Origin of the sequence: Pedobacter sp. AK013, from assembly GCF_014205835.1 — a bacterium.
In the GTDB taxonomy this organism is placed as follows: domain Bacteria; phylum Bacteroidota; class Bacteroidia; order Sphingobacteriales; family Sphingobacteriaceae; genus Pedobacter.
Map to the genome: position 1 here is coordinate 1 of NZ_JACHCQ010000005.1, position 115,343 is coordinate 115,343.

At 38.6% G+C, this 115,343-nt stretch carries 87 protein-coding genes and 1 pseudogene (1 of these 88 running past the window's edge); 59 read left to right on the plus strand and 29 right to left on the minus strand.

All coding sequences use genetic code 11. The annotated features are described in order from the left end of the window. The coding region (locus HDC90_RS04825; protein ID WP_255497485.1) for a M91 family zinc metallopeptidase at nucleotides 1-1,431 on the plus strand (1,431 nt) is incomplete at its 5' end. A gap of 5 nt (nucleotides 1,432-1,436) precedes the next feature. Beyond that, nucleotides 1,437-2,015, plus strand: coding sequence for a hypothetical protein (locus tag HDC90_RS04830; protein ID WP_184464411.1), 579 nt, complete (start codon nucleotides 1,437-1,439; stop codon nucleotides 2,013-2,015). Between the two features lie 393 nt (nucleotides 2,016-2,408). On the opposite strand, the gene HDC90_RS04835 is transcribed toward HDC90_RS04830, so the two are convergent. Together HDC90_RS04835 and HDC90_RS04840 are read right to left on the minus strand one after the other, a co-directional pair. After that, entirely contained in the window at nucleotides 2,409-2,747 is a 339-nt protein-coding gene (locus HDC90_RS04835) for a hypothetical protein (protein WP_221451791.1), read from the minus strand. Continuing rightward, entirely contained in the window at nucleotides 2,716-3,051 is a 336-nt protein-coding gene (locus tag HDC90_RS04840) for a helix-turn-helix domain-containing protein (protein ID WP_184464412.1), read from the minus strand. Before HDC90_RS04840 ends, HDC90_RS04835 begins: the two co-directional genes overlap by 32 nt. A 248-nt stretch (nucleotides 3,052-3,299) precedes the next feature. Between HDC90_RS04840 and HDC90_RS04845 the strand changes: the two genes are divergently transcribed. Further along, nucleotides 3,300-3,506 (plus strand): hypothetical protein, encoded by a 207-nt coding sequence (locus HDC90_RS04845; RefSeq protein WP_184464414.1) that lies wholly within the window; start codon nucleotides 3,300-3,302, stop codon nucleotides 3,504-3,506. Here the strand turns inward: HDC90_RS04845 and HDC90_RS04850 are convergent. After that, nucleotides 3,499-3,813: pseudogene (locus HDC90_RS04850) on the minus strand (transposase); the annotation flags it as partial. The gene HDC90_RS04845 and the pseudogene HDC90_RS04850 overlap by 8 nt on opposite strands. A gap of 39 nt (nucleotides 3,814-3,852) precedes the next feature. Between HDC90_RS04850 and HDC90_RS04855 the strand changes: the two are divergent. From HDC90_RS04855 to HDC90_RS04890, 8 genes are all read left to right on the plus strand, one after another. Then, the gene (locus HDC90_RS04855; protein ID WP_184464416.1) at nucleotides 3,853-4,389 is read left to right on the plus strand and encodes an RHS repeat domain-containing protein; all 537 of its coding nucleotides are present in this window, start codon (nucleotides 3,853-3,855) and stop codon (nucleotides 4,387-4,389) included. A 177-nt stretch (nucleotides 4,390-4,566) separates the two neighbouring features. Continuing rightward, nucleotides 4,567-7,746, plus strand: coding sequence for a DUF6443 domain-containing protein (locus tag HDC90_RS04860; RefSeq protein ID WP_184464418.1), 3,180 nt, complete (start codon nucleotides 4,567-4,569; stop codon nucleotides 7,744-7,746). Nucleotides 7,747-7,870: 124 nt separating this feature from the next. Beyond that, nucleotides 7,871-8,287, plus strand: coding sequence for a hypothetical protein (locus tag HDC90_RS04865; RefSeq protein WP_184464420.1), 417 nt, complete (start codon nucleotides 7,871-7,873; stop codon nucleotides 8,285-8,287). 995 nt (nucleotides 8,288-9,282) lie between these two features. Next, complete coding sequence (locus tag HDC90_RS04870) at nucleotides 9,283-10,140, plus strand: TMF family protein (RefSeq protein ID WP_184464422.1); 858 nt, start codon at nucleotides 9,283-9,285, stop codon at nucleotides 10,138-10,140. Nucleotides 10,141-10,164: 24 nt separating this feature from the next. After that, nucleotides 10,165-11,145: a hypothetical protein gene (locus HDC90_RS04875; RefSeq protein WP_184464424.1), complete on the plus strand. Its 981-nt coding sequence runs from the start codon at nucleotides 10,165-10,167 to the stop codon at nucleotides 11,143-11,145. Between the two features lie 20 nt (nucleotides 11,146-11,165). After that, nucleotides 11,166-11,858, plus strand: coding sequence for a hypothetical protein (locus tag HDC90_RS04880; RefSeq protein ID WP_184464426.1), 693 nt, complete (start codon nucleotides 11,166-11,168; stop codon nucleotides 11,856-11,858). Nucleotides 11,859-11,946: 88 nt separating this feature from the next. Then, nucleotides 11,947-12,999: a hypothetical protein gene (locus tag HDC90_RS04885; protein WP_184464428.1), complete on the plus strand. Its 1,053-nt coding sequence runs from the start codon at nucleotides 11,947-11,949 to the stop codon at nucleotides 12,997-12,999. Between the two features lie 184 nt (nucleotides 13,000-13,183). Then, entirely contained in the window at nucleotides 13,184-14,260 is a 1,077-nt protein-coding gene (locus HDC90_RS04890) for a serine hydrolase (protein WP_184464430.1), read from the plus strand. A gap of 82 nt (nucleotides 14,261-14,342) precedes the next feature. Here the strand turns inward: HDC90_RS04890 and HDC90_RS04895 are convergent, their stop codons facing one another. Then, the gene (locus HDC90_RS04895) at nucleotides 14,343-15,044 is read right to left on the minus strand and encodes a LytTR family DNA-binding domain-containing protein (RefSeq protein WP_184464432.1); all 702 of its coding nucleotides are present in this window, start codon (nucleotides 15,042-15,044) and stop codon (nucleotides 14,343-14,345) included. Next, nucleotides 15,032-15,871 (minus strand): histidine kinase, encoded by an 840-nt coding sequence (locus HDC90_RS04900; protein WP_184464434.1) that lies wholly within the window; start codon nucleotides 15,869-15,871, stop codon nucleotides 15,032-15,034. The genes HDC90_RS04895 and HDC90_RS04900 overlap by 13 nt, the downstream gene beginning before the upstream one ends. 495 nt (nucleotides 15,872-16,366) lie before the next feature. On the opposite strand from HDC90_RS04900, the gene HDC90_RS04905 reads away from it, so the two are divergent. Continuing rightward, complete coding sequence (locus HDC90_RS04905) at nucleotides 16,367-17,143, plus strand: CPBP family intramembrane glutamic endopeptidase (RefSeq protein WP_184464436.1); 777 nt, start codon at nucleotides 16,367-16,369, stop codon at nucleotides 17,141-17,143. A 140-nt stretch (nucleotides 17,144-17,283) separates the two neighbouring features. Here the strand turns inward: HDC90_RS04905 and HDC90_RS04910 are convergent, their stop codons facing one another. After that, on the minus strand, nucleotides 17,284-18,264 hold the full coding sequence (locus tag HDC90_RS04910; protein WP_184464438.1) for a GlxA family transcriptional regulator: 981 nt from the start codon (nucleotides 18,262-18,264) through the stop codon (nucleotides 17,284-17,286). 175 nt (nucleotides 18,265-18,439) lie between these two features. Here HDC90_RS04910 and HDC90_RS04915 point away from each other — a divergent pair, with 175 nt between their 5' ends. Continuing rightward, the gene (locus HDC90_RS04915) at nucleotides 18,440-18,934 is read left to right on the plus strand and encodes an SRPBCC domain-containing protein (protein ID WP_184464439.1); all 495 of its coding nucleotides are present in this window, start codon (nucleotides 18,440-18,442) and stop codon (nucleotides 18,932-18,934) included. Nucleotides 18,935-19,049: 115 nt separating this feature from the next. Here the strand turns inward: HDC90_RS04915 and HDC90_RS04920 are convergent, their stop codons facing one another. From HDC90_RS04920 to HDC90_RS04930, 3 genes are all read right to left on the minus strand, one after another. Further along, entirely contained in the window at nucleotides 19,050-20,987 is a 1,938-nt protein-coding gene (locus tag HDC90_RS04920; RefSeq protein WP_184464441.1) for an LTA synthase family protein, read from the minus strand. Between the two features lie 168 nt (nucleotides 20,988-21,155). Continuing rightward, nucleotides 21,156-21,863 (minus strand): hypothetical protein, encoded by a 708-nt coding sequence (locus HDC90_RS04925; RefSeq protein WP_184464443.1) that lies wholly within the window; start codon nucleotides 21,861-21,863, stop codon nucleotides 21,156-21,158. 156 nt (nucleotides 21,864-22,019) lie between these two features. Further along, nucleotides 22,020-24,443, minus strand: a complete 2,424-nt coding sequence (locus HDC90_RS04930; protein WP_184464445.1) for a TonB-dependent receptor domain-containing protein — start codon at nucleotides 24,441-24,443, stop codon at nucleotides 22,020-22,022. Nucleotides 24,444-24,568: 125 nt separating this feature from the next. On the opposite strand from HDC90_RS04930, the gene HDC90_RS04935 reads away from it, so the two are divergent. The 20 genes from HDC90_RS04935 to HDC90_RS05025 all read left to right on the plus strand — a co-directional run bounded on the left by HDC90_RS04935 (nucleotide 24,569) and on the right by HDC90_RS05025 (nucleotide 54,259). Then, nucleotides 24,569-26,965 (plus strand): TonB-dependent receptor domain-containing protein, encoded by a 2,397-nt coding sequence (locus HDC90_RS04935; protein ID WP_184464447.1) that lies wholly within the window; start codon nucleotides 24,569-24,571, stop codon nucleotides 26,963-26,965. 63 nt (nucleotides 26,966-27,028) lie between these two features. Continuing rightward, on the plus strand, nucleotides 27,029-27,622 hold the full coding sequence (locus HDC90_RS04940) for an HD domain-containing protein (RefSeq protein ID WP_184464449.1): 594 nt from the start codon (nucleotides 27,029-27,031) through the stop codon (nucleotides 27,620-27,622). A gap of 69 nt (nucleotides 27,623-27,691) precedes the next feature. Further along, nucleotides 27,692-28,369 (plus strand): response regulator transcription factor, encoded by a 678-nt coding sequence (locus HDC90_RS04945; protein WP_184464451.1) that lies wholly within the window; start codon nucleotides 27,692-27,694, stop codon nucleotides 28,367-28,369. Beyond that, a complete protein-coding gene (locus HDC90_RS04950; protein ID WP_184464453.1) occupies nucleotides 28,366-29,619 on the plus strand; it encodes a HAMP domain-containing sensor histidine kinase in 1,254 nt (417 codons plus the stop codon). Before HDC90_RS04945 ends, HDC90_RS04950 begins: the two co-directional genes overlap by 4 nt. A 248-nt stretch (nucleotides 29,620-29,867) precedes the next feature. Continuing rightward, the gene (locus HDC90_RS04955) at nucleotides 29,868-30,275 is read left to right on the plus strand and encodes a PepSY-like domain-containing protein (RefSeq protein ID WP_221451792.1); all 408 of its coding nucleotides are present in this window, start codon (nucleotides 29,868-29,870) and stop codon (nucleotides 30,273-30,275) included. Between the two features lie 2 nt (nucleotides 30,276-30,277). Next, complete coding sequence (locus HDC90_RS04960; protein ID WP_184464455.1) at nucleotides 30,278-31,069, plus strand: phosphatase PAP2 family protein; 792 nt, start codon at nucleotides 30,278-30,280, stop codon at nucleotides 31,067-31,069. Between the two features lie 12 nt (nucleotides 31,070-31,081). Continuing rightward, nucleotides 31,082-32,329, plus strand: a complete 1,248-nt coding sequence (locus tag HDC90_RS04965; protein ID WP_184464457.1) for a TolC family protein — start codon at nucleotides 31,082-31,084, stop codon at nucleotides 32,327-32,329. A 2-nt stretch (nucleotides 32,330-32,331) separates the two neighbouring features. Beyond that, the gene (locus HDC90_RS04970; RefSeq protein ID WP_184464459.1) at nucleotides 32,332-33,258 is read left to right on the plus strand and encodes an efflux RND transporter periplasmic adaptor subunit; all 927 of its coding nucleotides are present in this window, start codon (nucleotides 32,332-32,334) and stop codon (nucleotides 33,256-33,258) included. A gap of 2 nt (nucleotides 33,259-33,260) precedes the next feature. Then, nucleotides 33,261-36,305: an efflux RND transporter permease subunit gene (locus HDC90_RS04975; RefSeq protein WP_184464461.1), complete on the plus strand. Its 3,045-nt coding sequence runs from the start codon at nucleotides 33,261-33,263 to the stop codon at nucleotides 36,303-36,305. Nucleotides 36,306-36,358: 53 nt separating this feature from the next. Further along, nucleotides 36,359-37,366 (plus strand): YncE family protein, encoded by a 1,008-nt coding sequence (locus tag HDC90_RS04980; RefSeq protein ID WP_184464463.1) that lies wholly within the window; start codon nucleotides 36,359-36,361, stop codon nucleotides 37,364-37,366. Nucleotides 37,367-37,772: 406 nt separating this feature from the next. Next, nucleotides 37,773-38,045 (plus strand): hypothetical protein, encoded by a 273-nt coding sequence (locus HDC90_RS04985; protein WP_184464465.1) that lies wholly within the window; start codon nucleotides 37,773-37,775, stop codon nucleotides 38,043-38,045. Nucleotides 38,046-38,249: 204 nt separating this feature from the next. After that, entirely contained in the window at nucleotides 38,250-41,402 is a 3,153-nt protein-coding gene (locus HDC90_RS04990; RefSeq protein WP_221451793.1) for a TonB-dependent receptor, read from the plus strand. A 15-nt stretch (nucleotides 41,403-41,417) separates the two neighbouring features. Continuing rightward, nucleotides 41,418-42,893: a RagB/SusD family nutrient uptake outer membrane protein gene (locus tag HDC90_RS04995; protein WP_184464467.1), complete on the plus strand. Its 1,476-nt coding sequence runs from the start codon at nucleotides 41,418-41,420 to the stop codon at nucleotides 42,891-42,893. Between the two features lie 25 nt (nucleotides 42,894-42,918). Continuing rightward, on the plus strand, nucleotides 42,919-43,668 hold the full coding sequence (locus tag HDC90_RS25670) for a sulfatase-like hydrolase/transferase (protein WP_221451794.1): 750 nt from the start codon (nucleotides 42,919-42,921) through the stop codon (nucleotides 43,666-43,668). A gap of 6 nt (nucleotides 43,669-43,674) precedes the next feature. Next, a complete protein-coding gene (locus HDC90_RS25675; RefSeq protein WP_221451795.1) occupies nucleotides 43,675-44,574 on the plus strand; it encodes a sulfatase-like hydrolase/transferase in 900 nt (299 codons plus the stop codon). Between the two features lie 18 nt (nucleotides 44,575-44,592). Beyond that, nucleotides 44,593-46,242 (plus strand): arylsulfatase, encoded by a 1,650-nt coding sequence (locus HDC90_RS05005; protein WP_184464469.1) that lies wholly within the window; start codon nucleotides 44,593-44,595, stop codon nucleotides 46,240-46,242. A 776-nt stretch (nucleotides 46,243-47,018) separates the two neighbouring features. Continuing rightward, the gene (locus tag HDC90_RS05010) at nucleotides 47,019-49,310 is read left to right on the plus strand and encodes a beta-galactosidase (RefSeq protein WP_184464471.1); all 2,292 of its coding nucleotides are present in this window, start codon (nucleotides 47,019-47,021) and stop codon (nucleotides 49,308-49,310) included. 126 nt (nucleotides 49,311-49,436) lie between these two features. Beyond that, nucleotides 49,437-50,789 (plus strand): Gfo/Idh/MocA family protein, encoded by a 1,353-nt coding sequence (locus HDC90_RS05015; protein ID WP_184464473.1) that lies wholly within the window; start codon nucleotides 49,437-49,439, stop codon nucleotides 50,787-50,789. 115 nt (nucleotides 50,790-50,904) lie between these two features. Beyond that, entirely contained in the window at nucleotides 50,905-51,996 is a 1,092-nt protein-coding gene (locus HDC90_RS05020; protein WP_184464475.1) for a phosphotransferase enzyme family protein, read from the plus strand. Nucleotides 51,997-52,099: 103 nt separating this feature from the next. Further along, nucleotides 52,100-54,259 carry an alpha-N-acetylglucosaminidase gene (locus HDC90_RS05025; RefSeq protein WP_184464477.1) on the plus strand — a complete coding sequence of 720 codons (2,160 nt, stop codon included), beginning with the start codon at nucleotides 52,100-52,102 and terminating at the stop codon, nucleotides 54,257-54,259. On the opposite strand, the gene HDC90_RS05030 is transcribed toward HDC90_RS05025, so the two are convergent. From HDC90_RS05030 to HDC90_RS05045, 4 genes are all read right to left on the minus strand, one after another. Continuing rightward, nucleotides 54,256-54,726: a GtrA family protein gene (locus HDC90_RS05030; RefSeq protein WP_184464479.1), complete on the minus strand. Its 471-nt coding sequence runs from the start codon at nucleotides 54,724-54,726 to the stop codon at nucleotides 54,256-54,258. The genes HDC90_RS05025 and HDC90_RS05030 overlap by 4 nt on opposite strands. Further along, nucleotides 54,723-55,424 (minus strand): CDP-alcohol phosphatidyltransferase family protein, encoded by a 702-nt coding sequence (locus HDC90_RS05035; protein WP_255497488.1) that lies wholly within the window; start codon nucleotides 55,422-55,424, stop codon nucleotides 54,723-54,725. Before HDC90_RS05035 ends, HDC90_RS05030 begins: the two co-directional genes overlap by 4 nt. Before the next feature lie 146 nt (nucleotides 55,425-55,570). Beyond that, nucleotides 55,571-56,377, minus strand: a complete 807-nt coding sequence (locus HDC90_RS05040) for a phytanoyl-CoA dioxygenase family protein (RefSeq protein WP_184464480.1) — start codon at nucleotides 56,375-56,377, stop codon at nucleotides 55,571-55,573. A 1,195-nt stretch (nucleotides 56,378-57,572) separates the two neighbouring features. Next, nucleotides 57,573-58,361, minus strand: coding sequence for an SDR family oxidoreductase (locus HDC90_RS05045; protein WP_184464482.1), 789 nt, complete (start codon nucleotides 58,359-58,361; stop codon nucleotides 57,573-57,575). Nucleotides 58,362-58,523: 162 nt separating this feature from the next. Between HDC90_RS05045 and HDC90_RS05050 the strand changes: the two genes are divergently transcribed. Together HDC90_RS05050 and HDC90_RS05055 are read left to right on the plus strand one after the other, a co-directional pair. Continuing rightward, nucleotides 58,524-60,875: a TonB-dependent receptor gene (locus HDC90_RS05050; protein ID WP_184464484.1), complete on the plus strand. Its 2,352-nt coding sequence runs from the start codon at nucleotides 58,524-58,526 to the stop codon at nucleotides 60,873-60,875. Nucleotides 60,876-60,878: 3 nt separating this feature from the next. Beyond that, nucleotides 60,879-61,970: a PepSY domain-containing protein gene (locus HDC90_RS05055; RefSeq protein ID WP_221451796.1), complete on the plus strand. Its 1,092-nt coding sequence runs from the start codon at nucleotides 60,879-60,881 to the stop codon at nucleotides 61,968-61,970. Between the two features lie 2 nt (nucleotides 61,971-61,972). On the opposite strand, the gene HDC90_RS05060 is transcribed toward HDC90_RS05055, so the two are convergent. Next, nucleotides 61,973-62,389, minus strand: a complete 417-nt coding sequence (locus tag HDC90_RS05060; RefSeq protein ID WP_184464486.1) for an SRPBCC domain-containing protein — start codon at nucleotides 62,387-62,389, stop codon at nucleotides 61,973-61,975. A gap of 426 nt (nucleotides 62,390-62,815) precedes the next feature. Between HDC90_RS05060 and HDC90_RS05065 the strand changes: the two genes are divergently transcribed. The 13 genes from HDC90_RS05065 (at nucleotide 62,816) to HDC90_RS05125 (ending at nucleotide 87,732) form a co-directional block, all read left to right on the plus strand. Next, on the plus strand, nucleotides 62,816-63,097 hold the full coding sequence (locus HDC90_RS05065) for a SelT/SelW/SelH family protein (RefSeq protein WP_184464488.1): 282 nt from the start codon (nucleotides 62,816-62,818) through the stop codon (nucleotides 63,095-63,097). Between the two features lie 357 nt (nucleotides 63,098-63,454). Beyond that, on the plus strand, nucleotides 63,455-67,450 hold the full coding sequence (locus HDC90_RS05070) for a two-component regulator propeller domain-containing protein (protein ID WP_184464489.1): 3,996 nt from the start codon (nucleotides 63,455-63,457) through the stop codon (nucleotides 67,448-67,450). A 142-nt stretch (nucleotides 67,451-67,592) separates the two neighbouring features. After that, nucleotides 67,593-68,918, plus strand: coding sequence for a BNR repeat-containing protein (locus HDC90_RS05075; protein WP_184464491.1), 1,326 nt, complete (start codon nucleotides 67,593-67,595; stop codon nucleotides 68,916-68,918). A 15-nt stretch (nucleotides 68,919-68,933) separates the two neighbouring features. Further along, on the plus strand, nucleotides 68,934-71,105 hold the full coding sequence (locus HDC90_RS05080) for a family 43 glycosylhydrolase (protein WP_184464493.1): 2,172 nt from the start codon (nucleotides 68,934-68,936) through the stop codon (nucleotides 71,103-71,105). Continuing rightward, the gene (locus HDC90_RS05085) at nucleotides 71,105-72,238 is read left to right on the plus strand and encodes a glycoside hydrolase family 88 protein (RefSeq protein ID WP_184464495.1); all 1,134 of its coding nucleotides are present in this window, start codon (nucleotides 71,105-71,107) and stop codon (nucleotides 72,236-72,238) included. Before HDC90_RS05080 ends, HDC90_RS05085 begins: the two co-directional genes overlap by 1 nt. 13 nt (nucleotides 72,239-72,251) lie before the next feature. Next, a complete protein-coding gene (locus tag HDC90_RS05090; RefSeq protein ID WP_184464497.1) occupies nucleotides 72,252-73,499 on the plus strand; it encodes a DUF2264 domain-containing protein in 1,248 nt (415 codons plus the stop codon). Between the two features lie 76 nt (nucleotides 73,500-73,575). Then, nucleotides 73,576-74,697, plus strand: coding sequence for a glycoside hydrolase family 43 protein (locus tag HDC90_RS05095; RefSeq protein ID WP_221451797.1), 1,122 nt, complete (start codon nucleotides 73,576-73,578; stop codon nucleotides 74,695-74,697). Between the two features lie 107 nt (nucleotides 74,698-74,804). Further along, a complete protein-coding gene (locus HDC90_RS05100; protein ID WP_184464499.1) occupies nucleotides 74,805-76,640 on the plus strand; it encodes a beta-galactosidase in 1,836 nt (611 codons plus the stop codon). 595 nt (nucleotides 76,641-77,235) lie between these two features. Then, nucleotides 77,236-80,115 carry a SusC/RagA family TonB-linked outer membrane protein gene (locus tag HDC90_RS05105; RefSeq protein ID WP_184464501.1) on the plus strand — a complete coding sequence of 960 codons (2,880 nt, stop codon included), beginning with the start codon at nucleotides 77,236-77,238 and terminating at the stop codon, nucleotides 80,113-80,115. Between the two features lie 11 nt (nucleotides 80,116-80,126). Then, a complete protein-coding gene (locus tag HDC90_RS05110) occupies nucleotides 80,127-81,833 on the plus strand; it encodes a RagB/SusD family nutrient uptake outer membrane protein (protein WP_184464503.1) in 1,707 nt (568 codons plus the stop codon). 20 nt (nucleotides 81,834-81,853) lie between these two features. Continuing rightward, nucleotides 81,854-84,946, plus strand: coding sequence for a TonB-dependent receptor (locus HDC90_RS05115; RefSeq protein WP_255497489.1), 3,093 nt, complete (start codon nucleotides 81,854-81,856; stop codon nucleotides 84,944-84,946). Between the two features lie 9 nt (nucleotides 84,947-84,955). Further along, entirely contained in the window at nucleotides 84,956-86,698 is a 1,743-nt protein-coding gene (locus HDC90_RS05120) for a RagB/SusD family nutrient uptake outer membrane protein (protein ID WP_184464505.1), read from the plus strand. 176 nt (nucleotides 86,699-86,874) lie between these two features. Further along, on the plus strand, nucleotides 86,875-87,732 hold the full coding sequence (locus tag HDC90_RS05125) for a family 16 glycosylhydrolase (RefSeq protein WP_184464507.1): 858 nt from the start codon (nucleotides 86,875-86,877) through the stop codon (nucleotides 87,730-87,732). Nucleotides 87,733-88,303: 571 nt separating this feature from the next. Here the strand turns inward: HDC90_RS05125 and HDC90_RS05130 are convergent. Then, a complete protein-coding gene (locus HDC90_RS05130; protein ID WP_184464509.1) occupies nucleotides 88,304-88,834 on the minus strand; it encodes an OmpA family protein in 531 nt (176 codons plus the stop codon). Nucleotides 88,835-89,084: 250 nt separating this feature from the next. After that, entirely contained in the window at nucleotides 89,085-89,783 is a 699-nt protein-coding gene (locus tag HDC90_RS05135; RefSeq protein WP_184464511.1) for an NUDIX domain-containing protein, read from the minus strand. A gap of 160 nt (nucleotides 89,784-89,943) precedes the next feature. Between HDC90_RS05135 and HDC90_RS05140 the strand changes: the two genes are divergently transcribed. The 3 genes from HDC90_RS05140 to HDC90_RS05150 are packed head-to-tail and all read left to right on the plus strand — an operon-like array spanning nucleotide 89,944 to nucleotide 93,883. Then, on the plus strand, nucleotides 89,944-91,005 hold the full coding sequence (locus HDC90_RS05140; protein WP_184464513.1) for a UDP-glucose--hexose-1-phosphate uridylyltransferase: 1,062 nt from the start codon (nucleotides 89,944-89,946) through the stop codon (nucleotides 91,003-91,005). A gap of 11 nt (nucleotides 91,006-91,016) precedes the next feature. After that, nucleotides 91,017-92,168 carry a galactokinase gene (locus HDC90_RS05145; RefSeq protein WP_184464516.1) on the plus strand — a complete coding sequence of 384 codons (1,152 nt, stop codon included), beginning with the start codon at nucleotides 91,017-91,019 and terminating at the stop codon, nucleotides 92,166-92,168. Between the two features lie 38 nt (nucleotides 92,169-92,206). Next, nucleotides 92,207-93,883 (plus strand): sodium/sugar symporter, encoded by a 1,677-nt coding sequence (locus HDC90_RS05150; protein ID WP_184464518.1) that lies wholly within the window; start codon nucleotides 92,207-92,209, stop codon nucleotides 93,881-93,883. A gap of 254 nt (nucleotides 93,884-94,137) precedes the next feature. Here HDC90_RS05150 and HDC90_RS05155 read toward each other — a convergent pair whose 3' ends face one another. Further along, entirely contained in the window at nucleotides 94,138-95,388 is a 1,251-nt protein-coding gene (locus HDC90_RS05155; protein WP_184464520.1) for a Na+/H+ antiporter, read from the minus strand. 188 nt (nucleotides 95,389-95,576) lie between these two features. After that, a complete protein-coding gene (locus HDC90_RS05160; protein ID WP_184464522.1) occupies nucleotides 95,577-95,891 on the minus strand; it encodes an RNA-binding protein in 315 nt (104 codons plus the stop codon). A 218-nt stretch (nucleotides 95,892-96,109) separates the two neighbouring features. Between HDC90_RS05160 and HDC90_RS05165 the strand changes: the two genes are divergently transcribed. From HDC90_RS05165 to HDC90_RS05185, 5 genes are all read left to right on the plus strand, one after another. After that, the gene (locus HDC90_RS05165) at nucleotides 96,110-98,095 is read left to right on the plus strand and encodes a sialate O-acetylesterase (protein ID WP_184464524.1); all 1,986 of its coding nucleotides are present in this window, start codon (nucleotides 96,110-96,112) and stop codon (nucleotides 98,093-98,095) included. A 112-nt stretch (nucleotides 98,096-98,207) separates the two neighbouring features. Continuing rightward, entirely contained in the window at nucleotides 98,208-98,600 is a 393-nt protein-coding gene (locus HDC90_RS05170) for a nuclear transport factor 2 family protein (RefSeq protein ID WP_184464526.1), read from the plus strand. Between the two features lie 359 nt (nucleotides 98,601-98,959). Next, nucleotides 98,960-101,470, plus strand: a complete 2,511-nt coding sequence (locus HDC90_RS05175) for a beta-L-arabinofuranosidase domain-containing protein (RefSeq protein ID WP_184464528.1) — start codon at nucleotides 98,960-98,962, stop codon at nucleotides 101,468-101,470. Nucleotides 101,471-101,544: 74 nt separating this feature from the next. After that, nucleotides 101,545-102,408 carry an OmpA family protein gene (locus tag HDC90_RS05180; protein WP_184464530.1) on the plus strand — a complete coding sequence of 288 codons (864 nt, stop codon included), beginning with the start codon at nucleotides 101,545-101,547 and terminating at the stop codon, nucleotides 102,406-102,408. Nucleotides 102,409-102,529: 121 nt separating this feature from the next. Beyond that, nucleotides 102,530-103,111 carry an HPP family protein gene (locus HDC90_RS05185; protein ID WP_184464533.1) on the plus strand — a complete coding sequence of 194 codons (582 nt, stop codon included), beginning with the start codon at nucleotides 102,530-102,532 and terminating at the stop codon, nucleotides 103,109-103,111. Between the two features lie 37 nt (nucleotides 103,112-103,148). Here HDC90_RS05185 and HDC90_RS05190 read toward each other — a convergent pair whose 3' ends face one another. Further along, nucleotides 103,149-103,349, minus strand: coding sequence for a DUF3606 domain-containing protein (locus tag HDC90_RS05190; protein ID WP_167293917.1), 201 nt, complete (start codon nucleotides 103,347-103,349; stop codon nucleotides 103,149-103,151). 274 nt (nucleotides 103,350-103,623) lie between these two features. Between HDC90_RS05190 and HDC90_RS05195 the strand changes: the two genes are divergently transcribed. Further along, on the plus strand, nucleotides 103,624-103,857 hold the full coding sequence (locus HDC90_RS05195; RefSeq protein ID WP_184464535.1) for a cold-shock protein: 234 nt from the start codon (nucleotides 103,624-103,626) through the stop codon (nucleotides 103,855-103,857). 25 nt (nucleotides 103,858-103,882) lie between these two features. Here HDC90_RS05195 and HDC90_RS05200 read toward each other — a convergent pair whose 3' ends face one another. Then, nucleotides 103,883-105,754, minus strand: a complete 1,872-nt coding sequence (locus tag HDC90_RS05200) for an ATP-binding protein (protein WP_184464537.1) — start codon at nucleotides 105,752-105,754, stop codon at nucleotides 103,883-103,885. Between the two features lie 274 nt (nucleotides 105,755-106,028). Here HDC90_RS05200 and HDC90_RS05205 point away from each other — a divergent pair, with 274 nt between their 5' ends. Then, entirely contained in the window at nucleotides 106,029-106,658 is a 630-nt protein-coding gene (locus HDC90_RS05205) for a Crp/Fnr family transcriptional regulator (RefSeq protein WP_184464538.1), read from the plus strand. Nucleotides 106,659-107,033: 375 nt separating this feature from the next. Next, entirely contained in the window at nucleotides 107,034-108,398 is a 1,365-nt protein-coding gene (locus HDC90_RS05210) for a hypothetical protein (RefSeq protein ID WP_184464540.1), read from the plus strand. Nucleotides 108,399-108,475: 77 nt separating this feature from the next. Here the strand turns inward: HDC90_RS05210 and HDC90_RS05215 are convergent, their stop codons facing one another. From HDC90_RS05215 to HDC90_RS05255, 9 genes are all read right to left on the minus strand, one after another. Continuing rightward, complete coding sequence (locus tag HDC90_RS05215; RefSeq protein ID WP_184464542.1) at nucleotides 108,476-108,763, minus strand: hypothetical protein; 288 nt, start codon at nucleotides 108,761-108,763, stop codon at nucleotides 108,476-108,478. A gap of 104 nt (nucleotides 108,764-108,867) precedes the next feature. Then, complete coding sequence (locus HDC90_RS05220; RefSeq protein WP_184464544.1) at nucleotides 108,868-109,296, minus strand: hypothetical protein; 429 nt, start codon at nucleotides 109,294-109,296, stop codon at nucleotides 108,868-108,870. A 6-nt stretch (nucleotides 109,297-109,302) separates the two neighbouring features. After that, entirely contained in the window at nucleotides 109,303-109,653 is a 351-nt protein-coding gene (locus HDC90_RS05225; RefSeq protein WP_184464546.1) for a hypothetical protein, read from the minus strand. Nucleotide 109,654: 1 nt separating this feature from the next. Beyond that, the gene (locus tag HDC90_RS05230; protein WP_184464548.1) at nucleotides 109,655-110,071 is read right to left on the minus strand and encodes a M15 family metallopeptidase; all 417 of its coding nucleotides are present in this window, start codon (nucleotides 110,069-110,071) and stop codon (nucleotides 109,655-109,657) included. Continuing rightward, complete coding sequence (locus tag HDC90_RS05235; protein WP_184464550.1) at nucleotides 110,071-110,424, minus strand: hypothetical protein; 354 nt, start codon at nucleotides 110,422-110,424, stop codon at nucleotides 110,071-110,073. Before HDC90_RS05235 ends, HDC90_RS05230 begins: the two co-directional genes overlap by 1 nt. Nucleotides 110,425-110,426: 2 nt before the next feature. Beyond that, nucleotides 110,427-113,450: a hypothetical protein gene (locus HDC90_RS05240; protein WP_184464552.1), complete on the minus strand. Its 3,024-nt coding sequence runs from the start codon at nucleotides 113,448-113,450 to the stop codon at nucleotides 110,427-110,429. A 9-nt stretch (nucleotides 113,451-113,459) separates the two neighbouring features. Continuing rightward, nucleotides 113,460-113,948, minus strand: coding sequence for a hypothetical protein (locus tag HDC90_RS05245; protein ID WP_184464553.1), 489 nt, complete (start codon nucleotides 113,946-113,948; stop codon nucleotides 113,460-113,462). Next, complete coding sequence (locus HDC90_RS05250) at nucleotides 113,945-114,991, minus strand: hypothetical protein (protein ID WP_184464555.1); 1,047 nt, start codon at nucleotides 114,989-114,991, stop codon at nucleotides 113,945-113,947. Before HDC90_RS05250 ends, HDC90_RS05245 begins: the two co-directional genes overlap by 4 nt. Beyond that, nucleotides 114,991-115,343: the end of a hypothetical protein gene (locus HDC90_RS05255; RefSeq protein WP_184464557.1), read on the minus strand. The gene runs 874 nt beyond the window's last position; 353 of the gene's 1,227 nt are visible here — the last part of the coding sequence; its start codon lies off the right edge, out of view; the stop codon is at nucleotides 114,991-114,993. The genes HDC90_RS05250 and HDC90_RS05255 overlap by 1 nt, the downstream gene beginning before the upstream one ends.

The following is a 115,343-nucleotide window of genomic DNA, read 5'->3' on the forward strand; positions in this document are numbered from 1 at the left end:
AACCTGGGCGAGGCCATTAGTTACGATGTAATGGGCAATATTACCAGTTTAACCCGCGATGGTTTTGGCACGAACAACTATACGGGCTACAATGGCAACAGGTTAACAGCTATCAGTGGTTTTACCAACAGCAGTTATGGTTACGATGCCAATGGTAATCTAACCAGCGATACTCAAAAGAACATTACCTTAAGTTATAACTTCCTTAATCAGCCATATGTAGTAGGTGGGAGCCAAAATCTGAATTACACATATAGTGCAGTTGGTGAAAAACTGAAGAAACAGAACGGGAGCACCATAACAGAGTATGCTAGGGGTATCCAGTACAGCAATGGTAGCATAGATTTTATCCAAACTGAAGAGGGCTTAGCCCGCAGAAACGGTAGTAGTTACAGTTATGAATATAATTTAGGCGACCATCTTGGCAATGTGCGGACTACCTTCTATAAAAATCCAAATACAAATCAGTTGGAGATACTGCAAAGAGATGATTATTATGCCTTTGGTCTTCGCAAAAAAGCACTTGCGGGAGCAAGCAATAATAAATATCTTTACAATGGTAAGGAATTACAGGAGGAGTTAGAGCAATACGACTATGGTGCCAGACTCTATGACCCTGTAATAGGTCGTTTTAATGTTGTGGATAGATTTGCAGAAAAGTATTCAAGTACTTCTTCGTATGGTTACAGTGCTAATAACCCGATTAACTTAATCGATATTAATGGAGATTCCTTATGGGTTTCTTATGCAGGCAATAAGATACTTTATAACAACGGAAGCTTTTATAATAGTGATGGATCGGCATACACTGGTAGGGGAGTAAAAACTGATAAAAATGGAAATGTAACAGGATATAAGGGTTTTCTAGGTCAGGTTTTTAACGCTTTAAATTCTATTGGGGGAACGGATGAAGGAAATGGACTTTTAAACGAATTGCAAACATCTTCTAATAATTATACTATTCAAAATAGCACGACCAATGATTTTGTAGTAAATCCAGCTCAACGAGTAGCTGGGTACGCAAATCAGCTAAAGACAGATCCTCAATATGCAAATCAGCTGGCTACAACTGCAGCTTCTGAAATGCTTGGGGGAGCAGGAGGAACAATAAATTGGAATCCGAATGGAGCAAGCGTTTGGGTGCTCGGAAAAGAACAAAACAATAATCCGACTTCTAATCTTGGACATGAACTGTTTCATGGACTAGATGCAAATAGAGGTTTGCTAGATAATAGGACATCTCAAGGATTAAAGTATGATGAATGGCAAGCAACATATAGGGAAAACCTACTAAGGTTTCAAATGGGGTTGCCGGTCAGAGAATATTATAAATCAAAAATAGATAACGATGTATCAAGCCCTGTTGATCCCAAAGTATTGGATAAAAATAATCAAGGAATCAAGCCTACTTGGGTACCTAATAATTGGTAAATATTATGAAATTTTTTTTTAATGTTATATTCTGCAGTTTGTTTTTCAGTGCCTGCTTGGCTCAGCATAAATTGGAGAGTCCGGGGACTTTACTAAACTTAGTTTACAGGAATCAACTGGCTTATTACAACACTAAGATCGAGGATAAGGATAATTATGTCAGCATTATAAATTTTGCAGGTAAAGAGCGTATCAAAATTACCCAACCTGCAAAAACTTTAATAAAGTCTGGAAACTTTACAATCCTTGAGGGATTCAGTCCTGCATGGGGAAACTTCGTTGGTCTGATTTGGAGTGGGAAAAATGCATTATTATATAAACGAACATCGATCGATAAGCGATTTATTTTAAAAAAAATAAATCTGAATAGTAATGTCATAAAGAAACTTACAGGTATCGATTTATACCTTTTTAATAAGATTAATAGTTGGGATGTAAGTTACATTAATGCTCTTAAAAGCAAGATAGGAATGAGTGTACCGGATGGATATAACTTTATTGCTACGAAAGTTACTACAAATCAAGGTGAAAAAAAATCTAAAATTGAAACAATAGCTTTTGAGCAATTTATAGATGAAAAATAATCCACTTGCTGGCGCACGCCTGTGGCGTGTGAGAAGTAAAAATAGTAGCAAGTTCAGCGATATATAAATTTGCCAGGTTATCCAGTATATTACAAGGGTCAAAAATACAATACGCTTGTAAAAATGTTGAAAAGTCCTTCTAGACATCGTCAAGAGTCAGATTTAATCGTTAGCGCTATGTAAGTGGCTAACTTATGCTTATTGAATTTTATACTTTAAACTGATCCTAGCGTCATGCTTTTGTTTAGTACAATCATTGAGATATTTTGATAGATTTAAAGGCAAGCAAAGCACCCAATTTCCTGTTTTAAACAAAACCCATCTAGTCTTAGCGTCTCGCTAAGACCAAAATGTAACTTACATAATAAAGCCCATCAGAAATGTTGGGCTTTATTATTTCTTCAGGAGTTCTAGTTTAGTTAGCCTGGCTTTAATGGCACCATAAGTACGGGAATGCAGTTTGGCAAGTTCTGTAATCTTGGTGTCTTCGCTGAAACGCTGTGTGAGCAGCTTATCCTCTTCATCATTCCAAGGCAGTCCCTGGTTTCCTTTTTCGGCGAGGGCTTCTAGTTTGTTAAGGGCAAAGAAGAGTGCCCGGATGACCTCGGGCTGGTTGTATGGGCTGTCTGCGGGGAATACCTCACCGGTTATGGGGTCGGTACCGGCGACTAAAGCCTGGAGAATTTCCAAGTGGCGGTTTTTATCCTGCATAAGCTTTACCGGTTTTGGCATCACGGATGATTGCGTTTGCCAGGAAAAGGAGTTTGTCCTTAATGGAGGGTTCGAGTTCCTCTATCTCGTCAATAAGCTTTAGGGTCTGTTTGTCAAAGCCTGTTTTGCTGCCTTCTCCGGCCAGGTAATCGAGCGAAACTTCGAGTGTATCGGCGATCTTTTTGGCTACATCAACCGATGGCGAAACCTCGTTCCTTTCGTACCTGCCAATAATCTCACGTGATACGCCTGCCTCTTTGGCAAGTTCGGCCTGCGACATCTTTTTGGCTTTGCGTAATGCAGTTATCTTATCTCCTATGTTCATGATTGTGCGCAAAAGTGTGTTAAATGCTGGTTGATTTATTAAATGTAGAGAACAAAAGTTAATAAATAAAATGATTGTTCTCTTGATAAAAACAAATCATTGTTTACATTTGTGCAGAATAGTTCTCATAAAACTTTTTTTCAACAATTGCCAAACTCATTTCCGAAAACCCCGAACTGCTAATCTACATTGATGGTAAACTGCACATTACCGTTTTGGGCGGTATAAAACTGACAGGGCTTGACCGATTGAAGGTAACACTGAAACTAAGTCTGACCGGGAAACCTACCAATGCCTACCGCCATAACCTCGATCTGTACAACGGCATCCCGAGGGAGCAACTGATAGAAAAAGCTTCCGAAATGTTGGATATCAGCACGAGCGAAACAAGCCAGATCATTAGCCGATTAACCACCGAGCTGGAAAACTACCAAGCGCAACGATTTATGGGTTAGATCTGGAAAGTGAATGTGTAGCATCCACAATGATGGACTTGGATTTAATAATACCTTTTTCAAGAGCTAAAGAGACGGTTTTTCCAATTAACAGGTTTAAAAGATCCATGTCCTTAAGACGAAGCTTTCGGAACTTGGTCAGAGAGCTTGGATTTATCACGTCCTCTTCAGGGGACATCTCCAAAAAATATTTAAAGGACATATCGTAGCGGGAACGCTCCACCACATCGACATCGGAAACGGTATAGATCGTCTTCAGCAACAAATATTTAAACATGCGAACCGGACTCTCCGCGTTACGCCCGTTGCAAAAAATAAAATAGCTCCGATAATAGAAGAAAAGACCTTGCTTAATGATACTAAAATTATAGACTTAAAGCGGAACAATTATACTCAGTTTTTCCCCAATTTATTTTTACCACAGTCGACTGATATTTTTAATACTGAAATTAATAATACAGAAACCAGAATTAAATACCATCAATACGATGGATTGTGTAATCCCTTAAGTGTATCCATTGAGGGTGGCTCTAAAGTAAATTACATTTGGAGTTATGGAGGACAACATCCGGTAGCGCAGATTTTAAATGTAGATTATGCAACCATGGAGGAGATAATTGGAGCACTAAATATAGCTTCAATCGGCGTTCAGTTAAACCCTGATAAAACAGTAATAGATAATCTGCTGGCACCTTTAAAAGCAAGCATGCCATCGATCCAAATTATGACCTTTACCTATTACCCCTTAGGAGACATAAAAACGATTACCGATGCAAAGGGAATGGTTACTTATTATGAATATGACGAATTTCAACGCCTGAAAGTTATTAAAGATCAAAACGGCAATATTGTTAAAAGTTACGATTACCATTACAAACTATAACGCTCCACAATGAAAAAAACATGCGCTATGTTTAATAAGTTAAGTATTCGGTGAGTGATAGAAACTCACCGAATCGATCACTTTTTATACGCGATCTTTTAAATATTTTGTGGTTTGCAAAGACCAGAACGGGCATATTGTTAAATCTTTACCATTTCAGGCTATAAACTTAACCAGATGAAAAAAATATTATATACGGTACTTTTTGCCGTAAGCTATATCCAGAGTGCATTCGCACAAACCCCTAGCAGTAACCAGAACTATGTTGTGGAAAGTACGGTCCGTGCTGCAGGCCATAAGACTGTAAGCAGTCTTGTGGGTTACCCTGTTGATTCCATAAACCGGAAGATCCAGTATTTTGATGGCCTTGGCCGCCCTTTACAGACTGTGCAGGTACAGGGCAGTCCGGGTTTTAAGGATATTGTACAGCCTGTGGCTTATGATGCCTTTGGCCGCGAAGCGATAAAGTACCAGCCATACGCAGCACAGAGCGGTACCACTGGTAATTACCGTACAGCTGCGCTGGCTGATCAGCTGTCCTTTTACAACAGCCCAACAGCAGGGATAAAAGCAACAGGTTATCCCTTTGCCGAAACGGTTTTCGAAGCCTCACCACTAAACCGGGTATTACAGCAGGGTGCCCCAGGTGCAGACTGGCAGATCAGTGCTGGCCATGCGCTTAAAACCGAATATGGCACCAATACCCAGGATGAGGTAAAACTGTGGATCGTGAATAATGCTGGTAATGGTGCGGACGCTGGTGTTTATCAGGCTGGAAAACTTTATAAAACCATCCTTAAGGATGAGAACTGGAAATCAGCAGATCTAAAGGCAGGCACTACCGAAGAGTTTAAGGATTTTGAAGGGCGTGTGGTGCTGAAACGGGTATGGGAAACCGATAGCAAAAGCCTGAGTACCTATTACGTGTACGATGACCTGGGCAACCTGCGTTATGTGCTCCCACCTGCGGTAAACGAAAATGGGCAGGCCACACTGAACAGTTTTGATGAAAGCCAAACGGTTTTCGACCAGTTTATCTACGGTTACCGTTATGATGGCCGTAAAAGACTAGTGGAGAAGAAAATTCCGGGCAAGGGCTGGGAGTTTATGGTTTACAACAAACTCGACCAGGTTACGCATACTCAAGATGCCAATCAAAGGGCCGCCAGTCAATGGAGCTGGATCAAATACGATGCTTTTGGCAGGGTAGTACTTACAGGTGTGGAGAATGGTCAGGGCATCAGCCGTATAGACATGCAAAATTATAATGATGGAGTAACGGCACAATGGGAAGATCGTAGTACAGCTTATCCCGAAGGCTATACCAGAAATACACATCCTTCAGCGGGAGAAGATAATACCAATATTATTTTCCATACCATTAATTATTATGATAACTATGACTTTCCGGATAGCTTTGGCCAGCCCGGGACTGGCCAGGCACCAGCAGCACGGACCAAAAGCCTGCTTACGGGTACTAAGGTAAAGAACCTGGGCACCGGAGCGATGCTGCTTACGGTAAACTATTACGACCTGGAAGGACGCATTATACAGAGCAAAAGCAGCAACCACCTGAACGGTACTGATGTGGTAGACAATACCTGGAACTTTGATGGCAGCCTGAAAGCAAGCACGCGTACCCACACAGTAGGTGGTACGGTGACCACTATTGCAAACCGCTACGAGTACGACCACGTAGGCCGTAAGATTGCCACTTTTGAAAACATCAACAACCAGGGAGACGTTGCGCTGAGCCACCTCGAGTACAATGAGATCGGCCAGCTGACCAAAAAGAACCTGCACAACGATAGCCAGGCCACTACCTTTGCCTACAACGAGCGTGGCTGGATGAAGAATAGTACATCCGACCAGTTCAGTATGGAATTGAAATATAACGATGGTACCCTTGCGCAGTTTAATGGCAATATCTCTGGCCAGAGTTATACCAACGGTACGGCCAATGCCTTCAGTTATAGTTACGACAGGCTGAACCGCTTAACCAATGCTGCTGCAGGTAACAACCTGGGCGAGGCCATTAGTTACGATGTAATGGGCAATATTACCAGTTTAACCCGTGATAATTTTGGCACGAATAACTATACTGGCTACAATGGCAACAGGTTGACAGCTATCAGTGGTTTTACCAACAGCAGTTATGACTACGATGGCAATGGCAACCTCACCAGCGATAGCCAGAAGAACATCACTCTTGGATACAACTTCCTTAACCTGCCGCAAACGATAAGTGGAAGCCAGAATTTAACCTATACTTACAATGCTGCTGGTGAAAAGCTGCAGAAACAAGTAGGCGGAACCGTTACTAATTATATCGATGGTATCCAATATAGCAATAACAGCATCGATTTTATCCAGACCGAAGAAGGTTTAGCCCGCAATAACAATGGCAGTTACAGCTACGAATATAACCTGGCAGATCATTTGGGTAATATAAGGGTTACTTTCTATAAAAATCCCAATACAAACCAGCTGGAGGTACTGCAGCGCGATGACTACTACGCATTTGGTTTAAGAAAAGTTGCAACTGGAGGAACTAATAAATATCTTTACAACGGCAAGGAGTTGCAGGAAGAGTTGGGGCAGTACGATTACGGGGCGAGGTTCTATGATCCGGTGATCGGGAGGTGGAACGTGGTGGATCCGTTGGTGGAGAAGTTTACGTCATTTTCTCCTTATAATTATGTTCTAAACAATCCCTTAAAATATGTTGATCCAGATGGTAGGGATGTGGAACTAGGTATAAAAAAACATAGAAATGGGAATGTTACTGAGGTTCAAATAAAATCTAAAATGAACTTAACAATAGTTGGAAAAATTAGTGAAAATAGACTTGCCGCACTAAAGGAACGATATGCAAAAAGTTTTTCTGGAGAATTCGTTACTTCCGTAGACAGCAAAGGAAAATTAGAGACATATAAAACAAAGGTTTCATCGGAATTGTCAATTACTGTAGTTGATAAGATTGATAAAGCCAAATCAACTGACCACATCATGGTCATGACTGAAAATATTGCGGGTAGAAAAGAAAGTGTACAAGGGGTGGGAGACTTAGGAGGAACATCTTCTGCGGTTGAAAACGGTACGTTATCTACTTCAGGAAGATTTGAGAAGGTTGCAAGTCACGAAATTGGACATAATTTAGGGTTAGAACATAAAGATGCGTCAACAAGTTTAATGAATGAGTTTGTTTCAGGAACCTACGTAACACCAAATGAACTTAAACAAATATATGGTGGAGCTGCAACCTCAGTACCTAATAATGGCAAACTAATAATGTATAACGATAAAGACACACGTAAAGATGCAAAGAAACTTATTAAAACAAATCGAGTTCAATAATATGTTTAGATTTGGATGTTGGTGTTTAATACTATTCTTATTTGTGTCATGTGGTCGACAAAAGCAAATTGTTACACCTTTTTTTTCTTTGACATCTGTGCACTCTTTGAGTTTGTCTTATAGAATGGTTGACAATAATATAGATTCTGAAAATGGTTTCATTTTTTTTGATTCAGATACTATTAAGTTTGAGTATGGAAAAGGCGTTTTTAGAAGACTTGAAGAAAAAACAATTGTTCCATTTGAGCAGAAAGAATATTGGGATTCTGTAGGATTATCGAAGGATATAATCTTATCTAAAAGATCAAAAGAAGATTACGACAGAAGAAGTTTTGAAATACATTATTATGTGAATGATACTATTTCAAATAAAGATGCAGTTTGGGTATTCTCTAAAAGGTTTAGAAAGGGAATGACAGGTGTCTATTTTTATGATGTAGATAAAAAGGGTAATAACTTAAGTGTTTACAGTCGAAACTTACCTCAATCTAAAGTGGACAGTTTTATAGCGTTAATAAAAACTATTAAATTCAAAAATTAATCCTAACTGGGTTTAAGGGGCTGTTTACTCCATTTGGTCTTAGCGTCCCGCTAAGATCAAAATGCAAGTTATATAACAAAGCCCCGGCGATGTAAAAGTTGCTGGGCTTTGTTATTTCTGTAGAAACCCTAATTTGATAAGCCTTGCTTTAATTGCTCCGTATGTACGTGAATGTAGTTTGGCGAGTTGGGTAATCTTAGTGTCTTCGTTAAAACGTTGTGTGAGCAATTCGTCTTCTTCTTTGCTCCAGGCCAAGCCCTAGTTACCTTTTTCAGTTACTGCCCTAAGTTCATCAAGTGCAAAGAAAAGCGCCCTGATGATTTCTGGCGTATGGGAATACCTCCCCCTCGCTGGCGCACGCCTGTGGCGTGTGAGAAGTAAAAATAGTAGCAAGTTCAGCGATATATAAATTTGCCAGGTTATCCAGTATATTACAAGGGTCAAAAATACAATACGCTTGTAAAAATGTTGAAAAGTCCTTCTAGACATCGTCAAGAGTCAGATTTAATCGTTAGCGCTATGTAAGTGGCTAACTTATGCTTATTGAATTTTATACTTTAAACTGATCCTAGCGTCATGCTTTTGTTTAGTACAATCATTGAGATATTTTGATAGATTTAAAGGCAAGCAAAGCACCCAATTTCCTGTTTTAAACAAAACTATCGGAATGTCTAAACTCATTTGTGACATTAAATCTCAGCCAAAGAAAAATCAAATAAATTCAGACTCGGCTGCAAATTTCGGAGAAGAAAACCCGTATTTTTATTATTTGGATTATTGGCGTTTTACGAATCACCAAAATCAGTTTATCAAGAAATAGCTATAGAATATCACTCGAAAAGCGCTATTCGTCAAAAAGATTTCTCTTTTTTGATGAGATGTAATAGCTTTATCATAATTTAATGATCAATCATAACAGATGTAGATTTATCCCCTTATTCTTATTTATGATTATTCGAATGTTTTAAATAAAAAATCTAAAAATAATTCACAAAATGAAACGTTTAACGCTCTTATTATCCCTGGTGCCGCTATTGCTACTATCGCAGGCCAATTACGCGCAGACCCCAGAATTTTATTTCAATGGTGCAGCAGATGTTATTTTTCGCTTTCCAGATCGGGGTGCCGGAGGGAGAGCCCTGGTGCACGATGTCAACAATGTATTTAGCTTAAACTATGGTGGCGATTTTACAGGTGGTACGCGTATAGGCAATGGATTTCGTATAGCAAATAACGGGAGTTTTAGTGCTTTTGACAAGCTGTTTTTTTCTGATGAAGGTAATCTTGGAATTGGAACATTCAATCCTGAAGTACCTTTAACCGTTTATGGAAAATCGCATTTTTATCCAAGCAGAGTGGGTACGGGAGATGCAAGAACATTATCTATAGATAACGAATTAACTTCCATGAATTTTATGAACAATGATTACCCTGTCGTTTTTAAAACCGGAGGTGGTAACCAGCCGCTAATACTAAATGCAGCTAGAGTAGGCATAGGGACAATAAACCCGCAAGAAACACTTTCCGTTAATGGAAACATCCGCGCCAAAGAAATCAAGGTAGAAGCTACTAATTGGCCTGACTATGTTTTTCAGGAAAAATACATTTTGCAAACGCTTAACCAGACAAAAAGCTACATCAAACAATACGGCCATCTTCCAGATATGCCATCTGCTGATGTTGTTGCCAAAGAAGGCCAGAACCTTGGAGAAATTCAAGCTAAACTTTTAAAGAAAGTAGAAGAACTTACCCTACATCTGATCCTTTTGGAAGAATCGAATACCGAACAGAAAAAACGTATTGATGAGCAGGAAAAAATAATAAATAACTTAAAAAAATCAGTTAAAAAATAAATTCAATACTAAATGAACGCGCTAATGAAAACTTTTATCAAAAAGGTGGCAAATGCCTGTGCAATAATTTGCTTAATATTTTGCATTACAACAACAAAAACCTTTGGACAGACAACAGCCAATGTAAATCAGTTTGCCATAGCTCACAATCCACCTGATGCTTTTAATTTTATGGGAAATACTGTTTCGCATTATGGCTTAGGATGGTATAATGAATCCTCAAGTACACCACCAATGGCCTATTTTTCGGGGTATAATGGAATAAGGTTTTTTACTCAGGGGCAGCCCAGAATGTTTATGGATGTGGGAGGAAACCTTGGACTTGGTACATCAAATCCCCTTAGTCGTTTACACCTTGCCGGAGGAGATGAAAGAATTATGATTGGGGACTATAATAATTCTAATGATACAAAGGGAATATATTTTCCCGGATTTCGTGATATAATGCCCAGTTATTTTGGTGCTTCGATCGAATCAACACCAGAATGGGTCTGTTGTGGTGGATTCCCTGCTGCGACGGGCTATCCAGGAATACGGAATATGGGACTTAATTTCAATGTACATGGCAATGTTGATATAGCGGACAGTAAGGTAACTGCAATGGCAATCAATTCTAATGGAAATGTTGGCATTGGAACTTTAACACCAAGGGAACGTCTCTCCGTTAATGGTAACATCCGTGCGAAAGAAATCAAGGTAGAAGCTACTAATTGGCCTGATTATGTTTTTGAGGAGGGTTACAAGGTTGGTACGCTGAAAGAATTGGAAAGTTATATCAAAACAAACAAACACCTGCCTGAAATACCAAGCGCAAAAGAAATAGAGCGCAATGGTGTTGAGTTAGGTGAAATGAATAAAGTGCTACTTAAGAAAATCGAAGAACTTACACTTTATCTTATTGATCGTGAAAAAGATTTAGAAGTTCAAAAAAATAAAGTCAAAGCCCTGGAAGATAGTTTTAAGGAAATTAAAACCCTTATGGAGCTAAAAAAAACAGAGAAGTAATATTTTAAATAAGTTTAACTATGAAAAAATTATTAGTGGTAATAACAATTGTATGTTTTTCCATAACCATATCAGCTCAAGAGATAATCAATCCTTATTTAGCAGTTGGAGGAGGGTACGCAAATTATTCAGGATCTGTACTCAATTCCTATTATCCTGTATTGGGTGTGATGGCAGAACATGGAGCCGGACAGAAAATGCTTGTTAGTACTGGCTATGGTAGTGGCCTTTTAGATATGTTCACTAAAATTAGCTCATGGAGCAGAAAGCCAACAATAGGAAATATAGACAGTACTAACTTTATAGCAATTGGTCAAAATGGGAATTCCTATACCCCGGGAAATTTTATAGTGGACGGGAAAATAGGCATAGGTATTACAACACCGGTAGAAAAACTTTCTGTAAACGGAAATATCCGGTCAAAAGAGGTAAAGGTAGAAGCTACTAATTGGCCCGATTATGTTTTTGATGAAAATTACAAAGTCGAAAAATTGGAAGAACTGGAAAATTACATTAAAACGAATAAACACTTGCCTGAAATGCCTACAGCAAAAGAAGTAGAGGTTAATGGAATTGCTTTAGGTGAAATAAATAGGTTATTGTTAAAAAAAGTGGAAGAACTTACACTTCATTTAATCGAACAGCAAAAACAACTTAATGAACAAGGAAAAGTGATTAAAGCACTTCAGGAGAAATCCTCTGCTAAAAAATAAGTGATGTATCTTTCTAGGTATAATTTTAAAAATCAGGTGTTCTAATTACATCTGATTTTTCATTTGAATTTACTACAAATCTATTTTTATGAAGAAGAACTTTTACAAAATTTTGGCATCAACTACTGCTTGCCTTTTGTTAGTGTATGCGGATCGTGCAACTGCACAAGATCAGACCATAAATGGAAACCTGAATATTGGTGCGGGTTATCATAATGCCATAGGCTACGGACCAAGGATTTATTTCCTCGGAAACTCCGATGATTTTTTTATCAGCCATTATAACTCAGGAGGAAATCAAAGCGAATTCCGTTTCAGTATTGGTGATGATTTTCAGGCAGAAGACAAATTTGCGATCGGCGTTACTTATGCAGTAGATAACCAATGGTACGACAGGATGGTGGTACAGGGCGATGGAAACGTTGGTATTGGTACTTCATTACCGCAATCGAAATTACAGGTTAATGGTGGAGCCATAGTTGTAGGCACCAATTCGGTAGTCACAAATGCTGATGGACATATCAGTATTGGAAGTATTACCGAAGATTCTAATCCTACACAGGCAGATTGGGTTCCTAATTCTACTTTGCTGCTCAATGCAAAGGATTACAGTACTGTAGCCTTTCATGATTCGGGAAGCAGGGTTGATTTTATCAGGGCAGGGAATGGAACTATTCAGTTAGGTTATGATGGTGGCTGGGGAAGTGCAAATATAGGTTTACCAAATGGCATTTGGAATGCGCAGGGTAATGTAGGAATAGGAACACTTGTCCCCAAAGAAAAACTCTCTGTTAATGGAAACATCCGTGCCAAAGAAATTAAAGTAGAAGCCACTAACTGGCCCGATTATGTTTTTGAGGAAGGTTATAATATTGGAACATTGAAAGGGCTGGAAAGTTATATTAAAGCTAATAAGCATCTGCCTGGGATCCCATCGGCAAAAGAAATTGAAGCAAATGGCTTAGAACTAGGTGAAATGGTAAAAATGCAACAGAAAAAGATAGAGGAACTAACGTTGCATTTGATCGAAAAAGACAAACTACTCTCAATAGAAAAGGAAATGAACAAAAAGCAACAAGCGCAGATTGATAGCGTGATAAAAGAATTGGCAAACATGAAGAAAATTAGAAATAAATTTTAGGGCTGCCTACCGATGTTCCAGAAGAACAGTAGTTTTTAAATCTTTAATCTAGTATTACTCCATTATATTTTTTAATCTATTAGGATCATAATCGCTTATTTTGATGATTGATATAAGGAATATTATGAACCTTTTGAAACAAATATTTTTAATATACGAAATATTTCGTATATTGATTTGTATTATGAAAAGTATAACCTTGTTGATCTATTTCCTATTTACAGGCGTTTGCTGCTTCGCACAAAGCAGCGATAATCCAATGAGAACACCAATCGATTCTGCAGTAGCTAGATTGATGGCTACATATATGAAGGATGGGAAGCGGGTAGGCATTTCGATCGGGGTAAATTATAACGGAAAATCCTATACCTACAATTATGGAGAAACAGCGCCAGGATCTAAAAAACTCCCCGGCAGCAGCTCTATCTATGAGATCGGTTCAATTACTAAAACCTTTACAGGACTACTTATCGCTCATGCGATTACGGAGGGGAAAATCGCTCTGAACGATGATGTCCGTAAATTTTTACCAGGCAATTTTCCAAATCTTCAATATAAAAACGGCAGTCCGGTAAAAATTGGTTATCTATTGGCACATACTGCCCAGTTTCCCAGCAGTTTTGGTAATATAACCGGTAAGCCAATAGAAACACCCACTTTCTTGGATTCTATTCGCCAAATAAAGCTTGATTCCTTAAAATCTTTCCATTATGTTTATTCAAATGTGGGCTATCAGCTGCTTGGACTAATCTTGGAAAACGTTTATCATAAGACCTATTATCAGCTCGTCAGCCAGTATATCACTTCTCCCTTGGGCATGAACCGAACTGCGCTTAACTACAGTGTAAAGTATGCTAACGGGCAACTTAGCGGGTACGGTGCAAATAAAGAAGCAGTTGGTAATATGCCCAGTACCCTCCCAGGTGCAGGAAGCCTTCACGCTTCGGTAAGCGATATGCTTAAATACCTGAAGTATCAGAATGCGGAGAACAATACCGCGCTCAAGTTAAGCCACCAGATCATTGTAGGAGACATCGATAACGGAGCGCACGCCTTCCAATGGGAGATTGGAAAGACCTGGAACTGGGACCAGTATCTTAGAGTGGATGGAGGGACAAACGGCTTTCGCAGTTTCTGTTTCATTTACCCGCTAAGCCAAATCGAAATTGTTATTCTTTCAAACCAGAAGGACGACTCGGCCGGGAGCGGACTTTATAGCGTGGCCAGCGGTATATATAAAGTTGTTAAGGAAATCAAATAAATACAAGACATTAAGCCAAAAAACACGTTGCTCAAAGTATTAAAAAGTTATGTAGGAAAAGGGATAGTTGTTAACCAATAAATTACAGTCTTAATTTTTCCATCAATAGTTGCCTATAGTTTGTACCTATCGGGATTTCTTCTGAACCCAATGTTAAAGTATTTCCTTTTAATGTTTTGATTTTGGAGAGGTTAATTAAATAGGAGCGGTGAATACGCTGGAATTTGGTAGGTGGCAACATTTCTTCAAAGATCTTAAGGTGCTTGGATACAAAGTATTTAATGTCGCCCGAACAGAAAATCCAGCAGAAATCTTTTTCTGCATGGATAAAATCAATATCAACATGGTTAATACGTACCAACTTCGAATCCTGTTTAACAAAAATGTAATCAGGAGTCTCTGGTATCGGTTGGGGATGAAATGGCATTTTTCGATCTATTGCTTTCTGTACAGCCTGGTAAAATCGTTCAAATGTAATGGGCTTTAACAGATAGTCTACAGAATTCAGTTCAAAGCCTTCTACTGCAAAATTGGCAAAAGCAGTGGTAAAAATAACAAGGGGTGCCCGGCGCAATGATCTTAAAAATTCTGTTCCGGTAATGGTTGGCATCTGGATATCCAAGAAAATGAGATCAATGGGCGTTTCATACAAAGCTTCATATGCTTCGGTTGCGTTCTTGCATTTTTTGATAAGCGATACCTCTGGGATTTTCTCTATATACCCCTCGAGCAATTTTCTTGCAATGGGTTCATCATCCACAATAAGACAATTTAGTTTGACCATAGCTGGATAGTTAAATTTACAGAATAAACACCATTTAAAACTGAAGTTTCATACCAATGGTTATTCTTGTAATAAAGGTTCAATCTCTTTTTCAGGTTATTAATACCTATGCCACCAACTGCACGCCCTTTTTGTTCTTCACCTATATCATTCTCAATGGCAAACCTGAATCTTCCCTGCAATACGTCTAAAAAAATATCAATATACGAGCCTTCTTCATCACTATTGTATTTAAAAGCATTATCAATTAACGGTATTAACAATAAAGGAGCGATATGATAATCATTATGGTCTAGTTGCCATTTAAAATTCACCTTGGTGTCGTTCAGTCTCACTTTTTCCAGTTCGATATAATCGCTCATCAGTTTCAGTTCTTTTTCTATTGGCATCAAGTCTTCATTGGAATCGTACAGGGTATAACGCAACAACTCAGAAAGCCTCGATACCAATCCTGCCGATTTCTCTTTATCACCGCTAAGAATGAGCCCATAGATATTGTTCATGGCATTGAACAGAAAATGTGGATTTAGCTGTGCCTTTAAAAAATTGAATTCGAGTTGCAGATTTTCTTTGGCCAGTTCCAAGGCCCGAATGTTGCTCCTAAAGGACTGAATAGCCATTTTGATGCTGAATGGAATGCACAGCGCAAACAAGAGTATAATGGGTGTACCTAATCCTAAAAGCCTGGTCAGTGTTATATTGATAAGGCCCCGTTCCAGGTAAGCTGCGTAAGCCACATTCTCGTGGTTCAGGATTTTCTTACATTCTTCACATGTATTTATAATGATTATTTCAAGGTAAGAATCCAGCACCGTATAGCAAATCACTGCCGTTAATAGATAAGTAATCCCAATTGCATAATGCCTTTTACGTAATGTCGGCAATATTCCATATAATGTTATGTAATAAAATGTAGCTAGAACAATAGTGCTAGCTAAAGTTATAAGCAGATAGGCTGTTACCGGAAAGGATTTATATACATTGAACGAAACATTTGTTAGATAGAGTTTTATCAGAAAAAGCATTGTCCAAAAGAGAAAGTGTAAGCCTATCCTGATTGTTGGCTTAATATAGATTTTTTCGACGAGCCTGGAGATCTGCATGGGTTAAATATCTGTTATTCTCTACACTACCGCAAATATTAACGACCAACAGCCTAAATTCGACAACTAACCCCAATTATGACCCGACAAGCAGTTTTTGCTTGGCGAATTATCGCTTTATTGCTTAAAAACTGGCTTTAATATCGGTTTTTTTCTATTCTGTCGATTAAAGTTGCGGGTGAAAATTAAAATTAGGCTATTTACATAAAAATCACAATTATGAAAATGATTGCAAATCTGCCACCATGGCTTAAAGTAGTATGTTATTTCCTATTCCTGTTTCTTGCAACAGTCATTGCAGGGGTCGTTCCAGTACTCAACGATTTTATTTTCTTTTTTATTATTGCGCTAATAATGAGCTGGATATTGCTTAGGTTAGAAAACAAATCTCTATCTTCCTTAGGTTTCTGGCCAAGAGATAAGAGAACAACAACTGATTTTTTTAAAGGGCTTGGTATTGGGATCGGGATGCTGATTGTAACTTTTCTTTTAACAGTCTTACTCACCAAAGACAATTGGAAGCTGAACAGTCATATCGATCCAATTTCTCTGTTGGTTACTTTTCTGATGTGTTTGTGGTCTGCATTTGTTCAGGAATTTGTTTTCAGAGGCTATCCATTCCAGGAGCTTCTAAAAAAATACCATCCATGGGTTGCACAGTTACTGATTGTTATTCCATTTGGGTTGATGCATATTAATAAAGGGATGGCGGTAGATGATATTATCCTGGTTATGTTGTCTACCGGGGCTGGCTCGGTGCTCTTTGGCTTGGCTTATATTAAGACTAAAAATTTGATGTTTCCCATCGGGATCCATTTGGGATGGAATTACGCACAGGAGCTCATCCCACGAACTGCAGGAGGCAAAGGTTCTGCTTTGGTCATCATCAACAACAGCCATGCCACCTATAATATGTTTAATATATCTTTACCTTATTTCTTAATCATACTTATAACCATAATCGCCATTTGGAAAATCAAAAAGCCCGTAGGATAAAATAAGGCTTAATTGATGACAGGTAAATTTGCAACTATACATTTGATAATTTAATCAACCGGAGCTTAAAATTATTCGTAACTTTCTAAATTCAGCTCAGCAAAGTAAAATATGAATCATTAGCATATTGCCTGATGATTTTAGGCCACCATTTCCTTATTATACCGATTTCGATATTCCAGTGGAGAAACTCCAGTAATTTTCCGAAATACCTCTCTAAAAGCCTTTACATCTGCATAACCTACCTCATACATTACTTCATTAACGGTTTTTCTAGTGGTTTCTAAAGCCTTTTTAGCCGATTCTATTTTAGCACGTTGCAAATATTCTATTGGTGTGTTTCCCGTTGCCTTAATAAATCTTCTATCAAAACTTCTCCTGCCAACTGAAAACCTGGTCGATAAATCTTCTACAGATATTTTTTGTTGGAGGTTGTTCTCAATATAATTTTGTGCTTCTTTAACCATTTCATCGCCATGTAATTTTTGCCCTTTAAAAATAATAAAGCTAGATTGGCTTTGCCTGTCCATCTCTATCTGGAAAACCTTCGAACAAAAGATAGCCGTTTGCCTATCAAAGTATTTTTCTACTAGATAAAGGAGTAGATTTAAAAAAGAATAAGCCCCACCGTTAGTATATATACCATTTTCGTCAGTAATCAGTTTATCTGGTTGTAAATCTACTTTTGGAAACATTTTGCTGAAATGATCAGCTACAATCCAATGTGTAGAACAGGTTTTGCCATCTAATAAACCAGTTGATGCCAAAAGGTATGCTCCGGTACAAACACTCGCTATTTCGGCACCATTTTTATATTGTGTAGAAATCCAACCAATCAGTTCATTGTTCCCTTCCATTGCCTGTTGGTAATTGTGATTTAAAGAGGGGATAATTACAAGATCGGTTTTGGTTATAGATGAAATATGTTTGTGCGGTTTCACTGAAAATAAACCTTCATAAAAATCGACTGCTTTGGAAATACCTGCCAGCTCAATTTTGAATAGCTGTCTTTTGCCGTTTTCCTGCCAGTATGCATTAGCCCTGCTTAAGATTTTATATGAACCAACAATACTACTTAGGTTGTTCGGCCCGTCGGGTACAAGGATGGTAATGTGTTTCATCTTAGTGGTTTTATATTATTTTCGCATTAATCTGCTATTTTTTGTTTAAAGATAAAACTTAAAGCTGTCCAAATCAACCCGCTATAATGTCTATTTTGCACCCTGTTTGCAACCTATATTGCTGTTAACTTTGTTTTATTCTAATCAATCTTAAATTTAAACAACAGCAGAACCTATGGAAAAGCAAGATTTTACAGCCACCATTTTGGTAGATCAAAGTCCGAATGAAGCATTTAATGCCATCACCAATGTTAGGGGATGGTGGTCGGAAGCCATTGAAGGAGATACCGATATTCTTAACGCCGAATCCGTTTATCATTATAGAGATATCCATTATTGTAAAATGAAATTAATTGAACTGATTCCAGATCAAAAAGTGGCTTGGTTAATATTAGACAACTATTTTAAGTTTACAACCGATAAAAGCGAATGGATTGGTACAAAGCTGGTTTTCGATATTTCTAAAAAGGGTGCACAAACCGCTGTAACTTTTACACACGAGGGCTTAGTGCCTCATTACGAATGTTATGTGATTTGCAGGGAAGCATGGACCAACTATATTAAAGAAAGTTTGTATAAACTAATTACTACAGGGAAGGGAGAGCCAAACCCTAAAGAAAATGATGGTTTTAATACCAAACTGGCAAAAAAGTGGAAACTGGAAGCCTAATAAAGACTGCAGCCTGTTCAATTTTAATGAACAGGCTGCAGTTAATATATACACTCATCAATTTTACTTTCATCTTCTTTCCAAATCAGCAACCCGATATTTATGCTTAAATTTATTAGGGTTTCTTTTTGGATTCAAAGCCGTATAAACCATTTTGGTAGAGGTACGAAGCCATTTGGTAATTGGATATAGCTTCATTAATTAATTTCTGGTCTGCGGGTATGGCTACGGCACTTCCGGTAGTAAAATCGGGCTTGTATGTAGTTGCTTTTTTATTCGGATCGAGAATAACCAGCTTATCATTTTTAATGTAGCCTAAACTCTGATAAGTGCTAATAAAAGCCCTTTCTTCGCTATCTTTCATCTTAAACACATCCTGGCCAAAAAACTTACTGTTGTAACTGAAATTCAGGTATCCCAAAATTGTTGGACCAATATCGATCTGTGCAGTGAGTTTCTCGAATTTGCCAGGCGCAATGTGTCCTGGGCTGTAAAAAATCATTGGGATATGGTATTTATCAACCGGTAACTCTACTTTACCTGCACTAGAAGCGCAATGATCGGCTACAATTACGAATAACGTATTAGCAAACCAAGGTTTCTGTTTCGCTTCTCGTATAAATTTGCCAATAGCGTAATCGGTGTATTTAACTGCACCTTCTCTACCTGTGTGCGAGGGGATATCAATCCTACCTTCAGGATAAGTATAAGGGCGGTGGTTCGAAACCGTCATAATCTGCGCGAAAAAAGGTTTCTTGTCTTTATAATCTTTATCCAGTTCGCGTAACGAAAGTGTAAATAGATCTTCATCGGCTACGCCCCAGATGTTTGAATAATGGATTTCCGAATCCTGAAGTGCACTTCTATCCGTTACCTGGTAACCATTGTTAGAAAAGAACTCGTTCATATTATCGAAATAGCCATAGCCACCATAAATAAACCTGCTATTGTATCCTTTAGCGCGAAATATGCTGCCTAAGGTAAACAGGTTTTTATTATCAGGACGTTTAACGATCGATTGCCCTGGGGTAGGTGGGATGCAAAGCGATAGTGCTTCAAGGCCCCGTACGGTACGCGTTCCTGAAGCGTATAAATTGTTAAAGAGCAAACCTTCTTTTGCCAGCGAATCGAGTTGTGGGGTAATATGCTGCGTATTGCCAAAAGTACCTAGAAACTCAGCGCTTAAGCTTTCTACACTGATCAGTACTACATTCATCTTGTTTTCAGCTCCGGAATTATTGATCATTCTGGAGGTACTGATGTCGGTTCTTGCAATAGAATCTGCTGGGAGTAAGTGCTGAATAATATTGGCAGCGCTTTTAATGGGCAGCGTTTTGTAAAAGGCATCATAATCGAGCTGATTATGCCAAAAAGCATAGCCAAACTCATACATGCCATTGCCCGAAAGTTCGTTTACATATTGGTTACTGCTGTTGTTTTTCCACTTGTGGCTTACACAGAAATAAGTAAATACGGGCAGGCACAGCAAAATGAGTGCAATTTTGGTTCTTTTGCCAAAGCGTGTCTGCTGGTAGGTAGATACTGTAATTAAGTTTCTTAACAGGTAAACAACACCCGCAGTTAAAATAATCAACACAGCTAAAATGGTATTAATGGGATACGATTGGCGGATATTTCCGATCACTTCGGTTGTGTATACCAAATAATCGACAGCAATAAAGTTATAACGTACTGAAAATTCTTCCCAAAAGAACCATTCGGAAACGGCATTGAAAATGAGTGTTAAAATAACAACGAAAAAATAGATAAAGAGTAATACCCTGCTTGTTTTGCCCGTATAGGCTTTGGCTGGGAACAGCCAAAGGTAAATAACCAGCGGTATAACGGCAAAAGAGGCTGCAGCCAGATCGTAAAACAGACCGATGAGCAAAACTTTTAAGAGGTTTAAAATAGACCAGTCGAAAGAAGCCGCACTATAAATTAATAGTGTAATGCGGGTTAATAACGAAATGCTACATAATAACAACGTAGCCAGAAAAACAGGACCGAACCTGGTTTCTAATAGTTTACTTGTTTTTTCTTTAATGCTCATAATTGGGCGGCGTTCTAACGATTAAAACTTACCTGCAAGACCTTATTTTTTGTAAAGGGTAAAGGTAAGTTTCAATTCTGAAGGAACTCTGAATATTGGTTGGATAAGCGAAATTAGTATTAATGCTTTAAATTAGCAATTCATTAATACCTGGCTAACACCGTATTGTTATTGTTTTGAAAAATCAACACTCAATGTTGAAGTAAAGCGGGCAACTAATTTTTCATACAATGCTTTATTAATGGTACTCGAAACAATAATCATGTTATTGGCTCCGGTACGTGTGGTTTGTCCGAAATCGCTTGCAGTTAGGCCGGTTACCAGGGCATTAAGTTGTACCGTAACTTTAGCTACGTAAGTTCCGGCAGTAACTTCCACTCTCTTAGCCTCAAGTTTAACTACTTGTGCCTGGTTCATTTCGAATCTTACCGGAATTTTTGTTCCCGAAGCCTCAATATATGTTCCTGTTAATAACAAAGGCGGGTTGGTTAATGAGCTGGCCAAGGTTAGGTTAAATTGGTTATTCTCGTATACACCCGAAGCTATATTAACGGTGCCAGATAAAGAATCAGGTTTTAAAGCATTAACCAGGTAAAGGTTTTTAGTTTCTAGATTAATTGCCCCACTACCTGATTTGGTTGCACTGAATTCGATTTTGGCAACATTAACACTTGCTGTGGTCCAGTTTATGCTTCCGTTTGTACCAGCAGCTACCACAGCACCACTAGCGCTTGCATTGCTGCTTAACGAAGCATTTAAATTGCTGGCGCTAAAACTGTAGCTCAATTTGGTATCGGTAGCTACTTCTTTTTTTGTGCAGCCCATAAAAAGCACTAGCATGAACAGTGCGCTCGTAATTTGGTAAAGTTTAGTCATTTTGTTTGATTTTAAGGATATCAGATTTGGTTAGTGTTGATATTAAATATAAGCATCAATTCTGTAGCAATTCTGAAGTTGATCGAAAGCAATGGTTCGTGTCGCCACGAACCACTTATAAACTGATTTGCCTCTGTCAAACTGATTTGGATTGTCTTAAAATTTATAGCTGTAACCTAACCTGAACACTTGGGTTTCATAAAAATCCGTACTGTTAAATTTAAAGCCATTGCCATTAATTTCTTTTTTGATTTTTAAGGTATTAAAAATGTCGGTTCCGTTTAAGAAAATTTCACCTTTTCCTTTCTGAATCTGCTTTTTAATTCCAAGGTCTGTGGAAAAGCGGGCCCCAATTTTTCCTTGTGGAATAATATCTGGAGCCAGATAAACTGCAGATAGCTGGATGTCGGTTTTTGAAGCTAATTTGAACTGTCCGTTAAATTTAGCATTACTTGATACGATAGATTGATTGGGCATACTGTATATCGTTGGAACAGGGTATTGGTTGGCTATGCTAAAGGCGTTAATAGTGTTTTTATATAGTGTTGTACTTAAGTTAAACGAAAACCAGGAGTTAATTTCCTGTTGCCATAACAATTCGCCACCAGTGTTAAAGCTTTTTCCGGCATTTTGAAAAATATTATAAATAATGGTATTGCCCGGAACAATGGTGGCGATGCGAGTAATGGTTCCATTAACAATTTTATGAAAAGCAGCCCCGTAAAAATAGCCTTTGTCCCAATTGTATTTATAACCCAATTCTAAAGCATGCGTAAACTGAGGTCTGAGTGTCGGATTGCCAACTTTCAGCAATTCAGGCTCATCATATTTAGGAAATATCCTGATATCGACTTCATTTGGACGGTCTACCCTTTGGTTGTAGAAGGCACTTATTTTGTTTTGCTCATTTATTTTGTAAGCCAGGCGTACATTGGGGAATGGTCTGAAATATTCGTAACCATCGCTTTTATAGGTGTTATGATTGGGATTTACTTTATAATCTACACGTACATATTCCATCCTTAAGCCAGCTTCGAGTTCTATTTTGTTGTTCTCATAAACGTAGTTGCCATATACAGCTGGAATATTTTCGCGATAATCGGCCCAGCCACCCGCGTTAACATCAATAGGCGAGTTTAGACCCGGATAAAACTGCATATTTGTTGGAATTATTCTATAACGGTATTTTATACCACCTTCAATTCTTCCATGCTTTAACGGACGTACATAATCTAGATTAAAATCTGAAACATGCTCGTCTGACAGAAGTTTAAAAGCATCCATTCCGGTAAAGGTGGGCATGATGTTGGTGAAGAAATATTTTTCATCTTCACGGTGCCAGGTATAGTTAAAACCAGCATTCAAAGTGTGGCCTGGTTGTGCAAATTTATGTTGGTACAACGCGGTGCCTGTAGCGGTATATTTTACCTCATCCTCTACAAATTGCCACAGACGGTTCCGAACGGTAAAATCGCTATTGTAATAAGGAATATCACCCAGATCGCCAATTTTTTCGCGATTAAAAAAGCCTGATAGCGTAAAACTATTGCGCTCATTAGGATTATAATCAAAACCACTTTTTACCGTGGTAAATGTGGTGGTACGGTTGCGTTTAACTTGCTGGTTAATCACTGTACCATCATCATAAACCCTTTGCGAAAATTCGTTTTTATTTAAGGTTTGTGTATATAAATAATCGGCTTGTAAAAATGTATTTAACTTGTTCTTCCGGTAATTTAGAGATAGGGAAGGGTTAAATTTTGGAGTGGCCTGGTACTGCGGACTAATGCCCTGCAGATTCTCTTTCCTTAGCCATAAAGCACCCAAACCGGTGCTCATACCTAATTTTCCGTTAAAGCCTTCTTGCTTATTTTTCTTGTAAATGATATTAATAATACCTGCATTGCCATTGGCATCGTATTTTGAAGAGGGGTTGTTGATAATTTCGATGCGCTCGATAGCCGATGCCGGAATATTATCGAGCCCCGTTTGGCTGCCAAAACCTGTTATTGCGTTTTGTTTACCATCAATCAGCACCGCTATCTTATCGTTTCCCCTAAGCTGCACTTTTCCATCCTGAATGGTAATGCCTGGCAGGTTTTGCATGGCCTGTAGCACCGATCCGCCCAGTTGGCTGGTGTTTTTTGCGAGATCGTAAGTTTTTTTATCCAATTTATTGCTTAAACCTTCTGTTCGCGTACCTTGAATGTTAACAGTTTGCAGACTTTGTGCATCTTCTGTGAGTTCAAAAAGGCCCAGATCAAGAAAGGGACTGAGAGAGCCTATGTTAATCTGTTTTTTTAATGTTTGATATCCAACAATGCTGATGGCGAGATTATAATTACCCGAAGGAATGTCTTTAATGGTGAACCGGCCCTGATCATCGCTAATGGTACCCAGTAGTACCTTTTCGTCGTTTATTTTCTTTAAAACAACATTAGTGTAAGGAAGCGTGTTTTTGTTTTTCGCTTCTTTAATCTGTCCGGAAACGGTTACGACTTTTTCCTGTGCGCAAATATCATCCGCTAATAGAAATATAGAAAAGCAAAATAGCTTTAATATTCGTTTGTAGTTTTTCATAATTAATTAAGTTTTCCGCTGGCAAATTAGGATGCAAATCTGAAGAAAAACTGAATCTTAATGTTTTACGCCATCTTCAAATTTTCGACAGATTTGAACTGTAACTATGCAGAAAAAATGCTTCAATGATTAAAATTTATACATTATTATCTCTTTTATTTTTTGTACCCCTGGTTCTTTATGCTCAAATCAATGGTGTTATTGTTGGAAAAACTGTTGATGGATCTTCATTGAAAGCAATGGAATTCGTGAATATCGTATTAATGAAGCCTGGAAGTGCGGATATTATCAGAAGGGAAGTAACCGATGCAAAGGGAAACTATAAATTAAACAATGTTCCGGAAGGAACCTATTTTGTTGTAGCTAGTTTTATCGGTTATCAGAATTTTAAAAGCGCAAGTTTTGCAGTGAGTGCTACAAACAAAAGAATAATTCAGGATATAAAACTGGATGGCGGAATGAAAAATCTTGACGAGGTTACTGTTGCATCAAAAAAGCCACTTTACAACAATAGTATAGATAGAAAGGTTTACGATGTATCGCAGGATATGTTAGCTAAATCGGGATCAGCAAGTGAGGTATTGGCCAACGTTCCGCTGGTACAGGTAGATATGGATGGGAATATCAGTTTGCGCAATTCAACCGCTACTATTTTGATTAACGGAAAGGTTTCACCTTTAATGGGGGCAAATGCCGCAGCAGCATTACAACAATTCCCCGCTAATAGTATCGAAAAGATAGAAGTAATTACCAATCCATCAGCTAAATACAGACCCGATGGCACAGGTGGGATTATCAATATTGTATTGAAAAAGAATGTGAAACGGGGCTTAAACGGAACATTAACCGGAAATATTGGAAACCGTGAACGTTATAATGCCGGTGCAAATGTGAATGATAACATCGGTAAAATAAATATTTATGGAAATTACAGTTTGAAACTAGACGACAGGTTGAGGACCAATACTAATAACCGTGTGCAAACCGATCCGGTAACACAGGCAGTACGGTATTATGATGATTTCGCTACCCAGCGAGCGAGACCTTTTTCTAATATTGGTGGTATTGGTATAGACTATAATCTTTCTGATAAAACTACTATGGGCTTATCGGGCAATTTTTACGTTCGTAATATACACAAACATGATATTACCACTAAAATGATCCGTACGGCTTCGTCATTAGAGCAGGATTATGATAGAAAAAGGGAAAATTTCGAACAGGAAAAAAACTTTGATGCTACAATTTATGCAGAACACGGATTTAAAAAGAACGGAAACAAGTTAAGGCTGGAGTTTAATATTGCACATTCGCCAGAGGTTGAAGATAACCATTATACCAATTTGTTCAGGTATCCGGCTGTTGCCAACCAGTTAGATAATACCCTGATTAAACAAACTGCCGATCAGAAGCATGCGGCTATAACTTATGAAAACCCCATTACTGAAAACAGTAAGATTGAAGCAGGTTACGACGGACAGTACAATAAAGAAGATCTTGATTTTTACGGAGAAGCTTTTAATCAGGCTCAACAAAGATTTTTGACAGATTTTAATAAAACCAATCGTTTCATTTACAACGAAAATATACATGCCCTATACGGTACTTATGCTTTAGATATTAAAAAAATCGGGGTGATGTTAGGCTTAAGGGGAGAGTATGCAGATGTAACCTCTAAACTGATTACTACAGGAACGGTGGTACCCAATCATTATTTTAAATTGTACCCAACACTTCATTTTACCTATAAACTGGCTAAAAACAAAGAATTGCAGTTAAATTACAGCAGAAGGGTAAGAAGGCCAGAAGCCGATGAGTTAAATCCATTTGCAGAATACGCTGATCCTACTAATGTAAGAGTAGGTAATCCGTATTTATTGCCAGAAATTATCCACTCCGTAGAGCTGGGCTATCAGTGGAGTAACGATCATTTCAGTATTTTACCCGGCATTTATTACCGTTATACCTATAACCGTTTTACAGCCATTACAGCGCCATTAAATGATTCGGTTCTGGTAACCCGACAACAGAACCTGAGCAATGACCGGGCTTTTGGAGCTGATGTAATGCTTACCATGCATCCTAGTGATAAGCTGAGCTTTAACCTGATTCCAAACATATTTTATAATCAGATTGATGCTTCTAATCTTGGCTATAGCAATAAAAAATCTACCATTACCTGGTCGGCAAATGTTAATGGAAGTTATATTTTGCCATGGGGAACGGCCGTTCAGCTTAATTCTGTATATAAATCGGCACGTTTAACTCCGCAAGGTAAGTACCTGCCTAGCTATGTGTTAAATATTGGTTTAAGAGAGGAGGTTTTAAAGAAAAAAGGTTCTGTGTACCTCACGGTATCAGATTTGTTTAAATCACAGCGGCAGGTTGCCGAACTGCAATCACCTTTGCTCTTGCAAAACATTAATCAGAGAAGTAACTCCAGAATTTTTTACCTGGGTTTTAGTTATAATTTTGGCATCGTTAAGAAAAAGAAAGATTTGCAATTCGATAATAGTCAGTAAAACGTGAGGCTACAGTTTTTCTTCAGATTTGACCTATAATATTGTAGCATCTATTTTTTGTAAGTGGAAGAGGAAATATTGATCAATAGGGTATCAGATTATGTTCAGGAGCTTTTAGAAAATGAGCTTCCAGCGCACATGTATTTTCATAATTTCGAACATACCTTGCTGGTAGTAGAAGGTGTGAAGATAATTGGAGAGCACAGTGCTGTAAGCGGACACGAGATGTTGGTACTTACTTTGGCAGCCTATTTACACGACATTGGTTACACCAGGCAATATATGGGGCACGAGGCTATCAGCGCCGAAATGGCTGGCACTTTCTTAAGCACGAATGGTTTAAGTAGTTTGGATATAGAACAGGTTAAAAACTGCATTTTAGCTACTAAATATCCTCAACTGCCCCACAATAATTTAGAAAAAATAATATGCGATGCCGATTTTTATCATTTTGCATTGCCAGCTTATACCGATTTTGCTATAAGGTTGAAACGGGAGTGGGAAGAAAATATTAATTTGGCTTACAGTCATAGAGAATGGGATGCTATTAATATCAAAATGCTTATAGGCCACCAATATTTTACCGATTATGGCAGACAGTTTCTGCAAAAGAAGAAAGACCGGAATATAGAAAAGCTTATCCAGCGTTTTACCTGATTTAATTAGAACCAGATGTTTAACTTTCGGGTTTTAATGGTTACTTTAAAAGCATAAAAAAGATACAAAATGAAAATCCTGGTCATAGAAGATGAACCCGCTTTACTGGAAAGTATTTTGGCCTATTTTACAGGTGAAGGAAATATATGTGAGCATGCTTCAGATTTTGCATTGGCCAGCGAAAAGATAGCAGTTTACAGTTACGATTGTATTCTTTTAGATTTGGGGCTGCCCGGTGGGGAGGGGTTGGAATTGCTGACGAAACTCAAACAGCTCAAAAAAAGAGATGGGGTACTGATTATTTCTGCCAGGCACTCTTTAGATGATAAATTGGCAGGCCTTGATCTGGGGGCCGATGATTACCTAGTGAAACCTTTTCATTTATCGGAACTTAAGGCGCGCGTAAGTGCTATTGTACGCCGTAAAAACTTTGATGGCGATAATATAATTCATTTTAATGAAATGGCTGTTGATGTTTCGGCGATGAAAGTAACGGTTAAAGGCAATCTGGTTATATTAACCAAAAAGGAGTTCGATCTGTTGGTTTATTTCCTTTCTAACCGCAATAAAGTGGTAACCAAAAATGCCATGGCCGAGCACCTTTGGGGCGATGAAATGGATTTGTCGGATGATTTCGATTTCATTTATACCCATGTTAAAAATCTACGGAAAAAACTACTTGAAGCCGGCGCTGCTGATTATCTCAGGTCAGTTTACGGAATAGGCTATAAATTTGGTGATATATGAAACTGGCTAACCGGTATAACCGGGTAAATATTTTAACCTCTATAGTGGTTTTTGCCATTACCGGCTTAATTTATTATGTGGTCATCCATTTTATTTTAACAGAAAAACTAGATCGGGATCTGGTAGTTGAAGAAAATGAAATCCGTCAGTATGTAAGTACCTACCACAAGCTCCCATTGCCTGCTAGTTACCTCGATCAAAAAATTGCTTATAAAAACCTTTCTGGCCATGTACCAGAGCGGGAGTTTTTGTATACCCGCTATTACAATCCCAAAGAGCGGGAAAATGAACCCGGCAGAAGTTTAATTACCGTAGTGCATCTAAATGGAAAAGCTGTTGAAGTAACCATCACGAAATCAAGGGTCGAGTCGGAAGATTTGGTGAGGATTATCCTTTTAATTACCATTGGCATTACATTGATTTTGCTTTTATCGCTGCTGTTAATTAACAGGTTTGTGTTAAACAGACTCTGGCGGCCGTTTTATGCTATTTTAAACGGGATGAAATCGTTTGAGGTTGCCCGTATGGATGCCATAGCACACGAAGATACCCGGATTGATGAATTTAATGAGCTCAATCAATCTGTTAATGCCATGGCTGAAAGGGTAAGGCGCGATTATAAAGAACTTAAAAGTTTTACCGACAATGCTTCGCACGAAATGATGACACCTTTGGCGGTAATCAATTCCAAACTCGACTCTTTACTTCAAACAGAATCGTTTACGGCGCAACAGGGTGAGCTGTTGGCCGATGTTTACCACGCTACAGGCCGCTTATCCCGCCTGCACCAATCGTTGCTATTGCTGGCCAAAATTGAAAATAACCTGATCCCAGATTTTCAGGAGATTGATCTTAAAGAAATGGTGGAGGTAAAAGGCCGTCAGTTTCAGGAACTGTTTGAAAAAGATGGACTAAGCCTTACTGCAGATTTACAGGTTGTTGAAATAAAAATGAGTCGCTATTTGGCAGATATTTTACTGAATAATCTGTTTAGCAATGCAGTAAGACACAATATTACTGGCGGATATATTCGTGTTGAACTCAGTTCAGTTGCATTGATTATGGCAAACTCCGGAAAACCTGGTAATATCCAAAGCAAAATTTTCGACCGCTTTTCAAAATCTGCCGATTCAGAAGGAATGGGTTTAGGTTTGGCCATCACTAAACAGATCTGTAATCTTTATGGCTTCCGGATTAGTTACCAGGCAGAAAACGGTGAGCATGTTTTTAAAGTTCATTTTGCTGGTTGAGCTGATTGTAGGACGAGTATTTCCGGTAGATTTAATTGTCAAGTTAGTCTTGCTGTGAATCTTTTATTTTCTCATTGCTACCAACCGTTCTATTGAACTTGTTTCAGCATCTCCTTCATTGGTCTCATGTGAATAATTAATAAATCCTGTCGCCATAGTTCTTGTCAATACGAACCTTTACGTTCTGAAAATGAACTACAGAATTTCTTCATAATTCACTTTTAGTTTTGATTTAAAATTTAAAAGCTATGAAAAGAATTTTTGTAATTTTATTACTCGTAGGTGCCATGTTTACATCGGTTAGGGCACAAAAAATCAGTGCTGCTAAAGTGCCGGTTGAAGTAAAGGACGCATTCGCAAAACTTTATCCTGGAGTAAAAGCAAATTGGGAAATGGAAAAACAGGACTATGAAGCTGCATTTACGCTAAACGGCAAAGCAACTTCGGTAGTTTATACTGCAAAAGGTGTGCTGCTGGAAACTGAAACAGCAATTAAGCCTAACGAATTACCAGCAGTTATACTTGCCAAACTGAACGGTAGTAAAATAGCAGAGGCTGCTAAAATTATTAAAGCCGACGGATCTATCCGTTATGAGGCCGAAGTGAAAGGAAAAGATCTGTTATTTGATCTGAACGGAAATTCTGTAAAATTATAGTTATGCGAAACATCCTGATATGCGCTTTGTTTTTCGTTGTTTTTACCACATCGTGTGCTGCACAAAGTATCGATTCGGTTAAAAATGCCAATACCGATTCTTTAGCAAGGTGGTATAGTGGAACTCCTATTCCAAAACAAAAATTTAAAGCTACGGCATTTATTGCGCCCGTAGTATTAATGGGTTATGGCTTTGCAGCAGTTTACGATCATGGTGCTTTAAAACAACTGGATGTAAGTACCAAGGCAGAATTGCAGGAAGATCATCCTTTATTTGCAGCCCATGTTGATGACTATCTCCAATTTGCCCCAGCAGCTGCGGTATACGCGCTTAATTTATCGGGTATAAAAGGTAAACATAATTTATTTGATGCATCCATGTTATATGTTACCTCGGCTGCAATTATGGGCGTTTCTACCCATTTTGTGAAACGAGGCATTGGTAGAGAACGGCCTGATGGATCGGGACTAAATTCTTTTCCTTCAGGACATACAGCCTCTGCTTTTATGGCCGCCGAATTTCTGCACCAAGAATATAAAGATGTTAACCCCTGGATCGGTTATGCAGGTTATTTCGTAGCCACCGCTACCGGAACGCTAAGGATGTACAACAACAAACACTGGTTTAGCGATGTGGTAGCCGGGGCAGGATTTGGAATTGCCTCGACTAAAATATCCTATCTGGTTTATCCTTACATTAAAAGCCTTTTTACCAATAAAAAGGGCGGCAATTTTACATTTATGCCTTTCCACCAGCAGGGAAGTACTGGTTTAATGCTTTCGGGGAGGTTTTAATGTTAGCGATCCATGAATAATAAATTGAAATACCAGATTTTATGTATCGTTGCTTTTTCTGGAACAGCAGCAAAGGCACAGGTGATAGCTAAAAATCTGGATTATTATTTAAAACAGGCCGAATTAACTAGCCCTGTGCTTAAAGATCTGCGTAATCAGCAACGTGCTGCAGGGATTGATAGTTTAATTGTTCGTGCTACAGGCGGGGCTCAGGTTACCGCCAATTCTGCCGGAATGTATGCGCCCGTTATTAGTGGTTACGGTTATGATGCGGTGTTAACCAATGGGCAGGCACTCGAGGCCTTGCTGAGTGTGAATTACGATTTACTAAACAGGAAACGTATCAATAATCAGCTGGAAGGTGTTAAAATCCAAAGTGATTCTATTCAATATGCTGGTCAGCTTTCTCTGTTTGATTTACAACGGTCTGTTGCCGATCAGTATATTTTAGCCTATGCCAGCCAACAGCAAGTTGGTTTTAACCGCGATGTGGTTACTTTACTTGAACAAGAAGAAATATTGCTCAAAAAACTTACCCGCAGCAATATTTATAAACAAGCAGAATATTTAACATTCCTGGTTACGTTGCAGCAGCAACAACTTGCGCTGCAACAGGCCGAACTGCAGTTTAAAAACGATTATGCCACCTTAAATTATCTGGCTGGTATTGCTGATACTGCCCAGGTTAAACTGACAGATCCAGAATTGCAGACCGATAATTTAGTCGCTACACATCACTTTTTTAATAAACGTTTTGATATTGATAGTTTAAAGAACAGCAACCAGAAAAACGCTATAGATCTTAATTATAAGCCTAAACTGGGGATATATGCCAATGGTGGCTATAATTCTTCGTTTATTTTGCAACCCTATAAAAATTTTGGCGCTAGTGTAGGCTTCACTTTCTCTGTACCCATTTACGATGGGCACCAGAAAAAAATGCAATACAATAAACTTAGTCTCGCTGCTAAAACCATTGTTAATTACCGCGACTTTTTTAGCAGACAACAGCAACAACAGTTAAACCTGATTAAGCAACAGCTTGAGCAAACCGATGCGCTTTTTCCGAAAATAAATGAGCAAATCCGTTTTAGTAAAGGTTTAATTGAAGTAGACCGGAAACTGATGCATACCGGCGATTTAAAAGTGGCCGATTTCGTAATTGCGATTAATAATTACCTGGCTGCCCAGAACCTGTTGCGACAAACTCAAATTAACCGTTTAAAACTGATTAATCAATTTAACTACTGGAACCGATAACCATGAAGAGCTATCTAAAATTAATGTGTGGTGCTTTCGCCATGCTGTTTGTTTTTTCGGGATGTAATCATTCGGCCCCGGCAGAAAATGTATCTGAACCCTCGCCGGTTACTCCCGTTCAGGTAACTACCGTGCGCGACAGCTCTCTCTCGGAATTTATAGCGTTTTCGGCTGTTTCGGCCTATTTGGAGAAGAGTTTTGTAAAAGCAAATATTAATGGATATATACAAAATGCCCAGGCCATAGTAGGCAAGCAGGTGGGGAGCCATCAGTTGCTGTTTAGTTTAATTACCAAAGAAGCTAAATCAATAGGAAACAGCGTAAATAAGCTTGATGCAGGTTTTAAGTTTTCTGGAATTTCCGATATCAGGGCCGATCAGGCAGGTACAATTATCCAGGTAAACCATCAGAAAGGAGATTATGTACAGGATGGGGAGGCACTCGCCGTGATCAGTAACCGTAATAGTTTGGTTTTTTTACTTGATCTGCCTTACGAATATAATCAGCTGATCAATCAGAACAGAAGCCTGGAGGTACTGTTACCAGATGGGAGCAAAATGACAGGTACGGTTTCAGGAACAATGCCATCGGTAGATTCTTTGGCACAAACCCAGCGGTATGTACTTAAAGTGGCCGCAAGTAAAGATATTCCGGAAGGTTTAATTGCTAAAGTAAAGTTAACGAAAGTTAACCACGCACAGGCTCAGGTACTACCTAAATCGGCAGTATTGGCCAACGAAACTGAAGATGAGTTTTGGGTAATGAAACTCATCAATGATTCTACCGCAGTAAAGATAAACGTGAAAAAAGGCATCGAAAGTGAGCATACAATCGAAGTGCTTGAACCGAAATTTTCGAAAACAGACCGGATTATTACATCTGGAAATTATGGAATAGCAGATACGGCCAAAGTTAAAATCCAGAAATAGCCATGAACAAGTTTTTTATTTCCCATAAAAACCCTATCCTGGCAGTGCTGCTCATTATTTTGGTAGGTGGGATATATGCTTTCAGTCAGTTAAAAACAGGGCTTTTTCCTGAAATTACCTTTCCGAAAATTAAGATTATTGCCGATGCAGAACTGCAGCCGGTTGATAAGATGGTGGTTACCGTAACAAGGCCTTTAGAAAATGCAGTAAAACAGGTGCCCGATCTTCAATTGGTTAGGAGTAAAACCAGTAGGGGCAGTTGCGAACTTTCTGCATTTATGAACCCTGGTGCCGATATCGATCTTAGCCAACAGCGGATAGAAGCACAAATTGCCAAAATAAGCGCTTCGTTGCCAGTCGGTGTTAATATTTCGGTCGAGAAAATGAATCCATCAATCCTTCCGGTAAGTGGATACAGCTTGGAAAGCCATAATTATTCACCTGCCGAACTGAAAAAAATCGCAACTTATACGGTAAAACCCTTTCTTTCACAGGTTGACGGTGTTTCCGAAATCCGTGTAATTGGTGGTAAAAGTAAAGAATTTTGGCTGGAACTTGACGCACAGAAAATGCAGACGCTCGGTATAACTCCAGATCAGATCAGCAATGGACTTAGCCAAACCAATTTTATTAAATCTAACGGTTACCTGGCCGATCACAATTATCTTTACCTATCTGTAACAGATGCTACTGTAAAAAACAAAACCGATCTGGAAAACCTGGTATTAAGCAGAAAGGGCAACCGGATTGTTAAAGTGATGGATATTGCCAAGGTAAATATCCAACAGAGTGTAGAGTACACACGCATTAACGCCAATGGTAAAGATGGGATTCTAATTGCTGTAATCAAACAGCCAAATGCCAATCTGATCGATCTTTCGAACGAGATGTTTACCAAAGTAGAACAGTTGAAACATATTCTACCCGCTGGAGTAAGTATTAAACCTTATTATGTACAAGCAGATTTTGTGAATGAATCGGTAAAAAGCGTACGCGATAGTTTATTGATCGGTTTAACATTAGCCATTATTGTTGCTTTTATTTTTCTAAGATCATTTAAAGCAAGTGTAACGCTTTTAATTACCATCCCCGTTACGCTTTGTTTAACCATAATTGTAATTTATTTTATTGGTTATTCACTCAATATTATGACACTTGGGGCTATTGCAGCTGCCATAGGTTTAATTATAGATGATGCCATTGTGGTAGTGGAGCAAATTCACCGTACACATGAAGAACACCCGGAAGAGCTTACCATGAGGTTGTTGAGCAAGGCTGTTGGATATCTTTTTCCGGCCATGTTGGGCTCTTCAATCAGTACCATCGTTATATTCGTCCCCTTTGTATTGATGACAGGAGTGGCGGGTTCTTATTTTCAGGTAATGACCAATACCATGATCATTACTTTGGCCTGTTCCTTTTTTGTTACCTGGATAGGTTTACCAGTGATTTATCTTTTGTTGACCCGTAAAGGGGGCAGCCATGCAGCTTCTGGTAAAACAGCAGCAGTACACGAGGTTAAATCGCAAAACTGGGTCCGTTATTTTATACAACGGCCTTATATCTCCATTGTGTTTACACTCGTGCTCATCACGTCGATCGTACTCATTTTTCCCCGGTTAGAGACCGGATTCCTCCCCGAAATGGATGAAGGTAGTATTGTGATGGATTATGCTTCGCCACCGGGCACCTCGCTCGAAGAAACCGACCGGATGCTAAGGGAAGTGGAGAAGGAGATTGTTAAAATCCCTGAGGTGCAGGCTTACTCCAGAAGAACCGGAACTCAGATGGGCTTTTTTATCACCGAACCCAATACTGGCGATTATCTAATTCAGCTAAAACATAACAGGAAAAAAAGTACCGATGAGGTCATTTCCGAAATACGCTCACATATCGAAAATACACAACCAGCACTTGTGGTAGACTTTGGGCAGGTAATTGGCGACATGTTAGGCGATTTAATGAGCTCGACCCAACCCATTGAGGTGAAAATTTTTGGTAATGATCAGGAAAAACTCCAGGCCTTATCAAAAAAAGTGGCCAATATTGTTTCGCATGTGGATGGTACAGCTGATGTGTTTGATGGTATAGTCCTTTCAGGACCAGCAGTTAGTATTCAGCCTAATTTTGTTTTGCTGGCGCAGTATGGCATTAGCCCGTTGTCTTTCCAATCGCAGCTTCAAACAGCTATGCAAGGGACTTTAATTGGCGATTTATACGATAAACAACAGCTTTCGCCCATTCGTATGGTTTACCCTGGCAGCCGGACTTTTAGTGTTGCAGATATTAACAAGCTTAAAATTTTCTTGCCAAATGGTAAAGCGGTTCCCATCAATCAAATGGCAGAGGTCGTGCTTAAATCAGGCAATGCCGAAGTAGAAAGAGAAAATTTACAAACCATTGGCGTAGTTACGGCGAGGCTCGATAACCGGGATCTGGGCAGTGTAATGAAAGATCTTCAGAAAACGATAAACAACAAAGTAAACCTGCCTTCAGGCTACCATATCGAATATGGTGGTGCATATAAAGAGCAACAGCAATCGTTTTCCGAATTGCTAACCATCCTCATTGCCTCGAGTTTGCTGGTGTTTAGTGTAATTTTGTTCCTGTTTAAAGATTTTAAAATTGCCTTTTTAATTTTATTAATCTCGGTGCTTGGTATTTCAGGGAGTTATTTAGCTTTGTTTTTAACCCATACACCACTCAATGTAGGCAGTTACACCGGGTTGATTATGATTGTAGGCATTATTGGCGAGAATGCAATTTTTACCTTCCTGCAGTTTAAAGAATCATTAATTAATCAAAGCGTTGATGATGCAATAACCTTTGCTATCTCTACCCGGCTACGGCCAAAACTAATGACTGCATTAGGTGCCATTATCGCATTAATGCCATTAGCCATGGGTATAGGTGCTGGTGCACAACTGCATCAACCATTGGCCATTGCTGTTATTGGCGGCTTTATTGTAGCCTTGCCTTTATTGCTGGTGGCCTTGCCCAGCCTGATCAGGAAATTATACCAATCGGCTAAAGTTGAAGGAGATTAAGCCCAAGTGTAACAGATTAAATCCGTACCCTAAGCATATTAAAACTAAAAAAAATGAAAAGGAAATTATTAAGCATTGTGCTTCTTTCTGCAATGTCGATTGTTGCAAATGCCCAACAAAAAAGTAGCCTGCGTGTACTGGCTGTTCATAAAATACAAAGCGATGGAGGTTGGGATTATGTCAGTATCGATCAGCAGCACAACAATCTTTTTGTGTCGCACGGCAACCAGGTAAATATATTAAATAAGAACAATGGCGACTCGGTAGGCGTAATTCATAATACACCAGGTGTACACGGAATCGCAATTGTAGGTCCGTTCGGGAAAGGATACACCACCAATGGCAAAGCAGGTACTTGTACGGTTTTTGATCTGAACAATTTTATTGTAACTGCACAAGTTAAAGTAGGACAGAATCCTGATGCCACTTTCTTTGATGATTTTAGCAAAAAAGTAATCGTATTTAACGGTAAAAGTAACGATGCCAGTATTATCGATCCAAATACTGATCAGGTTGTGACAACGATTCCATTAGGCGGCAAACCAGAAGCGGGCGTGTCAGACGGGAAGGGAAAAGTGTATGTAAATATCGAAGATACCGGAGAAATTGTTTGTTTTGATTTAAATACTAATAAAGTTTTATCAAGGTATAAACTAAAGGGAGGGGAAGAGCCTTCAGGTTTAGCTATAGATCGTGTAACATCAAGGCTGTTTACCGTTTGTGCTAACAAAGTGATGCTTGTTCTTGATGCCAAAACAGGCAAACAGATCGCTTCCATAGCGATAGGTAATAATTGCGATGGTGTAGTTTTCGATCCGGCCACTAAATTAGCTTACAGCGCCAATGGTGAAGGTAATATTACAGTGGTAAAAGAAGTTTCAGCCAATCAATTTACTGTACAGGAAACTGTAAAAACAGAAGTAGGCGCAAGAACCATTGCCATTGATTTGGCCAGTCATCATCTTTTTTTACCAACGGCGGCTTTCGAAAAAAGTACAGATGCTAATCAACGCCCACATCGTATTCCCGGAAGTTTTAAAATTCTGGAAGTAGGTAAATAGGCAAACAGCACTATTTCAATTTCTATTGGATTGTCGAGGATGCATTCGTGTTTTCTCGACTTTTTTTGTTTAATCTTAATGATAGAAAGGTATTTATTTAACTATTTTCATGTTAAAACATTTATACAGAACGAAGTAAGAATAAATAAAATTATATTAAACTATAAATTCTATAGGATTTATAGAATTTAATATTATATTTGCTGACCACCTGCAAATAACGATATGAATAAATTTTACTTTCTTTCATTTTCTACCTACGCTATCCATTGTTCCAATCACAACAGATCAATGCGAATGTGTTGTTGTCGCGCATAAACTTATCATCACTATGGCTTTCTAAATGGCCGGACGCTCAACAATAATGCTTTGACTTAACTGGTCAGATACCCAATACATCCTTATTATGAACTTTGCCTTATTTTACAGGATATCCCTTGTAATCATTGCTTTGTCTGGGCTTTTAGTACCAGATCCAACCTTGACTGCAAAAGATACTCATCCTAAAAGCCCCATTTATCCTCGTGCTGCAGTTTGTTGTGCAGCTAAATTGCCTAACCGTTTTGGTACTTTCAATGCTTTACCAAAATTGGTAAATGGTCCAAGCAAAGCCACATTGATTAAACATCATGCGGGAATGGTATGGATAAACAAGAAGAATGAAAACATCAGAAGATAGCAGCATGGAACACCTTGGTTTTAGGTGTGTAAGCGATAAATAACAAAGCAATTAAACAAAGAGGAGGGCAGCAGATAAAAACTTTACAAACTATATAAGAATCGGGGAAACACAAATGTATCTCCCCTAGATTAAATCATCGAAACAGGTCTTCAATTGGCGTTGGCACCTGAATCAATTTACCACTTAACCTTTAACAAAAGTATGCAAAAATTTGAAGAAGTCAGGTGGCCCTATGGGTCGGCTTCGAAAGTCTCATTACCAGGTTTCGGACAGGAAAAGCCCGTTCGATACAGATTATCAGTCCGTTCCTTACGCTTGTTGCGTCATTTAGGAATGTTAATTATCGCTCAATTTATTTTTTCAATTGCGGTTAAAGCGCAAACAGTACCACTCATTAACTCTACCCTTATTGGTTTGGTTACCGATTCGAAAACCAAAGAGCCCATCCCAGGTGTGGTAGTCCGTATCAATGGAACCACTCACTCCGCAGTAACCGATAATGAGGGTAAATTTAGGTTCGTAACCGGACAGAAGTTTCCTTATACCTTAACGGTAAGTTATATCGGTTATAAAACCATCGAAATTATTGCAAATGGAAGTCCGATTGAAATTAAGCTCGAAGAAGCAGCCAACCAGCTCGATAATGTGGTGGTAGTAGGGTATGGAACACAGAAGAGAAGCGACATTACAGGTTCCGTTTCTTCCATTTCTAAATCGGCATTAAAACAACCCCTAAGTTCGGTAGATCAATTGTTAAAGGGTGCTGCTGCCGGTGTGCAGGTTACCCAAACATCTGGTCAACCGGGTGGCGGTGTAAGTATCCGGGTAAGGGGTGGAAGTTCGGTACAAGGTGGAAATGAGCCTTTATACGTGATTGATGGATTCCCTTTGTACAACAGTTCGGCTTCGGCAGGTACACTGAGTGGTACGCCGCTTAACCCATTGGCCAGTATTAATCCTTCTGATATTGAAACAGTTGATATTTTAAAAGATGCTTCTGCAACAGCGATTTATGGTTCGAGGGGAGCAAATGGCGTCGTGATTATCACCACTAAAAAAGGAAAAGCAGATCGTAGTGCAGTTACTTATGAAGGAAGTTATGGCACACAATCGTTAAGAAAAAAATTAGACCTTTTAAATGCCCACGATTTTGCCTTGCTCCGGAACGATGCATTGTACGATACCGATCCAAGCAAAGGCCGTTTCCAGTATTTGAGCCAGGCAAAAATTGATCAGTTAGGTGCAGGCACAGATTGGCAGAGCGAAGCGTTCGAACGCGCACCAACACAGAACCATCAACTTACCATAAGCGGCGGAAATCCGAAAACAAGGTATCTTATTTCAGGGAATTACTTTGATCAGGATGGTATTTTAAAGAATACCGATTACTCGAGAATCAGCATCAGGGCTAATGTAGATGCTCAACCTTTCGAAAAATTTAAGGTAAGCGCAAGTGTTAGCGGAAGCAAGGCCGATGCCAATGTATCGCCTTCGGGCATCATCAATGGTCTGTTGATTATGCCTGCTACTGCTTCTATTTACGATGCTTCTGGTGCTTACACGCTTCGTAATCCGTTTGAAAATATATTTGCCAACCCTATTGCCTCATTAAAAGAGCAGATCAATAAATCAACCACCAATAAATTTTTAGGGACAGCATTTGGAGAGTACACGATTATTGAAGGGCTAAACCTTAAAGTACTGCTTGGTGCCGATGTAAATAGCGTAAACGAAAAGAATTATATTCCATCAACCATTTATGAAGGAAGTACCATCGGGGGGGCTGCCGGAAAAGGCACTTATAATTCTTATTCCTGGTTAAATGAGAATACCCTTTCGTACAATAAAGCTTTTGGTAAGCATGCGTTAGATGCTGTAATCGGTTTTACACAACAGGAATTTTCGAGCGAAACCACAAGGGCCAATGCACAAAAGTTTGTAACCGACGATTTAACCTTTAACAGCCTGCAGAGTGGGGCAACTTTGGTGGCGCCTTATTCTGATGCCTCAAAATGGGTATTACATTCTTACCTGGCCAGGGTAAATTATAGTTTTGATAACCGTTATTTCTTAACTTCAAGTATTCGTGCCGATGGTTCATCACGCTTTGGAAAAGGAAACAAATGGGGCTATTTTCCTTCGGCAGCCGCTTCATGGAAAATCAGTAACGAGAAGTTTTTTGAGCCGTTGCAAAAAACAATCAGCGAGCTTAAGGTACGTGTCAGTTTCGGTACAACAGGAAACCTGGAGATTGGCCAGTACCAGTCTTTAGCAACTTTATACAGTCTCAATTATGTATTTGGTGGCGCTACCGCAACTGGTTTTGCACCTAATCGCATTGCAAATGATAAACTGGGTTGGGAAACCACCCATCAGTACGATGCTGGTTTAGATGTCGGTTTTTTTAATAACCGGATACAATTAACATTAGATGGCTACTACAAGAAAACCAAAGATTTATTGTTAAATGTAGAAATCCCATGGACAACAGGTTATGGTACATCGCTGCAGAATTATGGATCAGTATTGAACAAAGGATTTGAAATTGGCCTGAATACACGTAACCTTACCGGAACATTTATTTGGAACACCAATTTAAACTTTTCCGTTAACCGGAATAAAGTGTTAAGTATCGGTAATGGTGCACAATCATATATCAGCGGAAATTACATTGTAAAAGTGGGCGAACCATTGGGTAGCTTTTATGGCAATGTAATTGATGGAATCCTGCAAACAGGAGAAGAAGCCACTAAAGGTAAATATACAGGTAGTGCTGTGCCAAAACCTGGCGATAGATTGTACAAAGATGTTAATGGCGATGGCCAGTTTACCACTGCTGCAGATAAAGCCATTATTGGCAATGCACAACCCAATTTCATTTTTGGTGTAACCAATAATTTCGAGTACAAAGGTTTCGATCTGTTAATATTTGTACAAGGCTCGTACGGTAACAGCATTTTGAACTCGAATATGCAGACCCTTGAGCTGTTTACCGGGCAACAAAATGCCTCAGCTACTGCTTTAAACAGGTGGACACCAAGTAATCCAAGTCAAACCATTCCAAGAGCCAAGTTAGATCCTGCACCTGTATTTTCAGATCGTTTTATAGAAAGTGGTTCCTTCTTAAGGTTAAAAGATGTTTCGCTGGGTTATACCTTGCCCCAAAAGATCTCGGCTAGGGCAAAGTTATCAAACGTATATTTCTACATAGCCGGGCAGAACCTCCTTACCTGGACAAATTACTCAGGCTTTGATCCCGAAATTACCTCGGGAAGTAATGTATCGCCAGGTACCGATGCCGGGATCTATCCCATTGCCAGATCGGTTAGGGCTGGCTTAAGGTTAACATTTTAATTAATCGATATTTCAATGAAAAAGATAAACTTAATATACCTATCTATTTTAGCTTTAGCATTTTCGGCCTGCTCCAAACTAGAAGAAGATCCAGATGCTGTGCTTGTTACGGCACAGTTTTATCAAAATGAAGGCCAAGCAATTTCTGCAGTTACAGCCAATTATCGCAAACTCTACGAAAGTGGCCAATCGCTCTATAATAGCCTAATACAAATTGGGGTTGAAATGGCTACCGACGATTATGAAGCTGGCCCAAGAGCCAGAAATGCGCACGTTAGGGCCATATCAGGTTTAACCCACGATTCATCAAACGACAGGATGGAGCAGTTATGGAAACAAAGTTACGATGCCATTAATGCTTCGAACATTGCCATCGATAAAATTGCTCTAATTGACGAGGCCAAAATTAGTTCGGCCATTAGAAAACGTTTAATTAACGAATCGAAGTTTTTAAGGGCATTGCATTATTTTAACCTGGTGCGCTGGTTTGGCGATGTACCCATTGTATTGCATGAAAATACTTCTTTAGCACCCGAAGATTTATATGTACCCAATGCGCCCGAAGCTGTAGTCTATGCCCAGATCATTCAGGATTTAAAAGATGCAGAATCGTTACCTGCACCAGCAGAATATAACAGTAAGGATTTAGGGAGGGCAACTTCTGGCGCAGCCAAAAGTTTATTGGCAAAAGTATACCTTACTCATAAAGAGTGGGCAAATGCAGCTCAAAAAAGTAAAGAGGTAATTGATAGTAAATACTATTCGCTGTTTGCAAATTTTGCAGATGTGTTTAATGTAGCCACTAAAAACGGTAAAGAACATATCTTCTCTGCACAGTTTGTAGGCAATGTTGGCTATCAGGGCAACAGTTTGGCCAGTCGTTCTGCTCCTGCAGATGTACCCGGTATTAATGGCGATTATGCAGATGCTTTGCATACTGCGGGTGGTTTATATAACAGTTTTGCTGATAACGATACCCGAAAAGCAATCACCTTTGTTACCCAGATGGTGAGCCCTACAAATGGGCAGTTATATACCTTCTCGCCACAGTTTAATAAATATTACGATCCGGCTGTGGTTGGTAATCAATCTCAGTCTTCAAAAAATTTGCCCATTATCCGCTATGCAGAGGTACTTTTAATTTATGCTGAAGCCTTAAATGAAGTAAATAATGGGCCAAATGCAGCGGCATATGCTGCCATAGATGAAGTGCGCCAGCGTGCAGGTATTGCCAAACTAGCCGATATTTCTCCGGCATTAACTGTAGATCAGTTTAGGGATGCTGTTTTTCAGGAGCGGAGAAAAGAATTAGTTTTCGAATATCAGCGATGGTTCGATCTGGCCAGAAGGGGAGCCGATTATTATGTGGCCACACTTAAAGCAGCCGGAAAAACCTTGGCGGCGAAGCGTCACATTCATTTCCCTATACCACAACGAGAACTTAACCTCAACCCCAAATTAAAACAGAACCCGGATTGGGTAAACTATTAACCGTTTTATACTAAAATTTGATCATATGAATTTTAAACAAAAACATTCCACTTTGCCTATAGCAAAAGCATGCCTGTTAGCCTTTGGTTTATTGGTTGTGCAGCAGGCATATGCCCAGAAAAAGCAAAAACCAAATATTGTTCTGGTACTGGTTGATGATCTTGGTTTTTCAGATATTGGCCCTTATGGGGCAACTGAAATAGAAACCCCCAATTTAGATAAACTCGCTGCGGGCGGCTTAAAACTGAAAGAATTTTACAACAATTCGATCTGTGCACCTACCAGGGCATCGTTGCTTACCGGGCAATACCAGCACAAGGCGGGTGTTGGCTTTTTTAACAATAACCTTGGGCTGGCAGCCTATCAGGGTTTTTTAAACCGCGAATCACTTACCCTGGCCGAAGTACTTAAAACTGGCGGTTACACCACGCTCATGGCCGGTAAATGGCATGTAGGCGACGATCGGAACCAATGGCCAAACCAACGCGGTTTCGATCATTTTTTTGGCTTTATTGGTGGTGCCAGCAATTATTACGAAATCGGAGAAAAAGGAACTGAAACCGTACCCTTGGTTAAAGATAATGAACCGTATTTTCTCGAGCCGGGAAAATATTTAACTGAAGAAATTACCAATAACGCATTAGGTTTCTTAGATGACCAGCAAAAAGCTAAAAAGCCATTCTTTTTATACCTGGCCTACAACGCACCACATTGGCCGCTGCAGGCACTCCCTGCCGATATTGCCAAATATAAAGGTAAATATAAATTAGGCTGAGATTCGTTGCGCGTACAACGCTACCGCAATGCTATTAAGAAAGGACTCATTGGTGCCGATCAGAAAATTGCAGCACACGATGACCAGGTAAAACCCTGGAACAAGTTAACTTATGATGAGCAGGAATACTGGCAAACCCGTCAGGAAGTTTATGCAGCCATGATCGATCATGTAGATCAAGAGGTTGGCCGTTTGCTTGCTAAGCTAAAGGAATTGAAACAGGATGAAAATACCCTCATTATTTTTATTTCAGATAACGGCGCTCAGGGTGGCAATGGTACAAGGCCTTATACCCAGCGTACCACCGGGCCTGTTGGCACTGCCGGATCTTACGAAACACAGAACAGCAATTGGTCGCAAACGGGCAATTCGCCACTCCGCAATTATAAAGCTGCACCATATGAAGGTGGTATTAGTGCACCCTTTATCGCCTGGTTTCCGAATAAAATTAAAGCCGGGACAATTGCCAAAGGTACTGGTCATTTAATCGATCTTGCACCAACTTTTTACGAGCTGGCTGGCATTAACTATCCAAAACAGTTAAACGGAATAAGCAGTAACGCTCTCCCTGGTAAAAGCTTACTGCCACTACTTAGCGGATTAACAGATACCGTACAGCGTTCGGTGCCTTTATTTTGGGAACGTGGGGGTAACAAAGCCGTACGTTGGGGTAAATGGAAACTCGTTTCTCCGGCAGGTTTAACCGAAAAATTTGAGCTTTTCGATATTGAAAAAGATAGGGGCGAAAATGCCGATGTGGCCGCTCAACATCCCGAAATTGTAGCACAGTTAAAAGCCGCATATGTAAAGTGGGCAGCAGAAAATGGGGTAGTGGATTACGAAACCCTTAAAACTGCACCCACCCGGCCTGCACAGGGAAACAACAGGGGCAATCAGAATTTTTAGTATTAAATAAAGAAAAAGATGAACAAAGTTATATTAACATGTTTAGGTGCATTATTGGCCATTCAGGGTTTTGCACAAAATGCCAAACCGGCAAAGCCCAATATTATTCTTATCCTGGCTGATGACCTGGGCTATTCAGACCTTGGTGCCTATGGCTCAGAAATTAAAACACCCAATTTAGACCGTTTAGCCAACGAGGGCCTCCGGTTAAAAGAATTTTACAATAATTCCATTTGTGCGCCAACACGTGCTTCCTTATTAACTGGGCAGTACCAGCACAAGGCTGGGGTGGGGTATTTCGCCAACGATCTGGGGCTTCCGGCCTATCAGGGTTATCTCAATAAAGAATCGCTTACTTTGGCCGAGGTATTAAAAACACAGGGTTATAATACGCTGATGTCGGGTAAATGGCATGTGGCCAGTAAAGAGGTAAGTTTCCCCTGGCAGCGTGGCTTCGATCATGTTATGATGTCGGAAAATGGAAGTTATTTCGATCAGGGCGATTATGAAGGGGGTAAAAAACGTGCATATACTATTGATGGGAAACCTTACCCTTTAGAAGCAGGTAAATTTTACCAAACCGATGTAATTACCGAGAATGCCGTAAAGTTTTTGGATCAAAGTCCTAAAGACAAACCCTTCTTCCTGTATTTAGCCTATACCGCGCCGCACTGGCCCCTGCATGCACTGCCTGAGGATATTGCCAAATACAAAGGCCGGTATGATAAAGGTTGGGATGTGCTCCGTGCCGAAAGAATTAAAAAACAAAAGGAACTGGGTATTATTGATGGTAATTCTACCATCTCAGAAAAAGATGCCGATATCTACAACTGGAACAAACTATCGTTCGATCAGCGCAGCCAGTGGGCTAAAAAGATGGAGATTTTTGCAGCAATGGTCGATCGTTTAGATCAAGGTATTGGCCAGGTTTTAAATAAGTTAAAAGCATCCGGAGCCGATAAAAATACCATCATCCTGTTTATTTCTGATAATGGTGCGCCTGCAGAAGATCTGGTGAAGTGGTACAAAGGTGCTGTACGTAATTCGGGGCCGGTGGGTACCATTGGTTCGTACGAGTCGCAAAGCAAAAACTGGTCTTATGCTTCAAATTCGCCATTAAAAGCCTTTAAAGATTACATGTACGAGGGTGGCATTAGCTCGCCATTTATTGCCTGGTACCCGGCTAAAATTAAGCCGGGTAGCATTAAAAAAGGCACTGGCCATATTATTGATATTGCTCCAACCTTTTACGATCTGGCTGGTGCTACTTACCCAAAAAACTATCAGGGCATTACACCCAACACACTGGTGGGTAAAAGTTTATTGCCGGTGTTGTTTGGTAACGATAACGAACTGAAACGTGAAGAACCGTTATTTTGGGAACGTGCAGGTAATCGCGCCGTGCGTTCTGGTAAATGGAAATTGGTATCTACCTGGCCAGGCTACAATTGGGAACTTTACAATTTAGAAACCGACCGCGGCGAAACCACCAATGTCGCCAGGCAGAATCACGATGTGGTGAGCAGGTTATCAGTAGCTTATTTCGACTGGGCAAAAAGAACAGGTGTAGTCGATTTTGCAACGTTAGAGGATAAAGAACCACAATCGATGAAAGAGTTTAGGAAAAGTAAGGTACAGGAAGTTGTATCAGAAGGTTTTGGTTTTTAATATTTTATCATATCATCCAACTCCCCTCCTAATTTAGGAGGGGCAGGGGGTGGTCTGCACTTAGTGTATATATTTTATTTGAAAACGAACATTCACACCTCCGTAGATGCTGTAGCCCCGTTATGCACTACAATCTTTTTATTGCAAATTTTACGCAATAAAAAGGATTTCCGTTACTCCCCCAGGTTTAAGGAACCAAAGGCTGTGGCTCTTGGCGTATAAACCGTCCCATTAATAAAATTGTCTGTAGCCAAAATGTATTTATGATAGGTCATTTTGGCTGCAGATAAATATGGCTTGTTTTAGTAAATTATTTCTCAACTCAAAGCCGCTTGAGCATGATTGAACTTAAAAGCAACTATTTCTAGTTACCATGATTAGCAGGTTTTGCTTGTAAATTTCTCTTTATTACATGTATGCTGTGTAAGGATATATTCCACTATTTATCTGCATGGCGCAATTAGACTTAATTTAAAGCTTAAAAGGATAAACGCATAGATTTATTTTCGTTAATAATTTCTCTATTCAGGGGCTGCACCTGTAGATGGTGCTTCTTCCTGTAGCTTTGTAATAATCCCTTTCATTTATAGTTGTATTGCACTAGGTGTTATTATGAAATAGAATTTAAACAGTTTATTAAAATTAGTCAATCGTTTGCGCTGATATTTATGTTGTAATGCTCGTTTGCTTGTTCTACTTTTAAAAATACAAATCAACAAAACCGAACAGAATCTTAACCAATGCATGTCCCCCTGTTTAAAAAAATATTTGCTTTATTGCTGCTAATCAGCCTTTCTGCTGGTAGCTGGGCCCAAAAAGAAAACACCTTTGCAATAGGTGCCGAATCTTTCGAGCTTAATGGCAAACCATATATAATACGTTGTGGTGAAATGCACTTTGCCCGTATACCAAAAGCTGAGTGGAAACAACGTTTGCAAATGGCCAAAGCAATGGGGTTAAATACGGTTTGTGCCTATTTATTTTGGAATATACACGAAAAAGAACCCGATCAGTTTACCTGGACAGGGCAAAGCGATGCTGCCGAATTTTGTAAACTGGCAAAAGAGGTCGGTTTATACGTAATATTAAGGCCAGGGCCATATTCTTGCGCCGAATGGGAATTTGGTGGTTTTCCCTGGTGGCTGCTTAAAGATAAGAGCATTCGTTTGCGCACGCAACATCCCTATTTTTTAGAAAGAGCCAAAAAATACCTTTTAGCTGTTGGTAAGCAGCTTGCTCCATTACAGATTAACCATGGAGGCAATATTATTATGGTGCAGGTAGAAAACGAGTATGGCAGCTATGGCAACGATAAAGATTATATGAACATTATTAAGGCCAATTTAAAAGAAGCTGGCTTTACTGTTCCTTTATTTCATTGTGATGGACCCTCGCAATTAAAAAACGACCATCCTGAAGACTTGTTCGCTGTGGTAAACTTTGGCAGCGAACCAGAAGCTAATTTTAAAGCCTTAAGGGCTATACAGCCTACAGGGCCATTAATGTGTGGCGAATATTACCCAGGCTGGTTTGATAGCTGGGGCAGGCCACACCACAAAGGCGATATCCAGCGAATTGTAGCCGAGTTAAAATATATGCTCGATAATAAAGCATCGTTTAGTATTTATATGGCGCATGGCGGAACAAGTTTTGGTACTTATAGCGGTGCCAATGCACCGCCTTACCTGCCACAAACCAGCAGTTACGATTACGATGCACCTATTGATGAGGCTGGCAATGCCACCGAAAAATTTTATGCCATACGTAAGTTATTTGCCAGTTACCTGCAAGATGGAGAGGTATTGCCAGATGTGCCTGCGGCAAACAAGATCCAGAAACTACAAGCCGTTACATTCTCGTCAATAGCGGTATTATCTAAAAACCTGTCTAAGCCCATTTTAGCCGATACAGCCATGCTGATGGAAGATTTAGATCAGGATTTTGGTTGTGTAATGTACGAAACCAATTTAGCAGCAGGCCAAAAATCGAGCCTGGTGTTTAAAGACATTCATGATTATGCGTTGGTGTATATTGATGGTAAAAGGATTGGCGAGCTAGACAGAAGAAAAAACAAATTCAGCATCGAAATTCCTGCCAGAATGCACAAAAGTGTATTGCGGATTCTGGTAGAGGCCACGGGTAGGGTAAACTACGGTTACCAGATGCACGATAGGAAAGGAATCCATGGGCAGGTATATTTATTCGAAAATGGAAAACAGACCGTTTTAAGGGGCTGGAAAAATTATCCGGTGAGGCTTGGAGAAGTAAATATTCCGCTTCGTTATGAAGCACTTAGCAATCAACCTGCTACGGCTGCTTTTTATAAGGGGAGTTTTAGTGCCGATAAATTAGAAGATACTTACCTCGATATGGGTAAATGGAATAAAGGTTTAGTTTGGTTAAATGGAACGTGTTTGGGTAGATACTGGAATATCGGCCCTACGCAAACCATGCTTGTACCAGGCAGCTGGCTCAAAAAAGGGAAAAATGAAGTTGTGGTATTCGACCTCTTCGGAACCGAAAAACCGACCTTAAGCTTTTTAGATAAACCAATTTTGGATGTTGTTAACGAAAAACAGCCAGAGCTGCACAAAAAAGATAACCAAAAATGGGTGGCAGATGCACAACAAGCTTATGCCGAAGGCAGTTTTGCGAACGATAACAAATGGCAGCAGGTTAGTTTTAAAGCTGTAAACGCCCGTTATTTTTGTTTGGAAGCATTATCCGAACAGAAAGGACAGCCATATACTTCGGTTGCAGAAATTGTATTGTTGGATGATAAGGGGAACGAAATTCCGCGCAGTGATTGGAAAATAGTATATGCAGATAGTGAAGAACTTGGAGGCGATGATGGAAATGCCGCTAATGTTTTCGATTTGCAGTTTACCAGTATCTGGCATACACAGTGGGAGTCTAAATCGCCAAAACCTCCACACCAGATTGTAATAGACCTGGGTAAAAATTATACCATAAAGGAATTAAAGCTTTTACCCCGACAGGATAATGCCAATGGAAGAATTAAAGATTACAAATTATATTTTGGCCAAACACTTTTTAAAAATCTTTAGCTCATTAAGGCACTGTAGATGAATGGATTTTAGTGTATGGAAGTGCCAAAGAATACCTAGTAAAACGTTTGTTCAGTATTAACCGGATCAATTAAAAAACTAAACAATAAATATTAAAAAACACAAATGGAACGTAGAGAATTTATCAAAAATGGTGCATTCACGGCTGCTGGTTTAACCGTCCTGCCAACCGGAAGTTTATTTGCGTCATCAGACAGCGGAAAAGTAAGATTAGGTTATATCGGTGTTGGTGCACGTGGTATGAGCCATATCTCTGAAGGTGCCTTAAGAGATGATGTAGAAATTGTTGCTATTTGCGACACCCAGGAAAGCTCACTTAAAATCTGTCGCAATTTTATAGCCAAAAAAGGCAGACCTGCAGCAACAGAATATACCGGTGGCTTAGATGCTTACAAAAAACTTTTAGACCGTAAGGATATTGATGCTGTAATTATAGCAACACCATGGCAGTTTCACCGCGACCAGGCAGTGGATGCCATGAAAGCTGGTAAATATGTAGGCTGCGAGGTAATTGCAGGTTTAAGTGTTCAAGATCATTGGGATATTGTAAACACTTCTGAAAAAACAGGAATGCCATATATGACCTTGGAAAACGTTTGTTACCGTAGAGATGTAATGGCAGCTTTAAATATGGTTAGGCAGGGGCTTTTCGGCGAATTGGTGCACCTTGAAGGTGGCTACCAACATAATTTAAGAAACGTGCTTTTTAACAACGGTAAAGATTATTATGGTGGTGGGGTAGAGTTTGGACCAAAAGCACTAAGCGAGGCACAATGGCGTACGCAGTTTAACATCGATCAGGATGGCGATTTATATCCTACCCACGGTGTTGGCCCGTTAATGCAATATGCTAACATTAACAGGGGTAACAGCTTTACCAGCCTGGTATCATTCAGTTCTAAAGCAAGAGGTTTGGCCGCTTACGTAGAAGAGGTTTCTCCTGGCCACCCTAACGCTAAAATTAACTATAAAAATGGTGATGTTACCACTACGCTGATCAACTGTGCAAACGGTGAAACCGTATTATTAAGTCACGATACCCACTTACCTCGGCCGTATTCTATCGGTTTCAGGGTACAGGGAACAAAAGGTCTTTGGATGGATGTAAACAAATCAGTATACATCGATCATAAATCGAAAAAAGATGATGTATGGGATCCGGCGCAAGAATGGTTTGCTAAATATGATCACCCACTTTGGAAAAAATATGAAACAGAAGCTGTAGGTGCCGGTCATGGTGGTATGGATTGGTTTGTATTTAATGGATTTATCCAGGCGGTAAAACAGAAAAAACAAACGCCTATCGACGTTTATGATTCAGTTACAATGAGTGTAATTACGCCACTTTCTACCAAATCGTTAAAAGAAGGAAATATGCCACAGAAATTCCCTGATTTTACAAAAGGAAAATGGAAAGATCGAAAAAATACTTTCGCTTTAGACGATAGCGGCTTTTAGTCTCGGTTGCGGGTATTGCTTATGGCGTACCCGCATATTTTAATACGCAACTTTATTCAGGCTGATCAAATGGTTTTCCTGAAGCAATTTTTATTCAAATATATATTAACATCTTATGTTTCAAGCAGTTTTAGGTGCTTATGGACTTAATGCAGAAAAATTTAAAATTGAACCTTTCGGCTCGGGTTTAATTAACCATACCTGGAAAGTTTACGGTGAAGGATTAGCCTATATCTTGCAAGAGGTAAACACAGAGGTTTTTCGCCAGCCTCAAAATATTGCTCAAAATATTGAGACAATAAAAAAATATCTCGATCAAACGGCCCCTAAATATCTATTTGTTGCCCCAATTGCGGCTTCAAACGGAGATGATTTTGTGGTTATTGACGATCATTTTTACAGGGTTTTCCCATTTGTGGAAAATTCTTGCTCTATTGATTTTGTACATCAGCCTGAGCAGGCTTATCATGCTGCCAAGCAGTTTGGTAAATTTACCAGGATGCTTTGTGCCTTTAACGTACAAAAATTGAAGCCCACCATCGAAGATTTCCATAACCTGCCTTTGCGCGTAGAGCAGTTTAAAAAAGCATTGGAACAAGCTAGTGACGAACGAATTTTTGAGGCAAAGTTTGCTATTGAGGAGATTATCAGGCATTACGATATAGAAGAGCAGTATGTACATATGGTAGATAGCGGCGCGCTTAACTTACGTGTTGTGCATCATGATACCAAAATTAGCAATGTATTGCTACAGGCAGAAACCGGCGTGGGTTTATGTGTAATCGATTTAGATACCGTAATGCCCGGATACTTTATCAGCGATGTGGGTGATATGATGCGTACCTATCTCTCAGAAGCCAATGAAGAAGAAAAGGATTTTAGCAAAATAGCCATTAGAGAAGACGTATTTGCCGCAATACATAAAGGCTACATGGAAGAAATGGACCAGGTTTTGGCCTTTACCGAAAAACAGTTCTTTATTTATTCGGGTAAATTTATGATTTACATGCAGGCGGTAAGGTTTATAGCAGATTTCTTAAACGGCGATATTTATTATAAAACGAATTATGCTGATCACAATTTAATAAGGGGCTTAAACCAGATCGATTTACTGAATAAGTACATAGCCAAAGAATCGGAATTTGAAGGAATTATTAAGCAGATTAATGAAAATAGAATTAGCGACTCTAAAACAATATTAAACTAATAAGGTAAAGGCAAGGTGTTCAGTTTTTATGCTTCATCGTTTAGGCTGGACATTCCTCTTACCTTTTTTCAAATTAATTTCTGATACCTTAATCAAAATGGGCATGCGCATTTTAAAATTTGTTTTTCTTTTAACAGTTCTGTTCCTGAATACACATATTAAAGCGCAAACGTTTGATGCGGTTAGACAATTGGCGGCAAGACGGGCTCCATGGTTAACAAAATCGCTGGTTTTTAAATCTATACCAGCAAACAATGGTAAAGATGTATTTGAACTTTATAGCAGAAATAATAAAATAGAAATCAGCGCTTCGGGTGCAAATGCTGCTGCCGAAGGTTTAAACTGGTACCTCAAGTATTATTGCCGCAGGAGCATGTCGCATATGGGCGATAACCTTTCTCCAATCGAAAAAATCCCTTTGGTAAAAGAAAAAATCCGGATCGTTTCGCCTTACCCATACCGCTATGCTTTAAATTATTGTACCATCAGTTATTCGATGAGTTTTTACAACTGGGCCGATTGGGAACGTGAGTTAGACTGGATGGCACTGAATGGTGTAAATGTAATGCTGGCTCCGATTGGTATGGAAGCCGTGTGGCAGAATACATTAAAAAAACTGGGTTATTCGGAGCAGGAAACACTCGAATTTATCCCGGGCCCTGCTTTTGATGCCTGGTGGTTAATGGGTAATATGGAATCATGGGGTGGCCCTGTAACACAAAACCTGATCAATCAGCAGGCCTACCTGGAAAAAAAGATAATTGCCAGGATGAAGGACCTCGGTATAGAACCGGTAATGCATGGCTTTTATGGCATGGTGCCCACTACGTTAAAAAACAAAGTAAAGGTGGATGTAATTTCGCAGGGCAAATGGGTCGGTGGATTTATCCGGCCAGATTTTTTATCAACCGGCGATCCTGCTTTTAAACGTATAGCTGATATCTATTACAACGAAATGAAGAAGCTATATGGTGCCGATCTGCATTACTTTGGCGGCGATCCTTTTCATGAGGGCGGTAGTGCCGAAGGTGTTGATTTGAAAGCATCAGGTGCAGTGATACAGCAGCTTATGCAGCAACATTACCCCAATGCAACCTGGGTATTGCAGGGCTGGCAATCCAATCCTTCGGCTAAATTACTCGAGGGCCTTGATAAGAAAAAAACACTGATCATTGAGCTCTTTGGAGAAAATACCAACAACTGGGAGAAACGAAAAAGCTACGGTGGTACCCCATTTATATGGAGCAATGTGAGCAATTTTGGAGAAAAGAATGGTATTTATGGTAAACTGCAACGTTTTGCCGACGAAACTTACCGGGCAAAAAAAGGTGTTTACGGGCAATTTTTAAAAGGAGTGGGGATTATTCCCGAAGGGATCAATAATAATCCGGTTACTTTCGATCTGATGTTAGAGTTGGGCTGGCACGATCAGCACGTGGAAGTAAACAACTGGATTAAAGGTTACACTTTGGCACGTTATGGAAAAGCTAACGATAAGATAGAAAAAGCATGGCAAGGCTTGCTCGAAACCGCATATAGCAGTCCCGAGATTTACCAGGAAGGCCCTTCTGAATCTATATTCTGTGCCAGGCCAGATACCTTGATCAACAGTGTTTCTTCATGGGGTACCAGAAAAAGAAATTACAATACTGCCAAATTTAGAGATGCAGTGCTCTTGTTTGCCTCTGCAGCAGCCGATTTTAAGGAAAGCGAAACCTATCAAACAGATTTAACCGATTTTGTAAGACAGGTGCAGGCCAATAAAGGAGATGTGGTTTATAAGGCCATAATTGAAGCCATTAAAAATAAAGATAAGGACCGTTTGGCTGGCGAAGGTTCTAAATTTATAGCATTGATCAATCAACAGGATTCATTATTAAACAGCAACCGTTTCTTCACCCTGCACCGTTGGTTAAAACAGGCGAGTGTGTTTGGTACAAACCATGCTGACAAAACAAATGCCTTAAAAAATGCAAAAGCGCAGATTACCTACTGGGGGCCTGATGATAACCCCAAAACCGATCTGCATGAATATGCGCATAAAGAATGGGCCGGTTTATTGGGTTCTTTGTGTACAGACCGATGGAAATTATTTATGGCTTACCATTTACGGAAATTGAATGGCGAAGAAACCACCAAACCCAATTATTATAAATTGGAAACAGATTGGGCCAATTCACCTGATTTATTTGCGCCAAAAAAGATCAGCGATAAGCAGCGGGATGAACTGATCGAACATATTCTGAAAGGATCTGAAGATTAAATGCTTTGTTCCCTACTGATAGGTTCAAAATATTCTTCTTCCTCGTATTCAAAATCTCTGGCTTCATTGGTTTTAAATACCCAGTATTTCATTAAGGGATAGTTAAAACCATAAGAAACAATACTGTCTATCAGTAACCTGCCAATTTTATAATCGAGGTTAATGGTACTATGTAAGAGGTAAGTTCCGCCTGATTTTAACGAAATACTGCCTAAAACCACGGTGAAAAAACGGACAAGCTGCCCACTGGTAGAGCTGTGGTAGCCGCCGTTACTTTTAAAAGCCCAAAAACGGTTAATACAGAAGTTAACTATCCCGCCGAGGGTGCCTGAAATTAAAATAGAAATGGTAAAGTGGATATGCAGCCATTCTGTTAGTAGTATCATTAATCCATAATCGGTAATTCCGCCTGAGAAAGCCGATACCTGAGCTTTCAGAAAAAGCTTAATAGATGCCCAACTGATCATTCTTTTTCCTCCTGGTCTTTAGTGTCGCCTGCCTTTAAAAGTTTTAATGTATCGATAATATTGATTAACAATAACAATATGCTTGTACCAATGGCGAAATAGGTAATGCTGCCTATAATCAATGTTTCAATAATGAGGATCAATGAAATAATTACACGTAACTCTGTTGGCCCTAAACGGCCTGAATCGATTTGATAAAAACCGGTAATTTTATAGCGGAGTTGACTAATAATCATCGACCAGCCATAAAGCACCACAAATAAAAATGCAAAAACCTGTGTTGTTTGGCTTGCATAAAAGTAGTAGCCTAAGCCGATAAGAATAATGCTGAGCCAATCCATCACAATATCCAATGCAAATCCATACCATTTTCGGGCTGTCTTACGGTAATAAGCCAATCTGCCATCAAGCGAATCGCCAAGCCAATTGATGATAAGGCCTAAAATGCCTACCAGTAAATAATTTCTCGAATGAAACCTGCCTAAAATAAAAGCCAAAAAAACAATTAATGATCCAAACATGCCAATACCTGTCATGATATTTGGCGTAATCCAGCCCGGAACTTTTTTAAGCAAAAATAAGATCAGCCTTTGTTCGCCCTTAAGTAGAATATTGGTTCGCTCGCGATCTGAAAATACTCTTTTGCTATCTGTATTACCTTCTTTCTCTTTAATAATAGCCTCCAATTTAATATCCAATTAAAACAAAGCCGAATAACATAGCGGTTTCTGGTCGGTAAAATTTTAAACTGATTTTCTTCGGAATACCCTTAGCGAAAATACTTAGCCGCTTTAGTTTCCCTGATCTGACCAGGTAAGTAAACAATAGGGCAAATAACATAAATTTATTTTACAATTCCGGCGAAGCGCTGATAAAATACTGTTGGACTATTCTCATTTTTTGGGGCATACTTACCAGCAATAATTGGAATGTAGATTACACGTCTTCTGCTTTCCTCGCCTAGAATGGCCGATTCTGCAACCCTGTGCCAGAGCCTTCCATCATGGATGGTTAAATCGCCTGCTTCAGGTAATATCGATACTTCTTCGGCATCAGGTTTATTATCAAGGAAGTATTTCTTGCGGAAAAGCATTTGATAAATACTCTGTTTGTGCGTACCAGGGATAATTTTTAATCCACCATTTTCAGGCTTTAAAGTACTCAGGTGAATGCCTACATTCAGCATTGGGTTCAGTTTAGTGCCGTAGAAGATATCCCTTAAACCATCCGTGTGCCAGCCCATTTTGCTGAATTTGCTTTCTGGTCCGTTAATGTAGTGGTTAAACACCATGCCGTCTTTTTCTTCGGTACCTAAACGTGCGCCATCACCCGCCAGTTGAAGCAATGCGTTAAAGCGTGGATCTAATAGGAGGCCACTTAGCGTTTGATGTTGTTGGTTAATAAAAGCAAACCGTTGCACAATTGCTGAGCCATCAAGATCTTTTCCGTATTTAATCGGCACGCCGTTTATTTTTTTAACATCTTCCTGTATCCATTTTTGTTCAACCTGTTTAGAGGCATCAATAATTGAATTAACTGTTTCGGGTTTGATGAAATTCTTGAAATGGATAAATCCATGTGTGTTAAAAAAATCAAGCTGTTCTTGTGTTAATTGTTCAGATAAGATAAAGGTTGGATACGATGTGGCCATGTGTAAAAATTTAAAAGATTTAGAAAAAAGAAAAATTGAAATTAGAATTATGCGCAGCAACAGCACATTCGCATTCGCGAGTGGTTCGGTACTGAAGGAAAATAAAACACAGATGTTTTATTCGACATAATCCATAGAATTTGTAGTGTTTAATACAAACGTAACATATTTTTAATATTCTAAAGAATTTTATTAGAAATATTTTAAAATATTTTTTTGAGAAGAGTAGTTCTAATCGTAGAAATCTAATAATAAGCGCAAATCGGGAGGGTTTCGGTTAATTAGCTGTTAGCATCTGCTCTCATACTTAAACTTTCTTTGGGGCGCAATAGTTGTAGAAAACATTCGGTTTCTTCCCGTTTACGCTCATGCCTCGCTTCCTTGTACCTCGTTGCCAGTGGGTAGCGTTCAATGTCATTAAGTTAATGGATAAATCGCAAAAGTATGTCACCCTGAGCGTAGTCGAAGGGCATTTATTTACGTTTTATCAATCTTAAGAAGTCTTCGACTACGTTCAGACTGACGACTGCGTTGCTTAACTTAATGACATTGGGGTAACGTTTCAATCGGGGCTAAGTGGCTAAAAGTAGTTTCTCATTTTGGAGGTTGCGAGGAGCAGAACCCGCTGTTCCTAAACCAGATTGAGCGGAATAGCCCGGAGCGCAGCGAGGACTATAAGCGAAAGCGGGGCTGCACAGCGCCAAGAACCACAGACTGATCATTTCCTAATCCAATTTAGATCGGTGAAACACCACTGATAGGATAAATAAGGGCTTATGGTACGTGAAGACATGAACCAAGGCGATGGGATAAATAGGTTTGTTATTTGAAGCACTCTGTCTGTGCAAAACACTCAGTTTCTTCCCGTTTTCCGCTTATACGCTTTGCTTCCTCGTACCTCGTTGCTGCAGGGTGACGCTTCAACCGGAGCTAGGTGGCCAGCTCAGCATTTCATTTTAGAGGTTGCGAGGAGCAGAACCCGCTGTTCCTAAACCAGATTGAGCGGAATAGCCCGGAGCGCAGCGAGGACTATAAGCGAAAGCGGGGCTGCACACTGCCAAGAACCACTGAATGCTCGTTTCCTAACCCCATTTAAGTCGGTGAGATACCAACCGATAGGATAAATAAGAGGTTACGGTATGTAAAGACAAGATCCATGGTGATGAAAATACCTAACTGCAGATAAATGATAAGATTAAGTCTTATAAATGCCTGCGGCCATTTTTTCAATAAATGCTTTTGGTAAAATCCTGTTGGCATACACACTGATAATATTGGTAAAACCTGGAATAATTTCAGATTTTTTGGCAAACATTCCTTTTATCGCAATTTCAGCCACCTCATCAGGCCTCATGTTAAACTTTTCAGCCATTTTGTTAAATGCATCTAATCCGGCCCGGTGGGCAAAACCCGTATCAACTGGGCCTGGGCTCAGGCAACTCACAGAAACCGGTCCATCTTTAAGCTCGAATCTTAGTGCCCTAGTAAAAGATAAAATAAAAGCTTTAGTTGCCGAATAAATGGCCAAGGTTGGCACCGCCTGGTAGGCCGCGGTACTGCATACATTAAGGATGTATGCTTTTTTCTGTGTTGAAAGGATTGGAAGCAACAAATGGCACAATGAAGTCACAGTAGTCATGTTTAATTGACACATTTCTAACTGAGCGCTTAAATCCAGTTCTCCAAATTTTCCCCACAATCCGTAGCCTGCATTGTTAATTAAGATATGGATGGCGTAATTTTTTTCTGTTATCCAGTCATGTACTGCTTTTGGGGCTTGTGCCTGGCTAAGGTCAATTGCTAAGATCTGCACTTCAACCCCATATTCGTTTTTAATAGCTGTTTGTAAAACACTTAATTCATCAGCCGAGCGGGAAATAAGCAACAGGTTAATTTTTCTCTTGGCCAGCGCAATGGCCATCGATTTGCCAATACCTTTACTGGCTCCGGTTATCACTGCGTAGGTAATTTTTGTTTCTGACATCTTTTTACTCAAAACGATTTACCACAAATATCAAATAAATTAAACCTTATGTCTCATTTATTTTAAAATGGTGCATGACTAAACACCAGTTATCCATCTTTTTTAATTTATTATTTTTAATGAGTCTAAATAATGTTAGATTTGCCGAAATTTAAGAATTGCATGAAACATCCGTACATAAAATTTTTTATCACATCACTTTTTATACTATCAACGATCAGCCTCTTTGCGCAAACAGGGAAAGGAACAATTAGCGGAAAAATTGTCGATTCGTTGGGGAACAGCATACCCTTTGCCAATATAGAGGTTAAAAAACAGCATCTTAAAACCACTTCTGATAAAACGGGAGCATTTAAATTAAATGCAGTTCCTGTCGGGAACCAGCAGGTTAAGGTTACAATTACGGGTTACGATCAGCTTGAACAGGGTATATCAGTTACTGCAAATGATACCACCCGGGTAACGTTCGTTTTAAAAGAGCAACGCTCAGATCTTAACGATGTTATTGTTTCGGCAAGCAGACGGCCAGAATCATTATCACAAACACCATCATCGGTAACTGTGCTAACCGCAAAAGAATTAAATACACAATCTGCAATCAGTCCGAATTTAGCCAATATACTTTCTTACAGTGTACCTGGATTAGGCTTTTCGACCAATCAAACGGGCAACTCTGGTCAGACTTTACGTGGTAGGAATGTTTTGGTTTTAATTGATGGTATTCCGCAATCTACTCCATTAAGAGCAGGAGGAAGGGATATCCGCAGTATAGATCCTTCAGTTATCGAGCGTGTTGAAGTGATTAAAGGGGCCACCGCTATTTATGGTAATGGTGCAGAGGGTGGTTTAATCAATTATATTACTAAAAAGGCCGACAATGGAAAAGCATTCGGCGGTTATACTCAGGCCGGAATTACAGGAAACCTAAAAGGCGACAGCACCATTGGCTACCGTTTTTCGCAACAGCTTTATGGTAAAACAGGTAAATTTGATTACCTGGTAAGTGGTATGTTCGAAAAAACTGGTGTTTTCCGCGATGCCGAAGGCCTGGTTATCTCGCCAGAATACGGCTTAGGTGAAACCAAATCTTACAACGGTTTTGTAAAGCTGGGTTATAACTTTAACCCAAAACAACGTTTGCAGTTGATGTATAATTATTTCAGCTCACGCCAGCATTCTAAGTATATCACCAAAGATGGCGTTTACGGTCAATCGCCGGCTATTGGTATTTACGGAACAAGATTAGGCGAAGAGGAAGGGACCAGGTTTAACCACAATGCTAATTTACAATACACCAATCAACAGATTTTCGGAAAAACTGATTTAACAGCCAACCTATATTACCAGGATTTTTATACCATTTATTCTAACTCGGCCTCATTTTTCGGAGGCGGCCAGTCGGCCATTACCTCTACCAAAAAAGGGGCAAGGGTAAACTTGAATACACCTTTTAATATTGCAGATCAGGTACCCCTGCAACTGAACTATGGTTTGGATTTAATGAACGATAAAACTGCTCAGAGCTTAACTGATGGTCGTTTATGGGTGCCAAATATGAATATGGTGAACTTTGCGCCCTACTTGCAGGCCTCTGTGACATTAATTAACGATTTAACGATAAAAGGAGGCTTGAGGGTTGAAAATATTAATATTGACGTAGATGATTTTAATACCCTGGCTACCGGTGCAAACGGCGCAGGAAGTATAGCTGTACAGGGCGGCAAATTAAATTACAACGCTTTGGTGTTTAATGCCGGTGCACGTTATTCAAAATTCAGGTTTTTTAACCCTTTTGTCAGTTATGCGCAATCGTTCTCGGTATTTGAGCTGGGCAGGGTATTAAGGGCAGCAAAAAGTAACACTTTGTCGCAGTTAGAAACTAAACCCATCATCGTAAACAATTATGAAGCTGGTTTTAGCAGTACTGTAGGTAAACTGAATTTCAGTGCTGCTTACTATTACAGCACGTCTAAACTAGGGGCCAATCTTTTAGAAGTGAATGGTACCTATATTTCTCAACGTATTCCAGAGCGTGTATATGGATTTGAAATCCAGGCTGATTATCAGGTCTTAAAAGAACTGAGCATCGGTGGTAATTATGCACAAGTAGAAGGAAAAGGGGATGTAGATAATGATGGTAATTTTAACGGAGAAAAAGATGTGTATTTAAATACAACGCGTATTCCACCATCAAAAACTACTGTTTATCTTAAATATTCTGGCATTAAAAACTTAAGCCTGGATGTAAATTGGATGCGCGTAGGAAATCGCGACCGTTTTAAAACCAATGCAGCCGGTAAATACTTAATTGGCGAAGGTCCGGTAAAGGCCTTCAACTTATTTAATGTTGCAGCAGTATATCAGGTTACACAGCCTTTAAAACTATCGGTAGGCATAGAGAATTTATTTAATAAAGTTTATTATCCTGCCATTTCTCAATTTTATGGCAGCAATGTAAATTATGTAAGGGGGAATGGACGCAGATTTAACCTATCGTTAGGCTATGCTTTTTAAATAATGAAGAACAGGAATTTTAAAAATGCCATCAGGAACATTCACCTGTGGTTAGGCCTGGCAACCGGCCTGGTGGTTATCATCATCAGTATTACCGGAGCGCTTTATGTTTTTGAAGAAGAAATCAGGGATTTTACGCAAAAAGATTACCGCTATGTAACATCTCAGCAAAAGCCTTTTGCAGGTTTAGATAAAATTATTTTAAACTTCGGGAAGTTATCGCCGAAGGATGAGCTGAAGGTAATCAGAATTGAAGATGGGATTCCTAATGCGACGGTAGAAATTACCACAAAAAAAGCCGCGGTTTATTACTTTGACCCGTACAGTGCAGAATTGGTTAAGAAAGGCAAAGAAGATTGGCTCGAAGTGACAGAGCATCTTCATACCTCATTGTTGCTCGGTAAAACCGGGAAGTTTATCGTGCAGTGGTCGGTGGTTATTTTTGTATTGATGCTGATAACCGGACTCATACTCTGGTTTCCTGGCCAGATGCGTTTATTAAAACAATCGTTAACCATTAAGAGAAAAGCTTCATTTAAAAGATTAAATTACGATTTACACAACGTATTGGGCTTTTATGCCTCTGTAGTGCTGCTAATTACCGCTTTAAGCGGCCTGTACTTTGCTTTTAAGGGAGTGAAAAATGCAGCCAGTTTTTTAACGGGAAGTAAATTGGGGCAGGGCAAAGCTGTTGTTTTAGCCAAACCCACGAATATAGAGCCTTTGCCTACGCGTTATAATAAAATTTATACCGAAGCCAAAATGAAGTACCCAGGGGCTATTTCTACTAGTTTTTCGCTGCGCGGTAAAAGCGAACTGCGGTTAAGAATGATTTACCCCTACCGTTGGGCACGTAACCAGAATACCTTTTTTTATGAGGAAGCCACTGGCAGAATGATTAGAGCCAAACTGTATAAAGATTTTAATGGTGCCGATTTGATTGAAGCCACCAATTACGATCTGCACACGGGAAGGCTTTTGGGGCTCCCAAATAAAATTCTTTCTTTTTTAGCGGCTTTGGTAGCAGCAAGTCTGCCGGTTACCGGTTTTATCATCTGGTGGAAAAAAAGAAAAAAGCACAAAAAGAAAGCGTAAATCTAAAAGGCTGATTCGGCATATGCTTTAAGCTGGTTCAGCCCCGATTGGCAAAATGCCTGTTGCATGGCGAAATCGAGATCTGCAACAGGTTCAAAGATTTCGGTAAGGGTAACAGGGTTATTTCCTGTAAAGGTAATCAGGCTTTTCCTTCCATCGTCCAGTGTATAGGCAATTCGCTCATGCTCAATAATTTCGGTGTAAGTTCCGCTAAAATCAAAATTTTCGGTTCCGTCTTTTCTGGCCATAGCATATAAAAAACCACCACCTATTTTCAGGTTATTTTCAATTTTTTTGTTAATCCATTCATCTGATGGCGCATTCCACTTCATGATATGTTCGGGTTCATTCCAGATTTTCCACACCAGCTCTCTCGGTTGGTTTATCTCAATACTGGCTATTAAAGCATTCTGGTTCATACAGCTAAATTAATTGTTTAAAGTATGCCTTTAGGTGGCCATTGGAGACAAATTAAAGGGTGATTTGAGCGGAATTAAACATATTGTTTAAAGAAAACAGTAATTTTTTATATCTGCTTTCCAGACTTATGGTGTATGATTATATAGATAAAGCAAACAAAAATTGCCTCATAACTGTAATTATAGTTCCTCTAACACGGGAGTAATTGGAAAGGGGTAAACATGGATGTGGCTACCCTTTTCTCTTTTGACAACATTTTAAGCAGTGAACTTGTTTAGTTCATTTTGTTCAGTGATGCTTGGCAGCATTCGAAACGATAAGAAAGTGCTTTTATAACAAAATAGGAAATACATCCTTATGCTGAATTGGCTGCCAAACCATTTTCTATCGCTCTAATTTTTTTGTACCCTTGTAAAAAAAGTAAAATGGAAAAACCACTTGTTAATATCACTTACTGCCCGAAATGTGGCTGGATGTTGCGATCGGCTTATATGGCGCAAGAAATTTTAACCACTTTTGTAGATGAGGTAAGGGGCGTAACACTAATTCCAAGTGAGACATCAGGAGTTTTTACTATTCATGTTGCCGGGAAACTAATTTTCGATAGAAAGCAGATGCAACGTTTTCCTGAAATTAAAGAATTAAAACAGCTTATTCGTGATGAAGTAAATCCAACGATGAACCTAGGCCATTCTGATATAAAATAATCTGTTGATAATATTGCTCAATAGCAGGTCCAAAAGCAGAAAGTTAAAGAATATCAATTTTGGCGGATATAATAATAAACCGAGGGCAAGTGTACACGCGACACGCGTACGTCAGCGAGGGGCATACATCTCTCACTAAGCTTTCACAGTAAAATAACTTATTCATTTTAAACAGGCTTTAAAAGCGTCTTAATGTAGGAGAAGTTATACTTTTTTCGCTATATAATCCTAGGGTATACAGCTGATGGAGTTTTAGGAAAATATGTATATTCGTTTCGTACCAAGTAATACTACGGTACTGTTTTCTCTATGTTCCTTATTCAAAAAAAAACGGCTTGCTTCATACTTTTTTTATGTATGGGCGCAGGTATTTGTTTTGCCCAGTCTCCAGCTGTTCCCCTTAAATACTTGGGGGTAGAAAATGGACTGTCTAACAATGTGGTAAATTCCTTGTATCTAGATCATTTCGGGTTTATGTGGATGGGTACCTATGATGGATTAAACCGTTACGATGGTTATCACTTTAAGGTTTTTAGGAATGGATGGGGAGATGAACATTCATTGATAAATAACCACATTACCGTACTAAATGGAGATGCGAATAACAGGGTTTGGGTAGGTACACAAAAGGGAGTCTCATATTATGATTATGCAGATTCCAAGTTCCATCAATTGATTTATCTGGATAAAGGCAAAAAAAATGAGGTAAGCTATGCTATTAATTCCATTGCAATAAGTCAAGCTTTAGTTGTTTATGTGGCTACTGAAGAAAAAGGCTTGTTCATGCTCAAAAAGAATAGCGGCGCAGCAGAACGGATACCATTTGGTAAAAATTTCGATTTTACTGTAAAGGCTTTATATATAGATGAAGACCAAACCCTCTGGCTTTTTATAAAAGATGTAGGCCTTTGTAGGTATGACAATGATAAAAATACACTCCGTTTAGTAAGCACGGCTGTACGCTCGGTAACTTGCATTACAAAAGGGACTAGCCAAATGCTTTGGGTTGGAACAGAGCGAGGACTTTTTCAGTTCGATAAAGCCAAAAACAGCCTTACCAGGTTTAAGCAGCGTTTAAGCAATGAGAATATTATGAGTTTGCTGTTTGATCGGAAACAAAAGCTTTGGATTTCGACTGATGGAGGAGGGATTGCTGTTTATGATACAAAAAATCAAAAAACAGATTACCTGTCTGCAGGAAAAGAAAAAGGCTTATTGAGCAGTAATTCTATTGCACAGGTTTACGAAGACCGTGAATCCAGAAAATGGATTGCAACCTTACGAGGTGGGGTTAATATCATTGATCCGGAAAACGAGCAGTTTACTACTATTAAGCATGATCCGTTAAAAAGCAATTCTCTAATCAACAATTTTGTACTTTCCTTTAGTGAAGATGAAAATAAAAACATTTGGATTGGGACTGATGGTGGTGGTTTAAGTGTTTGGAATCGAAAGCAAAACACTTTTGCTAATTATGCTAAAACCAGCGATCCAAGCTCATTAACCAGTAATTTTGTGACCAGTATTTTAAACGATGCAGACCACAACACTTGGGTGGCCAGTTTTAGCGGAGGGATAGATCGTTTTAATAAAACAACCGGAAAATTTGTTCACTATAACTGTTATAATACTTTTAAAGGTATCGATGATATTAATATTTGGAAGCTTTATCAAGATAAGCAAAAAAATATTTGGGTAGGTACCACAAAAGGCGGCGCATTGTACCGTTATAATAAAAGCACTGATAAATTTGAACTTTTCGACCATAAATTAAAGGATATTCATACCTTGTTCCAAGATTCGAAAGGCAGACTTTGGGCAGGAAATTATACCGAACTGATTGAAATAGATCCAATCAACAAGAAACATCGTTATACGAAGATCAACTTTGCCATTAGGGCCATTCAGGAAGATTTTAACCATCAGATATGGATCGGCACAGAGGGTGGAGGTTTATTGCTTTTTGACCCCGAAACCAAAAAAATAAAACGATATATCCAGAGTGATGGATTACCCAGTAATTCAGTGCTCAATATCCTTCAGGATGCCCAGGGTAATTTGTGGTGCAGTACCTACAATGGCTTATCGAAATTTGATGTTACACACCATAACTTTAAAAACTATTTTGCTACTGATGGTTTACAGAGCAATCAGTTCAATTATAATGCAGCATTAAAGCTTACCAATGGTGATTTTTTATTTGGTGGAATTGGTGGCTTTAACTTGTTTTCGCCCGATAGCATTAAGAAAAATAAGAGGATTCCTAAAATGGTGCTGACTGATTTTAGGATCAATAATATTCCGCTCGATCAGGATTCGAGTTATAACGATATCTCTATTGTTAATTTAGCACGTATCGAAATCCCATTTAATGCTGCAGTGATTTCTATCGATTACGCCGCCATAGAGTTTTCTTTTCAGGATCAGATTTCTTACGCCTATTACCTGGAAGGTTGGGACAGAGACTGGAATGATGTAAACAAATTAAGTACAGCCTATTATTCCAGGTTAAATGAGGGCGAGTATAAACTGCACATTAAAAGTACCGATACCGAAGGTGCCTGGAGCAACAATGAAAAAATCGTAATCATTAAGATTTTACCGCCTTGGTACCGTACCTGGTGGGCTTATACCATTTACCTCATTCTAGGATCGTCGTTATTTTATCTTTTTCAAACCTATCGTAACCGCCAGAGAAGGTTAAAACACGAGGTAGAGATTACCAACCTTAAAATGGAGCGTGAAAAGGACCTGAATGAGAAAAAATTAAGTTTCTTTACCAATATTTCGCACGAGCTGAGAACGCCGTTAACCTTAATTGTTAACCCGATTAAAGATATTATCCATAAAAAAGATCCAGGACCTGAGAAAAACGACTTAAATGTAGTTTACCGCAATTCTAGGCGGTTATTAAGCCTGGTAGACCAGTTATTGCTATTTAGAAAGACTGAAAGTGAGAATGATACCTTAAAAATTGTAAGAATCAATCTATACAAATTTGCCAACGAGATTTTTCTCTGCTTTAATTATTTGGCAAAGCAGAACCATATCGAATATACTTTTGAGTGCGAAGAAGAGGACCTGGATATTTATGCCGATAAAGACAAACTCGAAATTGTTTTTTTTAACCTGCTCTCTAACGCACTTAAATTTACTCCAAAAGGCGGTTTTGTGAAATTTAGTGTTAAAACCATCGGTATGCGGGTGCATATTGAAGTGAGTGATAGTGGTCCAGGCATACCTGTGCATGTGGGTGAAAAATTGTTCGATAAGTTTTATAAAGTGATGTCGAACGAATCGCTAAAGATGGGTTTTGGCATTGGGCTTTATCTGGCCAAAAACTTTGTAGAATTGCACAAGGGTAAAATTTCGTTCCGCTCCAATCAGGGGATGGGCACCGTATTTTTGATCGATATTCCGGTTGGGGAACCAAACTTACAACAAAGCGGTGTTTTCCAAAACGAATTAACCTATGTAAACGAGCTGATTGCACAAGAGGAAGAAGCAGAAAATAACGATGCCGAGAATGTGGGTAACCTCGAATTGCTCATCTCAGATTTACACTCGATTTTAGTTATTGATGATAACCCCGAAATTATCGATTACATCAAGCACATTTTTCAGGATAATTTCAAAATTTACAAAGCCGAAAATGGTACAGATGGACTAAAACTCTGTAAAGAATATTTGCCTGATATTGTTATATCTGATGTAAATATGGATGGCCTTAATGGTATCGAACTCTGTAGGGCGATTAAAGACGATTCAGCCCTAAGCCATATTCCGGTAATTCTGTTAACCGGCGACCCTAGTCCGGAGATAAAACTTAAAGGAATTGAAGTTGGTGCCTACGATTTTATAGGTAAACCATTCGATAAAGAGCTCTTTACGGCCAAAATTAATAGTATTATTAAAAACCGGACCAACCTTCAGTCTTATTTCTACAATGAAATAACCTTAAAAAGTGATGCCCATAAAGTTTCACAAGAAGATAAGGGCTTTCTTCAAAAATGCATTATGATTATTGAAGAAAATCTGATGGAAGACAGCTTTAATGTAAAAACACTGGCATCTGACCTTGGAATGAGTCATTCTAATCTCTACAAAAGGATCAAAGCTACTTCTGGCCAATCGATAAATGGTTTTATCCGTTTTATCAGGTTAAGAAAGGCTGCCGAGTTGTTAATCAATACCAATTTAAATATTAACGAGGCTGCCTTCAGGGTAGGGATAAATGATAGTAAATATTTTAGAGAGCAGTTTCAAAAGCTGTTTAAATTAACACCTTCTGAGTTTATTAAGAAACACCGGAAAAGTTTTCATAAATACTATAATATTAATGCTACAACATAAAAGTTACCCTAATTTAGGCTTTTAAAGGCATTTATCTTAAAACGCCCCCTGCAAAGTATGATTTAGCCCCCTGTGTAAAGTTTAAAAATTTCGGTACTTCGGCTTTACCAAGTGTAAGCAACCGAGCAGCCTAAACTGTATAATGTATCAACTACTAAATAAAAGTATATTTCTAATCTGCACATTCATCGGCATCACCCTGATGAGTGTTGCGCAAGAAACGCAACTGAGTACCATTGCCAGTAATGGCTGGGCTAATAACTCGGTAAATACTGTTATTTTCCGTAAAAATTCTTTAATCAGTTTTAAAGGTAGCCAGTACGCTGCTTATTATGATGAAGAACAAAATGTGGTATTGGCCAAGCGTAAAATTGGGTCAAGCCACTGGACATTAGTTACTACGGCCTATAAAGGTGATGCTACCGACGCCCATAAATCAATTAGTATTATGATAGATGGCGATGGTTTCCTCCATATTGTTTGGGGCCAGCATAACAACAATTTAAATTATGCTAAATCGGTTTCAGCAGGTTCATTAACCTTAGGAAATAAGACCGTTATGCTTTCCGCAAAAGAAAATAAAGTCAGTTATCCTGAATTTTATAAGCTGACCAATGGCGATTTACTGTTTTTTTACCGCGATGGGGGCTCTGGAAATGGAAACCTGATGATAAACCGTTATAGTCTGAAGACCAAAAAGTGGACACGTGTACAGGATGGAATGATTAATGGCGAAGGTGAACGAAATGCATATTGGCAGGTTGCAGTAGATGGGGCTGGAACCATCCATTTATCATGGGTGTGGCGCGAAAGCCCTGATGTAGCCAGTAACCATGATTTATGTTATGCTAAATCTACTGATAGAGGTTTAACCTGGTTAAAATCTACCAATGAAAAATATAGTCTTCCCATTACTGCAGCCAATGCAGAATATGCACTTAAAATTCCACAAAAAAGTGAGCTGATCAACCAAACATCAATGTTTGCTGATGCCAATGGTAATGTATTTATTGCTGGTTATTGGCGAGATATGAACGAAACGGTACCACAATATCACTTGGTTTTTAAAACAGATAACCATTGGAAAGTAAGTAACCTTAATTTTAGAAAAACAGCTTTTAGTTTAAGTGGAGGGGGGACCAAACAGATTCCGATTTCGAGGCCACAGATTATTGTTTGGCCAAATGGAAAATATTACGCTGCAGGATTATTGTTTAGAGATGCTGAACGGGGTAACAAAGTTTCGATTGCGTTGAACGATCAGCTTGGATCAGGAAATTGGAAGATTAAAGACCTTACTCAAAAAAGCGTTGGCGACTGGGAACCCAGTTACGACACCGAGCTTTGGAAAAATAAAGGGATTTTGAGCCTCTTTCTACAGCATGTTACCCAGGTAGACGGAGAAGGAAAGGCCAACCATGCACCAACAATTGTGCAAGCCTTAGATTGGAAACCAAAAAATAAATAGCGAATTAACCATAAAATGAAACATTCCATTATAAAATATAGCCTTTCTTTACTAGCTGTTTTGTTCTTGTTATCAATTAATCTGGTAAAGGCACAAAGCAAAAAAACAGCTAAGATAGCTCAAGAAAATACAGCTTATTTATTTACTTATTTTACTGGGAACAGTAAAGCAGAAGAGGCGATACGTTTTGCAGTGAGTACCGATGGCTACCATTATAAAGCTTTAAATAACAATAATCCTGTTATTTCTTCTGAAAAGATCAGCAGTACTGGCGGTATACGCGATCCACATATTTTGCGCGGCGAAGATGGCAAAACTTTTTACATGGTGGCTACCGATATGGTTTCTGATAAGGGCTGGAACTCGAACAGAGCAATGGTATTACTTAAATCAAATGATCTGATCCATTGGACATCGGCAGTTGTTAATATTCAAAAACGTTTTCCAAATAACGAAAATCTGTTACGCGTTTGGGCACCGCAGACCATTTACGATAAAACAGCCAAAAAATATATGGTTTATTGGTCGATGAAGCATGGCGATGATCCTGATAAAATCTATTATGCTTATGCAAACCCTGATTTTACCGACCTGGAGACCGCTCCAAAACAACTCTTTTTTAGTCCTACCAATAGTGCTTGTATTGATGGAGATATTATTTACGATAAAGGGAAATACAATCTGTTTTTTAAAACAGAAGGCAACGGCAATGGCATTAAAAAAGCGGTTTCTAATCGACTAACAGAAGGTTATGTACTACAGGATAAATACCTGCAGCAAACCAAAGAAGCGGTAGAAGGTGCAGGCGTTTTTAAGTTGAATCATAGTGATGAGTATATCCTGATATACGATGTATATATGAAAGGCCGTTATCAGTTTACCAAAAGCAAAGATCTCGCAAATTTCAGTGTTGTAGATCAGGATGTTACGATGGATTTTCACCCTAGGCACGGAACTATTTTGCCGATTAATCAGCAAGAGTTAAGCCGGTTGCTCAATCAATGGTATCCTGTTGAATCTGTTTTGCAAAGCGCACAGAATAAGGCAATCAACCAGAATAACATTGTTTTAGATAGTGTGAATCAAAAACTCTATCTACCTGTAAATTATGGAACAGATATAAAGGCTTTTGATCCGCAGTTTAATACCTTTAATCAAATCACCATAACACCAAAAGGAAAATTGGATTTTTCTAAAGGTCCGGTGAAAATTAAGATAAGCATTGCCAATCAACAACCTAAAACTTATGCTATAACTGTTGCTGTAGCCAATAACCCTGTTTTAAAAGGTTATTATGCCGATCCTGAAATTTTATACTCCAATAAAACAGGCAAATACTACATTTATCCAACCAGCGATGGCTTTAACAATTGGAGCGGTACATATTTTAAAAGTTTTTCATCAACCGATCTTGTTAACTGGACAGATGAAGGGAAAATATTAGACCTTGAAAAAGATGTTTCATGGGCAAAAAGGAATGCCTGGGCACCCACCATTATCGAAAAGAAAATAAATGGTGGATATAAATATTTCTATTATTTCACTGCCGCACAGAAAATCGGCGTTGCTATTGCCGATAATCCAACCGGACCGTTTAAGGATAGTGGAAAGGCTTTAATTGCGAGTAAACCAAAGGGAATAAAAGGTGGCCAGGAGATTGATCCTGATGTATTTAACGATCCTAAAACCAACAAAAGTTATTTATACTGGGGAAATGGCTATATGGCTGTTGCACCACTAAATGATGATATGATTTCGATTGATACGAGTGCGATTAAAGTTACCACCCCCGATAAGAGCTTTAGAGAAGGTACCGAAGTTTTTTACCGTAACGGAAAGTATTACTTCTTATGGTCGGAAGATGATACCCGAAGCGAGAATTACAGGGTAAGATATGGTTTTTCTGACTCGCCTATAGGAAAAATAACCATTCCGGAAAACAATCTGATTCTGGCAAAAGATGTGGCGCAAGGTATTTACGGAACAGGACACAATAGTGTAATTAAGATTAATGGAAAAGATGAATGGTATATGGTTTACCATCGTTTTACCCGACCAAAAGGAATCTCAATGGGAAGTGCTGCAGGTTATAATCGCGAGGTTTGCATCGATAAAATGGAATTTAACGCTGATGGAACCATTAAACCAGTAGTGCCAACAGTAAATGGCATTAAACCAATATATTAATGAATTTAAAACTATACCAAGTACTATTTTTATTGTTGTTTTTTAGTCGCACGCTGGTGAATGCGCAAACTTCAACCTCAAAAGAAGAAGTGCTCGAAACAATCAATCGTGCAAATGCCTATTGGCAAAGTAACAATAAACCCGAAGTACGTGCTTTTTGGGATCATGCTGCTTACCATACCGGGAACATGGAGGTTTACGGAATTATCAAAAACGAAGCTTACCGTAAATATTCAGAAGATTGGGCCGTTCATAACCAATGGATGGGTGCAAAATCAACTGATAAATCCAACTGGAAATATAAATATGGCGAAACAGATGAGCATGTGCTGTTTGGCGATTGGCAGATCTGCTTTCAAACCTATATCGATTTATACCACTTAAAACCAGAAGAATATAAAATTGCAAGGGCAAAAGAGGTGATGCAATACGAAATGAGTACACCCAATAACGATTATTGGTGGTGGGCCGATGGTTTGTATATGGTAATGCCAGTTATGACCAAACTTTATAAAGTAAGTGGAGACCGAAAATACCTCGATAAGCTGTACGAATATTTTATGTATGCAAATAGCATTATGTACGATAAAAAGGAAAAACTTTATTACCGGGATGCCAAATATGTTTATCCGAAGCATAAAAGTGTAAACGGCAAGAAAGATTTTTGGGCAAGAGGAGATGGTTGGGTGTTTGCAGGTTTAGCGAAAGTGTTAAAAGATCTGCCCCTTAACGATCCGCATCGGAACGAATACCTAAACAAGTACCAGAATATGGCCAAAGCAATTGTTAAAAGCCAGCAATCAGAAGGCTATTGGACCAGAAGTATCCTCGATCCGCAACATGCCCCAGGACCCGAAACAAGCGGGACAGCCTTTTTTACTTATGGTTTGTTATGGGGAATAAACAATGGTTATTTAAAAGAAAAAAGCTATTTATCGGCAGCACAAAACGCATGGGCATATTTAACTAAAACCGCACTACAACCTAATGGAAAACTGGGGTATGTACAACCGATAGGCGAGAAAGCTATCCCTGGTCAGGTGGTTGATGTAAATTCTACAGCGAATTTTGGTGTAGGGGCATTTTTATTGGCTGGATGTGAGATGTATCGCCATTTATCAAACAAAAATTAAATTTTAACACGAAATGAAATTAAGAAATATCTGCATTACAGCTTTACTGATTACATTGATTGGCGGAACTGCATTTGCTCAAAAAAAGAGTAAAACCTCCAAAAATGCGGTGTTAAGCGATCGGCAGTTTTGGTTGCAGCAGATGGATAAGATGGTAAAACCTGTTTTATACAATTTAGCTAATGACAGTTTAAGGATAGCCATGCCAAAAGTCACTTCTATCCATATTGATAATAAGGAACACCGCATTAAAGTACAGTATGTGGAGGTTTTGGGCAGGGTTCTAAGTGGTATTGCACCATGGTTACAGTTAGAGGGAGGTTCGGCAGAAGAGGTGGCTTTAAGGAAACAATACCGGGAGTGGGCTATTAAAGGATTAAAAAATGCATTGGATTCTAATGCGAAAGATTTTATGAATTTCGATATCGGTGGGCAGCAACTGGTAGATGCTTCTTATATCGCATTGGCTTTGGTACGTGCACCGTGGCTATGGGAAAACCTGGATAAGAAAAACCAGGAACTGATGATGCAATCTATTGTGACGACCAGGAGATTCAAACCTGTTTTTTCTAACTGGTTATTATTCTCAGCCATGAACGAAGCCTTTCTGGCCAGATTTGGATATAATTGGGATCCTATGCGTGTTGATTATGCCCTGCAACAAATGGAACAGTGGTATACAGGTGATGGGATGTACACCGATGGAACATCTTTCGCCTTCGATTATTACAATAGTTATGTTATCCATCCTTACCTGGCTACCTTGGCCAATATTATTGGTCCTAAAACGAACAGTTATAAAGAAATGTTCGAGAAGGTTAAAAGGCGTAATGAACGATATGCCATCATTCAGGAAAGATTAATTAACGCCGATGGTACTTATCCTGCAACTGGTCGCTCCATTATTTATCGTGGTGCTGCATTTCATCATTTGGCCGATATGGCCTGGAGAAAAGCATTACCAAAACAGTTAAGTCCGGCTCAGGTACGTTGCGCGTTAACCGCTGTAATCAAAAAAACTTTAGAGAGTCCGAGCACTTATAAAAACGGTTGGTTAACCATTGGTTTATATGGTGATCAGCCAAATCTTGGCGATTTCTATAACAACCAGGGTAGCCCATATATTGCTTCAAATATCTTTTTGCCTTTAGGTTTGCCAGAAGGCGATCCTTTTTGGTCCAGCCCTGCCGAAAAATGGAGTGCACAAAAGATCTGGAGCGGTGAGAATTTTGAAAACGACCATAGTGCCAGTTTAAAATAAATAGCAGCTAGCCATATAATTAAAAAAGATGTAAGTAAATTATCGTCTTTGTAACGTTAAAAATTATTTTATTAAAATGATGAATAAGAGAATCAGTTTTGTTTTAGGATTTATTGCCTTCAGTTTAGGGCTAAACAGTTATGTTTCAGCACAAGAAAAATATACTTCTTTTACTCCCGGTAAAATTTGGAAGGATGATAAAGGTGTTCATATTAATGCCCATGGCGGAGGCATTGTTGAATATAAAGGCGTTTATTATTGGTTTGGTGAGCATAAGATTGAAGGTGAGAAAGGCAATACGGCACAGGTAGGCGTACATTGCTACTCATCAAAAGATTTATACAATTGGAAAGATGAAGGCATTGCACTTCCGGTTTCCGAAGATCTGAAAAGTGATATTGCTAAAGGTGCAATTCTAGAGCGTCCGAAAGTGGTGTACAACAAGAAAACCAAAAAGTTTGTCATGTGGTTTCACTTAGAACTTTTAGGCAAGGGTTATGCGGCAGCAAGATCGGGTGTTGCAGTGGCCGACCGCCCAACCGGGCCATATACTTTTATCAGAAGTTATCGCCCAAATCCTGAGAAAATGCCTTTCTATCCGGCAGGAACAGCAGAAAAAGATATGGTAAACTGCCAGCAACCAGCCAATAAAAGTGATGGCTTTTTCTGTAGGGATTTACCTGGTGGACAAATGGCAAGAGATATGACCGTTTTTGTAGACGATGATGGAAAAGCCTATCATGTATTCTCTTCGGAAGAGAATTTTACGCTGCATTTGGCTGAGTTAACCCCCGATTATTTAGGACATACCGGAAAATTTATCAGAATTTATATCGGACAGCAAACAGAAGCACCGGCTTTGTTTAAGAAAAACGGGGTTTACTACATGATTGGTTCGGGCTGTACAGGCTGGGCGCCAAATCCGGCAAGATGGTTTAAGGCAAACTCCATTTGGGGGCCTTGGACTTATATGGGAAATCCATGCCAGGGCGAAGGAGCCAAGCTAACTTATGGCGGGCAGAGTACACATGTATTGCCAGTACCGGGTAAAAAAGGAGAGTTTATTTTTATGGCCGATAAATGGGAACCGAAAAACGCCATTGATGGTCGTTATTTATGGTTGCCAATCAAATTTGAGCAGGATAAAATTTCAATAAACTGGGCAGACGAGTGGGATCTGAGCGTGTTTAAAAAGTAGAAAAAAAACAAAATTTTATATAAACCTAGACGATGAATTGCGTAGAAATACGCAAAAGGGATTGTTTTTGCCCAAAATTCAGGTCGTTTTAAAAACAATAGTTAAAAATGAAAGCAAGATTACTATGGTTCGTAGCGATATGTTTCTCCTTATCGGCTTTTGGCCAGCAAGCTAAGCATACGTTTAAGCTAGGCGAAACAAACTTTTTATTAGATGAAAAACCCTTTCAGATTATCTCTGGTGAGATGCATTATCCCCGGGTACCCAAAGAGGCTTGGCGGGCCCGGATGAAAATGGCCAAAGCAATGGGGCTAAATACTATTGGTACCTATGTATTCTGGAATTTGCATGAACCACAAAAAGGAAAATTCGATTTTTCAGGGAATAACAACATTGCCGAATTTGTTAAAATCGCCCAGCAAGAAGGCCTTTGGGTTATCTTAAGACCAAGTCCTTACGTTTGTGCGGAGTGGGAGTTCGGTGGTTATCCATACTGGCTTCAGAATGAAAAAGGTCTTGTGGTAAGAAGTACCGAAAAACAATATTTGGAAGAGTATAAAAAGTATATTATTGAAGTAGGGAAACAGTTGGCTCCATTGCAGATTAACCATGGTGGTAACATCATTATGGTGCAGGTAGAGAACGAATACGGTTCTTACGCTGCTGATAAAAACTATTTAGATATCAATAGAAAAATGTTTATTGATGCTGGCTTTGATGGATTGCTGTATACCTGTGATCCTGCAGCGGATGTAAAAGACGGACATTTAGATGGATTACTGCCAGCACTAAACGGGATTGATAATCCAGCAAAAATCAGGCAATTGGTAAACGAGAACCATAAGGGCAAAGGGCCGTATTTTATTGCAGAATGGTACCCGGCATGGTTCGATTGGTGGGGAACACCTCATCATACCGTTCCAGCAGCAGAATACACCAAAAAGTTAGATTCTGTTTTAGCGGCAGGTATTTCGATTAACATGTATATGTTCCATGGCGGCACAACCCGCGATTTTATGAATGGAGCTAACTATAAGGATATTTCGCCCTACGAGCCACAAACCAGTAGTTACGACTATGATGCGCCTTTAAACGAAGCAGGTAATGCTACCGATAAATTTATGCAGTTTAGGGCCGTAATCGAAAAACACCTCCCAGAAGGACAAAAACTACCAGTAGTAGCAGCTGCCAAACCTAGTATAGCAATTGAACCTTTTAAACTGGGTAGTAAAGTAGCTTTGTTTAATGCATTGCCAAAAGCTGTGAAAAATATTACACCCTTAACTTTTGAAGATCTTAAACAAGATTATGGTTATGTGTTGTATCGTACCACCATTAAGGGAGGGAAAAAAGGTGAACTGCAGATTAAACAATTACGCGATTATGCGCTCATTTTTATCAATCAAAAAAGGATAGGGATTTTAGACCGTAGACTAAACCAAAATACATTAGCATTAGATCTTCCGGAAGGAGAGGTGCAGCTCGATATTTTTGTCGAGAATATGGGACGGGTTAATTTTGGAAAATATTTGTTAGAGAATAAAAAAGGAATTACCGAACAGGTAACTTTTAATGGTACCGAGGTTAAAAACTGGTCAATGTATGGTTTTCCTTTTAACAACGATAGTATTAACATTACTAATCCATCAAAAACAAATGGAAATGGGCCAACATTACAGAAAGGATCCTTTCAGATTTCAACCGTTGCTGATACTTATTTAGACATGACTGACTGGGGAAAAGGAGTAGTATGGGTTAACGGGCACAACTTAGGAAAGTACTGGGCAATTGGTCCACAGCAAACACTTTATATCCCTCAAGAGTGGTTAAAAAAAGGTAAAAATGATATTGCCGTTTTAGAACTGATTAAGCCTGATCAAAATATTTTGAAAGCAATCGATCAACCAATTTTAAATACGCTTAAAAAATTAAACGTAGATTAAACGTTTAAAAAATCAATAAATAGGGGTTAAGGATAGAAATTTAACAAAAAGTAACAATTTAACCCCTATTTATTACCGTATTACCCCTCACTCAAGCAGCATAATAAAAGGTTACTTTGTTAAACCAAACTTTATCGCATGAGTAATTTTTATAGCAGATCAGATTAATGGCTTTGAGCACATTTTTTAACTCTATCCTAAAAATACCCATCCCTATTTAATATTAAACTAACTATTAACAATATGAAAAAATATTTACTACTAATCTAGTTCAATTATATCCTTATTGAGCTCCCAAGCCTAAAATAATTTAGGATAATACGATAGCATACTTTAGCGAAAACGTGTATAACCAAAGCTTTGTCGTACCCTTAATTTATAAACCAACATCATATTGCCCAACAGCCACATGCTAAAAACAGTTCGTGTATTGTGCAATACAATTAACTAACATAAAATCATGAGTGGAGAAAAAACACTTAAAAATCTAGGGTTCATGTTTATATCGTGGGCCTTTCTGAGTTTAAGTACTCAGAGTTATGCAAACCCGGGAAATTTAGTAATCCGGCAAGATACCACCCAACTTAAGAGCGTTATGTTTACAATTCTAGATGGGAACGATTTTCCACTACGAGGTGCAGACGTTTCAAACATAAGCTTTAAGAACAATGCTAAAACAGACAGTACCGGCACAGCAAAACTAAATTCGAACAAGAATGACATCATACGCGTTCATTACAATGGTATATTGCTGAAAGAGTATATTGCTAACGGAAATCTAAATCAGATTATCCGTATTGATGGTAATAATATCATGGTGATGCAGCAGAAAAAAGTGGTGCTAACGAATGACATTAAAATATCATCGAACTTAACAACATCATCTACGCAGGCAGTATACAATAACGATCTTGTTAAATCAACAGTAACAAGTGTTAAGAATGCCCTAACCGGTAGGTTAGCAGGCTTGTATACCAATCAAAACAGTGGCCGTCCAGGGCTAGAAGAGGTATCGGTATCTTTAAGAGGCCAAAACCCCATTATTTTGGTTGATGGAATACCAAGAGACCTTACCATGATCGATCTTGAAGAAATAGAATCGGTTACTGTACTTAAAGATGCAGTTTCTACTGCCATGCTGGGGCTGAGATCATCAGGCGGTGCAATTGCAATAACTACAAAAAGAGGTTTTATTGGTGCGCAACAAATTTCATTAACCGCTCAGACTGGTTTTCAGAGCCCGTTAAAAATGCCAAAAACGTTAAATGCGTTTGATTATGCAACCTTATATAATGAGGCAAGGGTAAACAGTGGCGATTTGCCTATTTACACACCATCAGATCTTGATGCATATAGAACAGGATCAAATCCTATTGGTCATCCCGATGTGAACTGGCAGGATCAGGTATTGAAAGACAGGTCAGCATTTAGTCGTTATGATCTTAATTTTCGTGGGGGAGGAAATACAGCAAGATATTATGTTGGTTTAGAATATCAGAATCAAAAAGGCCAGTTTAAAGAGAGTGATCTGAATGAGTATTCTACCAACACCAGCTTTAGCAATTATACAGTACGCTCTAATGTAGACATTAACCTGACCTCAAAAATGACGTTGGGCCTGCACCTTTTCGGCCGGATCGGGAATTATACCCAACCTGGAAGTTCTGCAGCCAATATTTTTAGCTCTATACTCAATACCCCAAACAATGCTTATCCGGTATACAATAGTGATGGCAGTTATGGAGGTAACACACAGTTTCAGAATAATATTTATGCACAGACTGTTAGCTCAGGTTACCGCTTAAATTACAGAAGGGATATTATTACGGATTTAACTTTAAGAAGAAGTTTAGATGATGTGATACCTGGCTTATGGGCACAGGCATTGGTTTCATTTTATTCCGGCATATCAGAAAATACAGATAGAAGTAAATCTTTTGCAGTTTCTAAGCAAACAGGAACAGGTTCAACAGCAACTTACCAGGTTTTCGGTACAAATGGTACACAGACCAATAGTACCTCAATAGATTATCAGAACAGACAATCGTATCTGGAAGCAGCAATCGGTTACAAAAGAAATTTTGGCTTGCACCAAATTGATGCTCAGATCAGGGCAACCAGCGATAATGTAAACAGTGGTCCAGACCTTGGCTTGAATTATTATGGAGGTTCTGGTCGGACGGCCTACAGTTTCGACGAACGTTATACAGCAGAAGTAGCATTTGGTCTTAACCGTACCAACAGGTATCCGAAAGGGTCGCCAATGGGATTTTTTCCGGCTGCGGGTTTAAGTTGGACACTTACCAAAGAAAAGTTCATGCCTAAGTTATCTTGGTTAAACGACCTCAAGTTATTTACCAGCTATGGTCGTACGGGTAACGATGCTGCTGGTTATTTTGTTTTCCAACAGTTTTATGTAGGTAGCCCAAGTTCGTATTACTTTGGTACCAGTGCTTCGAGTAGTTCTACCTTGCGCCAGGATGTATTGGCAAATCCAAATGTAACCTGGGAAAAAGCAGATAAGTTAAATTTAGGGTTAAAGAGTACTTTATTTAACAACCATTTATTTTTACAGGCCGAATATTTCAACAACAAATATTCAGATCTGCTTACTTCACCTAACCTATCAACCATTGTTGGTACAGCGGTTAGAAACTTAAATATTGGTGTAAACCGGTATAGCGGCTTTGAACTTCAGTTAAATTGGCAGCAATCTTTAGGCAAATTCAGCTATTTCGTTGCTGGTAACGCCAGTACTTTAAAATCAAAAGTAATTTACCAAAACGAAGTATTTAGGGAATACAGCTATCAAAGCCGCACCGGACAGCCTGTTGGACAGCCCTTTGGCTATATTGCTGACGGACTTTTTCAATCACAGGCAGAAATTAATGCTTCAGCCAAAATTGCGGGTTATACCCCGGTTCCGGGAGATATTAAATATAAGGATTTAAATAACGATGGGGTAATCGATCAGTTCGACCAGGCAAAAATCGGTACAGATAAGCCGCTAATTTATTATGGGGCGAATATAGGTTTCTCTTACTCAGGTTTCGACTTTAGTGTATTACTGCAAGGTGTTGCCAATAGAAACCTGTTGTTAACAGGTAATAGCGAATGGGAATTTCAGAATGGTGGCTTTGGTCAGGCTTATGAACATAATTTAGATCGCTGGACGCCTGCAACTGCAGCAACTGCAACTTATCCACGTGTTACAGTTGGTAACAACTTTAACAATAACATCATTTCTTCTTTCTGGATGCACAGTGGTAACTACCTGAGACTAAAAAATATAGAATTGGGTTATACCATTTCATCCCGATTTACCAATAAAGTAAAAGTTTCGGGTATAAGATTTTTTGTGAATGGAACAAACCTCTTTACAAGTGCTTCATTTGATCGGGTAGACCCGGAAACGAATGGAGGCGTATACCCAATTCAAAGAGTTATTAATGGTGGCTTAAGTGTTAAATTTTAATCTTTAAATAGATGAATACTAGAATAATAGCTTTGGTGGTGATCCTGATAGGAATGGCATCATGCAAAAAATATGAAGAAACCCCTTTACAGGGAATTAATAAAAATAACGTTTACGATCCACTTGATAAAAATGGAGATTTTGCCAGACAAGTGCTTTCTGATTTATATACTTCGCTACCTGACGGTTTTAATAGGATAAGGGTAGATGGAGACAATACTGTAGGCGATTTTCTTGATGCCGGAAGTGATGATGCAGTTCCATCGACACAAAATAAGGCGGTAGAATATTACAAAAACGGGAGATTAAATTCGGCCAATAATCCAGATGATAACTGGGCAGCTGCATATCGTGCAATCCGTGCCGCTAATGATTTTCTTGCCAATGTAGATGTGGTTCCTGTTGATGCCAATGCACCAAAAACCATTCAGTACTGGAAAGCTGAAGCACGTTTTATCAGGGCAATGAATTATTTTGAGATGATCAAAAGATATGGAGGCGTACCATTAATAGGCGATAAAGTATTAACGCCCGATGATAATTTACAAATTCCGCGCAGTACCTTCGAGCAATGTATCAACTATCTAATAAGCGAATGCGATGCCATTAAAGGTTTGTTGCGTGTTGAACCTGTTGTTGATTCAGACCTGGGTAGAATTACAAGAGGTGCGGCTTATGCCCTAAAAGCAAGAGTGCTGCTGTATGCTGCCAGTCCGCTTTTTAATGGCGGTGGCACAGCGGGCGATCCCGTAAAGAAAGCTTTGGCAGGTTACCCTACCTTTGATGCCGGAAGATGGACATTGGCATTGAATGCGGTACAAGATCTCATCAATTTAAATGCGTACCAGCTTACCACAACGTTTAATGCTGCTTTTATCGGCAGAAAAAATACAGAAGTAATATTAGCAAAACAAAGAGCCAAAACTTTCGATATAGAAACAAACAATGCTCCAATGGGCTTTACCACACCTTTAAGCAATGGTTTAACCAGCCCTACGCAAGAACTGGTAGATGCATTCCCGATGTTAAATGGATTAAGTATCACAGATCCTGCTTCTGGTTATGTGGCAACCAACCCTTATGCAGGCAGAGATAAAAGATTAGACAATACGGTTTTTTATAATGGCATAAAATGGTTGAGCCGTAATGTAGAAACATTTGAAGGTGGCAAAGATAAGCCTGGTGGTGTAGCTGTACAAACCAGAACAGGTTACTACTTAAAGAAATACATGGCCGATTTTTCTAATGCAACAGCCTATGGTACTCAAGATCACAACTATATTATTTTTCGCTACGGAGGAGTATTGCTTGATTACGCAGAATGTTTAAATGAAGTGGGTAGAACCGCCGATGCTTATGCGCCTTTAAGGGCTCTTCGTTTAAGGGCAGGTATTACTGCTGGTGCCGGTGCAAATGCCTATGGTGTTAAAGATGGGATGTCTCAGGCCGATATGCGCACTTTTATCCAAAATGAAAGAAGGATTGAAATGGCTTTTGAAGAACAACGTTTCTGGGATATCAGACGCTGGAAAATAGCTGGACAGGTTTTAAACGGCTCACTTCATGGTACCACAATTACCAAATCTGCAGCAGGTGACTTAACCTATACATTATCAACAGTAAGCAATACAACATTTAATCAGCGGTTTTACCTGATGCCTATTCCTTATTCAGAAGTGATCAGGAATAGAAGTCTGATACAGAATGAAGGTTGGTAACCATTAAAAATAAGTTAGAAATGAAAGTATTTATGAGAAAATATATATTCCTTTTAGCCTTCACCGTTTTGTCGAAATTACTCTTTGCACAAAATGTTAATGTACAGGGCCAGGTTAATGACAAAGATGGGGGCATTCCGGGGGCAACTATTATTGAGAAAGATGTTCCCGGTAATGGGGCATCTACCGGTATAGATGGTAAATTTCGAATTACCTTGAGAGGTAAAAGTCACGTTTTGGTGATTAATGCTATTGGCTATTTATCAAAAGAAGTTACCGTTGGCCAATCGACCACCATCAATGTAAATTTAGAAGCTGATGTGAAGGGCTTGGAAGAAGTGGTGGTGGTAGGTTATGGTACCACTAAAAAAGCTACTTTAACTGGTGCAATAAGTTCTGTATCAGGCCAGGATATTAGAAGAAATCCTTCAGCAAGTTTACAGAACACTTTGGCCGGCCGGTTGCCAGGTTTCAGTTCGCAGCAAACCAGTGGCCAGCCCGGATCAGATGGTGCAACATTTTTTATCCGTGGAACAGGTTCCTACACCGGATCTAACCAACCCCTTATTATCGTAGATGATATTGAGTTTACCTATGCACAATTTGCCCGTTTAGATGCGAATGAGATTGAAAGCTTAAGTATCCTAAAAGATGCATCTACAACAGCAGTATATGGTATAAAAGGTGCTAATGGAGTGGTTTTGGTTACCACCAGGCGAGGAGTTGTAGGTCCTCCAAGTATTACTTTCCGCAGCGAGTATGCACTCTCACAACCCACAAGATTACCCAAATTTCTTAACGCTTATGAATCGGCTAAGCTGGTAAACCAGGCTCGAATAAACGATGGGCTGCCTGTTCAATACACCGATGCCGATCTGGAACATTGGAGAACCGGCGATGACCCCTACGGACACCCGGATGTAAACTGGAAAGATGTTTTATTCCGTAAATTTAGCTATCAATGGCGCAATAACTTTGATATCAGTGGTGGTAACGATATCGTGAAGTATTTTGCTTCAGTAGGCATGATTAAACAGAATGGTCTCTTAAATGATTTTAGTTCGGGCGAAGATGTAAACAACAACTTTTACTACAAAAGATACAACTACCGTTCTAATATTGATATTAAAGCCACAAAAACCTTAAATGTTAAACTTGATTTATTCGGAAACATTGGAGAGAGAAATAGTCCGGTAATTCCAAACATTAACGGTATCCAGAATATATTTTATTTCTATAATAGTTACCTCACGCTGGCACCTTTTGCTTATCCTATTTACAACCCTAATGGAAGTTATGGTTACAGTTATGCGCAGCCTGGCCGTTACTCTTCGCCAAATATTGTGCAGGCATTAACACTTGGCGGGTACAGCCGGGATTTCGAAAATAACATGAATATCAATGCTGCTGCTACGCAAAAGCTCGATTTTATTACTCAGGGACTTTCTTTGAGAGGAGCTATTGCTTATGGCAGTACTTACTCTTACACGAGGGGCTTGTCAAGAGGAACTTATCCTGCTTTTATTTACAATCCAGCAGACGGAAGTTATACCCCTAAAGATCCAAATGTATTCAGGGTAGGTTTTTATTCATTGAACTATAACCCTGGTTCTACTACAAGAACGATTAACCCACAGGCTTCGTTAAACTACGATCGTACTTTTGGTTCGCATCACGTGTCGGGTTTGGTATTATATAACAACAGAACTTATTTTGGATATAGAGATGCCACCAATACAAACCGCATATTAAATTTTATCCCAGTGCCAACAAGTGGTTTTTCTGGTCGGGTAGGATACGATTATAAAGGGAAATATCTGGCCGAATTTAATGTAGGTTATAATAAAACAGAAGTTTTTGCATCTGGCAGAAAATACGGTTTTTTTCCTGCCGGATCACTTGGATATAACATTTCAGAAGAAGAATTCTTTAAAGAAAACATGAAGTTTATTGATCGTTTAAAATTCAGGGCATCTTATGGCCTTGTCGGAACAGATGATATTGGTGACGGTCAATACGCTTATTTACAAACCTATAACAATAGTGGTAGCGTATCATTCGGGACTTCTCATAATGCCTATAACGCTATATTTGAGGGGCGCCTGGCCAATGCTAATGTAACCTGGGAAAAGGTGAAGAAGCTTAATATCGGTATGGATTTAACCATGTTTAAAGGGCGTATTACTTCAACCCTTGATGTATTTAATGATGACCGATACGATATTTTAACTAAAAGAGGGACAGTTTCTTATATATTCGGGCAAGATTTACCCCCGGTTAACCTTGGAAAAACAAATAATAAGGGGTTTGAGTTGGAACTTGCCTATAACGATAAAATTGGTAAAGATTTTAATTATCGTGTTGGCGGTAACATATCGGTAGCTAAAAACAAAATTGTTTTCCAGGATGAAGCTTTGCCGCTTTTCTCTTACCAACGATATACCGGTAATCCGATTGGTACACCAAAACAATTTAAATTTTTAGGTTTTTACCAGGATGCTGCTGATGTGGCAAATAGTGCTAAACCACTTACTGGTGCAAAACCCGGCGACCTTAAATATGCCGATTTAAATGGCGATGGTGTAATTACCGACGCAGATCAATCTTATTTCGGTTACTCCAATACACCCAATACCATTGTGGGTTTTAATTTAAGTGCAAATTATAAAACGTTAAGTTTAAATGTGTTGTTTCAAGGCGCATTGAATTTTAATGTGGCAGGGGTTAGAGAATCTATCCAGGCTTTTGGATCCAACTTTCAGGCTATTCACCAACAAAGCTGGACTCCTGAACTTGGTCAGAATGCTAAATATCCCATATTATCAACCTCGCCAAATTCGATATCTATTCCTACCGCGCCATCAGATTTTTGGAATGTTAGGGGAGATTATTTGCGGTTAAAATCCATAGAGCTTAGTTATGGACTTCCACAGAGCTGGGTAAATAAAGTGCATTTAAAAGGAGCAAGGGTATACGTAAACGGTACCAATTTAATTACATGGACCAAACTTGGCTCGTTGTACGAATACGATCCGGAAATATCAAGTTACAATACAAACACCAACTATCCGCCGCAAAGGCTTTACAACATGGGTTTATCGGTAACATTTTAAGTTTAAGTTATGAAAAGATATATTTTAATTGTTTTAATTTTAGTAGGGTTAACATCCTGCAAAAAAGCAACCAGTTACCTCGATCAGCAAAATACCGGACAGGATGCAACTGTAGTATTTAGCGATAGTGTAAGAACATTAGGTTTTTTAAATGGGATTTATCAGGGACGTGGTTTTTCATTTAACAAAGGCCGTTGGGATAGTCATGGAAACCTTGAAGAGGCTACAGATGACGCCGAATACCGTTATAGCGGATCAGGTCAATATGCAGTAATTCTGTATTCGGGTAACGTAAACCCATTAAATGTGGTAAAAGGTACTACAACCGATTTTTATGTTCAGCCATATTTACAGATCCGGGCGGTAAATTTGTTTTTGTCGAAATTGCCAACAACACCATTGGCGCCTGTAACACAAAAGCGCGTTGCTGCTGAAGCTAGGTTTTTACGCGCCTGGTATTATCATTACTTAGTAAAGTCTTTTGGGGGCATTGCGCTTCTTGGCGATAAGTTGTTTGATAAGGATGATATCATTGATATTCCAAGAAATACTTACGAAGATTGTATAAACTACATTGTAAGTGAATGTGATGCTGCTGCAGCAAACCTTCCATTAGATCAGTTGGATCAGGATTACGGAAGAATTACCAAAGGGATGTGCCTTGCATTAAAATCGAGAGTATTGCTTAGTGCCGCAAGTCCGCTGTTTAATGGAGGCGGTATAGTTAAAACGGGTGCAATTGCCAGTATAATCGCCTACCCAACTTACGATGCTACCCGTTGGGCAAAAGCTGCACAAGCAGCTAAAGATGTAATTGATATGAATAAATACGACCTCGTACTAGATAATACTACTGCCCCTGGTTATGGCTTTTATAAAGCCTTTATTAGCAGGGCAAACAGCGAATTGATATTTACTTTTACACAGGCACCAAACAGAGATTTTGAAGGTCATTTTCTTCCTCCGTCGCGAAGTGGAGGCTATTATTCAACTCCAACCCAAAACCTGGTCGATCAGTTCGATATGCGTAATGGCAAGCAGATTACAGACCCAACTTCAGGGTATAATGCAGCTAATCCATATATTAATCGCGATCCAAGGTTTGGTTATACTGTAATCTACAATGGTTCATCATATGCGAATAATAGCGGGGCTCAGGCACCGGTTTTTACCTACGTAAATGCGCCTAGTGATGGTACAGGCATTGGAACAACCTCTGGTTACTACGGCCGCAAAATGTGCGATGTAAACGTATCATGGGGTGGAAGTGCAACTGCAGACAGGGGATATCCTTTAATGAGGTACGCAGAAATATTATTAAATTATGCTGAAGCACTTAACGAATTAGGGCAAGTGAATGATGCCCTTGCCTATATTTTCAAGATCAGGGAACGTGCTGGCATTTTGCCTGGTGCCGATACCAGGTTTGGTATAAAAGCAGGCATTAGTCAGGCTGAACTCAGAGACGTAATTATTAAAGAACGCCGTACCGAAATGGCTTTTGAAGATATGCGTTTTTACGATGAAAGAAGATGGAAAATTGCTGAAGTAACCGAAAATGCTTTCAATAAAGTAATGCTGATTACACCAAAAACTGGTACAACATCTACTTCTATCGATGGTACCTCGTATAATTATCAAATTACGAATTCCATTAGAAGACATAATTTTCGTCCGGCAAATTACCTATTACCAATTCCACAAAGTGAAATTTTAAAACTCCCATCGTTTTTGCAAAACCCGGGGTATTAAGCTATTTTGGTTAGCATGCTTAATCCTAAACCTCTCCAGGTGTTAAAAGATCTGGAGAGCGGATTAACTAGATCTTTTTAGCCTCAAATAGGCTGTTTTAGATCGCTTTTATTGCTATAAGATTACGCATATAACCTAAATTTATATCATTAAATTAGCTAACCCATAAATTACCCATGCAAAATAGAATCCTGTTTAGTTTTGTTTTATTGTTAGCTATTTTTATTCAATCCTGCGCATTAAAAAAAGAACAGAATTTTTCCAACAGCTACTCATCCGAAGGTTATAAGCTGGTTTGGAGTGATGAATTTAATAAAGATGGTACTCTTAATCCAGCCAATTGGGATTATGAGAAAGGTTTTGTCCGCAATGAAGAGCTACAATGGTACCAACCCGAAAATGCTTTCTGCAAAGATGGTAAATTGATTATCGAAGCACGAAAAGAAATAAAACCTAATCCGCTATATGTAGAAGGGAGTAAAGATTGGCGTAAAAAGCCTCAAAATATCGAATATACTTCGGCATGTATCATCACCAAAGGTTTACAGAGCTGGCAATATGGGCGATTTGAGATGAGAGGAAAGATTGACATCTCGGATGGACTCTGGCCCGCATTTTGGACATTGGGCGTAAATGGCAGCTGGCCTGCAAACGGCGAAATCGATATTATGGAATACTACCAGGAAAAGTTACTGGCCAATATTGCAAGTTTAGGTGCCAATAAAAAGGCAAAATGGTTTAGCAATAGCAAGCCCATTGCCGAACTGGGTGGAAAAAAATGGGCAGCAGAATTTCACGTTTGGCGCATGGATTGGGATAGTGAAACCATCAGTTTATCTGTAGATGGAATGCTCCTGAATAAAACCAACTTACGCGACCTTAAAAATGATGATGGATCAGATTTTCATCCTTTTAAACAAAAACATTACATCTTGTTCGATCTGGCAATGGGTGGGATGAACGGTGGTTCGTTAAATGACACCAAATTTCCTAATAGAATGGAAGTCGATTATGTTAGGGTATATCAGAAATAGATGCCTTCCCAATTGTCTCCCTGAGGAGTAATTTATTGTATAAAAATCGATATAAATGACATTTAATTATTGGTCTTTTGCGATATGTAATTCCCCTCTTTCAGAGGGGTGTCCGCAGGACGGGGTGTTTTATTAGTCCTAGCCGGACAGGCTTCTTTCTTTTTGGTGTCAAAAAGAAACAAAACCGAGGCATTGCCGAGCTCATTAATACAAATGAAAGCAATAGAAAACCATTAATAAAACACCGGCTGAAAATTTATTCATTTGTTTTTGTGGCTTTCAGCTGCATTCATGAGGGCTTTGCCGTTTTCTTTCGAAGCTACTAGGTTGGCTTGGGCAGTGCAGTCCGAAAAATTTGTTAGGCCGGGTTTAATTGAAACGGAGATACTGTGCTATGGCCTAGCGGGGCGGAAATGTAGGTGTCGAAGTAATGTGTTGATTATCAATTAGTTATCGAATAACGTCAATGGTAGCGTAGTCGAAGGGCTGAAACAAGTTCAGGATGATTGTGTGCTAAATAAAAAGAGCCATGGTTTAATTTCCATGGCTCTTTCTATTATATTTTTGAGCATTAATTCTGAACTTTGATTTCAGTTCTTCTGTTCAGTATTCTACCTTCTTCGCTAGCATTGCTGCTAATAGGTTCTTTCTCGCCATGGCCAACAACGGTGAAATTATTTCCGTTTAAGCCGGCGTTTATAAAGTACGATTTTACTGCGTTTGCACGATCAACAGAAAGTTGCATGTTGTGCTCTGGTGTACCTTCTGCAGATGAGTGGCCATTAAGAATAAATTTTGTGTTTGGTGATTTTTTCATTTCTGTCACGGCTTTATCCAGGATAGAGAATGATGATGTTTTAAGTACAAATGAATTAAACTCGAATTGAATATTATCTAAATTAAAATTGGGCTTTTCTGCTGGAGCAGGAGCTTCTTCTTTCTCTGGAGCTGGCGCCGGTTTTTTCTCTTCTATCGGTGGTGCTGCTTTTTCAACAGGTGCTGGAGCAGGTTTGGCTACCAGTTTTTTTGTTTTACAAGAGTACATCGTGAGGGTAAACAAGGCTAGGAGCGTAGTAAATAAAAGGTTTTTGGTAATGTTCATGTTTTAAGATTAATTTAAGTTTATTGTGTGTTTGTTGCCCAAACATACTAATAAATGATTTACAGTTATAACGATGTTTTTTTTAAGAACTTATGTTTATCCGCTTAATCCCCAAAATTTAATAAACATTTTCTGATGCGATTTTACTTTTAGCAATCATAATCAGTATTCTTTTCCTTAAGCCTGGCCATAGAAATTTAATCAGTTTACTGGTACAAACCGATTAAATAAATTGATCTGAAAAAAATAATTAGACCTTTAAGTTTGGCATTAAGTTTAAGAATGCCTGCGAATTAGCATTGTATTTTTTCTTATCTAATTTAAAATAGAATGCTCCCTTTTTAGAACCTGTTCTGTCTTTTTCCGCCAGTTTAATTAATAATCCCGTCGAGGTAATTTTACGACTGAAATTTCTGGTATCGATTTTAGTATCGTTTACCTCCTCAAAAAGAATATGCAACTGTGGAATTGTAAATTTTTTAGGCAGCATCTCGAACAAAATAGGATGGAGGGCAGCTTTATATCTTAGTTTTTTTCGTGCATCAGCAACCATTTGGTTATGGTCGAAAATAAGTTTTGGCCTATCGTTGATCAAAAACCATTCGGCCTCATAATCGTCGTTTAACTGTGCCTCGTATTTGTGTATGTCGATGAGGGCAAAATATCCAACAGAAAGTGTTCTTTCAATTGGGTCGCGGCGAGGTTCTCCATAAATCTGCATCTGCTCCAGGTAAACGCCCTCCAAACCTGTCATCTTTTTGAGCACCCTATTTGCCGCATCATCCGGACTTTCATCAGCGCCTACAAAACCTCCCATTAAACTCCATTTGTTTATCTCAGGTTCTAAACCCCGCTTAACCAATAGAATTTTAAGGTGTTCACCATCAAATCCAAACACTATGCAATCAACAGCAACAAGATAATGCGGTTGCTTGGAATATTCAATCATTTTTTATCAAAATTTTAAAGGGCTTAATATGTTCAAATTTTCACGAAAATAAAAATTATTATTAATTGTCGTTTTGACAATTAATAATAATTTTATAATTTGGCGCATTAGATAGGTTAAGCCATGTGGCTTCCTTTTTCTAACCAATTGAGAATATAAAATGAACCAAACATTCGAATTAGACAATAACCCACATACCAGGCTTAACATATTAACTGGCGAATGGGTTTTAGTATCACCACACCGCACTAAAAGACCATGGCAAGGTAAGGTTGAAGACATCACACCAGATAACCGCCCCGAATATGATCCTAAATGTTACTTATGCCCAGGAAATGGTAGGGCAGATGGCGATAGCAACCCTGAATATACCGAGAGCTTTGTTTTTAACAACGATTTTGCCGCTTTGTTGCAAGATACACCTGCTGGCGAAATGAATGAAGGCGATTTATTGGTCGCCAACAACCAGCGTGGACTTTGTAGAGTAATCAGCTTTAGTCCTAAACATAATCTAACGCTTCCCGAAATGAGTGTAGAGGCCATAACAGCTGTGGTTAACGTTTGGCAGAATGAATTTAATAGCCTGGCAGAGAACGACTGGATCAAATACATTCAGATTTTCGAAAATAAGGGCGAAATAATGGGCTGTAGCAACCCGCACCCGCATGGGCAAATCTGGTCGCAGGGCGATATCCCTTTAGAAATTGCCAAAGAAACCGAACGCCAGAAAACTTATTATGCCATTCATAGAAGAAGTTTACTTGCCGATTATTTAAAGCTGGAGCAAAAGAAAAATGAGCGGATTATATTTGAAAACGATCATTTTGCAGTGCTTGTGCCTTTTTGGGCAGTTTGGCCATACGAAACCATAATAATCAGCAAACGCCATGTAAATAGCATTAAATTGTTTACAGACGCGGAAAAGAAATCGCTGGCCGAAGCCATTAAAATCCTTACTACAAAATACGATAACCTGTTCGAAACCTCATTTCCATACTCTGCAGGTATGCATCAGTCGCCGGTAAACAATGGTTATTACCCTGAATGGCATTGGCACATGCATTTTTACCCACCGTTGTTGCGCTCGGCATCAGTTAAAAAATTTATGGTCGGTTATGAAATGTTAGCTAACCCTCAACGCGATATTACTCCTGAGTTTGCCGCTAAACGTTTAAAAGAAATGTCTACAACACACTATAAAATCAAGAAAACTGACGGCTAAAATATTACATAATGAATGCACAACATTTAAAAAATACATTTAAGAAACTTTTCAACGCCGAGCCTATTTTAGTGCGTTCGCCTGGAAGAATCAACATTATTGGCGAACACACAGATTACAATGGTGGTTTTGTAATGCCTGCTGCTATAGACAAAGCCATTTATGTAGCAATATCAAAAAGAGAAGATGATGAAATACATTTATTTTCGGAAAGTTATCAGCAGTTTGATATTTCATCGATCAAAAGCCTGAAAAAATCAGAAAACAGCTGGGCCAATTACATTTTGGGCGTTGCCGATCAGTTAAAAGAAAGAGGCCATCGGTTGGGCGGTTTTAATTTTTATATCGATGGCGATGTGCCCTTGGGTGCTGGTCTATCTTCATCTGCGGCTGTTGAATGTGCTACCGGATTTGCACTCGATCAACTTTTTTCACTTTCTGTTCAGAAAATGGACATTGCATTGATTGCACAAAAGGCAGAACAGACCTTTGCTGGTGTTAACTGTGGCATTATGGATCAGTTTGCCTCTGTATTTGGTAAAAAAGATCAGGCCATCATGCTCGATTGCAGATCAATGAAACACATTTACATCCCGTTAAAATTAGATGGATATAAACTTTTGCTTTTAAATACGAATGTAAAACATGCACTTGCCGATTCTGCCTACAATAAAAGGCGGGCACAGTGTGAGCAAGGTGTGGCTTGGGTAAAGGAGCATTATCCAAATGTAAACACACTTCGTGATGTAGACCTAACCATGTTAGAAACCCATGTTAAGCCAAAAGATCTGGAAGTTTATACCAAATGTAGTTTTGTAGTGAAAGAAATTGGGCGTTTACTTACAGCAGCGGAACAACTTGAAAACGGTAACCTGCAAGGTTTAGGAAATTTGATGTTCGAAACGCACGAAGGTTTAAGTAAAGATTATGAAGTTAGCTGTAAAGAATTGGATTTCTTGGTTGAAGCGGTTAAACCACTAGATTACGTACTGGGTGCCAGGATGATGGGCGGTGGCTTTGGTGGTTGTACGATCAATATCGTTAAAGAAGAAAAAATTACTGATTTAATTGAAGAGCTATCTTCGAAATATTTATTACAGTTCGGTCTCAAGCTTGGTTCCTATACTGTTCAAACTGATAATGGAACCAGTTTATTCAATTAAAATTTAAAGAATCTAAGGTATACTAACCAAATAAATCAATGAAAAACAATTTATTAGACACGAAGGATTACATTGTATTTGCAATTTACTTCGTTATTGTGGCCGCTTACGGGCTTTACATTTACAACAAGAAAAAATCAGAATCTACAGGCTCTAAAGATTATTTTCTAGCTGAAGGCTCTCTAACCTGGTGGGCCATCGGTGCATCTTTAATTGCATCAAACATTTCTGCCGAACAGTTTATCGGCATGAGTGGATCAGGCTTTAAAATGGGATTGGCCATTGCAACCTACGAATGGATGGGCGCACTTACATTGGTAGTGGTAGCCGTATTTTTTATTCCCGTTTATTTGAAAAACAAAATTGCTACAATGCCGCAATTTTTGCATCAGCGTTATAACGGAACAGTTGCTATGATTATGGCTGTTTTCTGGTTATTGTTATATGTTGTAGTTAACTTAACCTCAATCCTTTATTTAGGGGCTTTGGCGGTAAGCAGTATCTCTGGTTTTGATCTGAAGTTCTGTATGTATGCCATTGCAATTTTTGCCATTATCATTACCCTGGGCGGGATGAAAGTAATCGGCTATACTGACGTAATCCAGGTGTTTTTCTTGATTTTAGGTGGCTTAGCTACAACTTACCTGGCCTTAAACCTGGTTTCTACACATTATGGTACAGGCGGTATTTTTGAAGGTTATAGTCTAATGACTTCTAAGGCATCTGAGCACTTCCATATGATCTTAAAGCCCGATAACGAAAATTACATCGATTTACCTGGTTTAAGTGTATTGATTGGCGGCATGTGGATCGTAAATTTAAACTATTGGGGCTGTAACCAGTACATCACACAGCGTGCCCTGGGTGCCAATTTAGAAACTGCCCGTGGCGGTATTCTTTTTGCTGCTTTCTTAAAACTATTAATGCCTATTATTGTGGTGCTGCCAGGTATTGCAGCTTATGTGTTATATAAAGATGGGGCCTTTCAGGCAGAAATGCTGCAAGATGGATCAGTAAATCCAGATCGCGCATATCCGGTATTACTAAATTTACTACCGGCCGGATTAAAGGGACTTTCATTCGCGGCATTAACCGCTGCAGTAGTAGCTTCTTTGGCTGGTAAAGCAAATAGTATTGCTACGATTTTTACTTTAGATATTTATAAAAAGGTATTAAATGTTGAGGCATCTGAAAAAAATCTGGTAATGACTGGTAAAATTTCTATTTGTGTAGCCATGTTACTAGGTGTTGTAATTGCGCCATTTTTGGGTATCGATAAAAAAGGGGGCTTTCAATATATCCAAGAGTATACAGGTTTTGTTTCTCCAGGTATTTTTGCCATGTTTATTTTAGGTTTCTTTTGGAAAAGAACAACTTCAGGTGCAGCACTATTTGCGACGATTGGTGGTTTCGGTTTGTCGATTTTACTTAAATTCTTACCAATAATAACCGATCTTTCCTGGTTATCGGGCATGGGCTTTTCTGTTAAAAACGCAGATGGGGTGTACGAAATTCCATTTTTAGATCGGATGGGCTTTGTATTTGTATTCTGTATCCTAGGTATGGTGATCATCAGTTTAGCGAGCGACAAAGTTAAAGCAGAGGCCAAAGGTTTGGCTATAGACGCTAAAATGTTTAAAACTACTACCAGTTTCGCAGTAGGCGCTCTAATTATTATCGGCTTATTGGTTGCACTTTATAGTGTATACTGGTAAAGAATAAGTTATAAGTAATTAAAAGGGATAAAATCGCCAGATTTTATCCCTTTTAATTTAAATGCGATTGCTTTTAATTTAGAATCATAATGTCATTAATCCCTTAATGCTAAAACTTGCTCTTTATAAGATCCCGAAACAAGTTCAAGAATACGGTTCTCTCTCTTGTAATCGTCATGCTGAATTTATTTCAGCATCTTTCTTATCAATTATTAGAATTGATTGTTGTTTATAATTAAGTTAATAATCTGCTACTAATCCTCTTCTGTTGCCAGCTTTTTCACCAACCAAGGTAAAGTGAGCCCTTGTCCAATTAAGGTAAACAATACCACTACAACTGATATAAATATAATCGCATTTCGCTGTGGAAACGCAGTTCCATCAGATAAGGTGGCCGGTAACCCAATTGCAATGGCCAGCGAAACAATGCCTCTCATGCCCGACCAGCTAATAATCAAGCTGTTCTTGAAATCGAGCAATGCACCCGCTGTAATGCGGTGCTTCCCTTTCTGAAAGGCTTTTTGAAGATTGAATTTTTGCAGAAAAACACGTGCCATCCGTAGTAACAAAGCTACAATGGTAATCACCAGTGAATAACCGATATAAGGTAGAATATCGGCGCTGCTAATATTTTTGTATACATAAGGAAACTGTAAACCAATTAATATGAAAATTAGCCCATTCAATAAAAAGATAATAATATCCCAAATGTTTTTAGACTGATTTTTAAGCTGCTCCGGAAATACCTTGTTGCTAAACCTGGATATTCCCAGCCCTAAAATAACAACTGCAATAACTCCCGAAACATGTACTTGTTCTGCAATTAAATAGGTAACAAAAGGCATTAATAACATAAAGCTAATGGTTGCCAGGCGATTGTTATGAATCCGTTTAATCGCAAATGCTAAAATTTTCGACATCACCATGCCGATCAAGAATCCACCAGCCATTAAAAGGACAAATTCGAGAGATGCCTTCCAAAATAAGAAGGCCGTTCCAGTTACTGCGGCAACAGCAAAACGATAAGCTACCAGCGCAGAAGCATCGTTAACTAAACTTTCACCCTCTAAAATGGTGTTGGTTTTGTGCGATAACCCCAGCCCCTTAGTAATACTCATAGCCGCAACCGCATCAGTAGCGGAAAGAATTGCGCCTAACACAAAAGATACCGGCCAACTCATCCCAGGAATGATATAGTGGGCAACTATAGCAATACCAATAGCGGTGATAAAAACCAGCGTAATGGCTAGGGTTAATATGGTGTTAATATTGGTTTTAAATTCTTTAAATGAAATATTAAAGGCTGCATCATAAAGCAATGGTGGTAGGAATATCAAAAATATAATTTCAGGATTAATATCAACCGGTGGTAAAGAAGGTATAAAACCGACTGCAATTCCAGCTATGATCAAAAGGATAGGATAAGGGATTTTAATTCGGTCTGCAATAGCAGAAAGGCCAATCATCACAGCTAAAATAAATATTACAATGGCATAATTTTCCATATCTGTAAATGCGTTTTTAATAAATGTGGAAACACTTATTTGCAAAATATATGTTTAGAACCGAATTAAAAAGCTTCTGATCGAAATAAACTAGTAAACGAAATAAAAGGATAAATAATCCTCCTACAATAAAGAAGAAACTTTAATTAATGCTGAAATGAAATGTGGAAATATCGTTTAAGTGAAAACTAGCGTTGTAACCTAGGTCTTTTACTTTTAAAAGTTGGGTTCGTTTTTGGCTTTGCTGCTTGAACACCACTTTCCTCTTCCGATATTTTAACGGTAATCACATTACCTTTAAATGTTTCGCCATTTAAGGTTGATACGATGTTTTTGGCATCAGGAAGACTATAAATTTCCAGAAAAGCATAGCCTTTACATTTGCCAGTAGCCCTGTCGCGAACAATTTTAATTGTTTCTACCCTGCCATGCAGGCTAACCAATATTGCCAAATCCATCTCTTGGATATTGTCAGGAAGGCCACCTATGAAAATCTTAACCATTAATTCTTTAATTTGAGAGAACATTTGGATCAATAAATCTTAAATCCGGAGCTGTTCTTTTAGACCTGCAAAATAAGCAAAATGATATTGTTACCCAAACTAATTAGCTGAATTTTGCTTCATTTTTATCATAAATTTATGAAGAGCAGATATATATATTGATGTTGACCGTGAGAAAATGTACATTCGCTTTCTAATCATCCCAAAATAGTTAAAATATGAGCATCCACAGGTTAAGATCTATACTTCTCATCGCATTATTACTTTTCACGTCTCAGTTTATTCAGGCTAAAATTTTATTGCCCTCGGTTTTTGGCAATAACATGGTTTTACAGCAAAAAACCAATGCAGCAATCTGGGGTCAAGCAGATGCTGGTAAAGCAGTTAAAGTAACGGTTTCATGGAATAAAATTAATTATGGTGCTATTGCCGATGCCAATGGTAATTGGAAAATTAAAGTAGCAACACCAGGTTACGGAGGGCCATATACCATCACCATATCTGATGGAGAGTTATTGGTGCTTAATAATGTATTAATTGGCGATGTATGGATCTGTTCTGGGCAGTCGAACATGGAAATGCCGCTGGCAGGCTGGGGCAAAATCCTCAACTATGAAAAAGAAATTTCTGAAGCTAAATTTCCAAATATCCGTTTATTGCAGGTAGATCATGTGACCAGCAATTCCCCTATAAATGATGCCAAGGTAGCAAATGATGGCTGGCAGGAATGTAGCCCGAAATATATAGCTGGGTTTTCTTCTACCGCCTATTTCTTTGCCCGCGAAGTGTACGAAAAAACCAAAATTCCAATTGGTCTGATTCATACTTCATGGGGCGGAACAATTGCTGAAGCCTGGACCAGTGCCGAATCATTAAAAAAAATGGCAGATTTCTCTGCTGCAGTTGATAAGTTTCAGAAATCAGCTAAAAATCCATCAACAGTTTCTTACGAAGAACGTTTGCAGAACTGGGTTAAAATAACTGTGGACAAAGATTCAGGTAATTTGGATGGACAAATGAAATGGGCACTAACAGAAAGCGCCAATTGGAAAAATATGACATTACCAACCTTGTGGGAGGATGCAGCACTTAAAAATCTCGATGGTGTGGTTTGGTTTACAAAAAAGATTACGATTCCAGAAAACTGGAAAATAAACGGAGCAAAGCTTAATTTGGGCACTATTGATGATAACGACATTACTTTTATAAACGGTGTAAAAGTTGGCGAAACGGTAGGGTATAATATTGGAAGAACATATACTATACCTGCTAACTTGCTCAAAGTGGGTGAAAATGTGATCACTGTCAGGGTTTTTGATAGTGGGGGTGGAGGCGGCTTATATGGCGACGCTAAAGATTTAAATCTAACAAATGCCTCTGCCGAGAAAATTTCATTGGCTGGTGAATGGAAATATAAAATAGGCTTGGATTTTAAAAATATTGAGCCAAAGCCTTTTGAAGAAAATGGCCCCAACCGTGTAACAGTTTTATACAATGCCATGATCCATCCATACCAACAATTCTCTATTAAAGGGGCTATTTGGTACCAGGGAGAAGCTAATGCCGATAGAGCCTACCAATACCGCGAGTTGTTCCCGGCAATGATCAAAGATTGGCGTCAGAAATGGGCGCAGGGCGATTTCCCTTTCTATTTTGTTCAATTGGCTAATTTTATGCAGGTCGATAATGCGCCGGTAGAATCTGCCTGGGCAGAGCTTAGGGAGGCACAGCAAAAAACGCTTGCTTTGCCAAATACAGGTATGGCAACCATTATTGATATTGGCGATGCAAAAGATATCCACCCAAAAAATAAACAAGAAGTAGGTAGAAGATTGGCATTAATTGCCTTGGCTAAAACATATGGCCAAAAAATAAACTATTCTGGTCCCGTTTATCAATCAAATAAAATTGAAGGAAAACAGGTTTTTTTAACGTTTGGCAATAGCCAAAATGGATTAAAAGCTGCAGATGGTGCAGCGTTAACAGGTTTTGCCATTGCCGGAGCAGATAAGAAATTTTATTGGGCTAAAGCAAGTATTCGGGGAAATCAGATTATCGTAAGTAGCGATCAGGTGGCAAACCCTGTTGCCGTTCGTTATGCATGGGGAAATAATCCTGTTTGTAACCTGGTTAGTAACGATGGTTTGCCAGCTTCACCATTCAGAACAGATACCTGGAAGGGCCTTACCTTTGGAAAGAAATAATTGATGAAAAATTGTGCAATGTGTGTGCTTAAATCCGTGCAGTGCAGGCAATATTCAAAGTAACGTTATTTTTTGTGGCTTACTTTATATTTTTACTGGCTAACCGGAAATTATGCCAAATATCTTATCAGACCAGGAAACCATTCTCCTGATTGCCAACCTGGAAGAAAAATTATTAGATGGGTTTAAAAAAACAGATCTGAGCACACTCGATTTGCTGTTTGCCGATGGAATGCTTTTTCATGATCAATATGGGAATGTGTTGGATAAAGAAATGGACATGGATGCCTACCGGACTGGCATGATAAAAATAACCAAAATCAATGTGTCCAAGCGCGAAATACGTGTTTTTGAATCTATTGTTATCGTTTCTGCAAGTCTTTTTATTAAAGGGAAATACGCCGATATTTTGCTAAATGGTAAATATCGATGGTTAAGGGTTTGGGGCAAAGTGAAAGAAGATTGGAAGGTAATTTCTGCCAGTTGTACAAGCATTTCAGTTTAAAATTTTTGCCTAAAAATAAGAACGGGGAATAACCAATGGCTATCCCCCGATTCTAAATTAACGCTCTCTGGATCTAATATAGAACTATTCTCAGTTTCCATCAAAAACTGGTGGCCAAACAAAGGCTGATGCTTGCCCTGAGTCGCTAAAAAACGGAACATACCACAACTTTGGTGTAAACATGCTGCTATTCAAACTGTATACTTTTTTTACTGTTCAGTTTGTTATGCTCAAAGTTTTGGTTTTGAATGAGCGATTTACAGTGTTTTTTTTTTATTTAAATCTAGATTACTAAATCGTTTTAATATTCATTCATATTTATTATTTTTATAAAATATTATCTAACCAATTGTCCTTTTATGAAAAGAATACCTGCCTTAATCTATTTTCTGGTTTCCTGTCTATCCATGCATACTTTGTATGCCCAAAATTTAACTGAGTTTAATAAAACACCCTTAAAACAACATGTTTACGTGCAATTGCCAGTTGGCAGTATTAAAGCTAAAGGGTGGCTGCTAAAACAGTTGGAGCAACAAAGAGATGGTGCAACAGGAATGGCCGAAGAGTTGTATCCGGAAAAAGATAACCTAGGTAAAAATTCCGATTGGCTGGGAGGTGATGGAAACGGGTGGGAGCGGGTACCATATTATGTTAAAGGTTTAGTCGCATTGGCTTATACCTTGGATGATCCTATGTTAAAAGCTAAAGCGCAAAAGTATATCGATTGGACTTTAAACAATCAGCAAGTGAATGGATTGTTCGGTCCGCCAAAAATGAAAGATTGGTGGCCACGCATGCCCATGATGTATGCCCTGCAGAGTTATTATGAAGCTACAAATGATAAAAGAGTTATTCCGTTTCTCTTAAAATATTTTAAATACGAGCTCGATAATCTCGATGCTGATCCATTAAAAGATTGGGCTAAAGCAAGAGCAGGCGATAATATGGAAATTGCCATTTGGCTTTACAACAAAACAGGCGATCACGATTTATTAAAACTTGTAGAAAAGTTAAAACAACAGGCATACCCTTGGATTGATATTTATAGCAATAACGGATTTTATTTTTTTGGTGATGATTTTCAGCCAAAACATATGGTTAATGTAGCTCAAGCATTAAAATTCCCTGTAGTTTATGCGCAACTTGAAGATCATCCATCTAATTTAGACGCACTTTCTAAAGGCATAGCACATATTATGCATGACCATGGTCAGCCGCAAGGTTTAGGCTCTGGAACCGAGTTCCTGGCGGGCACAAGCAGTATAGAAGGTGTAGAAACCTGTACTGTGGTAGAATGGATGCAAAGTTTAGAAACTGCGGCAAAGGTTATTCATGACGCAAAAATTGGCGATCAATTAGAAAAAGTAGCTTTTAATGCTTTGCCTTCACAGTTTAGTCGAGATTTTAAAAACCATTCATATTATACATTACCCAATCAGGTTCAAAGTATTCATGGCGAGCAAGGCTTTAATCAAGATTATGCCACAGGTATCGTTTCCAGTCCATATTCAGGTTATGGCTGTTGTCGCTATAATATGCACATGGGCTGGCCTTATTTTGTAAAAAGTAGTGTAGTGGCTACTCCAGAGAAAGGTTTGGCGGTAATTACCTATGGGCCTATGGAAATAGAAACTGTGGTTGCCGAAAACAAAAAGATAAAAATTACCGAAGAAACCAATTATCCCTTCGAAGAACAGATCAGATTAAAAATAGAACTTGCTGCTGCTGCCTCCTTTCCGTTAATTTTAAGAATCCCGGCCTGGAGTATAAAGCCAAGCATTAAATTAAATGGAACTATATTAAAAGCAGTAAAAGCGGGAGAAATGTTTACCATAGCCCGCGAATGGAAAAATCAAGATCAATTGGAACTGAATTTTCCGATGGAAATTACCACCAATGCCCAGGTAAACAATTCTATAAGTGTAGAACGTGGACCTATTGTTTATGCACTAGAAATTAAGGCGGTAAATAAGGTAACCAAAACGCACCCTGTTGTTGGCTTTACCGATTACGAAATCCACCCAGAATCGGCATGGAATTATGGTTTAATGATCGATAAAAGTGGTTTAGAGAAGGCTAGCGTGCTAAAATCAAAAATGCCAGAAAACCCTTTTATTGCAGCAGATGCACCAGTTAAAGTAAAGGTTCAGGCAAAAAAGATTCCATCATGGGGCTTAGGTTATAATAAAGTGGCTGCTTTTGATGTGCCCTTTAGTCCAATTGCATCAGCAGAGAAACAGGAAGAAGTTATCTTAGTGCCGTATGGATCTGAAAATGTCCGCCTAAGCTGTTTTCCTGTAATCGGTGAGCCAAAAAAAATAAATAAAACTTTGGTTGAAAACTTTGATTTGGGAATGGCCCGCAATTGGGTTTTTTATGGTGGAGGTTGGTTTTGGAAAAACGGACAGGTTAACACGGCATCAAATTCAGGCTCTGGTGGTTATGGTATAAATGGATCTAAATATGTGGCTAATGGAACAGATTTTAAAGATTTTGTTTATCAGGCAGATGTTAAAATCAATACTGCAGGCGATGCTGGTCTAATGTTCAGGGTTTCTAATCCTGCTATTGGCCCCGATGCATACCAAGGTTATTATGTGGGCTTAGATCAATTAAACGGAGCTATAGTATTAGGGAAAGCTAGCGGACAAAAATGGAGCGTCATAAGTTCAAGAAAATATCCTGTTGAAATGAACAAAGAGTATACTCTAAAGATAGTGGCTAAGGGAGATAAATTTGACATTTTTATCAATGGATCAGCTCAACCTGCTCTTTCAGCAACAGATAATCAATATGCCTCTGGTAGCATAGGATTAAGAGCGTATAAAGCATTGGCAAGTTTCGATTCGGTAAAAATTAACGCCTTTTAACATCTGCTCAGCACGATTTTAAATTTTACGGCAAGGAATTTGTTAACTACACTAATAATAAATAAAGTAAAATTATGAAATTATACAAATCAATCCCCATAATGCTCTTTACCCTTGCACTTGCTGCCGGTTGTGTAAGTAATAAGAAGTATGCCGAACTTCAGGATACTTATGCTAAGTTAAGAGAAAGAAATCAGGAGCTAAGTAATAAATACCAGGATAGTCAGCGTGAACTTAGCGGAAGTACCAGTAGGGTTAAAAGTTTAGAAGAACAGATTGCGTCAGAAAAAGCTAATGTAACGGCATTGCAAGATGCTTTAAATAAATGTTTAAATTCTAGTAGTCAGGGAAATGTTAATATTTCGAAACTGGTTGATGAAATTAATAGCTCAAATAAATACATCAAACAACTGATTAATGCCAAAAACAAAAGCGATTCGCTTAATATGGTGTTAACTAATAACTTAACACGATCGTTAAGTCGGGAAGAATTGGGTGATGTTGATGTACAAGTGCTTAAGGGCGTAGTATATATCTCTTTAGCTGATAACATGTTATATAAATCAGGAAGCTATGAAGTCTCTGATAAAGCTGGTGAAACGCTAAGCAAAATTGCCAAAATTATTAAAGATTACGATACCTATGATGTGCTGATAGAAGGTAATACTGATAATGTGCCTATTACTCAAACAAATATCCGTAACAACTGGGATTTAAGTGCCTTACGTGCCTCGTCTGTTGTGCAGGTATTGCAAAACAAGTATGCTGTTGACCCTAAACGTTTAACTGCTGGCGGGCGTGGAGAATTTAATCCAATTGCTGATAATACTACCACAGGAGGAAAGGCGAAAAACAGACGTACACAAATTATTATTACACCTAAATTAGATCAGTTTATGGATCTGATCGGAAAAGCGCCTGAGCAATCTCAAAAATAAAAGCATAAAATAATTAAACATATGAAGGGCTGGAATTAATTTTCGAGCCCTTTTTTGTGTAGAAGGCTTCCCTTTTTCTTTCTAATATTTGCTAATTTTACCCGCGCTCCACTATTAGGTTATGAGAAAACGGATAAGAAGACACCTTCGAACAGCAAAATATATTGTTTACAAAGAAACTTTAGTTGATTTTAAAGAACATATCTGGACATTTATCGGCGCATTTTTAGGTATTGGTATCATTGGCTTACTCCATTCTAAATACTTCACCGCTAATGATAATCTGTTTCTAATCGGTTCTTTTGGAGCCTCATCAGTACTTATTTATGGAATTATAAATAGCCCACTGGCACAGCCCAGAAATTTAATAGGCGGGCATGTAATTTGTGCATTGATAGGTGTTACGGTTCACAAACTTATTCCAGACGAAGTATGGTTGTCTTCTGCCTTGTCTGTTTCTTTATCTATTGTAGTAATGCAGGTTACAAAAACGCTACATCCTCCTGGTGGTGCTACTGCACTTATAGCCAATATAGGATCGGCTAAAATACAATCGCTAGGCTACCTCTATGTACTATGCCCCGTCTTATCTGGTGCCTCTATTTTACTTTTGGTAGCTATTATAATAAATAATAGCACATCACATCGAACTTACCCTAACAATAAAAAATGGTATAGGGTTTGGTACCGTTACTGCAGATAAAAAGAGCCGATCATATTTCAATTTAGCTCCCTAAAGGCTAAGAAATACTGATTTTTTTCTTTTGTTGGTTTAAATAAGCTGTAATTTGATTTAACATGATACTTCTTGTTGCCCGAACTGCAGATTTCAAAACTTCAGAACTTACGCCTAAACGTTTAGCCCAATAATTTCGATCTGTTTCTTCAGATAATAAGATGATTTCTTCTTTGATGTTCAGGGTTTGGGTGAGATTTTTCATAATTGTGATCATTAATTCAATTATTAGCACGCACAAGCTCGATTTAGTTCTATAAAAATAGATTTTTTTATTTGTAATAACAAGTTGTAAAACAGTTGATTAAAAAAATATTGTTTACATTTTATTCACAATATTTAGAATCGAAAGTGTTTATTCTCTATAATTAAATCGTTTTAGCAATAATAAACGCAAATTCATCAGTTTATAATTATTCAAAAAAATGATTTTATGTATTTTTAATTATACGTAAATTGACTATAATTGCTTATTATTTATGAAAAAGTATTTTGTAATGGGCGATATGAGAAAGGGAAATGTTACTCAGATTGACTTTGAATATGGACGAGGTATCATTATTGATGAAAATGGCCAAGATATTCACTTTCAATTAGATAATGTATCTGATCAAATTAATATAAATTCGAAAGTAATTTTTGAAATAGAATTAAACAAAAGCGGCTTGGTAGCAGTTAACGTTAAATTAGAAATGGAAGAAATAAAGGTCTAATTTAGCTCACTTTAAGCAAGTAGTATTATTGATTATTTGAAGTAGGTAAACTGAAATAAAATGTAGAACCTTCTCCAAATTTACTTTTTGCCCAAATTTTTCCTTGATGCCTTTCAATTATTTCGGCACAAATGTACAGGCCAACTCCAAATCCTGCAATTGTTTTAGTATCAGGACTCTCTACGCGGTAAAAACGGTCAAAAAGCCGGGGCATATCATTTTCTCTAATGCCTATCCCTTCATCTTCCACACTTACAATGGCATAACCTTTTTGCATTTCGCATTTTATTGCAATTAATGAGTCTTTTTTTGAGTATTTGGCTGCATTGCCAATCAGGTTATTGATCACGTTACCAATTTTCTCCATATCGGCATTTACAATCACTTCTTCCAAACCAATTACCTGGATAAAATGGCTAGGTAAAACCATTCCACTTTCTTCAGCTATAGTTTTAATTAAATCAACAAGATTAAAATTTGTTCTGTTTAGTAAAATTTTACCCGATTCTAATAAGGATACATTTAAAAAGCCATCAATCATTAACGACATTCTTTTTAACTGAACATTTATTTTATCGAGTATTTGGATTGGAAAATCATTATCAGTTTCTTTAAATTTATATTGTAAAAGTTGCACATAGGCACTTAAAGATGTTAATGGAGTTTTAAGCTCATGACTTACCATACCGATAAAGTCATTTTTTCTAATTTCATCCTGTTTATGTTCAGTAATATCCAAAACAGCCCCTGCGATATAAACAGCTTTTCCCTCTTCGTTATAATAGGCTTTTCCTGCTGTTCTTAACCACTTCCTTTTAGCACTTATTCCATTCAGGTTAATTTGGTATTCGATGTTAAAAGCATTTCTGTGGTGTAAGGCACGCCTGATACCACTGGTAAGATGACCAATGTCCTCAGAGCTTATCAAAGATTTGGCTTCCTCAATGCCTAGCCTGTTATTTTCCAGTTCGTAAATTTGTTGTGCCCTTTCTGATAAAAGTACCTGTTTACTTTCTAGATCAATATTCCATGAGCCCATTTCTGACGCATCCATGGCTATTTTTAAAATGTCTTTGGCTTTAAGTAGTTCTTTTTTAAAGTTTACCTGCTCTGTAATATCTTTAATAATCACTAAAATTCTGGTTACTTCGTTTTTATCATTTTTTAAGGGCTCATAAAAAGCGATGAAATAACCATCTGAAACTGGTGTAGAAAGTTTTAATTCATTGATCGTTAAGGGCTGTTCGTTTTTAAAAATATCTTTTACACGTTTTACAAGTGCTTGCTGTTTTACAAGTGCTTGCTGTTTTTCGAGTTCAGGTCGTGCCTCTTCCTGGGAAATTCCGATAACTTCTTTTCTGCTTTTACCCCAAAGTTTTAATATGTTGTCGTTTGCATACTCCGTAATAAGTTCCGGACCTTTTAACACACACATGCCTAAAGGTGCCTGCTCAAAAAATCCCCTAAAACGTGCTTCACTTTCTGAAAGTTCAAATAAAATATGTTCAAGGTCATTTTCATCTATTGGAATTTCCCTTAATGAACAGATGAGGTATTCAACCGGGCGATCATTTTGTAATACTGGTGAAAATTCCAGTTCCCATTTTACGTTTGGTGAATTGGAATAGATGGGATGAATAACCAGCGTGCGCTTTGCCTTAAGCTCACTTACTGTCTGAACTGTTTTAACCAGATTCTTTTTTTCAGCATCAGATAAGAGGTTTGGGATAATGTCGATATCATAGAATTTTAATTTTCCACCCACGCGCGCTATTAAAGCCTGGTAAGCATCATTATGTTCTACCACCACTAATATTGGCTTTACTTTAAAAATAACTATTGGGCTCTTAGAATGTTTTAACAGTGCTTTTAAGAATGGAGAGGCTAAATCTATCATAAATTTAAGTTGACACTTTCCCAAATATAATCGTTAAACAGTTAATCGCCAACCGATTTGTAAGGATATTATAATATTTATCATACAAAATAGTATAAATTATAAGGGGATTGCTTTTTGCTTGTACATTGTTGCACTCCAATTTTTGTTTTAAAGCCCTTAACCTGCTATCGTTAAAACATTTCAGATAATTGGGTGTTTAAAAAAACGGTAGATGACATTTCGTTTGTTCTTCAGTAGAACAATAGCAGCAGTTACACAATAGATAAAGATCATGAATCCCCAATACAGTTATAATACCCAAGAAAAGTGGTTGCCATTTAATGGTTTTTCGCCAGTAATTACCGTTTATAAATCGTTCCATAATTTAACCCCTGAAATGGAATCTATTATCAATAACCAAACTTTTCCGGTTACATTTAAAAAAAACAAGTTTATTTTATCCCCATTACATCATGATAAATACGTGTATCTTATTCTTAACGGGGTAGTAAGAGGATATATGAAAGATGATGATAAAGAAATTACCATTTGGATTGCCAAAGAAAATGAATTGGTGGGAAGCGTAAGTAACATTTGGAATAATAATGAATCGATTAACGAATATGTACAGGCTTTAGAAGACGTTGTTGCTATTGCTATTCCACACACGATGTCGAAACAATTGTATTTAAACTACCATATTGCCGATTATATTGGCCGAAAAGTAACCCAGCTTCACTATTTACAAGCTTGCGAAAGAGCACTCATTTCGAGATTACAATCAGCAGAAAAAAGATATATCCGCTTCATTAAGTCCTATCCTGAATTGGTAGACCGTATTCCACTTAAATATATCGCCTCGTTTTTATGCATGCGGTTGGAAACATTAAGTCGGGTAAGATCCAAATTGGCTTTGGTGTAAGAAAATTTATCGGTTTATTGACTTAAGTTCTAAAAAATGCTTTGATAATTTTATGAAATCGATTTTGTTTTTTGTTATATCAAGATCAAAAAATTGTAAAGTTAAAAGCGTAAAATGTATAGCGAAAGTGTAAAGTGAGACCTTACTTGGTAATTATGACTGATTTGTAAGACAATATGAAACTATTTTTTGTTAAAAATTTTGTCTTTTTAGGCTAAAAAAAAGTTTTTATGTATTTTTATTAAAAATTATTTATTTGATAATCAGTCTATTGTGTTCATTTTTCGAATTAAATATTTGATTTAAGCGATTTAACATTTCTCACTTACATTTTTTTAAAAATTTATATATATTTGTTCTTACCCTTTCGAGGGTATGTTTTTCATAGGTAGATGTAGGGTCAGAACATTGTTCTGGCCCTTTTTTGTAAACAACGCTCCTGAGGCCGATTTTGTCGAAAAGGGACACAAAAGGGACACACGGGAGACTTTAACTGTTCTTGTCCCTAAAATGGCTTCAACACCTAAATTAAGCACTTCAGACCCAAACAAATGGTATATATACTTTAATGTAGATGTTCCGGTTCAGTTATGGGGCAAGTATCCCCGCAAAAGAATGCGGTTTAAAGTGTATGACGATATCAACCGGTACAAAGGAAAAGAGCGGGAAGATTATGCGGCAATGCGGCTTAATATATGGAAATACGCACTTCAGGTATTAAAATATTCACCTTTTGATAAACAGCTAGCCAGGATAAAGGAAATTAAAGCTGATTACGCTATAACCAAGGAACAAATCCTGCAGGAGATAGAAGATCAAGACAGTACAAAACTATATAATACGCCAATACAGGAGGCTTTTGATATTTATTTGAAAATGCGGGAAACAACCGCGAAATCGAAAGGGGACGCAATCAACTGGAAAAGCACGGTAGGGATATTTAAAAAGTATTTTAAGGAGGCTGGGCTTGACCAGATAACAACCGGAAAGCTTACAAGAAAACATATAGTTGAAGCTCTTGGCTTCATTAGCAAGGAAAGATCCTGGGGCAATACAACATATAACAATAACAGAAGTTATTTGATGATGATCATAAATTGGCTAGCAGAAGAGGAATACCTTCTTGTAAACCCAGCTCTTGGCAAGATTAAAAAACTCAAGGAAAACCATAAAATACACACCTGGTATAGTAAGGAAATCGCAACGGAAGTAAAAAGGGTGATGCTTGAGCAAAACGATAGAATTGTATATAGGGCTAGCCAGTTTACTTACATGATCTGCATAAGGAGCCAGCAAGAGCTCATGAAGTTAAAGGCCGACGATATTGACAGAACTTTAAAAAGAGTCCGGTTCAGGAGTGAGCTGTCGAAAAACGGAAAGGAAGCCTATAGAAGCTATCCACTTGAATTCGAAAAGGTACTTGACGAAATAGGATTCAACCAGATGCCGAAATACTTTTACCTTTTTGGCAAAGGCGGCGTTCCAGGGGAAAACCGATGTGCAAAAAATACCCTTTCAAATTTATATAAACCCATTAAAGATAAACTCGGGCTTTCTCATGATTATACTATCTATGGGTGGAAGCACACACGCGTAGTGCACGAAATGATGAAGGAGACAAACCCTTACGAGATACAGCATCTATGCCGACACTCCGATTTAAAAGAAACAATGAAATATATGCGGGATTTTGATATCGACCTTAAAAACAAATATTCAAAGGAAGATTTATGCTTTTAGCTATTTTCTCAGCCTAGGCTTGGCCATATCCTGATAATAGGTAAGCACCCTCTTATTGAAATCTTCGATTCTAGCAATTAAGGCTTTTTTTCTTCGCTGTGTTTAACCTCCAATTCCGAAAGTTGCTTGAAAGCCGCAGTAATGCCAGTTCTTGGGTCACGAATTGAGATTTTAGTTAAGAAATTTAGCACATGAACACTATTCTGGTCTTTTGCGTGAAATTCGGCGTAAAACTCGTCAGGCGTCCACCAGCGCAACGATTCTTTGTTGAAAATCCAGCAATAGTGCTCTATAGCCTCTGCAATAACATGCCCTATGCTTAAAAACCTTGGTTTAGGTACGCGAAATTCATAACCACCATTCATGCTGTAAAATTTGCTAATATTTTTAGTAATTCAAAATAATTCTTACAACATAAAAAAGCCCTTCATTTCTGAAAGGCTCTCTTGTGCTGGCATTTTGCGGTATGCTAAGATACTAATTTAACTGTATTCCAATATGCCGTTTTAATTGTTGTTGAAGCTTGGTCAAATGGTAACCCGGTAACTTCTTCGGTAAACCTTGTGGCTAAAGACTGTAAATCGGTTTTGCTTAGATCTGCAGAAGGCGTATCGGTTAATTTAAGCTCTTCTATGATTGATCTTAACACGCTTCTCAACCAAGCTATTGCCTTGTCGTCCTTGTCGCCCGGTATAACCACTGCAATCATATCGACAACGGGACTATCTACATAAGATTTAATTCTCTCAATGATATTGACAATAGTGATAAGATCCGGCTTAAGTTCTTCAGCAATGTTTCGCCAAAGCTTTTTTAACCAGGCCTCGTAATTGTTCATGAATAATGCGGCGATGCTCGCAAATACGCGACCTAACCATGTTTTCTTTTCTTGTGACATATTGAATTATTTAAATGTTTCCCTTGCTTTATTTTGTATTTTCTCGAATAGTCCGGCAACCTCATTATTTAATGCTCCTATTAGCACGGCAAGCCACATAGTTAGCTCTTTTCCTAATAGTTCATTACAAAATCTGAATGCAAGGAAAGTTAGGCAGATACCCGTGATTAACTGCAGGCAGTTGTCCTGAATTAAAAACTTCCATGAGAAAGCATAGGGAGTAGAATCGCTCAGCTTATCTCTATTGGTTGCTTTAAGCCTTAAACTTATTAAAGCTCCAATAAGCGCGAACAAAAATGCTGCGCAATACGTAGGCACATCTACAGTGCCGAGTAATAGTTGTTGTAATTTTTCCATATTATTTTAATTGAAAATGAGGTGGATCGAAAGGCTTTTTCCAGTCACCGCCCCAGGTTATACCAATGTTTAGTTGTTTAGCCACAGATTTAATATGGCTTGCGATAGTCTTTAAGGCTATAGCATTATTAAAGTCAACCTTACCATTTATATAAGGGTAAATGTCTACAGCATGACCGTATCCATCTGATTTTACTTGGTGGTTTGATTTATTTTTTACTCCGTCGGCAAATGTTACAATGTCGCCTTTTGCCGTTCTGCCTTGCGCATACAGCATCATTTGCCTTGCCTGGGTTCTTACTCCCTCAACTACTGTAAAGTCATAAGGAGTGTTTACGATAGCAGTCTTAATAACCTTTACTAAATTGGGATGAACACCTACCAAATTTTGTACACTTCTTTTTCCTAAAATTGCCATTATTGATTGTCCGTTTCTATTTTTGTGATCCTTAATGATAGTTTGATTTCAAGCGCCTTGATCTGCGCCCTTAATTCTCGCTCAGTTTCCTGGTGGCCGTGAATGATCTTTAAGTATTCAAGCTCCCTTTGTTGTAGGGCCTTAATTTGGTCGCCCTGGTATTTAATTTGGTCTTTTAAATCCTCAAACATCTTACCATAGGTCTCAGCGATTACATTCGAAGTTTCAGCTGCGATATTTTTTACCTCGGCTTTAGTTTTACCCCGATTTGCTATCCAAACTATTAGCGCTGAAATAACACTACTGCCCAAAACACCAACAAGAATTGTTATGGTATATGCCTCTATTTTCATGATTACCAAGTTGTTTCTAAAGCGTGTCTAACCCATGTGTCAGTTGCTGTACATTCATAGTAATATCCGCCCGTGATGACTTTCTGTCCCTTTATTCCTGTACTAGTTGGTGTTGGGGCTGTACCCCCTATTACTGGCAAGTTTGCAAGCGTACCGCTAAATAGAGGCGTTGACAATGATACATCAGAAGACAATGCGTCAGGAGGAGATAAGGTCGTACTATACGTTGTGCCGATAGACCCGTCTAAATTTGCCTTGTTCAACGATAATTGGCCAATTCCATAAGTTGAAAATGTCCTTTTGCTTAATTCAGAAAATACGCTACTTAAAATTACATTCCTAAACCCACTTGTGGACCTACTTATTCCTGTTACTACAATATCATTACCGAAAGTATTTGTGCCTGTAAAATTATTGTTTGCTGACGTGGAGGCAAGCCCTGATGTATTTATGCTCAATGTTGAAGTAGTGTTGTTCCAATTTAATGGTGCACTGGCCGTAATTGTTTTATTAATCCAGTTAGTTCCGTTGTAGCTTACTATATCGCCTACTGCCTTGCTTGATGTTGCAATACTTTCTCCTTTCCAATTAGCATTATTATCTAACTCTGTTTTTCTAACCACACCGTTAGGGTTAATTGGTGCATTTAGCACCTCTACTTCTCCGCTTGATGATATTGTTAACCTATCAGATCCTGAAGTCCTTAAATTTAAGCTACCGCTAAAATTACCGAATACATCGCCTATGTACAGGTTATTGCCAGCAGATCCTAAAATCGCATTTGCTACGCCTGACGTATTCTTTGTTCTATAAAAAGACCCATTATCAACCTCAAAACCAGCACTTGATTTTGAAATGCCGTTAACAAATAACGATGCATTAAAATAATATGTATCTGCCTGATCAGATTCTATACCAAATGAGGTTTTATTGGTTGCGGGATTGTGATAAATAAATGGAGTGTAACTTCCCTCAATGCCGCCACGTACATAAATATTGCCTCCCAAACCGGAATACAGTCCTAAATTTGAATTATTGTACGCTGTAACATTAGAGGCAAAAACTTCATTATCTGATATTGGTTTTATTAATCCGAATGTTTCATATATTGCCTGAGCCCATTTATTTTGACCCAAAAAACTTGCATGTACACCATCCGCCTGTATTTGAGCGGCATCGTTTGGATTGTAATATTTGTTGACGTTTATGAAATATATCGGATATCCAGTAAAAATACCTGCTAAATTCCTCTTTCTGGAGAGTGTTAGCGCATCCTGAAAGGCCATTGTAGTTTCATCACCAACAACATTATACCCCGTATTGTTCATATGTGGTATGTCAAGAACATACATCGGCTTAGCTGAATATATGTCCGTAAGTCCAGCTACATAATCCCATGCGCCAATAGTTCCACCATCTATAAACTTTAATTCTACAGTATGAAGTGTATCTTGTAGCGACCTAATTACTATAACATCGTTTATAATACCTAAGTGGGTAAACCCATCGGCCTTGAATGCATTAATCTTTCCGTTGGGGTCGAAGGTAGTTTTAAGAATACCATCAACACGGACCTCTATTCTTGACCATCCACTAACGGCCTGCCATGTACCAATAGCAATATCAGAACCCTGTATATTTGAAATGGTTACCGTTTCGTTTGCGGTGATGCTTGTTTTCTTCCAGAAATTAGAACCAAACTTTAATGATCTGCTGGCGTAATCAGTAAGTGTATCGATAACAAATGAACTACAAGATCCGCAAGCTTGAGATGTGCTTACATTTGGATTTACAGAAGATGAATTATACTGCTTATAAAACTGTATTGATTTAGTAAGTTGTGCGGCCATAATAGACCGATGCCCAGCCCTTACAATTTCAAAACGCTTTGCCGTATCCTGATTGCCTCTAATATCATTAAATCCCAGCATTGTAGAGGATACATTGATTTTATCCAGTCCTAATTCAAGTATGAAATTTTTATATCCTCTACGTACTCCGGCTCCATCCTCTGCAACATTTTTATATTTACTTATATTGTTTTTGTCTGCCAAAATATTAACGTAGGTCTTTCCATGACCGGATGCGTTGTAACCTGTTGTTTGACTATCCCCTAGAAACCAAGAACCATTTTGAATTGGCTGATTGTTAATAACCTTATCAATTGTTTGCTTGACATACTTCGTATTGGCTGCTTTACCTGAACTATCAGATGTCGAAACATTAGGCGTTAAAAGCTCAGTACCTACATTTACATTTCCCCCATTTACTGTGGTAACACCCGATTCAGTAGAAAAACTACCAAGACCGGCACCAAATAAGGTGGTGGCTGTTGGGCTATCAAACCTGCCTGTTCCATTAATATTAAAACTTGCGCTTTGAGGAGTACCAGTATTATTGTTCTGGATGTAGTTTCCACTTCCTGATACTGGAGCTTTTAAAGCTCCTAAATTATCTACATACGATTTTGGAGTTAAATATAAACTGTCTGCATTTGTCCAATTGACAGTATAATTTCTTCTGTATTGCATGCCTTTAGCGAAAGTTGAAATAGGGCCAACATTAGCCCCCTGAGTTATACTTAAGACACCATTTGACACTCCTAAATTGGTATATGATGTAGCACTACCGCCAGATAGAGAGAAATCTCCATTTTTAGACAACGAAAAATTAGTCCCGCTAGTGGAAGTCCATGCGCTTGCCAAATCTAAACCGCCATTAGCGTACATACCGATAGTAGGAGTACTATAATTAACGTCATCTCCTATAACTGTGCTACCTGTTAATGCACCTCCTAACTTTAGGATCTTACCGTCTTTTGTAAGACCATTGGTTGCCGTCAAAAAAGAATTCCGAATAGAATCAGTGATATTGAAAATACTCGAACCAGAGGTTAATCTCCAATTAAATCCGGTGCCATTTGTTTGTTTCCACCATGTTGGCGTGAACCCTGTCCAGGGACCTACTTGTGCAGTCGCGCCTAAAGAAAGCAAAGCAAGTAATAATAATAATTTTAGTCTTTTCATGTTGTTAGTTTATAGTGTTTTTATCTCATTAATCTTACTCCCGGATATATCTATCGAAACAGGCGAAACCGAATAGGCGCCACCCAACAAAGTTATTGCGGCAGCTATTTTGGTTAGCTCAGCATTTATTTCCGTGTTTTGATTGTTAATCGAAGTGTTGAGCGGGGCGTATCTAACCAGGTTGTGCGTATATCCGCCCAAATGCATTGTGCCATCGTTCTTTAACCACGCATAAAAGCTCACCGATCCATCTGGCTTAAGGCTATAAATTCTTTTTTCTCCAGATGCTGCAAGCTGGTTCGTGTTGAGGTATCCAACAACAACCGGCTCACCAATAACATCTGTTTCCATAAGTACCGCCGTCATATTAGCCAACGGATTACTATCATCACCAAACGGCGCGCATTCGTCTGCCGTCTTTGGACCATACTCAATTACCTTGAGTATTCTGCGCCCCTTTTCTACCAACGCACTTTTAAATCTTGACAGGCTGCTCATGAGAATATGTTTTTAGGGGAGTCACCGGTAAATGTTTCCGGAAGAACCAATGTCACGTCCATTGATTTTTCTTCTGAATTTTCCATAATGCTTGTATCTGCGACCATCATCCGGGATCTTGATCCAATGTATATCTCGTCGTTTTCAATCTCAACTATATCCCCAACACGTATATCAGCCCAGTATCTGATAGAAAAAGAAACTTTTATATTCTTTAATTCAGCAGCAAAGGCGTTTTTAACCCCACTATCGGTATCTGTTTGATTACCGGACGTCAATACTTGGACAAAAGGCCTGTAAGCACCAACCAACTTGTTTACAATTCTATCTGATCCGGATATCTGGGAGGTTTCTTCGTCGTCAAACAAGCCCGTTGAATCCTGTTTTGCGGGCTGCCTTAAGCTGGTTAACGTACTATGCACACTTTGCCCATTAACATCTAGTTTCATTCCTAGCGTGTTTTCTTTGTTAAAGAATGCTTTAGGACTAGCTTTAGCGTCAGGACGGAAAAGAACAACCTCCCCAGCAGAATTGTGAGAAACAATAACGTTTTTTTGCGCACACATTTTTGCCAAGTATTCACTTATTTTACCATCAGTTTTGGCCACGCTTTTAAGGAAAGGTGTGTTGCATTCCTTTTTTACGTTATCGTAGATATTAAGCTTAAGGCCAAATGGCGATAGAAGTCTTTCAGCGATGTCCTTTATTGTTCTGTTAATGCTTTCCAAGGGATACATTTTTGCATCAATTGTACAGTCTTCCAGAACACCTCCCTTACTATAGCCTGATATCTGAACCAGGCTTCTAACAGAGGCCGAAGCAAAAGAATGTGTAACCATTGTTCCAGAAAAAACAAGCTCATCTCTATCTGTAAAAAACTCAACCGGGAAATAGGATAGAGGCTTAAAGAAAGGTTTTGTTTTTTCGTCGGCAGGATCAAACCTTGCCGTAAATGAAAATGTGGAGGCAACAGAATCCAAAGACGATGACATGGCAAAGTCATTGAAGTACAGATAATAATTGCCGTTAACCTTAATTTTCATTAAACTAAATATGTTATTGCTCTTCCTTTTTTAAGCAGGAAAAGGGATTTGTTTTTTATTGCGTTTATTGTCCTAAATGTTTCGATGTTTTTATCCTCAGAATCGAGTCCCATATATTTGTGTGTTTGAACAATCAGGTTGCTATCGCTCTCGAGGTAGACCGTACGTTCTTGTTTTGCAGAAAAAGCGATCTGTCCGAGGTTTGCAACCGTTGTAAAAACCAGGTCATTAACATTGATCTGGGTCTGTGCACTTGCCGAATAACTGTTCGAAACATCTGTATTATCAATATACGCAGCATCAATAACGGAAACATAGTTGTTATACATGCTGGTAAGCGAATCTGAAGCAT

Coding starts and splice junctions, on each gene's coding strand:
- HDC90_RS04950 (WP_184464453.1), top strand. CDS start 28,366: ATGAAACTGGCTAACCGGTATAACCGGGTAAATATTTTAACCTCTATA.
- HDC90_RS05245 (WP_184464553.1), bottom strand. CDS start 113,948: ATGAGCAGCCTGTCAAGATTTAAAAGTGCGTTGGTAGAAAAGGGGCGC.
- HDC90_RS04995 (WP_184464467.1), top strand. CDS start 41,418: ATGAAAAAGATAAACTTAATATACCTATCTATTTTAGCTTTAGCATTT.
- HDC90_RS04915 (WP_184464439.1), top strand. CDS start 18,440: ATGGAAAAGCAAGATTTTACAGCCACCATTTTGGTAGATCAAAGTCCG.
- HDC90_RS05165 (WP_184464524.1), top strand. CDS start 96,110: ATGAGCATCCACAGGTTAAGATCTATACTTCTCATCGCATTATTACTT.
- HDC90_RS05110 (WP_184464503.1), top strand. CDS start 80,127: ATGAATACTAGAATAATAGCTTTGGTGGTGATCCTGATAGGAATGGCA.
- HDC90_RS05175 (WP_184464528.1), top strand. CDS start 98,960: ATGAAAAGAATACCTGCCTTAATCTATTTTCTGGTTTCCTGTCTATCC.
- HDC90_RS04930 (WP_184464445.1), bottom strand. CDS start 24,443: ATGAAAAACTACAAACGAATATTAAAGCTATTTTGCTTTTCTATATTT.
- HDC90_RS04895 (WP_184464432.1), bottom strand. CDS start 15,044: ATGGTCAAACTAAATTGTCTTATTGTGGATGATGAACCCATTGCAAGA.
- HDC90_RS05125 (WP_184464507.1), top strand. CDS start 86,875: ATGCAAAATAGAATCCTGTTTAGTTTTGTTTTATTGTTAGCTATTTTT.
- HDC90_RS05160 (WP_184464522.1), bottom strand. CDS start 95,891: ATGGTTAAGATTTTCATAGGTGGCCTTCCTGACAATATCCAAGAGATG.
- HDC90_RS04880 (WP_184464426.1), top strand. CDS start 11,166: ATGAAAAAATTATTAGTGGTAATAACAATTGTATGTTTTTCCATAACC.
- HDC90_RS05070 (WP_184464489.1), top strand. CDS start 63,455: ATGGGCGCAGGTATTTGTTTTGCCCAGTCTCCAGCTGTTCCCCTTAAA.
- HDC90_RS05060 (WP_184464486.1), bottom strand. CDS start 62,389: ATGAACCAGAATGCTTTAATAGCCAGTATTGAGATAAACCAACCGAGA.
- HDC90_RS04945 (WP_184464451.1), top strand. CDS start 27,692: ATGAAAATCCTGGTCATAGAAGATGAACCCGCTTTACTGGAAAGTATT.
- HDC90_RS04980 (WP_184464463.1), top strand. CDS start 36,359: ATGAAAAGGAAATTATTAAGCATTGTGCTTCTTTCTGCAATGTCGATT.
- HDC90_RS25670 (WP_221451794.1), top strand. CDS start 42,919: ATGAATTTTAAACAAAAACATTCCACTTTGCCTATAGCAAAAGCATGC.
- HDC90_RS05115 (WP_255497489.1), top strand. CDS start 81,854: ATGAAAGTATTTATGAGAAAATATATATTCCTTTTAGCCTTCACCGTT.
- HDC90_RS04975 (WP_184464461.1), top strand. CDS start 33,261: ATGAACAAGTTTTTTATTTCCCATAAAAACCCTATCCTGGCAGTGCTG.
- HDC90_RS04860 (WP_184464418.1), top strand. CDS start 4,567: ATGAAAAAAATATTATATACGGTACTTTTTGCCGTAAGCTATATCCAG.
- HDC90_RS04925 (WP_184464443.1), bottom strand. CDS start 21,863: ATGACTAAACTTTACCAAATTACGAGCGCACTGTTCATGCTAGTGCTT.
- HDC90_RS05050 (WP_184464484.1), top strand. CDS start 58,524: ATGAAACATCCGTACATAAAATTTTTTATCACATCACTTTTTATACTA.
- HDC90_RS04840 (WP_184464412.1), bottom strand. CDS start 3,051: ATGAACATAGGAGATAAGATAACTGCATTACGCAAAGCCAAAAAGATG.
- HDC90_RS05085 (WP_184464495.1), top strand. CDS start 71,105: ATGAATTTAAAACTATACCAAGTACTATTTTTATTGTTGTTTTTTAGT.
- HDC90_RS05215 (WP_184464542.1), bottom strand. CDS start 108,763: ATGAATGGTGGTTATGAATTTCGCGTACCTAAACCAAGGTTTTTAAGC.
- HDC90_RS05200 (WP_184464537.1), bottom strand. CDS start 105,754: ATGATAGATTTAGCCTCTCCATTCTTAAAAGCACTGTTAAAACATTCT.
- HDC90_RS05100 (WP_184464499.1), top strand. CDS start 74,805: ATGAAAGCAAGATTACTATGGTTCGTAGCGATATGTTTCTCCTTATCG.
- HDC90_RS05040 (WP_184464480.1), bottom strand. CDS start 56,377: ATGGCCACATCGTATCCAACCTTTATCTTATCTGAACAATTAACACAA.
- HDC90_RS04905 (WP_184464436.1), top strand. CDS start 16,367: ATGAAAATGATTGCAAATCTGCCACCATGGCTTAAAGTAGTATGTTAT.
- HDC90_RS05210 (WP_184464540.1), top strand. CDS start 107,034: ATGTTTTTCATAGGTAGATGTAGGGTCAGAACATTGTTCTGGCCCTTT.
- HDC90_RS05105 (WP_184464501.1), top strand. CDS start 77,236: ATGTTTACAATTCTAGATGGGAACGATTTTCCACTACGAGGTGCAGAC.
- HDC90_RS04955 (WP_221451792.1), top strand. CDS start 29,868: ATGAAAAGAATTTTTGTAATTTTATTACTCGTAGGTGCCATGTTTACA.
- HDC90_RS05090 (WP_184464497.1), top strand. CDS start 72,252: ATGAAATTAAGAAATATCTGCATTACAGCTTTACTGATTACATTGATT.
- HDC90_RS05080 (WP_184464493.1), top strand. CDS start 68,934: ATGAAACATTCCATTATAAAATATAGCCTTTCTTTACTAGCTGTTTTG.
- HDC90_RS05250 (WP_184464555.1), bottom strand. CDS start 114,991: ATGAAAATTAAGGTTAACGGCAATTATTATCTGTACTTCAATGACTTT.
- HDC90_RS05140 (WP_184464513.1), top strand. CDS start 89,944: ATGAACCAAACATTCGAATTAGACAATAACCCACATACCAGGCTTAAC.
- HDC90_RS04920 (WP_184464441.1), bottom strand. CDS start 20,987: ATGAGCATTAAAGAAAAAACAAGTAAACTATTAGAAACCAGGTTCGGT.
- HDC90_RS04835 (WP_221451791.1), bottom strand. CDS start 2,747: ATGCCAAAACCGGTAAAGCTTATGCAGGATAAAAACCGCCACTTGGAA.
- HDC90_RS05190 (WP_167293917.1), bottom strand. CDS start 103,349: ATGAAAAATCTCACCCAAACCCTGAACATCAAAGAAGAAATCATCTTA.
- HDC90_RS05130 (WP_184464509.1), bottom strand. CDS start 88,834: ATGAACATTACCAAAAACCTTTTATTTACTACGCTCCTAGCCTTGTTT.
- HDC90_RS05020 (WP_184464475.1), top strand. CDS start 50,905: ATGTTTCAAGCAGTTTTAGGTGCTTATGGACTTAATGCAGAAAAATTT.
- HDC90_RS04865 (WP_184464420.1), top strand. CDS start 7,871: ATGGTTGACAATAATATAGATTCTGAAAATGGTTTCATTTTTTTTGAT.
- HDC90_RS05230 (WP_184464548.1), bottom strand. CDS start 110,071: ATGGCAATTTTAGGAAAAAGAAGTGTACAAAATTTGGTAGGTGTTCAT.
- HDC90_RS05145 (WP_184464516.1), top strand. CDS start 91,017: ATGAATGCACAACATTTAAAAAATACATTTAAGAAACTTTTCAACGCC.
- HDC90_RS05025 (WP_184464477.1), top strand. CDS start 52,100: ATGCGCATTTTAAAATTTGTTTTTCTTTTAACAGTTCTGTTCCTGAAT.
- HDC90_RS05205 (WP_184464538.1), top strand. CDS start 106,029: ATGAATCCCCAATACAGTTATAATACCCAAGAAAAGTGGTTGCCATTT.
- HDC90_RS05075 (WP_184464491.1), top strand. CDS start 67,593: ATGTATCAACTACTAAATAAAAGTATATTTCTAATCTGCACATTCATC.
- HDC90_RS04960 (WP_184464455.1), top strand. CDS start 30,278: ATGCGAAACATCCTGATATGCGCTTTGTTTTTCGTTGTTTTTACCACA.
- HDC90_RS05170 (WP_184464526.1), top strand. CDS start 98,208: ATGCCAAATATCTTATCAGACCAGGAAACCATTCTCCTGATTGCCAAC.
- HDC90_RS05185 (WP_184464533.1), top strand. CDS start 102,530: ATGAGAAAACGGATAAGAAGACACCTTCGAACAGCAAAATATATTGTT.
- HDC90_RS04970 (WP_184464459.1), top strand. CDS start 32,332: ATGAAGAGCTATCTAAAATTAATGTGTGGTGCTTTCGCCATGCTGTTT.
- HDC90_RS04890 (WP_184464430.1), top strand. CDS start 13,184: ATGAAAAGTATAACCTTGTTGATCTATTTCCTATTTACAGGCGTTTGC.
- HDC90_RS05055 (WP_221451796.1), top strand. CDS start 60,879: ATGAAGAACAGGAATTTTAAAAATGCCATCAGGAACATTCACCTGTGG.
- HDC90_RS05015 (WP_184464473.1), top strand. CDS start 49,437: ATGGAACGTAGAGAATTTATCAAAAATGGTGCATTCACGGCTGCTGGT.
- HDC90_RS05180 (WP_184464530.1), top strand. CDS start 101,545: ATGAAATTATACAAATCAATCCCCATAATGCTCTTTACCCTTGCACTT.
- HDC90_RS05195 (WP_184464535.1), top strand. CDS start 103,624: ATGAAAAAGTATTTTGTAATGGGCGATATGAGAAAGGGAAATGTTACT.
- HDC90_RS05030 (WP_184464479.1), bottom strand. CDS start 54,726: ATGATCAGTTGGGCATCTATTAAGCTTTTTCTGAAAGCTCAGGTATCG.
- HDC90_RS05120 (WP_184464505.1), top strand. CDS start 84,956: ATGAAAAGATATATTTTAATTGTTTTAATTTTAGTAGGGTTAACATCC.
- HDC90_RS05155 (WP_184464520.1), bottom strand. CDS start 95,388: ATGGAAAATTATGCCATTGTAATATTTATTTTAGCTGTGATGATTGGC.
- HDC90_RS05045 (WP_184464482.1), bottom strand. CDS start 58,361: ATGTCAGAAACAAAAATTACCTACGCAGTGATAACCGGAGCCAGTAAA.
- HDC90_RS04990 (WP_221451793.1), top strand. CDS start 38,250: ATGCAAAAATTTGAAGAAGTCAGGTGGCCCTATGGGTCGGCTTCGAAA.
- HDC90_RS05005 (WP_184464469.1), top strand. CDS start 44,593: ATGAACAAAGTTATATTAACATGTTTAGGTGCATTATTGGCCATTCAG.
- HDC90_RS05150 (WP_184464518.1), top strand. CDS start 92,207: ATGAAAAACAATTTATTAGACACGAAGGATTACATTGTATTTGCAATT.
- HDC90_RS04910 (WP_184464438.1), bottom strand. CDS start 18,264: ATGAAACACATTACCATCCTTGTACCCGACGGGCCGAACAACCTAAGT.
- HDC90_RS04830 (WP_184464411.1), top strand. CDS start 1,437: ATGAAATTTTTTTTTAATGTTATATTCTGCAGTTTGTTTTTCAGTGCC.
- HDC90_RS05095 (WP_221451797.1), top strand. CDS start 73,576: ATGATGAATAAGAGAATCAGTTTTGTTTTAGGATTTATTGCCTTCAGT.
- HDC90_RS05220 (WP_184464544.1), bottom strand. CDS start 109,296: ATGTCACAAGAAAAGAAAACATGGTTAGGTCGCGTATTTGCGAGCATC.
- HDC90_RS04875 (WP_184464424.1), top strand. CDS start 10,165: ATGAAAACTTTTATCAAAAAGGTGGCAAATGCCTGTGCAATAATTTGC.
- HDC90_RS05135 (WP_184464511.1), bottom strand. CDS start 89,783: ATGATTGAATATTCCAAGCAACCGCATTATCTTGTTGCTGTTGATTGC.
- HDC90_RS04935 (WP_184464447.1), top strand. CDS start 24,569: ATGATTAAAATTTATACATTATTATCTCTTTTATTTTTTGTACCCCTG.
- HDC90_RS04965 (WP_184464457.1), top strand. CDS start 31,082: ATGAATAATAAATTGAAATACCAGATTTTATGTATCGTTGCTTTTTCT.
- HDC90_RS05235 (WP_184464550.1), bottom strand. CDS start 110,424: ATGAAAATAGAGGCATATACCATAACAATTCTTGTTGGTGTTTTGGGC.
- HDC90_RS04885 (WP_184464428.1), top strand. CDS start 11,947: ATGAAGAAGAACTTTTACAAAATTTTGGCATCAACTACTGCTTGCCTT.
- HDC90_RS04985 (WP_184464465.1), top strand. CDS start 37,773: ATGAACTTTGCCTTATTTTACAGGATATCCCTTGTAATCATTGCTTTG.
- HDC90_RS05240 (WP_184464552.1), bottom strand. CDS start 113,450: ATGAAAAGACTAAAATTATTATTATTACTTGCTTTGCTTTCTTTAGGC.
- HDC90_RS05065 (WP_184464488.1), top strand. CDS start 62,816: ATGGAAAAACCACTTGTTAATATCACTTACTGCCCGAAATGTGGCTGG.
- HDC90_RS04870 (WP_184464422.1), top strand. CDS start 9,283: ATGAAACGTTTAACGCTCTTATTATCCCTGGTGCCGCTATTGCTACTA.
- HDC90_RS05225 (WP_184464546.1), bottom strand. CDS start 109,653: ATGGAAAAATTACAACAACTATTACTCGGCACTGTAGATGTGCCTACG.